Origin of the sequence: Bradyrhizobium pachyrhizi, assembly GCF_029714545.1 — a bacterium.
GTDB lineage: Bacteria > Pseudomonadota > Alphaproteobacteria > Rhizobiales > Xanthobacteraceae > Bradyrhizobium > Bradyrhizobium pachyrhizi.
In genome coordinates, this window is sequence record NZ_CP121667.1 from 5,110,700 (window position 1) to 5,223,174 (window position 112,475).

Annotated in this window: 111 protein-coding genes, 4 tRNA genes and 1 pseudogene (2 of these 116 running past the window's edge); 48 read left to right on the forward strand and 68 right to left on the reverse strand. The window is 64.8% G+C overall.

The window, feature by feature from the left end:
- The 19 genes from QA639_RS23990 to QA639_RS24080 all read right to left on the reverse strand — a co-directional run.
- Positions 1–268: the beginning of a ribonuclease J gene (locus tag QA639_RS23990; protein ID WP_157341121.1), read on the reverse strand. It extends 1,403 nt beyond the left edge of the window; 268 of the gene's 1,671 nt are visible here — the first part of the coding sequence; it begins with the start codon at positions 266–268; its stop codon lies beyond the left edge, outside the window.
- Entirely contained in the window at positions 268–1,074 is an 807-nt protein-coding gene (locus QA639_RS23995) for a biotin--[acetyl-CoA-carboxylase] ligase (protein WP_157341332.1), read from the reverse strand. The genes QA639_RS23990 and QA639_RS23995 overlap by 1 nt, the downstream gene beginning before the upstream one ends.
- A 61-nt stretch (positions 1,075–1,135) precedes the next feature.
- Entirely contained in the window at positions 1,136–2,572 is a 1,437-nt protein-coding gene (nuoN, locus tag QA639_RS24000; RefSeq protein ID WP_026192819.1) for an NADH-quinone oxidoreductase subunit NuoN, read from the reverse strand.
- A gap of 10 nt (positions 2,573–2,582) precedes the next feature.
- The gene (locus QA639_RS24005) at positions 2,583–4,097 is read right to left on the reverse strand and encodes an NADH-quinone oxidoreductase subunit M (protein WP_028333977.1); all 1,515 of its coding nucleotides are present in this window, start codon (positions 4,095–4,097) and stop codon (positions 2,583–2,585) included.
- Positions 4,098–6,170 (reverse strand): NADH-quinone oxidoreductase subunit L, encoded by a 2,073-nt coding sequence (nuoL, locus tag QA639_RS24010; protein WP_157341118.1) that lies wholly within the window; start codon positions 6,168–6,170, stop codon positions 4,098–4,100.
- Between the two features lie 8 nt (positions 6,171–6,178).
- Positions 6,179–6,487 (reverse strand): NADH-quinone oxidoreductase subunit NuoK, encoded by a 309-nt coding sequence (gene nuoK / locus QA639_RS24015; RefSeq protein WP_016841823.1) that lies wholly within the window; start codon positions 6,485–6,487, stop codon positions 6,179–6,181.
- The gene (locus tag QA639_RS24020) at positions 6,484–7,122 is read right to left on the reverse strand and encodes an NADH-quinone oxidoreductase subunit J (protein ID WP_028333975.1); all 639 of its coding nucleotides are present in this window, start codon (positions 7,120–7,122) and stop codon (positions 6,484–6,486) included. Before QA639_RS24020 ends, nuoK begins: the two co-directional genes overlap by 4 nt.
- A 9-nt stretch (positions 7,123–7,131) precedes the next feature.
- Positions 7,132–7,626, reverse strand: a complete 495-nt coding sequence (gene nuoI, locus QA639_RS24025) for an NADH-quinone oxidoreductase subunit NuoI (protein ID WP_018271854.1) — start codon at positions 7,624–7,626, stop codon at positions 7,132–7,134.
- 7 nt (positions 7,627–7,633) lie between these two features.
- Positions 7,634–8,704, reverse strand: coding sequence for an NADH-quinone oxidoreductase subunit NuoH (gene nuoH, locus QA639_RS24030; RefSeq protein ID WP_018271855.1), 1,071 nt, complete (start codon positions 8,702–8,704; stop codon positions 7,634–7,636).
- Between the two features lie 10 nt (positions 8,705–8,714).
- A complete protein-coding gene (nuoG, locus tag QA639_RS24035; protein WP_283087528.1) occupies positions 8,715–10,790 on the reverse strand; it encodes an NADH-quinone oxidoreductase subunit NuoG in 2,076 nt (691 codons plus the stop codon).
- 7 nt (positions 10,791–10,797) lie between these two features.
- A complete protein-coding gene (locus tag QA639_RS24040) occupies positions 10,798–11,286 on the reverse strand; it encodes a hypothetical protein (protein ID WP_137477838.1) in 489 nt (162 codons plus the stop codon).
- 8 nt (positions 11,287–11,294) lie between these two features.
- A complete protein-coding gene (gene nuoF / locus QA639_RS24045) occupies positions 11,295–12,620 on the reverse strand; it encodes an NADH-quinone oxidoreductase subunit NuoF (RefSeq protein WP_157341115.1) in 1,326 nt (441 codons plus the stop codon).
- Positions 12,621–12,639: 19 nt separating this feature from the next.
- The gene (locus QA639_RS24050; protein WP_050384881.1) at positions 12,640–12,864 is read right to left on the reverse strand and encodes a hypothetical protein; all 225 of its coding nucleotides are present in this window, start codon (positions 12,862–12,864) and stop codon (positions 12,640–12,642) included.
- Complete coding sequence (gene nuoE, locus QA639_RS24055; protein WP_029080758.1) at positions 12,864–13,475, reverse strand: NADH-quinone oxidoreductase subunit NuoE; 612 nt, start codon at positions 13,473–13,475, stop codon at positions 12,864–12,866. Before nuoE ends, QA639_RS24050 begins: the two co-directional genes overlap by 1 nt.
- 41 nt (positions 13,476–13,516) lie before the next feature.
- The gene (locus QA639_RS24060) at positions 13,517–14,713 is read right to left on the reverse strand and encodes an NADH-quinone oxidoreductase subunit D (protein ID WP_016847751.1); all 1,197 of its coding nucleotides are present in this window, start codon (positions 14,711–14,713) and stop codon (positions 13,517–13,519) included.
- The gene (locus QA639_RS24065) at positions 14,710–15,327 is read right to left on the reverse strand and encodes an NADH-quinone oxidoreductase subunit C (protein WP_050384882.1); all 618 of its coding nucleotides are present in this window, start codon (positions 15,325–15,327) and stop codon (positions 14,710–14,712) included. The genes QA639_RS24060 and QA639_RS24065 overlap by 4 nt, the downstream gene beginning before the upstream one ends.
- Positions 15,328–15,337: 10 nt before the next feature.
- The gene (locus QA639_RS24070) at positions 15,338–15,883 is read right to left on the reverse strand and encodes a NuoB/complex I 20 kDa subunit family protein (protein WP_018271859.1); all 546 of its coding nucleotides are present in this window, start codon (positions 15,881–15,883) and stop codon (positions 15,338–15,340) included.
- Positions 15,884–15,933: 50 nt separating this feature from the next.
- Positions 15,934–16,299 carry an NADH-quinone oxidoreductase subunit A gene (locus QA639_RS24075; protein WP_018271860.1) on the reverse strand — a complete coding sequence of 122 codons (366 nt, stop codon included), beginning with the start codon at positions 16,297–16,299 and terminating at the stop codon, positions 15,934–15,936.
- Between the two features lie 214 nt (positions 16,300–16,513).
- Complete coding sequence (locus QA639_RS24080) at positions 16,514–17,029, reverse strand: MarR family winged helix-turn-helix transcriptional regulator (RefSeq protein ID WP_157341113.1); 516 nt, start codon at positions 17,027–17,029, stop codon at positions 16,514–16,516.
- A gap of 130 nt (positions 17,030–17,159) precedes the next feature.
- On the opposite strand from QA639_RS24080, the gene QA639_RS24085 reads away from it, so the two are divergent.
- Positions 17,160–18,350 carry an aromatic ring-hydroxylating dioxygenase subunit alpha gene (locus QA639_RS24085; RefSeq protein WP_283087529.1) on the forward strand — a complete coding sequence of 397 codons (1,191 nt, stop codon included), beginning with the start codon at positions 17,160–17,162 and terminating at the stop codon, positions 18,348–18,350.
- 34 nt (positions 18,351–18,384) lie between these two features.
- Positions 18,385–19,145: pseudogene (locus QA639_RS24095) on the forward strand (MFS transporter).
- On the opposite strand, the gene QA639_RS24100 reads toward QA639_RS24095, so the two are convergent.
- Entirely contained in the window at positions 19,142–19,960 is an 819-nt protein-coding gene (locus QA639_RS24100; RefSeq protein WP_283087532.1) for an alpha/beta fold hydrolase, read from the reverse strand. The pseudogene QA639_RS24095 and the gene QA639_RS24100 sit on opposite strands and share 4 nt — an antisense overlap.
- A 120-nt stretch (positions 19,961–20,080) precedes the next feature.
- Positions 20,081–21,094, reverse strand: a complete 1,014-nt coding sequence (locus QA639_RS24105) for a TRAP transporter substrate-binding protein (RefSeq protein ID WP_283090616.1) — start codon at positions 21,092–21,094, stop codon at positions 20,081–20,083.
- A gap of 199 nt (positions 21,095–21,293) precedes the next feature.
- On the opposite strand from QA639_RS24105, the gene QA639_RS24110 reads away from it, so the two are divergent.
- The 5 genes from QA639_RS24110 (at position 21,294) to QA639_RS24130 (ending at position 24,302) form a co-directional block, all read left to right on the forward strand.
- Positions 21,294–21,497: a hypothetical protein gene (locus QA639_RS24110; protein WP_050384886.1), complete on the forward strand. Its 204-nt coding sequence runs from the start codon at positions 21,294–21,296 to the stop codon at positions 21,495–21,497.
- A 193-nt stretch (positions 21,498–21,690) separates the two neighbouring features.
- A complete protein-coding gene (locus QA639_RS24115) occupies positions 21,691–22,335 on the forward strand; it encodes a haloacid dehalogenase-like hydrolase (protein WP_283087533.1) in 645 nt (214 codons plus the stop codon).
- Between the two features lie 98 nt (positions 22,336–22,433).
- Positions 22,434–22,634 carry a hypothetical protein gene (locus tag QA639_RS24120; RefSeq protein WP_283087534.1) on the forward strand — a complete coding sequence of 67 codons (201 nt, stop codon included), beginning with the start codon at positions 22,434–22,436 and terminating at the stop codon, positions 22,632–22,634.
- Between the two features lie 14 nt (positions 22,635–22,648).
- The gene (locus QA639_RS24125; RefSeq protein ID WP_028333961.1) at positions 22,649–22,840 is read left to right on the forward strand and encodes a hypothetical protein; all 192 of its coding nucleotides are present in this window, start codon (positions 22,649–22,651) and stop codon (positions 22,838–22,840) included.
- A gap of 157 nt (positions 22,841–22,997) precedes the next feature.
- Positions 22,998–24,302 carry a hypothetical protein gene (locus QA639_RS24130; protein ID WP_283087535.1) on the forward strand — a complete coding sequence of 435 codons (1,305 nt, stop codon included), beginning with the start codon at positions 22,998–23,000 and terminating at the stop codon, positions 24,300–24,302.
- A gap of 97 nt (positions 24,303–24,399) precedes the next feature.
- On the opposite strand, the gene QA639_RS24135 is transcribed toward QA639_RS24130, so the two are convergent.
- A tRNA-Asp gene (locus QA639_RS24135) sits at positions 24,400–24,476 on the reverse strand.
- 332 nt (positions 24,477–24,808) lie between these two features.
- Between QA639_RS24135 and QA639_RS24140 the strand changes: the two genes are divergently transcribed.
- Positions 24,809–25,108 (forward strand): HU family DNA-binding protein, encoded by a 300-nt coding sequence (locus QA639_RS24140; RefSeq protein ID WP_016847738.1) that lies wholly within the window; start codon positions 24,809–24,811, stop codon positions 25,106–25,108.
- Between the two features lie 172 nt (positions 25,109–25,280).
- Positions 25,281–26,537 (forward strand): peptidase T, encoded by a 1,257-nt coding sequence (pepT, locus tag QA639_RS24145; RefSeq protein ID WP_028333959.1) that lies wholly within the window; start codon positions 25,281–25,283, stop codon positions 26,535–26,537.
- Here pepT and QA639_RS24150 read toward each other — a convergent pair whose 3' ends face one another.
- From QA639_RS24150 to QA639_RS24160, 3 genes are all read right to left on the reverse strand, one after another.
- Entirely contained in the window at positions 26,538–27,389 is an 852-nt protein-coding gene (locus QA639_RS24150; protein WP_050384891.1) for a class I SAM-dependent methyltransferase, read from the reverse strand.
- 92 nt (positions 27,390–27,481) lie between these two features.
- A complete protein-coding gene (locus tag QA639_RS24155) occupies positions 27,482–27,787 on the reverse strand; it encodes a YciI family protein (RefSeq protein WP_050384892.1) in 306 nt (101 codons plus the stop codon).
- Between the two features lie 23 nt (positions 27,788–27,810).
- The gene (locus QA639_RS24160) at positions 27,811–28,092 is read right to left on the reverse strand and encodes a hypothetical protein (protein WP_283087536.1); all 282 of its coding nucleotides are present in this window, start codon (positions 28,090–28,092) and stop codon (positions 27,811–27,813) included.
- 248 nt (positions 28,093–28,340) lie between these two features.
- Here QA639_RS24160 and QA639_RS24165 point away from each other — a divergent pair, with 248 nt between their 5' ends.
- A complete protein-coding gene (locus QA639_RS24165; RefSeq protein WP_016847733.1) occupies positions 28,341–28,550 on the forward strand; it encodes a hypothetical protein in 210 nt (69 codons plus the stop codon).
- 163 nt (positions 28,551–28,713) lie between these two features.
- On the opposite strand, the gene QA639_RS24170 is transcribed toward QA639_RS24165, so the two are convergent.
- A tRNA-Val gene (locus tag QA639_RS24170) sits at positions 28,714–28,790 on the reverse strand.
- 63 nt (positions 28,791–28,853) lie between these two features.
- Complete coding sequence (locus QA639_RS24175; RefSeq protein ID WP_283087537.1) at positions 28,854–29,264, reverse strand: GFA family protein; 411 nt, start codon at positions 29,262–29,264, stop codon at positions 28,854–28,856.
- Between the two features lie 199 nt (positions 29,265–29,463).
- Here QA639_RS24175 and QA639_RS24180 point away from each other — a divergent pair, with 199 nt between their 5' ends.
- The 3 genes from QA639_RS24180 (at position 29,464) to QA639_RS24190 (ending at position 32,136) form a co-directional block, all read left to right on the forward strand.
- Positions 29,464–30,132, forward strand: coding sequence for a GntR family transcriptional regulator (locus tag QA639_RS24180; RefSeq protein WP_028333954.1), 669 nt, complete (start codon positions 29,464–29,466; stop codon positions 30,130–30,132).
- A gap of 1 nt (position 30,133) precedes the next feature.
- Positions 30,134–31,345 (forward strand): MFS transporter, encoded by a 1,212-nt coding sequence (locus tag QA639_RS24185; RefSeq protein ID WP_050384894.1) that lies wholly within the window; start codon positions 30,134–30,136, stop codon positions 31,343–31,345.
- A 131-nt stretch (positions 31,346–31,476) separates the two neighbouring features.
- Complete coding sequence (locus QA639_RS24190) at positions 31,477–32,136, forward strand: glutathione S-transferase family protein (RefSeq protein WP_283087538.1); 660 nt, start codon at positions 31,477–31,479, stop codon at positions 32,134–32,136.
- A 66-nt stretch (positions 32,137–32,202) separates the two neighbouring features.
- Here QA639_RS24190 and lon read toward each other — a convergent pair whose 3' ends face one another.
- The 5 genes from lon to QA639_RS24215 all read right to left on the reverse strand — a co-directional run bounded on the left by lon (position 32,203) and on the right by QA639_RS24215 (position 39,154).
- Positions 32,203–34,632, reverse strand: a complete 2,430-nt coding sequence (gene lon / locus QA639_RS24195; RefSeq protein WP_283087539.1) for an endopeptidase La — start codon at positions 34,630–34,632, stop codon at positions 32,203–32,205.
- Between the two features lie 322 nt (positions 34,633–34,954).
- Positions 34,955–36,229 (reverse strand): ATP-dependent Clp protease ATP-binding subunit ClpX, encoded by a 1,275-nt coding sequence (clpX, locus tag QA639_RS24200; protein WP_018271869.1) that lies wholly within the window; start codon positions 36,227–36,229, stop codon positions 34,955–34,957.
- Between the two features lie 441 nt (positions 36,230–36,670).
- A complete protein-coding gene (locus tag QA639_RS24205) occupies positions 36,671–37,306 on the reverse strand; it encodes an ATP-dependent Clp protease proteolytic subunit (RefSeq protein WP_016847729.1) in 636 nt (211 codons plus the stop codon).
- 240 nt (positions 37,307–37,546) lie between these two features.
- Entirely contained in the window at positions 37,547–38,905 is a 1,359-nt protein-coding gene (gene tig, locus QA639_RS24210; protein ID WP_028333950.1) for a trigger factor, read from the reverse strand.
- 164 nt (positions 38,906–39,069) lie between these two features.
- Positions 39,070–39,154, reverse strand: a tRNA-Leu gene (locus tag QA639_RS24215).
- Positions 39,155–39,308: 154 nt separating this feature from the next.
- On the opposite strand from QA639_RS24215, the gene QA639_RS24220 reads away from it, so the two are divergent.
- The 3 genes from QA639_RS24220 to QA639_RS24230 all read left to right on the forward strand — a co-directional run bounded on the left by QA639_RS24220 (position 39,309) and on the right by QA639_RS24230 (position 42,623).
- On the forward strand, positions 39,309–40,643 hold the full coding sequence (locus tag QA639_RS24220) for a multicopper oxidase family protein (protein ID WP_028333949.1): 1,335 nt from the start codon (positions 39,309–39,311) through the stop codon (positions 40,641–40,643).
- A gap of 18 nt (positions 40,644–40,661) precedes the next feature.
- Positions 40,662–41,747: an enolase C-terminal domain-like protein gene (locus QA639_RS24225; protein ID WP_028333948.1), complete on the forward strand. Its 1,086-nt coding sequence runs from the start codon at positions 40,662–40,664 to the stop codon at positions 41,745–41,747.
- Between the two features lie 165 nt (positions 41,748–41,912).
- Complete coding sequence (locus QA639_RS24230; protein WP_050384899.1) at positions 41,913–42,623, forward strand: hypothetical protein; 711 nt, start codon at positions 41,913–41,915, stop codon at positions 42,621–42,623.
- Between the two features lie 33 nt (positions 42,624–42,656).
- On the opposite strand, the gene QA639_RS24235 is transcribed toward QA639_RS24230, so the two are convergent.
- Positions 42,657–43,433 carry a tetratricopeptide repeat protein gene (locus QA639_RS24235; protein ID WP_283090617.1) on the reverse strand — a complete coding sequence of 259 codons (777 nt, stop codon included), beginning with the start codon at positions 43,431–43,433 and terminating at the stop codon, positions 42,657–42,659.
- Between the two features lie 289 nt (positions 43,434–43,722).
- On the opposite strand from QA639_RS24235, the gene QA639_RS24240 reads away from it, so the two are divergent.
- Positions 43,723–44,064 carry a monooxygenase gene (locus tag QA639_RS24240; protein WP_283087540.1) on the forward strand — a complete coding sequence of 114 codons (342 nt, stop codon included), beginning with the start codon at positions 43,723–43,725 and terminating at the stop codon, positions 44,062–44,064.
- Positions 44,065–44,154: 90 nt separating this feature from the next.
- Here QA639_RS24240 and QA639_RS24245 read toward each other — a convergent pair whose 3' ends face one another.
- The 4 genes from QA639_RS24245 to QA639_RS24260 all read right to left on the reverse strand — a co-directional run bounded on the left by QA639_RS24245 (position 44,155) and on the right by QA639_RS24260 (position 49,239).
- Positions 44,155–45,573 carry an MFS transporter gene (locus QA639_RS24245; RefSeq protein ID WP_038377428.1) on the reverse strand — a complete coding sequence of 473 codons (1,419 nt, stop codon included), beginning with the start codon at positions 45,571–45,573 and terminating at the stop codon, positions 44,155–44,157.
- A 62-nt stretch (positions 45,574–45,635) separates the two neighbouring features.
- Complete coding sequence (locus QA639_RS24250; protein WP_283087541.1) at positions 45,636–47,009, reverse strand: LLM class flavin-dependent oxidoreductase; 1,374 nt, start codon at positions 47,007–47,009, stop codon at positions 45,636–45,638.
- A 39-nt stretch (positions 47,010–47,048) separates the two neighbouring features.
- Positions 47,049–48,248 carry a CaiB/BaiF CoA transferase family protein gene (locus QA639_RS24255; RefSeq protein ID WP_283087542.1) on the reverse strand — a complete coding sequence of 400 codons (1,200 nt, stop codon included), beginning with the start codon at positions 48,246–48,248 and terminating at the stop codon, positions 47,049–47,051.
- Complete coding sequence (locus QA639_RS24260) at positions 48,238–49,239, reverse strand: HpcH/HpaI aldolase/citrate lyase family protein (protein WP_283087543.1); 1,002 nt, start codon at positions 49,237–49,239, stop codon at positions 48,238–48,240. The genes QA639_RS24255 and QA639_RS24260 overlap by 11 nt, the downstream gene beginning before the upstream one ends.
- A 143-nt stretch (positions 49,240–49,382) precedes the next feature.
- On the opposite strand from QA639_RS24260, the gene QA639_RS24265 reads away from it, so the two are divergent.
- Positions 49,383–50,282: a LysR family transcriptional regulator gene (locus QA639_RS24265; RefSeq protein ID WP_283087544.1), complete on the forward strand. Its 900-nt coding sequence runs from the start codon at positions 49,383–49,385 to the stop codon at positions 50,280–50,282.
- Here QA639_RS24265 and QA639_RS24270 read toward each other — a convergent pair.
- Both QA639_RS24270 and QA639_RS24275 read right to left on the reverse strand, forming a co-directional pair.
- Positions 50,279–50,833, reverse strand: coding sequence for a flavin reductase family protein (locus QA639_RS24270; protein WP_283087545.1), 555 nt, complete (start codon positions 50,831–50,833; stop codon positions 50,279–50,281). The genes QA639_RS24265 and QA639_RS24270 overlap by 4 nt on opposite strands.
- Positions 50,834–51,037: 204 nt before the next feature.
- Entirely contained in the window at positions 51,038–52,537 is a 1,500-nt protein-coding gene (locus QA639_RS24275; protein WP_028333941.1) for a bifunctional ADP-dependent NAD(P)H-hydrate dehydratase/NAD(P)H-hydrate epimerase, read from the reverse strand.
- A 354-nt stretch (positions 52,538–52,891) separates the two neighbouring features.
- On the opposite strand from QA639_RS24275, the gene QA639_RS24280 reads away from it, so the two are divergent.
- Positions 52,892–53,230, forward strand: coding sequence for a P-II family nitrogen regulator (locus QA639_RS24280; RefSeq protein WP_011441447.1), 339 nt, complete (start codon positions 52,892–52,894; stop codon positions 53,228–53,230).
- A 151-nt stretch (positions 53,231–53,381) separates the two neighbouring features.
- Entirely contained in the window at positions 53,382–54,791 is a 1,410-nt protein-coding gene (gene glnA, locus QA639_RS24285) for a type I glutamate--ammonia ligase (RefSeq protein WP_028333940.1), read from the forward strand.
- 165 nt (positions 54,792–54,956) lie between these two features.
- On the opposite strand, the gene QA639_RS24290 is transcribed toward glnA, so the two are convergent.
- The gene (locus tag QA639_RS24290) at positions 54,957–55,220 is read right to left on the reverse strand and encodes a tautomerase family protein (RefSeq protein ID WP_283087546.1); all 264 of its coding nucleotides are present in this window, start codon (positions 55,218–55,220) and stop codon (positions 54,957–54,959) included.
- Between the two features lie 152 nt (positions 55,221–55,372).
- Between QA639_RS24290 and QA639_RS24295 the strand changes: the two genes are divergently transcribed.
- Together QA639_RS24295 and QA639_RS24300 are read left to right on the forward strand one after the other, a co-directional pair.
- Positions 55,373–56,350, forward strand: coding sequence for a GlxA family transcriptional regulator (locus tag QA639_RS24295; protein ID WP_283087548.1), 978 nt, complete (start codon positions 55,373–55,375; stop codon positions 56,348–56,350).
- Between the two features lie 185 nt (positions 56,351–56,535).
- Positions 56,536–57,765: an ABC transporter substrate-binding protein gene (locus QA639_RS24300; RefSeq protein WP_157341085.1), complete on the forward strand. Its 1,230-nt coding sequence runs from the start codon at positions 56,536–56,538 to the stop codon at positions 57,763–57,765.
- 190 nt (positions 57,766–57,955) lie between these two features.
- On the opposite strand, the gene QA639_RS24305 is transcribed toward QA639_RS24300, so the two are convergent.
- Positions 57,956–59,023: an ABC transporter substrate-binding protein gene (locus tag QA639_RS24305; protein ID WP_157341083.1), complete on the reverse strand. Its 1,068-nt coding sequence runs from the start codon at positions 59,021–59,023 to the stop codon at positions 57,956–57,958.
- A gap of 172 nt (positions 59,024–59,195) precedes the next feature.
- A complete protein-coding gene (locus tag QA639_RS24310) occupies positions 59,196–61,469 on the reverse strand; it encodes a hybrid sensor histidine kinase/response regulator (protein WP_283087549.1) in 2,274 nt (757 codons plus the stop codon).
- A gap of 774 nt (positions 61,470–62,243) precedes the next feature.
- Here QA639_RS24310 and QA639_RS24315 point away from each other — a divergent pair.
- Positions 62,244–63,032, forward strand: coding sequence for a hypothetical protein (locus QA639_RS24315; RefSeq protein ID WP_283087550.1), 789 nt, complete (start codon positions 62,244–62,246; stop codon positions 63,030–63,032).
- A 586-nt stretch (positions 63,033–63,618) separates the two neighbouring features.
- Here QA639_RS24315 and QA639_RS24320 read toward each other — a convergent pair.
- Positions 63,619–64,389, reverse strand: coding sequence for a gamma-glutamyl-gamma-aminobutyrate hydrolase family protein (locus tag QA639_RS24320; RefSeq protein ID WP_283087551.1), 771 nt, complete (start codon positions 64,387–64,389; stop codon positions 63,619–63,621).
- A 279-nt stretch (positions 64,390–64,668) separates the two neighbouring features.
- Between QA639_RS24320 and QA639_RS24325 the strand changes: the two genes are divergently transcribed.
- Positions 64,669–65,805: an AI-2E family transporter gene (locus QA639_RS24325; RefSeq protein ID WP_283087552.1), complete on the forward strand. Its 1,137-nt coding sequence runs from the start codon at positions 64,669–64,671 to the stop codon at positions 65,803–65,805.
- A 67-nt stretch (positions 65,806–65,872) separates the two neighbouring features.
- Here QA639_RS24325 and QA639_RS24330 read toward each other — a convergent pair whose 3' ends face one another.
- The 5 genes from QA639_RS24330 to QA639_RS24350 all read right to left on the reverse strand — a co-directional run bounded on the left by QA639_RS24330 (position 65,873) and on the right by QA639_RS24350 (position 69,141).
- On the reverse strand, positions 65,873–66,109 hold the full coding sequence (locus tag QA639_RS24330; protein WP_028333932.1) for a hypothetical protein: 237 nt from the start codon (positions 66,107–66,109) through the stop codon (positions 65,873–65,875).
- Positions 66,110–66,153: 44 nt separating this feature from the next.
- Positions 66,154–67,371 carry a GGDEF domain-containing protein gene (locus QA639_RS24335; RefSeq protein WP_028333931.1) on the reverse strand — a complete coding sequence of 406 codons (1,218 nt, stop codon included), beginning with the start codon at positions 67,369–67,371 and terminating at the stop codon, positions 66,154–66,156.
- Between the two features lie 247 nt (positions 67,372–67,618).
- Entirely contained in the window at positions 67,619–68,095 is a 477-nt protein-coding gene (gene rpsI, locus QA639_RS24340; RefSeq protein WP_028333930.1) for a 30S ribosomal protein S9, read from the reverse strand.
- A complete protein-coding gene (gene rplM, locus QA639_RS24345) occupies positions 68,095–68,559 on the reverse strand; it encodes a 50S ribosomal protein L13 (RefSeq protein WP_016840522.1) in 465 nt (154 codons plus the stop codon). The genes rpsI and rplM overlap by 1 nt, the downstream gene beginning before the upstream one ends.
- Before the next feature lie 153 nt (positions 68,560–68,712).
- Entirely contained in the window at positions 68,713–69,141 is a 429-nt protein-coding gene (locus tag QA639_RS24350; protein WP_028340177.1) for a PaaI family thioesterase, read from the reverse strand.
- A gap of 70 nt (positions 69,142–69,211) precedes the next feature.
- Between QA639_RS24350 and QA639_RS24355 the strand changes: the two genes are divergently transcribed.
- From QA639_RS24355 to nadC, 8 genes are all read left to right on the forward strand, one after another.
- Positions 69,212–70,039 (forward strand): enoyl-CoA hydratase, encoded by an 828-nt coding sequence (locus tag QA639_RS24355; RefSeq protein WP_198400078.1) that lies wholly within the window; start codon positions 69,212–69,214, stop codon positions 70,037–70,039.
- Between the two features lie 106 nt (positions 70,040–70,145).
- Complete coding sequence (locus tag QA639_RS24360; RefSeq protein WP_283087553.1) at positions 70,146–70,730, forward strand: CoA-binding protein; 585 nt, start codon at positions 70,146–70,148, stop codon at positions 70,728–70,730.
- A gap of 148 nt (positions 70,731–70,878) precedes the next feature.
- Complete coding sequence (locus QA639_RS24365; RefSeq protein WP_050384908.1) at positions 70,879–72,159, forward strand: O-acetylhomoserine aminocarboxypropyltransferase; 1,281 nt, start codon at positions 70,879–70,881, stop codon at positions 72,157–72,159.
- Between the two features lie 158 nt (positions 72,160–72,317).
- The gene (locus QA639_RS24370; RefSeq protein WP_028333925.1) at positions 72,318–72,725 is read left to right on the forward strand and encodes a hypothetical protein; all 408 of its coding nucleotides are present in this window, start codon (positions 72,318–72,320) and stop codon (positions 72,723–72,725) included.
- Positions 72,726–72,739: 14 nt separating this feature from the next.
- Complete coding sequence (locus tag QA639_RS24375) at positions 72,740–73,696, forward strand: NUDIX hydrolase (RefSeq protein WP_028333924.1); 957 nt, start codon at positions 72,740–72,742, stop codon at positions 73,694–73,696.
- A gap of 54 nt (positions 73,697–73,750) precedes the next feature.
- Positions 73,751–74,737 carry a quinolinate synthase NadA gene (gene nadA / locus QA639_RS24380; protein ID WP_028333923.1) on the forward strand — a complete coding sequence of 329 codons (987 nt, stop codon included), beginning with the start codon at positions 73,751–73,753 and terminating at the stop codon, positions 74,735–74,737.
- A complete protein-coding gene (locus tag QA639_RS24385) occupies positions 74,734–76,284 on the forward strand; it encodes an L-aspartate oxidase (protein WP_028333922.1) in 1,551 nt (516 codons plus the stop codon). The genes nadA and QA639_RS24385 overlap by 4 nt, the downstream gene beginning before the upstream one ends.
- On the forward strand, positions 76,281–77,132 hold the full coding sequence (gene nadC / locus QA639_RS24390) for a carboxylating nicotinate-nucleotide diphosphorylase (RefSeq protein ID WP_283087554.1): 852 nt from the start codon (positions 76,281–76,283) through the stop codon (positions 77,130–77,132). Before QA639_RS24385 ends, nadC begins: the two co-directional genes overlap by 4 nt.
- A 4-nt stretch (positions 77,133–77,136) precedes the next feature.
- Here nadC and QA639_RS24395 read toward each other — a convergent pair whose 3' ends face one another.
- Complete coding sequence (locus QA639_RS24395) at positions 77,137–78,222, reverse strand: COX15/CtaA family protein (RefSeq protein ID WP_283087555.1); 1,086 nt, start codon at positions 78,220–78,222, stop codon at positions 77,137–77,139.
- Between the two features lie 190 nt (positions 78,223–78,412).
- Between QA639_RS24395 and QA639_RS24400 the strand changes: the two genes are divergently transcribed.
- Complete coding sequence (locus tag QA639_RS24400; protein ID WP_016844954.1) at positions 78,413–78,622, forward strand: DUF2842 domain-containing protein; 210 nt, start codon at positions 78,413–78,415, stop codon at positions 78,620–78,622.
- 97 nt (positions 78,623–78,719) lie between these two features.
- Here the strand turns inward: QA639_RS24400 and QA639_RS24405 are convergent, their stop codons facing one another.
- Complete coding sequence (locus QA639_RS24405; protein WP_157341067.1) at positions 78,720–79,748, reverse strand: polysaccharide deacetylase family protein; 1,029 nt, start codon at positions 79,746–79,748, stop codon at positions 78,720–78,722.
- 168 nt (positions 79,749–79,916) lie between these two features.
- On the opposite strand from QA639_RS24405, the gene QA639_RS24410 reads away from it, so the two are divergent.
- Positions 79,917–81,110 carry a GNAT family N-acetyltransferase gene (locus QA639_RS24410; protein ID WP_283087556.1) on the forward strand — a complete coding sequence of 398 codons (1,194 nt, stop codon included), beginning with the start codon at positions 79,917–79,919 and terminating at the stop codon, positions 81,108–81,110.
- 4 nt (positions 81,111–81,114) lie between these two features.
- On the opposite strand, the gene QA639_RS24415 is transcribed toward QA639_RS24410, so the two are convergent.
- Positions 81,115–82,053, reverse strand: coding sequence for a LysR family transcriptional regulator (locus QA639_RS24415; RefSeq protein ID WP_283087557.1), 939 nt, complete (start codon positions 82,051–82,053; stop codon positions 81,115–81,117).
- A 324-nt stretch (positions 82,054–82,377) separates the two neighbouring features.
- On the opposite strand from QA639_RS24415, the gene QA639_RS24420 reads away from it, so the two are divergent.
- On the forward strand, positions 82,378–83,715 hold the full coding sequence (locus QA639_RS24420; protein ID WP_016844958.1) for an MFS transporter: 1,338 nt from the start codon (positions 82,378–82,380) through the stop codon (positions 83,713–83,715).
- Between the two features lie 45 nt (positions 83,716–83,760).
- Here the strand turns inward: QA639_RS24420 and QA639_RS24425 are convergent, their stop codons facing one another.
- Entirely contained in the window at positions 83,761–84,003 is a 243-nt protein-coding gene (locus QA639_RS24425) for a type 2 periplasmic-binding domain-containing protein (RefSeq protein WP_050384915.1), read from the reverse strand.
- A gap of 65 nt (positions 84,004–84,068) precedes the next feature.
- Between QA639_RS24425 and QA639_RS24430 the strand changes: the two genes are divergently transcribed.
- Positions 84,069–84,434: a Bug family tripartite tricarboxylate transporter substrate binding protein gene (locus QA639_RS24430; RefSeq protein WP_283087558.1), complete on the forward strand. Its 366-nt coding sequence runs from the start codon at positions 84,069–84,071 to the stop codon at positions 84,432–84,434.
- Positions 84,435–84,443: 9 nt separating this feature from the next.
- On the opposite strand, the gene QA639_RS24435 is transcribed toward QA639_RS24430, so the two are convergent.
- Complete coding sequence (locus QA639_RS24435) at positions 84,444–86,786, reverse strand: GumC family protein (protein ID WP_283087559.1); 2,343 nt, start codon at positions 86,784–86,786, stop codon at positions 84,444–84,446.
- A gap of 175 nt (positions 86,787–86,961) precedes the next feature.
- On the opposite strand from QA639_RS24435, the gene QA639_RS24440 reads away from it, so the two are divergent.
- The 4 genes from QA639_RS24440 (at position 86,962) to QA639_RS24455 (ending at position 91,717) form a co-directional block, all read left to right on the forward strand.
- The gene (locus tag QA639_RS24440; protein ID WP_428841061.1) at positions 86,962–87,573 is read left to right on the forward strand and encodes a polysaccharide biosynthesis/export family protein; all 612 of its coding nucleotides are present in this window, start codon (positions 86,962–86,964) and stop codon (positions 87,571–87,573) included.
- Between the two features lie 3 nt (positions 87,574–87,576).
- Complete coding sequence (locus QA639_RS24445) at positions 87,577–88,716, forward strand: glycosyltransferase family 4 protein (protein WP_283087560.1); 1,140 nt, start codon at positions 87,577–87,579, stop codon at positions 88,714–88,716.
- A gap of 115 nt (positions 88,717–88,831) precedes the next feature.
- The gene (locus tag QA639_RS24450; protein WP_283087561.1) at positions 88,832–90,376 is read left to right on the forward strand and encodes an undecaprenyl-phosphate glucose phosphotransferase; all 1,545 of its coding nucleotides are present in this window, start codon (positions 88,832–88,834) and stop codon (positions 90,374–90,376) included.
- 72 nt (positions 90,377–90,448) lie between these two features.
- Entirely contained in the window at positions 90,449–91,717 is a 1,269-nt protein-coding gene (locus QA639_RS24455) for an O-antigen ligase family protein (RefSeq protein WP_028333910.1), read from the forward strand.
- Here QA639_RS24455 and QA639_RS24460 read toward each other — a convergent pair.
- Positions 91,689–92,183, reverse strand: coding sequence for a MarR family transcriptional regulator (locus QA639_RS24460; RefSeq protein WP_193395223.1), 495 nt, complete (start codon positions 92,181–92,183; stop codon positions 91,689–91,691). The genes QA639_RS24455 and QA639_RS24460 overlap by 29 nt on opposite strands.
- A 123-nt stretch (positions 92,184–92,306) precedes the next feature.
- Between QA639_RS24460 and QA639_RS24465 the strand changes: the two genes are divergently transcribed.
- The gene (locus QA639_RS24465; RefSeq protein WP_283087562.1) at positions 92,307–93,506 is read left to right on the forward strand and encodes an FAD-dependent oxidoreductase; all 1,200 of its coding nucleotides are present in this window, start codon (positions 92,307–92,309) and stop codon (positions 93,504–93,506) included.
- A gap of 220 nt (positions 93,507–93,726) precedes the next feature.
- On the opposite strand, the gene QA639_RS24470 is transcribed toward QA639_RS24465, so the two are convergent.
- From QA639_RS24470 to QA639_RS24480, 3 genes are all read right to left on the reverse strand, one after another.
- Entirely contained in the window at positions 93,727–94,902 is a 1,176-nt protein-coding gene (locus QA639_RS24470) for a saccharopine dehydrogenase family protein (RefSeq protein WP_157341054.1), read from the reverse strand.
- Between the two features lie 66 nt (positions 94,903–94,968).
- Complete coding sequence (locus tag QA639_RS24475; protein WP_283087563.1) at positions 94,969–95,751, reverse strand: DUF169 domain-containing protein; 783 nt, start codon at positions 95,749–95,751, stop codon at positions 94,969–94,971.
- Between the two features lie 81 nt (positions 95,752–95,832).
- On the reverse strand, positions 95,833–96,627 hold the full coding sequence (locus QA639_RS24480; protein ID WP_283087564.1) for a YdcF family protein: 795 nt from the start codon (positions 96,625–96,627) through the stop codon (positions 95,833–95,835).
- Positions 96,628–96,693: 66 nt separating this feature from the next.
- Here QA639_RS24480 and QA639_RS24485 point away from each other — a divergent pair, with 66 nt between their 5' ends.
- The 4 genes from QA639_RS24485 to QA639_RS24500 all read left to right on the forward strand — a co-directional run bounded on the left by QA639_RS24485 (position 96,694) and on the right by QA639_RS24500 (position 100,645).
- Positions 96,694–97,635 carry an acetamidase/formamidase family protein gene (locus QA639_RS24485; protein WP_283087565.1) on the forward strand — a complete coding sequence of 314 codons (942 nt, stop codon included), beginning with the start codon at positions 96,694–96,696 and terminating at the stop codon, positions 97,633–97,635.
- A gap of 197 nt (positions 97,636–97,832) precedes the next feature.
- Positions 97,833–99,659, forward strand: a complete 1,827-nt coding sequence (locus QA639_RS24490; RefSeq protein WP_283087566.1) for an AMP-binding protein — start codon at positions 97,833–97,835, stop codon at positions 99,657–99,659.
- Between the two features lie 174 nt (positions 99,660–99,833).
- On the forward strand, positions 99,834–100,034 hold the full coding sequence (locus QA639_RS24495; protein ID WP_016844973.1) for a hypothetical protein: 201 nt from the start codon (positions 99,834–99,836) through the stop codon (positions 100,032–100,034).
- Between the two features lie 143 nt (positions 100,035–100,177).
- Positions 100,178–100,645: a GcrA family cell cycle regulator gene (locus QA639_RS24500; protein WP_283087567.1), complete on the forward strand. Its 468-nt coding sequence runs from the start codon at positions 100,178–100,180 to the stop codon at positions 100,643–100,645.
- 60 nt (positions 100,646–100,705) lie between these two features.
- Here QA639_RS24500 and QA639_RS24505 read toward each other — a convergent pair whose 3' ends face one another.
- From QA639_RS24505 to QA639_RS24520, 4 genes are all read right to left on the reverse strand, one after another.
- Positions 100,706–101,668, reverse strand: coding sequence for an SDR family oxidoreductase (locus QA639_RS24505; RefSeq protein ID WP_283087568.1), 963 nt, complete (start codon positions 101,666–101,668; stop codon positions 100,706–100,708).
- Between the two features lie 185 nt (positions 101,669–101,853).
- Positions 101,854–102,087, reverse strand: a complete 234-nt coding sequence (locus tag QA639_RS24510) for a hypothetical protein (RefSeq protein WP_157341043.1) — start codon at positions 102,085–102,087, stop codon at positions 101,854–101,856.
- A gap of 131 nt (positions 102,088–102,218) precedes the next feature.
- Entirely contained in the window at positions 102,219–102,398 is a 180-nt protein-coding gene (locus QA639_RS24515) for a hypothetical protein (RefSeq protein WP_050999539.1), read from the reverse strand.
- 438 nt (positions 102,399–102,836) lie between these two features.
- Entirely contained in the window at positions 102,837–104,369 is a 1,533-nt protein-coding gene (locus QA639_RS24520; RefSeq protein ID WP_283087569.1) for a porin, read from the reverse strand.
- Between the two features lie 454 nt (positions 104,370–104,823).
- On the opposite strand from QA639_RS24520, the gene QA639_RS24525 reads away from it, so the two are divergent.
- Positions 104,824–105,336 carry a MarR family winged helix-turn-helix transcriptional regulator gene (locus QA639_RS24525; RefSeq protein WP_283087570.1) on the forward strand — a complete coding sequence of 171 codons (513 nt, stop codon included), beginning with the start codon at positions 104,824–104,826 and terminating at the stop codon, positions 105,334–105,336.
- A gap of 843 nt (positions 105,337–106,179) precedes the next feature.
- Here QA639_RS24525 and QA639_RS24530 read toward each other — a convergent pair.
- From QA639_RS24530 to QA639_RS24560, 7 genes are all read right to left on the reverse strand, one after another.
- Positions 106,180–106,257: transfer RNA gene (locus QA639_RS24530), tRNA-Pro, on the reverse strand.
- 100 nt (positions 106,258–106,357) lie between these two features.
- A complete protein-coding gene (locus QA639_RS24535) occupies positions 106,358–106,951 on the reverse strand; it encodes a MerR family transcriptional regulator (protein WP_016844981.1) in 594 nt (197 codons plus the stop codon).
- A gap of 128 nt (positions 106,952–107,079) precedes the next feature.
- Positions 107,080–107,415, reverse strand: a complete 336-nt coding sequence (locus tag QA639_RS24540) for an integration host factor subunit alpha (protein WP_035631661.1) — start codon at positions 107,413–107,415, stop codon at positions 107,080–107,082.
- A 129-nt stretch (positions 107,416–107,544) separates the two neighbouring features.
- The gene (locus QA639_RS24545) at positions 107,545–108,522 is read right to left on the reverse strand and encodes a beta-ketoacyl-ACP synthase III (RefSeq protein WP_028333877.1); all 978 of its coding nucleotides are present in this window, start codon (positions 108,520–108,522) and stop codon (positions 107,545–107,547) included.
- Complete coding sequence (plsX, locus tag QA639_RS24550) at positions 108,519–109,580, reverse strand: phosphate acyltransferase PlsX (protein ID WP_028333876.1); 1,062 nt, start codon at positions 109,578–109,580, stop codon at positions 108,519–108,521. The genes QA639_RS24545 and plsX overlap by 4 nt, the downstream gene beginning before the upstream one ends.
- Before the next feature lie 310 nt (positions 109,581–109,890).
- Positions 109,891–110,484 (reverse strand): YceD family protein, encoded by a 594-nt coding sequence (locus QA639_RS24555; RefSeq protein WP_157341039.1) that lies wholly within the window; start codon positions 110,482–110,484, stop codon positions 109,891–109,893.
- Positions 110,481–111,032, reverse strand: coding sequence for a ubiquinol-cytochrome C chaperone family protein (locus QA639_RS24560; protein WP_157341037.1), 552 nt, complete (start codon positions 111,030–111,032; stop codon positions 110,481–110,483). The genes QA639_RS24555 and QA639_RS24560 overlap by 4 nt, the downstream gene beginning before the upstream one ends.
- A 137-nt stretch (positions 111,033–111,169) precedes the next feature.
- On the opposite strand from QA639_RS24560, the gene QA639_RS24565 reads away from it, so the two are divergent.
- On the forward strand, positions 111,170–111,646 hold the full coding sequence (locus QA639_RS24565) for an outer membrane protein assembly factor BamE (protein ID WP_157341035.1): 477 nt from the start codon (positions 111,170–111,172) through the stop codon (positions 111,644–111,646).
- A gap of 155 nt (positions 111,647–111,801) precedes the next feature.
- Positions 111,802–112,475 carry the 5' portion of a Bug family tripartite tricarboxylate transporter substrate binding protein gene (locus QA639_RS24570; protein WP_092077993.1) on the forward strand. Its footprint extends 334 nt past the window's final position, so only the first 674 of its 1,008 coding nucleotides appear in the window; the start codon lies at positions 111,802–111,804; its stop codon lies off the right edge, out of view.

The following is a 112,475-nucleotide window of genomic DNA, read 5'->3' on the forward strand; positions in this document are numbered from 1 at the left end:
AGAGATCGATGATCGCGCCGAAATGATCCTCATGGGCGTGCGTCAGCACGAGGCCCATCAGATTGTTGCGCTCCTTCTCGAGGAAGCGGACGTCGGGCATGATCAGGTCGATGCCCGGCAGATGCTCCTCGTCGCCGAAGGAGACGCCGAGATCGACCGCGAGGAAAGACCGCTGGTGACGGTTGCCGAAGCCGTAGATCGACAGGTTCATGCCGATCTCGCCGACGCCGCCGAGCGGCGCAAAGGTGAGCTCGTCCGGACGCGCCATCAGTTCGACCTCACCGAGGCTGCGGTGCCGAAATAGACCTCGCCCGCGGTCACGGGCAGGCGCTCGCCATCAGCGGTGCGGACGATCAGGCAGCCGGTATCATCGATGGTGTCGAACGTGCCCTCAAGGGTCGCCGAGCCGGTCTGGACCGCGACCTTCTCGCCGAGCCCGGCCGAGCGCTCCAGCCACAGCCGGCGGATCTCGGGGAAGCCGCGGCCGTCGTCCCAGATGCCGCGAAACTCGACCCAGGCGTCCGACAGCGCGGCAAACAGCTCCTCGGCCCCGATCTGGATGCCGAGCGCCGCGAGCGATACGGCCGGCGTCGGCGTCCCCTCGGGTGCTGCGACGACATTGGTGCCAATGCCGACGACGACCGCCAGTCGGCTCCCGATGGCCTCGGCCTCCAGCAGGATGCCCGAGAGCTTCCTGCCGTTGGCCAGCACGTCGTTCGGCCATTTCAGGGTGAACTTCGGGCTGTCCGGTCCGAGCCGCAGCGCCGCCTCGACGCTGACCTTCCGCAGCGCGGCTTCGAGCGACAGCCCGGCGGCAAAGCCGAGCGTGGCGGCGACTGCCGGCTGGACGTCCGTCACCTCGAGGATCGTGCTGGCGAGATTGCCGCGCGGCGCGACCCAGACCCGCTGCCGCCGCCCGCGGCCCGCGGTCTGTTCCGGCGTCACGAACCACATCGGCCCCTGCTCGCCGTCGCGGGCGCGCAGCAACGCCTCGGCATTGGTCGAGCCGATCTGATCGAAGGCGGCGAGCCGGTGGCCCGCCGCTATGGCCCGCGGCCCGAGCGTGAAGGTCATGTCAGAGTTATGCGCATGATTGGTTCCGAAAGCCAGCATCCCGATTTCGGAACCGCACGCGTCAAAATAGCGACTTCGCCGCCGCCGTGGCCACGCTTACCAGCGGGCCCGGATAGGCGAAGTAGAAGATGTTGAAGATGCCGGCGACCGCCAGCACGGTGCGCAGCTCGACGCGGACCGGGTCGAGCTTGCCGAGCGGCTGGTCGAAATACATCACCTTGACGATCGACAGATAGTAGAACGCGCCCACCACGCTGGTCAGCACGCCGATCACGGCGAGCGTGAACAGATTGGCCTTGATCGCGGCGACGAACACGTACCATTTTCCGAAGAACCCGGCGAGCGGCGGCACGCCGGCCAGCGAGAACAGCAGCATCGCGAAGATGAAGGCGAGCAGCGGGTTGGTGCGGGACAGGCCGGCGAAATCGCTGATCTGTTCCAGCGCCTGGCCGTTCCGCTTCATCGCCAGGATGATGCTGAAGGAGCCGAGCGTCATCGCGACGTAGATCGCGATGTAGATCAGGACGCCCTGGGCGCCCTCGACCGTGCCGGAGGCGAGGCCGACCAGCGCAAAGCCCATATGGCCGATCGAGGAATAGGCCATCAGCCGCTTGATGTTGGTCTGGCCGATCGCCGCGAACGAGCCCAGCGCCATCGAGGCGATCGCCACGAATACCAGGATCTGTTGCCACTGGGTGACGATGCCCGGGAACGCGGTCAGCGTCGCGCGGGTGAACACCGCGAGCGCCGCGACCTTCGGGGCGGAGGCGAAGAACGCCGTCACCGGCGTCGGCGCGCCCTCATAGACGTCCGGCGTCCACATGTGGAACGGCACGGCCGACACCTTGAAGCAGAGACCGGCGAGCAGGAACACTAGGCCGAACACGATGCCGATGCTGCCGGTCGTGGCGGCGGCCGCGATGCCGGCGAAGCTGACGGTGCCGGTGAAGCCGTAGATCAGCGAGGCGCCGTAGAGCAGCATGCCCGACGACAGCGCGCCCAGCACGAAATACTTCAGACCCGCCTCGCTCGACTTGGCATTGTCGCGCTGGCTGGCGGCGACGACGTAGAGCGCAAGGCTCATCAGCTCGAGGCCGAGATAGAGCGAGATCAAGTCGCCGGCCGAGATCAGCACCATCATGCCGAGCGTCGACAGCAGCACCAGGATCGAGAACTCGAAGTTGCGGCTCGACGGCTGAGACAGATATTCGGTCGACAGGATGAGGGTTGCCGCCGAGGCGATCAGTGCGAGGACCTTCAGGAAGCGGGCGAAATCATCGACGATGAAGCTGCCGCCGAAGGTCACCAGCTTGCCGGCCGGCAGCCAGAGCTCCAGCACGCCGGTCAGCACCAGGAGACAGATCGCGAGCGCCGTGACGAGCCGCGTCGTCCCCTGCCCGCGATAGGCTCCGATCATCAACAGCACCATCGCGCCGACCGCGAGCACCAGCTCCGGCAGCACCGGCTGCAACTGATAACCTGCACTGGAAAAGCTCATGACGAGGGCCTTACTGGACGGTCAGCGCGGCTGCCTTCACGGCAGTCACGGCGGTTTGGTAATTGTTGACGAGCTGCTGGACCGAGGCGGCCGACATGTCGAGCACCGGCTTCGGATAGACGCCGAACAGGATGGTCAGCGCGATCAGCGGGAACAGCGTCACGCATTCACGGAAGGTGAGATCCTTGATCGACATCAGGGACGGCTTGACCAGCGCGCCGAACACCACCTTGCGGTAGAGCCAAAGCGCGTAACAGGCCGACAGGATCACGCCGGTGGTGGCGAAGAACGCGGTCGGCAGCGAGATCTTGAAGGTTCCGAGCAGCGTCATGAACTCGCCGACGAATCCGCTCGTGCCCGGCAGACCGACATTGGCCATGGTGAAGACCATGAAGGTCAGCGCGTAGAGCGGCATCCGGTTGACGAGACCGCCATAGGCCGCGATCTCGCGGGTGTGCATGCGGTCGTAGACGACGCCGACGCAGAGGAACAGCGCGCCGGAGACGATGCCGTGCGAGACCATCTGGAACATGCCGCCGGCGACGCCCTGCGTGGTCACCGCGAAGATGCCCATGGTGACGAAGCCCATATGCGCCACGGACGAATATGCGATCAGCTTCTTCATGTCCTCCTGCATCATCGCCACCAGCGAGGTGTAGATGATGGCGATGACGGACAGCGTGAACACGAACGGCGCGAAGTCGTGCGAGGCCAGCGGGAACATCGGCAGCGAGAAACGCAGGAAGCCGTAGCCGCCCATCTTCAGCAGGATCGCGGCCAGGATCACCGAGCCCGCCGTCGGCGCCTCGACGTGCGCGTCGGGCAGCCAGGTGTGCACCGGCCACATCGGCATCTTCACCGCGAACGAGGCGAAGAAGGCCAGCCACGCCCAGGTCTGCATCGACCGCGGCACCGCGGTATGCATCAGGGTCGGGATGTCGGTCGTGCCGGCGTTCCAGTACAGCGCCATGATGGCGAGCAGCATCAGAACCGAGCCGAGGAAGGTGTAGAGGAAGAACTTGAACGACGCGTAGACCCGGCGCGGGCCGCCCCAGACGCCGATGATCAGGAACATCGGGATCAGGCCGCCTTCGAAGAACAAATAGAACAGCACGAGATCGAGCGCCGAGAAGGTGCCGACCATCAGCGTTTCCAGGATCAGGAACGCCATCATGTATTCGCCGACGCGCTGCGTCACCGACTTCCAGCTCGCGATGATGCAGAGCGGCATGATCGCGGTGGTCAGGATGATCAGCGGCAGCGAGATGCCGTCGACGCCCATGTGATAGCTGATGCCGGTGGCGAGCCAGGACGCCTTCTCGACGAACTGGAAGTCGGTCGAGGCCGGATCGAAGCGCGCCACCAGGATCAGCGAGATCGCGAAGGTGATCAGCGTGGTCCACAGCGCGATCCAGCGCGCCGTGCGGCTCGCGGTCTCGTCACCGCCCCGCGCCAGCAGATAGACCAGGATCGCGCCGACCGCCGGTAGGAAGGTCGTGACCGAAAGGATGGGCCAGGTTGTCATTTACTGGCCTCCCAAGCCGAACATGAACCAGGTGATCAATCCGGCGGCCCCGATCAGCATCGCGAATGCGTAGTGATAGAGGTAGCCGGTCTGCAATTTCACGACGTTGCGGGTGACGTCGAGCACGCGGGCGGAGACGCCATCGGGACCAAAGCCGTCGATGATGAAGCCGTCGCCCTTCTTCCACAACGTGTAGCCGAGCCACTTCGCCGGGCGCACGAAGATCCAGTCGTACAGCTCGTCGAAGTACCATTTGTTGAGCAGGAACTGGTACAGCATCGGCTGCTGCTGCGCGAGCTCGACCGGCAGATACGGCCTGCGGATGTAGAACAGATACGAGATGAACAGGCCGAGCGCCATCATCACGGTGGGCAGCGGCGCAAGCCAGCCCGGCATGTGCTCCATGTCCTCGAGGATGTGCGGGTTCATCTTCACGGATTCGCGGAAGAACTCTTCCACGCCGTGCGGGTTGACGAACAGCTCCTTGAACGGCAGGCCGGCGAGGATCGAGCCCGCGGCGAGGACGCCGATCGGCACCAGCATCCAGACCGGGCTCTCATGCGCCGCCTCGTAGTGCTTCTGGTCGTGCGGCTCGCCGAAGAACGTCTTGAAGATCAGACGCCAGGAGTAGAACGAGGTCAGGCCGGCGGCCGCGATGGTCAAGAGATAGGCGTAGGTCGCGAACGGATTATGCGCCGCATAGGCCGCCTCGATGATCGCATCCTTGGAGAAGTAGCCGGCGAACAGCGGGAAGCCGGTCAGCGCCAGGGTGCCGATGCACATCACCGCGAAGGTGTACGGGATCTTGCGCCACAGGCCGCCCATGTTGCGGATGTCCTGCTCGTGATGCATCGCGTAGATCACCGAGCCGGAGCCCAGGAATAGCAGCGCCTTGAAGAAGGCGTGCGTGAACAGGTGAAACATGCCGACCGAATAGGCCCCCGCTCCCATCGCCACAAACATGTAGCCGAGCTGCGAACAGGTCGAATACGCGACGATGCGCTTGATGTCGTTCTGCACGAGGCCGATCGTGGCGGCGAAGAACGCCGTGGTCGCGCCGAAGAACATCACCACCGCCTGCGCGGTCGGTGACAACTCGAACAGCGGCGATAGCCGCGCCACCATGAACACGCCGGCGGTGACCATGGTCGCGGCATGGATCAGCGCCGACACCGGGGTCGGACCTTCCATCGCGTCCGGCAACCAGGTGTGCAGCAGGAACTGGGCCGACTTGCCCATCGCGCCCATGAACAGCAACAGGCAGGTCAAAGTCAGCGCGTCGGCCTGCCAGCCGAAGAAGTTCATGGTCTTGCCGGTCAGCCCCGGCGCGGCGTGGAAGATGGTCTCGAAATCGGTCGAGCCGACCAGCGCGTAGATCGCGAAGATGCCGAGCGCGAAGCCGAAGTCGCCGACGCGGTTGACCACGAAGGCCTTGATCGCCGCGGCATTGGCCGACGGCTTCTGGTACCAGAAGCCGATCAGCAAGTAGCTCGCGAGGCCGACGCCCTCCCAGCCGAAGAACAGCTGCACCAGGTTGTCGGACGTCACCAGCATCAGCATCGCGAAGGTGAACAGGCTGAGATAGCCGAAGAAGCGCGGCCGGTTCGGGTCCTCGTCCATGTAGCCGATGGAGTAGAGGTGGACGAGCGCGGACACCGTGTTGACCACGACCAGCATAACCGCGGTCAGGGTGTCGACGCGGAGCGTCCAGGCCACCTGCAGGTCGCCCGAGGTGATCCAGGGCAGCAGCACGACGCGCGCGTCGTGGTGCATGAAGCCGACATCGACCAGCGTGAACCAGGACAGCGCGGCCGAGACGAACAAGAGGCCCGTGGTGATCAGCTCGGCAAGGCGGGAGCCCGCCGCCGGCGGCTCGGAGACGTGGTGGTCGTCATGGCCATGGTCATCATGGCCGTGATCGTCATGGGCCGCGGAGGCATGGGCATCCCCATGCGCATCGTCGTGATGGCCGACGGTATCGCCGCTCGGGCAGCGCGCATGGGCACCGACCAGCGAGATAATGCCTGCGAGGATGGCGCCCAGCAGAGGCAGGAATACGATTGCCTGAACCATAACTGCGCCTAGCCCTTCATCAGATTGACGTCTTCAACCGCGATCGAACCGCGGTTGCGGAAATACACCACCAGCACGGCGAGACCGATCGCAGCCTCGGCGGCGGCCACCGTCAGCACCAAGAGCGCGAACACCTGGCCGACGATGTCGCCGAGGAAGGTCGAGAACGCCACCAGGTTGATGTTGACCGACAGCAGGATCAGCTCGATCGACATCAGGATGACGATGATGTTCTTGCGGTTGAGGAAGATGCCGAGGATCCCGAGCGTGAACAGGATCGCGGCGACCGCGAGATAGTGTCCGAGCCCGATCGTCATTTCACCCACTCCGCCGCGTCGGCATCCTGCAGGCCCTGCCCTGACGCCACCTTGCGCATCGCCATCGCCATCTCGGGCGTGCGCGCGTTCTGCACGTTGATGTTCTGCCGCTTGACCTTGGCCTTGTGGCGCAGCGTCAGCACGATGGCGCCGATCATCGCGACCAGCAGCACCATGCCGGCGAGCTGGAAGTAATGGATGTACTTCGTATAGAGCACGAGGCCGAGCGCCTCGGTGTTGCTGACATTGGTCGGGATCGCCGCGGTGATCGTCTTGGTCACGGCCGGGTTGATCACCCAGGCGCCGACGACGAGCAGCAACTCGAACATGAAGATGCCGCCGATCACGATGCCGATCGGCAGATACTGGATGAAGCCCTCGCGCAGCTCGACGAAGTCGACGTCGAGCATCATGATCACGAATAGGAACAGCACCGCGACGGCGCCGACATAGACCACGATCAGCATCATCCCGAGGAACTCGGCGCCCATCAGGATGAACAGCCCGGCCGCGTTGACGAAGGCCAGGATCAGGAACAGCACGGAGTGCACAGGATTGCGCGAGACAATCACCATCACCGCCGAGGCCACGCAGGCCGCAGCAAACAGGTAGAAGAACAGCGCCGGAAGGATCATGCCCTCACCTCACCGGTACGGCGCGTCGAGCGCGATCGACTTCGCGATCTCGCGCTCCCAGCGGTCGCCATTGGCGAGCAGCTTGGCCTTGTCATAGTACAGTTCCTCGCGGGTCTCGGTCGCGAATTCGAAATTCGGGCCCTCGACGATGGCGTCGACCGGGCATGCCTCCTGGCACAGGCCGCAATAGATGCACTTCACCATGTCGATGTCGTAACGCACCGTGCGGCGGGTGCCGTCGTTGCGGCGCGGGCCGGCCTCGATCGTGATCGCCTGCGCCGGGCAGATCGCCTCGCACAGCTTGCAGGCGATGCAGCGTTCCTCGCCGTTCGGATAGCGGCGCAGCGCGTGCTCGCCGCGGAAGCGCGGCGAGATCGGGCCCTTCTCGAAGGGATAGTTCAGTGTCGGCTTCGGCTGGAAGAAATAGCGCATCGCGAGGAAGAACGCCGAGACGAATTCCGACAGCAGAAGCGAGCGGGCTGTTGCGTTGACATTGACACTCATGACGGCCTCACTTCGGCGCGATGCCGGCGAACTGCAGCACGCCGGCCACGATCACCACCATCGCCAGCGACAGCGGCAGGAACACCTTCCAGCCGAGCCGCATCAGTTGATCGTAGCGGTAGCGCGGCACGATCGCCTTCGCCATCGCGAACATGAAGAACATGAAGAACACCTTCAGGGCGAACCAGACGATGCCCGGAATCCAGGTGAACGGCGGCAGGTTGACCGGCGGCAGCCAGCCGCCCAGGAACAGGATCGACGCCAGCGCGCACATCGTGGTGATCGCGACATACTCGCCGAGCATGAACAGGAGGTACGGGGTCGAGCCGTATTCGGTCATGAAGCCGGCGACCAGTTCGGATTCGGCTTCGACCAGGTCGAATGGCGGACGGTTGGTTTCCGCCAGCGCCGAGACGTAGAATACGACGAACATCGGGAACAGCGGCCACACATACCAGTTCAGGATGGTGAGCTGCGGCAATCCGATCAGGTGCGCAAGCCCGCGGGTGTTCTGCGCCTCAACCACCGCCGACAGGTTCAGCGAGCCGACGCAGAGCAGCACGGTGATGATGACGAAGCCGATCGAGACCTCGTAAGACACCATCTGCGCCGCCGAGCGCAGTGCGGCCAGGAACGGATACTTCGAGTTCGACGACCAGCCGGCCATGATGATGCCGTAGATCGACAGCGACGAGATCGCGAAGATGTAGAGAACGCCGACATTGATGTCGGAGATCACCCAGCCGAGATCGAACGGGATCACGGCCCAGGCGGCCAGCGCCAGGATGCACGACACCAGCGGCGCCAGCAGGAACACGCCCTTGTTGGAGCCGGACGGAATCACCGGCTCCTTCAGCACGAATTTCAGGAGGTCGGCGAAGGATTGCAGCAATCCGAATGGGCCGACCACGTTGGGGCCCCGGCGGATCTGCACCGCCGCCCAGATCTTGCGGTCGGCGAGCAGGATGTAGGCGATCGCGATCAGGAGCACGACCAGCAGCAACAAGCTCTCCGCGACCATGATGATCAGCGGCCAGAGGAAGCCGGTCCAGAACGAGCTTGCGAAGAATTCAGCCATCAGGTCACGCTCACTCCGCTGCCGTCAGCATTCGGCCCGACGCCAGCCGCGAGCATTCCGCCATCACGGCAGAGGCCCGCGCGATCGGGTTGGTCAGATAGAAGTCCTCGATGGTCGGCTTGAATGCCGCCTTGTCGACGCTGCCGCCCTTGCCTGCCAGCGCCTTGACGTCGTCAGCCTTGCCGGCCTTGATCTGGTCGAGCCGCATCAGATGCGGATAGGCCTTGAACATCGCCTGCCGCAGCGCCTGCAGCGAGTCGAACGGCAGCTTCTTGCCGAGCACGTCGGACAGCGCGCGGATGATCGCCCAGTCCTCGCGGGCCTCGCCCGGCGGGAACGCGGCGCGGTTGGCGATCTGCGCCCGGCCTTCGGTGTTGACGTAGATGCCGGACTTCTCGGTATAGGCCGCGCCCGGCAGGATGACGTCGGCGCGATGCGCGCCCTGGTCGCCATGGGTGCCGATATAGACCACGAAGGTACCGTCCGGCGCCTTGATCTCGTCGGCGCCGAGCAGGAACAGCACGTCGAGCGTGCCGAAGGTCGTCATCTGCGCCGAGGTCAGGCCACCGGCCGCCGGCGAGAAGCCGATATCGAGCGCGCCGGCGCGCGAGGCGGTATCCTGCAACACGGCAAAGCCGTTCCAGCCGTCCTTCAGCGCGCCGACGTCGACCGCGAGCTTGGCGGCCTGCGCCAGCACGGCCGCCCCGTCATGCCTGGCGTAGGCGCCGGCGCCGACCAGGATGATCGGGTGCTGCGCCTTCTTCAAGACGTCGGCAAAGGAGTGCTTGCCCGCCAGGAGATCGGCCAGCGTGTCGGTGCCCGCGCCGAGATAGTCGTGGTCATAGGTGAAATCGGCCTTGGCGCCGATCATGCCGACCTTGAGCCCGCCGGTACGCCAGCGCTTGCGGATCCGCGCGTTCAGCACGGCGGCTTCCTTGCGCGGATGCGAGCCGATGATCAGGATCGCGTCGGCCTGGTCGATACCGGCGATGGTCGGATTGAAGATGTAGGAGCCGCGGCCGGCCTTGGCGTCGAACGCATCGCCGCCCTGCACGGCGAGATTGACCGAGCCGAACTTCGCGAGCAGCTCCTTCAGCGCATACATTTCGTCGATCGCGGCGAGATCGCCGGCGATCGCGCCGATCCGCTTGCCGTCGCTGCGGCCCGCCTTGGCGGCGATGGCGGCGAAGGCTTCCTGCCAGGTCGCCGGCCGGAGCTGGCCGTTCTCGCGCACATAGGGCCGGTCGAGGCGCTGAGTGCGCAGGCCGTCGACGATGTGGCGGGTCTTGTCGGAGATCCACTCCTCGTTCACCGCCTCGTTGATGCGCGGCAGGATGCGCATCACCTCGCGGCCGCGGGTGTCGACGCGGATCGCCGAGCCGACGCCGTCCATGACGTCGACCGACTGCGTCTTGCCAAGCTCCCAGGGCCGCGCCGCGAACGCGTAAGGCTTCGAGGTCAGCGCGCCGACCGGGCAGATGTCGACGAGGTTGCCCTGCAACTCCGAGCTCAGCGCCTGCTCGAGATAGGTGGTGATCTCCATGTCCTCGCCGCGGCCTGTCGCGCCCATTTCCGGCGCGCCGCAGACTTCGGCGGAGAAGCGGACGCAGCGCGTGCACTGGATGCAGCGGTTCATCGAGGTCTTGACCAGCGCGCCGAGATACTTGTCCTCGACCGCGCGCTTGTTCTCGGCGAAACGGCTGGTGTCGACGCCATAGCCCATCGCCTGGTCCTGCAGGTCGCACTCGCCGCCCTGGTCGCAGATCGGGCAGTCCAGCGGATGGTTGATCAGAAGGAACTCCATCACGCCTTCGCGCGCCTTCTTCACCATCGGCGAACGGGTCGAGATCTCCGGCGGCTCGCCCTTCGGTCCCGGACGGCAATCGCGTACGGCCCAGGCGCAGCTGGCGACCGGCTTCGGGCCGCCCTTCACCTCGACCAGGCACATCCGGCAATTGCCGGCGATCGACAGCCGCTCGTGATAGCAGAAGCGCGGAATCTCCGCGCCGGCCGCCTCGCATGCCTGCAGCAGCGTGTACTCGGGCGGCACATCGATCTCTTTGCCATCGACGATGATCTTGCTCATGTCTGTCTCAAGTCTTTCCGAGCTTGCAGTCGGGCGGTGCGACGCTCGCGGTTTTCAATGAGGTCTTCACCCATTGCTGGGTGTCGGCGCCGTAGGTCGCGAGATAGGCAGGCTGCGCCTGGTTCTTCTCGCAGAGGAACGGCAGATGCGGTTTCAGGTCGTAGTCACACGATGCCTGCCATTCGCGCTTGTCCGCGAATGCGGCAAAGGTCTCCTCGCAGGCATAGAGGAAGTACGAGACAAAACTCTCATATTGGGACCGCTCTTCGCGGCCGGCGGCCTTGATGGCCTCGTAATCGGGCTGAGCGAATTTCGGATTCTGGAATGCGAGATCGGTGTAGCCGAGAAACGCCGAACGCGCGCTGGAGGCGCGGTTCGAGGTGCGGATTTCGTTGATCTGCAGCAGGATTGCAACAAAGCCGAGCAGCGCCACGGTCGCCTGCGCCATCTGCGCAAGCGTCCCGTACTTCTGCCACCATGCGGCCTGTTGCGTCATCGCCAACATTACTCCGCGGCTATCATGTGCATGGGATCGCGAACGCCCTGATCGTCGAGATCGGCCTTGTGCGAATACTGGTCGATGCGCTCTTCGATCTCGTGACGGAAATGCGCGATCAGGCCCTGGATCGGCCAGGCGGCGGCGTCGCCGAGCGCGCAGATGGTGTGACCCTCGACCTGCTTGGTGACCTCGAGCAGCATGTCGATCTCGCGCTTGTGGGCGCGGCCGTCGGCCATGCGGGTCAAGACGCGCCACATCCACCCCGTGCCCTCGCGGCACGGCGTGCACTGGCCGCAGCTCTCATGCTTGTAGAAATAGGAGATGCGCGCGATCGCCCGGATCAGGTCGGTCGACTTGTCCATCACGATCACCGCCGCGGTGCCGAGACCCGAGCGCAGCTTGCTCAACGAGTCGAAATCCATCGGCGTATCGATGATCTGCTCGGCCGGCACCATGCGCACCGACGAGCCGCCGGGGATCACGGCCTTCAGATTGCCCCAGCCGCCGCGGATGCCGCCGCAATGCTTCTCGATCAGATCGCGGAACGGAATCCCCATCGCCTCTTCGACATTGCAGGGGCGCTCGACATGGCCGGAGATGCAGAACAGCTTGGTGCCGACATTGTTCGGCCGGCCGATGCCGGCGAACCAGGCGGCGCCGCGGCGCAGGATGTCCGGTGCGACCGCGATCGACTCGACGTTGTTGACGGTGGTCGGGCAGCCATAGAGGCCGACATTGGCCGGGAACGGCGGCTTCAGCCGCGGCTGGCCCTTCTTGCCCTCGAGGCTCTCGAGCAGTGCGGTCTCCTCGCCGCAGATATAGGCGCCGGCGCCGTGCGCGACATAGATGTCGAACGGCCAGCCGTTGATATTGTCCTTGCCGACCAGCTTGGCCTCATAGGCCTGGTCGATCGCCGCCTGCAGCCGCTCGCGCTCGCGGATGAACTCGCCGCGGATATAGACGTAGCAGGCATGCGCGCCCATCGCGAAGCTCGCGAGCAGGCAGCCTTCGACCAAAAGATGCGGATCGTGCCGCATGATCTCGCGGTCCTTGCAGGTGCCGGGCTCCGACTCGTCGGCGTTGACGACGAGGTAGCTCGGACGGCCGTCCTTGGATTCCTTCGGCATGAAGGACCACTTCATGCCGGTCGGGAAACCGGCGCCGCCGCGGCCGCGCAGCCCCGACGCCTTCATCTCGTTGATGATCCAGTCGCGACCCTTGTCGATGATCCCCTTGGTGCCATCCCAGGCGCCTCTGCGGCGCGCGCCCTCGAGGCCCCAATCATGCAGGCCGTAGAGGTTCTTGAAGATGCGGTCCTTGTCGTCGAGCATGCTCAAAACTTTCCGAACATCACCGATTGGCTTGCGAATAAGCGAGCCCGGCAGCGCAGCCGCCGAACACGATGGCCCACAACAGGCTGGATTCCAGCGTGGCGCTCAGGCCGTAGCGCTGCAGCAGGAACATGAAGCCGGCCGCGACAGCGGTGTGCAGCGCGATCGTGCGCCAGGCCTTCATCGCAGCGCCCCTTCCTGCCTTGTTTTCCTGCCCGTTTGCCAGCACCTGAAAGCTTCGCATCAGGTGGTTTCCTTCAGCGTCGTCGGCCCGCCCGCGGGCGCCGAGAACTGACGGTCGACCTGCGGGCCCGGCTTCGGCGGATTGCCGGCGGCAAAGCCGTCGAGCACCTTGCCGAAGCTTTCCTTGGTCAGGTCCTCATAGGTGTCCTTCCAGATCAGTACCATCGGTGCGTTCACGCACGCGCCGAGGCACTCGACTTCTTCCCAGGAGAAGTTGCCGTCCTTCGACAGCTGGAAGGGATCGTGATGGATGCGATGTTGGCAGACTTCGATCAGGTCGGCGGCGCCGCGCAGCCGGCACGGCGTGGTGCCGCACACCTGCACATGCGCCTTCTTGCCGACCGGCGAGAGCTGGAACATGGTGTAGAAGGTCGCGATCTCCAACATGCGGATATGCGGCATCTCGAGCAGGTCGGCGACGGCGCGGATCGCGGCTTCCGAGACCCAGCCGTCGTGCTGCTCCTGCACGCGCCACAGGATCGCGATCGCGGCCGAGGCCTGCCGTCCCGGCGGATACTTCTCGATCTGCTTCTTGGCCCAGGCGAGATTCTCGTCCGTGAACGTGAAGCTCGCGGGCTGCAATTCCTTCGGGGCAAGGCGGCGGACGGACATCGATCAAACTTTCATTGCGCGCGGTTCGGATGCGGTCATCGTCACCGGTCGACTTCGCCGAACACGATGTCCAGCGAGCCCAGGATGGCGGAAACGTCGGCCAGCAAATGGCCCCTGCAGATGTGATCCATCGCCTGCAGATGGGCGAAGCCCGGCGCGCGGATCTTGCACTTGTAAGGCTTGTTGGTGCCGTCGGCGACGAGGTAGACGCCGAACTCGCCCTTCGGCGCCTCGACCGCGGCATAGACTTCGCCGGCCGGCACGTGCACGCCTTCGGTGTAGAGCTTGAAGTGATGGATCAGCGCTTCCATCGAGCGCTTCATCTCACCTCGGCGCGGCGGCGCGATCTTGTTGTCCTCGACCACGACCGGGCCCTGCCCGTCGGGTGCTTTGAGCTTCTGGATGCACTGCTTCATGATGCGCACCGACTGGCGCATCTCTTCCATGCGGATCAGGTAGCGGTCGTAGCAGTCGCCGTTCTTGCCGATCGGAATGTCGAAATCCATCTCGGCGTAGCACTCGTAGGGCTGCGACTTGCGCAGGTCCCAGGCCGCACCGGAGCCGCGCACCATCACGCCGGAGAAGCCCCATTCCCAGGCTTCCTTCAGCGGCACCACGCCGATGTCGACGTTGCGCTGCTTGAAGATGCGGTTGCCGGTAAGCAGCCGATCGAGGTCGTCGACGACCTTGAGGAATGGATCGCACCACGCCTCGATGTCGTCGATCAGCTTCGGCGGCAAGTCCTGGTGCACGCCGCCGACGCGGAAGAACGCCGCGTGCATGCGCGAGCCCGAGGCGCGCTCGTAGAACACCATCAGCTTCTCGCGCTCTTCAAAGCCCCACAGCGGCGGGGTCAGCGCGCCGACGTCCATCGCCTGGGTGGTGACGTTGAGCAGATGCGACAGGATGCGGCCGATCTCGCAGTACAGCACGCGGATCAACTGGCCGCGCCGCGGCACCGTGATGCCGAGCAGCTTTTCCGCCGCGAGGCAGAACGCATGCTCCTGGTTCATCGGCGCGACATAGTCGAGCCGGTCGAAATAGGGAATCGCCTGCAGATAGGTCTTGTGCTCGATCAGCTTCTCGGTGCCGCGGTGAAGCAGGCCGATATGCGGATCGACGCGTTCGACGACTTCGCCGTCGAGCTCCAGCACAAGACGAAGCACGCCGTGCGCCGCCGGATGCTGCGGCCCGAAGTTGATCGTAAAGTTACGAAGGTTTTGCGGCTGTTCATTCATGGCTTCGGCTCCGCCTTGGCCTTCTCATCGCCGGGCAGCGGATAGTCCGCGCCTTCCCAGGGCGAAAGGAAATCGAACTTGCGGAATTCCTGGTTGAGCCGGACCGGCTCGTACAGCACCCGCTTCTCCTGGTCGTCGTAGCGGACCTCGACGAAGCCGGTGAGCGGGAAATCCTTGCGCAGCGGATGGCCGTCGAAGCCGTAGTCCGTCAGCAGGCGGCGCATGTCGGGATGGCCGGTGAAGATCACGCCATAGAGGTCGTAGGTCTCGCGCTCGAACCAGTCGGCGCCCGGGAAGACGCCGATGATCGACGGCACCTGCGTGGTCTCGTCGGCCTGCCCGCGCAAACGGATGCGCGCGTTCAGCGTCGGCGACAGCAGATGGTAGACGACATCGAAACGCTTCTCGCGGCTCGGATAGTCGACCGCGGTCACGTCGGTGACGTTGACGAAGCGGCAGCCGGGATCGTCACGCAGAAACCTGGCGACCTCCACGATTCTGCCAATCTCGACGTCGATAGTGAGCTGATTGAACGCGACCGAGTGCGCCGTGGCCGCGCCCGGAAGCGCGCTCACGATCGTCTGCCCAAGGGCGTCGAGCTTGCCGTCGTCCATACCTGAACCCTTAGCGTTCGATAGTGCCGATACGGCGGATCTTCTTCTGCAGCAGCAACACGCCGTAGAGCAGCGCTTCCGCCGTGGGCGGGCAGCCCGGCACGTAGATGTCGATCGGCACGATGCGATCGCAGCCACGCACCACCGAATAGGAGTAGTGGTAGTAGCCGCCGCCATTGGCGCAGGAGCCCATCGAGATGACGTAGCGCGGCTCCGGCATCTGGTCGTAGACCTTGCGCAGCGCGGGCGCCATCTTGTTGGTCAGGGTGCCCGCGACAATCATCACGTCGGACTGCCGCGGCGAGGCGCGCGGTGCGAAGCCGAAGCGTTCGACGTCATAGCGCGGCATCGAGACCTGCATCATCTCGACCGCACAGCAGGCGAGACCGAAGGTCATCCACATCAGGGAGCCGGTGCGCGCCCAGGTGATGAGGTCATCGGCCGCGGCGACGAAGAAGCCCTTGTCGGACAGCTCGTGATTGACCTCGAGGAAAAACGGATCGTTGGCGCCGACCGGCTTGCCGGTCGACGGATCAAGAATACCCTTCGGAGCCATAGCGATCTCAGATTTGGCGATCGCCGGCTGCGAGGATGCGGCGGTGGGGCTCAATCCCATTCGAGCGCGCCTTTCTTCCATTCATACGCAAAGCCGACCGTCAGCACGGCCAGGAACACCATCATCGACCAGAACCCGGTGGCGCCGAGCTTTCCGAACGCCACGGCCCATGGGAACAGGAACGCCACTTCGAGGTCGAAGATGATGAAGAGGATCGCCACCAGATAGAACCGGACGTCGAACTTCATGCGGGCGTCGTCAAAAGCGTTGAATCCGCATTCATAGGCGGACAGCTTTTCCGGGTCCGGCGATTGGAACGCGACCAGGAACGGCGCAATCAGGAGCGCCAGACCGATCAGGCTCGCAACTCCGATAAAGACCACAAGTGGGAGATAATTCTGCAGGATGCCGGTCATCGGCGAGGCCTTCTTGCTGCGGTTTCGGACGTGCCGCAGATTCGTTGATTGGAATTGTTCTTGAGGCTTTAGCGCAGCGCAACAGAGGGCGCAAGACAAGCTATTTTGACGCTTTTACCGTCCTTCCCGTGGGCTCTTGGCCTCATCAGGCGGATGCGCTTGCCTCCATTGGTAACGCCGCGGCGGCCATCCTGTGCCCTGCGCTCTCCCCATATCAGCCCAGCCCCCGTTCGGCAGCGAGCATCTCGGCGGCCGTCAGGGTGAGCCGATCGATGTGTCCGAGCAGCAGCTCGAGATCCCCTGGCGCAAGCTGTTCCAGCAGGCGCCGGTTTCGCTCCTGGGCGCCGGCCACGATGGCGTCATGGGCAGCCAGGCCGGCCTTGGTGAGAGAGACCAGGGTCTCCCGGTTGTCGCGCGGATTGGCCGCCTTCGCCGCCAGCTTGCGCGCCACGAGCTCGGCGAGCGCCCGGCTGATCTGCCCCTTGTCCATGCCGACGGCCTCGGCGAGCCGCACCACGCTCATCGGCGGCCGCCGGCCGAGCGAGGCGACCAGACCGAACTCGACCGAGGACAGGCCGGTCAGGCGCTTGTAGCGCAGCATCGCGCCGCGCCTGAGCAGGTTCGCCAGCACCATCAGCCGCGACGACATCATCGCGGTGATCGGTGCCAGTTCGGAATCGACAACGGCCTCCGGCGGCAAGGCCCTCTCAGTTCTGAGCTTCTCGGTCATCACCAACCTCTGCCAACAAAGCCGCGCGCTGCCAAGCTCAACGATATCGTTGATATTGTCATCCATATATCGTTGACTTGGTCAACGATAGATCAGCCGCCGGCGCCCGACCAGCGGCGGGGAGGACAACATGACGATCACCCAGCGGGACCGCGATCTCGGCACGGCCTATGCGATGAAGCCGTCCAGCACCCGGACCGAGCTCACCTCGGTCGGCCGCGGCACACCGATGGGCGAGCTGTTGCGCCGGTATTGGCACCCGGTCGGCCTCGCCGGTGACGCCACCGATATCCCCAGAAAAGTCCGCGCACTTGGCGAAGACCTGATCCTGTTCCGCGACCGGCATGGCCGGTCCGGCCTGCTGCATGCGCGCTGCTGCCACCGCGGCACCACGCTCTATTACGGCAAGGTCGAGGAAGACGGCATCCGCTGCTGCTATCACGGCTGGAAGTTCGACACCGAGGGCCGCTGCCTCGAACAACCCTGCGAGCCCGACGGCGGCCTGTTCAAGGACAAGGTACGCCAGCCCTGGTATCCAGTGCAGGAACGCTACGGCCTGATCTTCGCCTATATGGGGCCGGCCGAGAAAAGGCCGGTGCTGCCGCGCTACGAGTGCCTGGAGAACATGGACGAAGGCGAGTTCGTCGAGGCCGACGATTCCCCGATCGGCGGCGGCGGCCCCGCCGTGATCCCTTGCAACTGGCTGCAGCATTTCGAGAACGTTGCCGACCCCTACCATGTGCCGGTGCTGCACGGCTCGTTCTCAGGCGCGCAGTTCACCAACATGATGGCCTCGATGCCCGAAGTGACGTTCGAGATGTCGCCGCGCGGCGTCGCGGTGCGTTCGATCCGCAGGCAGGACGACGGCAAGGTGTTCTATCGCGTCACCGAGGCCGCCCTCCCCACATTGCGCGTCGTGCCCAATCCGCGCGTCGCGCAGTTCGCACGCGTCGAATCGATCGGCTGGACCTTGCCGATCGACGACACCTCGTTTCGCATCTACGTCGCCGGCCGGGTCAAGAACGCGGGCGATATTGGGCGGATGCGCTCGAAGTTCAACGGCAAGTTCTGGTGGGACATGACCGAGGCCGAGCACCAGCAATTCCCCGGCGACTACGAGGCCCAGGTCGGCCAGGGCGCGGTGACGATCCATTCCGAAGAGCATTTTGGCCAGAGCGACCGCGGCATCCTGATGATCCGCCGGATGTTCGCTGACCAGCTCGAGGCCATGGCCACCGGCCGCGACCCGATCGGGGTGTCGTTCGACGCCGACACGAGGCCGGTCGAATTCGAGGCAGGGAATTACATCCGCGAGGCGTAAGGCCCGCGCAGAAAGAAGATCAGGGGAGGAAGTCATGGTCGATGTCGCACCGCAGGCAACCGCGCCAACTCAGGCTGCGGCCGCGCCCTCGGCGCGCCGCTACTACGTCCTCGCATTGCTCACGATCATCTACGCCCTCAACTTCCTCGACCGCACCATCTTCAACGTGCTGATCGAACCGATCAAGAAGGCGTTCGCGCTCAGCGACACGACGATGGGCCTGCTCGCACCAACTACGCTACCGCGGTGTGGATCCCGCCGCTCCTGGCGCGCATCCATCACCTCACCAGCGCCGAGATCGGCACCTATGCCGGCACCTTCAAGGGTCTCGCCGGCATGGCGGGCACGTTGATCGGCGGCCTCTTGGTGGCGCAGATCGGCGGCCGCGACGACCGCTGGAACCTGTGGGCGCCCGCGATCATGTCCGGCCTCGTCGGCCCGGTGTTCGCGCTGTGCATGCTGACGCAAAGCTTCACGCTGATGGTCGCGACCCTGGCGCTCACCTCGTTCATGGTCGGCTTCCATCTCGGCCCGATCTTCGCGATCACGCAGACGGTGGCAAAGCCCAGCATGCGCGCGCTGGCCTCGGCGATCGTGCTGCTGACCGCGACCTGCTTCGGCCAGGGCGTCGGCCCCCTCGCCGTCGGCATGATCAACGACGCACTGAAGGGCACCTACGGCGTCGATGCGGTTCGCTACTCGCTGCTGTCGGCCGCGCTCACGACGACGCTCGGTGCCCTGCTGTTCGTCTGGGCGGCGCGCGCGATCCGCGCTGACATCGCGCGCGCGAGCTAAGCGTCGATGAAGGCCAACAGGTCGGCCATCAGGCGCGCGCTGTGCGTCAGCGGCAACGCGTGCGGGGCGCCTTCATAGACGGCGAGCCTGCTTCCTCTGATCAGTTTTGCGGTCTTCGCGCCGGTCAGCTCGAGGGGCGCGCTGGCATCCTTGTCGCCATGCACGATCAGCGTCGGGCGATCGATCGCGCTCGCGGCGGCGCGCAGATCGGCAAAGGAAATTGTCTTGCGGCAAGCCAGCGCCACCGGCAGCGACACGCTCAGCATCATCTCCCTGATCCAGGCCCGCGTCACCTCGGCCGTGTCGGGCATGAAGAACGGCGCTTCGTTCTCGCTCATCCATTTCGAAAAGTCCTGCGCGATCGCCACATTTTGCGCGTCGACCATCGCTCTCGGCACGGCGTCCGGATTGTCCTCGGTCTGCACGATGAACGGCGTGGTCGGCGCCACCAGCACCAGCCGCGCGATGCGCTTTGCGCCGTGACGCGCCAGATAGTTCACTGCCTCGATCGATCCCATCGAATGCGCGACGATCGTGACGTCGTGGAGATCATGCTGCTCGATCACGGCGGCGACGTCATCGGTCAGCGTGTCGAGATCGTATCCCGCCATCGGCATGTCGGAGCGGCCATGTCCGCGCCGGTCAGGTGCGACGCAGCGATAGCCCTTGGCGTTCAGCGCCACGATCTGGCTGCCCCAGATGCTGGAATTGAACGTCCAGGCAGCGAGCAGCAGCACCGGCCGGCCCGAGCCCCAATCCTGCACGAACAGCTTTGTGCCGTCCCTGGCGGTTGCATAAAGCGGTTGGCTGGCCATCGTGTATCTCCGTTTGCGGATCGATCGGCACCCATCGCCGCCGATGCACCGACCATCGCAAAGGGAGATCGCACGCGCGATTACGCGTCAGGTAATCGCGCGCGTGATGTCAGGCGGCGCTCACGTCAGCTTGCCGGTGTATTTCTCCAGCGCTGCCCAGGCGTCCGCGCCATAGGTCTTCTGCCACTGCGTGTAGAAGCCGGCCTTCACCAACGCGGCCCTGAACTGCACGGGATCGGGCTTGTTGAAGGTCATGCCCTTCTCGGTCAGCTCGGCCTGCAGCGAGCGATCCATCTCGACCAGATCGGTGCGCTCCTTCACCGCCGCGGCGTCGAACGCGGCATTGATGAGCTCGAGCAGATCGGGCGGCAGGCCGGCCATCGCGCGGCGGTTCCCGAGGATCCAGTAACCGCTCCAGCAATGGTTCGAGAGCGCGCAGAATTTCTGCACTTCGTAGAGCTTGCCGGTCGAAACCTGCGCCAGCGGGTTCTCCTGCCCTTCGACGATGTGGGTCTGCAGCGCCGAATAGAGCTCGCTGTAGGAGATGCTCGACGGCAGCGCGCCGAGCCCTGAGAACAGCGACGTCAGCAATGCCGTCACCGGCACGCGAATTTTAAAGCCCTTGAGATCGTCGACGCTGTTGAGCCGCCGGCTCGACGACGAGGTGATCTGACGAAAGCCGTTGTCCCAGACCTTCTTCAGCGGCACGACGCCGGTCTTCGTGATCGCCTCGCGCACGAGGTCGCCGACGCCGCCGTCCATCGCCGCCCAGACCTGGTCGTAGGACTGGAAGGCAAAGCCGATGCTGGGTAGCCCCGACAGCGGCACCAGCGTCGACAGTGTCATGCTGGGCGCCGCCAGCAGCTCGATCCCGCCGGCCCGGACCTGCGACAGCATCTCCGGATCGCCGCCGAGCTGGCTGTTGGCGAACACCGTGATGTTGACCCGGCCGGACGACTGGGCGCCGACCGCCTTGGCGGCCTCAGTCAGGCGGATTGTTAGCGGATGGGTTTCCGGAGTGTTGACGCCGAGCTTGAAGTCGAACTCGGCCGCCGCAACGGCGCGCTTACCAAACATCGTGGCGGCGAGTGCCGCGGAGCCGGTTCCAAGCACCCGGCGTCGGGTTAGTCTCATTGTTTTCATTATTGTTTTTCTCCCAAGGGCGTTTCCGCGCCTGGGGCAGTTTTAGCCGGCCGCCAGTGTGACGCAAGGCACGGTGAAACCAATCCGCCCGTGGCACGAAACCATTTCCCGGAACTCACGAAACGATCCGGAAACAGATGGGGCTTACCAGTACCTGCCATAGACGGCGCACAGACGCCCGGAGGCGACCATGAACCACTCGATCCATTCAGCTGACCGCGCGACCCATCTCAAGATTGTGGTGGTTGCCCTTGTTGCGGGGATCGGGATCGCGGCGCTCGGCATTTCGGCCCGGAACAACGCGGATTTCACCCAGACTGCTCAGACCAACCAGGTCATCAAGGCCGGCAAACCGGTGGCGATCACCTCGTCAGGCACCTCCACGGTCCGCTGAAGATTTCTGCAGGCTTCCGCAGGCAACACGGCCGCCCTCGGGCGGCCTTTTTCGTTGGTCCTGATCGTCTCGAGCTCGGACGAGCATGGTGTGGCCTTTGCGAGCAAGTTCGGCTACGGCGATTGCCGGACCACCGAGACCGGAGTGCGCGCCATCGACGTATGCACGGTCGCAACCCGGCTGAGTGCCGCGAATGACTGAGCCTCGCCTCGCCGGCGACAACATTGCGAAGCCGCAGCATGCTTCCCGCACCGACGGAGCGCCCCCTTTGCTGGGCCTGCCGGCATCGTTGCCGCTGGTGCTCGACCTCGACGGCACGCTGATCACGGGCGACCTGCTCCATCTCAGCTTCTTCTCGATCCTGCGCCGCAATCCGCTGATCGTCGTGTCATGCGCCGCCTGGCTGACGCGCGGCCGCGCGGCGCTGAAGCGCCGGCTCGCACAACGCCAGCACATCGACTGGAGCCGGATCGAACTGCACCGGGACGTCGTCGCATTGGCCGAGCGCGAGAACGCGGCCGGCCGCCGCATCGTGCTGGCAACCGCGGCCGACGCGCTGCTCGCACAGAAGCTGGCGTCGCGTCTGCCTTGGATCGACCAGGTGCTTGCCTCCGACGGCGAACATAATCTCAAGGGCGCCAACAAGGCCGACCTGTTGCAAAGGACATTTCCCCGGGGCTTCATCTACGCCGGCGACAGCGCCTCCGACCTCGCGGTCTGGGCCCACGCCGCCGGCATCATCACCGTCAATGCCCGCAATGCCGTGCGCGCCGCCGCGGCCGGGCTCGGCAAGCCGACGCTGCATCTGCAGGGCCGCGCGGCCGCAGCGAAATCTTAATCGCACCCTAACGCGGTCGTTCGATTGCAATCCGCTCCGCGACCCCAGTCTTAAAAGTTGCCCGGCTAAGGTCGACGTCAACAAAGGCGCAGGCCACAATGAATTTGCAGCAGCAAGTAATTTCAACCGGCTTCAAGATCATCTGCACGGATTGCGGTAGCCTGGCGATCAAGGTCGCCGATCCGGCGCATGCATCCGGCGACACGATCATCGAATGCCGCCACTGCAACGCGGTGCGCGGCACTGTGGCGGACCTGCACAATTTGGCGCGGCGCGGCCGCGACCTGTTCGAATTCTAACCGCGACCCCGCCAATGCTGTCAGACCCGAAGGCGACCACGCAGAGCGACGTTCCCTTGGACACGGTCTGGTCGATCCTCGAGGCCGCCAACGAATTGGGCGACACCCACACGGTTGACGCCTGCCGCCGCATCATCGACGCCAATTTGCGCGGCGAGGCGCCGGGACAATCCGACCTCAACGCGGTCGCCGCATTCTTTGCCTGATCAAGGCAAGGTATTGCCGTTCTGTGAATTCAATAGGGCATCGCGGTGACGAATGGCCCGGCAGAAACATAACAACACAGACCGAGATATTGCTTAACTTGCGTCGTCCAGGGCCGACCGGCTAGCTGCCTGGCAGCTTTCGGATTCGGACGGACCGATGACATTGACGCGCGGTGACCTGGTTGTCGGGGTCACGATCCCCGGGTTCTTCGTCCTCAGCGTCGCCTCGATGATCGCCTGTGGGCACGCATTCCCGGCGATGCATGTCTGGCGATCCGGCATCACCGCGCAAGCCGTCCTCGGCACCGCCATCATGGTCGCATTCGTCCCGGCGTTCGTCGCGGCACGATTCAGCTTCGGTTATCTGGTCGGCTTCTCGCTGCTGTCAGCCGTGTTCGGCTTCGTCTGGCTCAGTTTCTTCAGCGCGTTCGACTATCCGCACGCCATCGCCCGCTGGGCCATGATCGCCGCGCTGGCCGCCGTGATGATCCCTCTGATGCTGCAGAATATCTCGGCTTGGCGGCCCGATCTGTCCGAAGCGGCCGTCAAGCGCATCGCGGTTCTGCTGCTGGTGTCGTGCCTCGCCGTGCTGGTGGCCGATGTCTCCTACGGGGCCAATCTTGGCAATCCCTATGGCGCAGCCCGCACCGCCGTCGTGCGGCCGGCGCTAATGAACTATCTCACCGGGGTCATGATCGGCGCGGTCCTGCCCTACCTGTTCGCGCATTTCGCATCGCGCAGCCGATGGATGCCGGCGGCCGGGGTGCTGCTGCTTGCGCTTTGCTTCTATCCCGTCGTCAACAACAAGACCGTCCTGCTGCTGCCGATCTGGCTACCGTTTCTGTTCTGGCTGTACGGCCGGTTCGACCCGCGGCTGGCCACGGTGCTCGCATTTCTGATCCCGATGATCGTCGGCCTTTTGGCTTTCGCCATTCTCGTCGCCGACAAGACCTACATCGTGTTCAGCACCGTCAATCTGCGCTTCGTCGCGATCCCGTCGCTCGCGCTCGATCAATACGCCGACTTCTTTGCGCACCGCGAACTCACCCGGTTCTGCCAGATCACCGTCCTGCGATACATGGCCGCCTGCCCGTACGGCGAGCTCGGCCCGACCCTCGGAGCGATTTATCAGGACGGCAATTTCAACGCGTCCTTCCTCGCCACCGAGGGCATTGCGTCGGTCGGTCTTGCGCTCGCCCCGGTGTCGGCTTTCGTCTGCGGCCTGATCCTGTCAGTGGGATCGATGGTCTCAAAGCACCTGTCGCCGCGCTTCATCGCGGTTTCGTCCGGCATCGCAGTCCAGGCGATCATGAACGTGCCGCTCACGACAGGCCTGCTGTCGAACGGGATAGCGCTGCTGTTCCTGCTGTGGTGGCTGACGCCCGAACAGCGCGTGGCATTATCGGTCAGGCCCGAGCAGGCCGCTCAACCCGTCAGCGTTGCCGGCCTCGCGGCGTCCTGATCTGTCGCGGCAGTCTGAGGAAGGCAACTCGTTACGGCACCGGTCCAGAGGGACCAATGGTTTCGGGCCAAACACGCTGCTAAGTCATTGAAATGAATGGCGCGAGAGACGGGACTCGAACCCGCGGCCTCCGCCGTGACAGGGCGGCGCTCTAACCAACTGAGCTACTCCCGCGGATGCCGATCATCGGATTGATCCGCGCAGGACCGAGGGCATAAAGGCCCGCATCCGGTTAGTCAAGGACGTTGCGGATCCCTGCACAGCGTCGGCATTTTCGCGGCACGTACGCGGGTTGTCGCCTGTTTTCAGGGGAAACGGCGTAGTCAGCGAAGCCCCGAATCAAATAAGGCCTGATACGTCTGGGTTTCCTGTGGCCAGCCCGGCGCTGCCCGTTCCTGGAACCGGCGGTTTTCAGGACTTGTCCGGACGCATTTTCCCGACGCGAACGGCGCGCCATTCGCGTGAAAAGCAGCAATCCAGCCATTCAGCAACGAGGAGGGCCAGACATGGCGAAGAAAGCAGCGACACCGGCGACGATCACGCTGAAGCATTTGGCGGCGGCCATCGCCGAGGAGCAGGAGCTGTCGAAGAAGCAGGCCGAGGCGATCCTGACCGACATGGTCACAAGGATCACCAAGCACCTCAAGAAGGGCGAGCGCATCAGGATCGTCGGCCTCGGCATCCTGCAGGTCCGCAAGCGCGCCGCCCGCATGGGCCGCAACCCGGCGACCGGCGAACAGATCCACATCAAGGCCAGCAAGAAGGTCGCCTTCCGCGCCGCCAAGGAGCTGAAAGAAGCCGTCTAGCGCCTACTCTCTCCGTTAAGGCAAAGCGCCATTCCGGCTCGTGACGCGGCCCCGGAGTGGCGCTTTTCTGTTATAGGATTGTCCTACGAAGCTCGCCTTGACGCGGTTTGCTCGCGCGAACCAACTTCGCCAAAGCGCATTGTTCCTATCTCCTGTTTTTTGCGCGGTTTTCATGCTGGCACCGGCTCTCGACTTCAAGCACACCGTCACCGAGCGCTTCCTGCGCTATGTCGTGATCGATACCCAGTCAGACCCGGATTCACCCACCACGCCTTCCACCGAGAAGCAGAAGAATCTCGGGCGCCTGCTGGTCGCCGAGCTGCAGGCCATGGGGATATCCGACGCGCATCTTGATCCGCACGGTTACGTCTACGCGACGATCCCGGCCAATACCGACAAGACGGTGCCGGTGATCTGCTTCTGCTCGCACATGGACACCTCTCCCGACTGCACCGGCAAGAACGTCAGGCCGCAGGTCGTGAAGAACTACCGCGGCGGCGACATCGTGCTGCCCGCCGATGCCTCGCAGGTGATCCGCGCCGCCGAGCACGAAGCACTGGCCGACCAGATCGGCAACGACATCATCACCACCGACGGCACCACCCTGCTCGGCGCCGACAACAAGGCGGGCCTTGCCGAGATCATGGACGCCGCGCATTTCCTGATCACCAATCCGCAGGTGAAGCACGGCACCATCAAGATCCTGTTCACGCCGGACGAGGAGATCGGCCGCGGCGTCGACAAGGTCGACATCAAGAAGCTCGGGGCCGATTTCGGCTACACCATGGACGGCGAGACAGCCGGCCATATCGAGGACGAGACCTTCTCGGCCGACGGCGCCAGCATCATCATCGAAGGCGTCGCGACCCATCCGGGCTTCGCCAAGGGCAAGATGGAGCACGCGATCAAGATCGCCGCCGCGATCGTCGATCGCCTGCCCAAGGACACCTGCTCGCCCGAGACCACCGAGGGCAAGGAAGGCTTCCTGCATCCGGTCGCGATCTCGGGCGCGCTGGAGAACGCGCGGATCGACTTCATCGTGCGCGATTTCACCGAGGCCGGCCTGAAGCAGAAGGAAGCGCTGCTGGAAGACATCGTGAACGATGTCATGAAGGGCTATCCGCGCTCGACCTACCGCATGGAGGTCAAGCAGCAGTACCGTAACATGAAGGATGTGATCGATCGCCACCCGCAGATCGTGGCCTATGCGATCGAGGCGATCGAGCGCGCCGGCCTCACGCCGGTGAAGACCTCGATCCGCGGCGGCACGGACGGCTCGCGGCTGTCCTTCATGGGACTGCCCTGCCCGAACATCTTCGCCGGCGAGCACGCGTTCCATTCGCGGCTCGAATGGGTCAGCCGGCAGGACATGGAGAAGGCCGTGCAGACCATCGTGCACCTGGCGATGATCTGGGAAGAGAAGACCTGATCAGGCCCGCGCGGTCACGATCCAGATCGCGCCGGGCAGCAGCACGGCATCGCCCTTCACAAAAGGCGCCAGCGCCTCGCGCATCGAGGCGATCGCGGCATCGCGCACCTCATCCGGGTGCCCTTCCAGCGCGCGGCTGGCCGGCCCGATCTCGAGCGCGCCCTGGATCGCGGCATCGATGCCGCGCCCGGTCGCGACATCGAGCTCAACCCGGCACGGCTCCATGGCAATGCCGGAGAAGCCGGCTTCGCCCAGGATCCGCTTCACGCGGGCCTCGGAGGCGAACGCGAACGGGCCGGGATCCTCGGGCCCTAGCGGCGGCAGTTTCGGCACGTGCTTGTAGACGGCAGCAAGCGGCGTCATGAAGAACGGATTTTCGCGCGGCTCCTGCCAGCAGGCGAAGGCGAGACGGCCGGTCGGCTTCATCGCCTTGCGCAGATTGGCGAACGACGTCACGGGATCGGCAAAGAACATCACGCCAAAGCGCGAGGCCAACAGATCGAAGCTCTCGCTGACAAACGGATAGATGGTGGCGTCGGCCAGCGCGAACTCGACCGGCAAACCCTGCGGCGCGCTCTGCCGCGCCCGCGTCAGCATCGGCTCCGAGACATCGACGCCGAGCACGTGGCCAGCGGGCGCGACCTTGGCCGCCAGCGCGAAGCTCGAGGCGCCGCTGCCACAGCCGACATCGACGACGCGTTGGCCGGCTTTCGGCGCGGCGCGATCGATCAGGAGGTCGAGCACCGGCTGCAGCACGATATCCTGCGCGGCCTGCCGTGTGGCCCAGCGCTGACCGCCCGGCCCGTTCCAATAAGCAATCTGGTCGGCGTTCTGCGGATGGCCAGCGTTCATGCGATCGAAACCTTGTGAGGAACCTTCTGTTGTCTCATGTTTGGGCATGATCTCTTTCGGAAAACAGCTTCGCACTTTTTCCGGATCATGCCCTAGCAGCTCTCACGCGTCGCGGCGCGCAGCATCGGCATCAGCTGATAGGTGAATCCGGCATCCGCCTTGGTGACGGGATCGTTGGCGACGATCTCCTGCGGATCGGCATCGTCAGGCAGTTGCAGCACGCCGAGGCCCCAGACGCCGGAGGGATCGGCGACCGGTCCGAACACCAGCGCCTTGCCGGCCTGCAGCAGTTCGCCGCAATAGGCGACGTGCGCCTGCATGATGGCGGCTTCCTGCGGCGTCATATCCTGAGGAAAGGTCGGGCGCGGTCCGGTCAATTTGCAGACGTAGTATTTCATCGACCTGATCCGCGCTCGGAGCTTTATTTGGTGGCTGCGCTCGTGGGCTTGGCCGGTTTCGGCTTCGCGGCATTCGCCTTGGGCGTGCCCTGCCCGTCGCTGCGCGCGATGCCCCAGGGATCGGTCGGTTTCTGATCCGGCACACCGCTGAGCGCACGCTGATAGGCGCGCTGTTGCCGCGCCTCGTTGGCCGCATCGGCCGGCGACTTCTCGACCTCTTCGCGATAGCGCTGAACGTGATCCGACTGTGCGAATGCGGGTCCGGCAATCATGGTGAGAAGAAAAATCGCGGCGAGTTTGCGCATGCATCAAGTTCCCGGTTAGGCGTACAGAATAGCATCGCTGCAGCGTCGGCATCAAATCTGGGCGCGTGACTTTCGGCACCTTTCGCACCATCGGGTATCGAATGACATTCGGCACGCCAGCGCGGAGCAAGCGCGGTCCCGGCCATCCCCATGAGACTACCCCACGGCCGGGATCGCGCCCTCTCCGCGCGTTCACCGAGAGGCATGCAATGGCCTTACTCCGTAGGGCTCATCAACCAGAGGCGGCTTTGCAGCTCGTGAAACACCGCGCCACCGTCATCCTGCGCGAGCATGTGCAAGCGGAGGCCGAGCTGGTCGGACGAGCCGCGGTTCTCACCGATGGAACCGCAGGGACCGTCGAGGGCGTGTTTCTGGACGAATCTCACGGGTTGCGCATCTCGATCAAGGGCCACATCGGGAAGTGGCCGATCGCGACCATCAGGATGCTGCAACCGTAGGACTGGATCCGAAGGGGGAAGCACGTCCGCACGCGTTTAGGCAGCCAGTCCGCCTGCGCATTTCGAGCCTTGGCGTGACAGCCTTCGCCCTGCGAACCGAACAAGCGGATGAATTCGTGCTCAAAGGCTGGCTTGCCCAGCCGTAGCCCGCAGGGTGAAGGGCTGGTAGGCGGCGAGAGATTCGAACTCCCGACCCTCTCGGTGTAAACGAGATGCTCTAACCAGCTGAGCTAGCCGCCCTTACCTGCGCGCCTCTTTAGCCTCGCCTGCCCCCGAGGCGCAAGGCCGCAACGCCTCAATCCGTCAGCACCAGTCCGTCGGGCGCGCTGGCAATTCCTTGAGATCATTGATCCATGGCGCGGCGGAGCGGCACCAGACCTGGCGTCGCGGGGTCAATTGGCCGCGCTGGCGAATGCTGCCCCAGCGGATGCCCCAGTCGTCGGGCCCGCCGTCCTCGCCGCTCGTGAACAGCGGCGAACCGCAGTCGCCGCAAAAGTGCTGGAAGCGGATTCCGCCGTTATCGCCCCGCTTGCCGTAGACCTTCGGCGCACCTCCGGTCAGCCGCACCTGTTCGGCGTCGCAGATCACCGTGACGCGGTAGGGCGAGCCGGTCAGCGCCTGACAGTCCGTGCAATGGCAGATCGACACCCGTTCGGGATCGATCTCGGCCTGATAAGTGATAGCCCCGCAATGGCATTGCCCGTCGATGTGCATCTGGCGCTCTCCAATTCCGTCAAACAAAGCAGCCGCCGTGAGCGCGGTTCCATTGTCCAGGGCCCTGGCTCTCGGCCCACCTCCTTTAACGGAGCAACGCCGGTATCCCGTACCCGCATTGTTTGGGATACCAAATCGGGATACGAAAGCCGTCTGATCGAGATTCCACGCCCGCCAAGGAGCGGCCAAGGACGGCGCCATGTCGCAGATGCTTCAGATCCATGACCAGCTCCGGGAGATGATCCTGTCGCTCGACCTGGGCCCCGGCGAGCGGCTGACCGAGCGCTGGCTGGAGAGCCGGTTCGAGGGATCGCGCACGCCGATCCGTGCCGCGCTGGTCCGGCTCGAAGGCGAAGAGCTGGTGCGCCGCGACGGCCGCAACTGGATCGTCGCACCGATCGACCTCGGTGAGCTGGAGGCGCTTGCCGAGTTCCGGATTCCGCTGGAGACGACGGCGGTGCGCCTCGCCTGCGCGCGGGCGAGCGCAGCCGATATCGCCGGCGTCGAGGAGATGCTGGATGCCTGCCAGTCCGGCGCGCCGCGCGAGGAATGGCATCGGGTCGGCACCGATTTCCATGTCGAGATCGCGCGGCTCTCCGGCAATCCCTTCATCGTCAAGGCGATCGCCGGCGCCATGACGAGGCTGTCGCGGGCGCGCTGGCTGGAAGTGTGGACCGAGCCGTCGCGCGAGCAGGCCTGGCGCGAGCACCGGCGCATCCTCGGCTTCATCAAGGCCGACGATCCGGAGGCCGCCGCGCGCGAGGCCGCCGACCACATCACCGATACCCGCGATCGCCTGCTGCGTTCGCTGAACGAGGATCGCCGCGGCCTGCGGGCGCGCGGCTTCGCCGTGATCGGGCTGCGCTGACATGAACATCGAAGTCGATCGCGAAGCCCTGCTCGACGCGGGCCCCTGGAAACGCAATTTGATCGTCTGCGTGTTCGGCTCCTTCACGACAATCGTGGGGATGACGCTGCTGCTGCCGTTCCTGCCGCTCTATGTCGAGCAGCTCGGCGTGACCGATCATGCCGCGATCGTGCAATGGTCGGGCGTCGCCTATGGCGCAGCCTTCTTCAGCGCGGCGCTGACGGCGCCGCTGTGGGGACGGCTCGCCGATCGCTACGGCCGCAAGCTGATGCTGATCCGCGCCAGCCTCGGCATGGCCGTCGCGATGTCCCTGATCGGCATGGCGCACAATGTCTATGAGCTGGTTGGCTTGCGGCTGCTGACCGGCCTGCTCGGCGGCTACGCCTCGGGCTCGACCGTGCTGGTCGCGGCGCAGACGCCCAAGGCGCGCTCCGGCTGGGCGATCGGCGTGCTGTCGGCCGGCATCATGGCCGGAAGCCTCGTCGGTCCGTTGATCGGCGGCGTGCTGCCGGGGCTGATCGGCATCCGTGCGACCTTCTTCCTGATCGGCGGCGTCATCTTCTTCACCTTCCTCGGCACGACGTTCCTGATCCGCGAGGACGCGCGCCCGAAGACCGCGAAAGGCGGCAAGGCGCGTGGCGGCTGGTCGCTGGTCCCGGACAAGCGCCCTGTCGTCGCGATGTGGGGAACCGGCCTGCTGCTGATGGTCGCCAACATGTCGATCGAGCCGATCATCACGGTCTATGTCGCGCAACTGGTCGAGGCGCCGCAGGTGACATTCGTCGCCGGCCTCGTGATGTCGGCGGCGGCCTTCGGCAGCCTGCTGTCGTCCTCGCATCTCGGCAAGCTGGCCGATCGGGTCGGCCACTGGCGGATCATCACCATCTGCTTGGCGGTGTCGGCGCTGCTGTTGATCCCGCAGGCCTTCGTGGTCAGCGGCTGGCAGTTGATCCTGCTGCGCTTCCTGATGGGGCTCGCGCTCGGCGGCCTCCTGCCCTGCATCGCGAGCGTGATCCGGCACAACGTGCCTGATGCGGTCACCGGCAGCATGCTCGGCTACTCGATCTCGGCGCAATATGCCGGCCAGGTGATCGGCCCGCTCGCCGGCGGCTTCATCGGCGGCCATATCGGCATGCCCGCGGTGTTCCTCGGCACCAGCGTGCTGATGGCACTCGGCGCGATCGGCAATTTCGTCGTCGAAAGGAAAGAGTAGTTCCGGCGCCGGCGTACCCACGTCGGCAGCTCGATCATTCCGTACCGCAACGACGAAAAAGCCAGTCGGGGTGTCGGAACACGCGCCATTGGTTCGTTCTTTGCTGTGAAGCCAGCAAATGGAGATACCCAATGGCCGACCTGACGCTTACCACCTTCGATTGGGTTCCGGAGATGCCGCGGGGATTTGTGCGCGACCTCCGCGTGCGCTGGGCATTGGAAGAGGCGCGCTTGCCGTATCGCGTTGCAAGCGTGCCGTTTCGCGATCGGAGCCCCGAGCACTTCGCGCACCAGCCGTTCGGTCAGGTGCCGTGGCTGACCGACGGCGACGTCTCGATCTTCGAGAGCGGCGCGATCCTGCTGCATCTCGGCGAGCGCAGCGACGCGCTGCTGCCGACCGATCCGCGCCAGCGCAGCGAGGCTTTGAAATGGCTGTTCGCAGCGCTCAACTCGGTCGAGATGGCGAGCCTGCCCTGGTCGCTCCTGGTGTTCTCGGGCGAGAGCGGCGGCACGTCGGCATGGACACGCTTCGACGGCTTCCTGCAATCCCGGCTTAGGCACATAGAGCCGGTGCTGACGGGTCGCAAATGGCTGGCCGGGCCGTTCTCCGTCGCCGACATTCTCATGGCGGATGTGCTGCGCCTGGTCGACCGCTTCGACGGACTGGCGGAATATCCCGCGTGTCGCGACTACGTCGCGCGTGCCACGGCGCGGCCGGCTTTCGCAAAGGCGCATGCCGATCAGATGGCGCACTTTGCCGCCGCGGACAGAGCCGCAGCCCTACCGACCTGATCGCGAACAGCGAAAACAAAAACGGCGCCCGAAGGCGCCGTTTTCTTATGTCGATCGGAGCTTGCTTCAGTGCGCCGTCAGGCCACCGGACGCCTCATCCGAAGCATCGGGCTTGACGTCGACCTTGCTGGTCTCCTCTTCCCAGACGATCGGTGCGGGCACGCGGACCAGCGCCTTAGCGACAACCTCATCCAGCCGCGAGACCGGAATGATGTCCATGCCGCCCTTGATCGCATCGGAGATCTCCGTGAGATCCTTGGCGTTGTCCTCCGGGATCAGCACCATCTTGATGCCACCGCGGGCGGCAGCCAGGAGCTTCTCCTTCAGACCGCCAATCGGCAGCACGCGACCACGCAGCGTGATCTCGCCGGTCATCGCGACATCGTGGCGGACCGGGATGCCGGTCATGACCGAGATGATCGCGGTGGCCATCGCCACACCGGCGGACGGACCGTCCTTCGGCGTCGCGCCCTCCGGCACGTGAACGTGGATGTCGCGGCGGTCAAACATCGGCGGTTCGATGCCGTAGACGATCGCACGCGAGCGGACGTAGGACGCCGCCGCCGAGATCGACTCCTTCATCACGTCGCGCAGATTGCCCGTGACGGTCATCTTGCCCTTGCCGGGCATCATGACGCCTTCGATGGTGAGCAACTCGCCGCCGACATCGGTCCAGGCCAGACCGGTGACGATACCGACCTGATCCTCGTCGTCGATCTCGCCGAAGCGATACTTCGGAACGCCGAGGAACTCTTCGATGTTCGCCTCGGTGACCTTCACCGACTTCTTCTTGGAGATCATCAGCTCCTTCACCGCCTTGCGGGCGAGTGTGGAGAGCTCACGCTCCAGGTTACGCACGCCCGCTTCGCGGGTGTAGCGCCGGATCATCAGGAGCAAGGCCGCGTCGTCGATCGACCATTCCTTGGAGTCCAGACCGTGCTTGGAGAGCGCGCTCGGGATCAGATGCTTGCGCGCGATCTCGACCTTCTCGTTCTCCGTGTAGCCGGCGATCCGGATGATCTCCATGCGGTCCATCAGCGGGCCGGGAATATTCAGCGTATTCGCGGTCGTGATGAACATCACGTTGGACAGGTCGTAGTCGACCTCCAGGTAGTGGTCGTTGAAGGTCGAGTTCTGCTCGGGGTCCAAGACCTCAAGCAGCGCCGACGACGGATCGCCGCGGAAATCGGCGCCCATCTTGTCGATCTCGTCCAGCAGGAACAGCGGGTTCGACGTTTTCGCCTTGCGCATCGACTGGATGATCTTGCCGGGCATCGAGCCGATATAGGTGCGGCGGTGACCGCGGATCTCGGCCTCGTCACGCACGCCGCCGAGCGATACGCGCACGAATTCGCGCCCCGTGGCCTTCGCGATCGACTTGCCGAGCGAGGTCTTGCCGACGCCGGGAGGCCCGACCAGGCACAGGATCGGTCCGGTCAGCTTGTTGGCGCGCGACTGCACCGCGAGATACTCGACGATGCGGTCCTTGACCTTCTCGAGCCCGTAGTGATCGGAGTCCAGCACCGCCTGCGCGGCCTCGAGGTCCTTCTTGACCTTGGACTTCTTGCCCCACGGGATCGACAGCAGCCAATCCAGATAGTTGCGCACGACGGTCGCTTCCGCGGACATCGGCGACATCTGGCGCAGCTTCTTCAGCTCGTGCTGGGCCTTCTCGCGCGCTTCCTTGGACAGCTTGGTCTTGGAGATCTTCTCCTCCAGATCGGCCAGCTCGTCGCGACCTTCGTCGTCGCCGAGCTCCTTCTGGATCGCCTTCATCTGCTCGTTCAGGTAATACTCGCGCTGGGTCTTCTCCATCTGGCGCTTGACGCGCGAGCGGATGCGCTTCTCGACCTGCAACACCGAGATCTCGCTCTCCATCAGGCCCAGCACCTTCTCCAGGCGCTGCGTGACGGACAACGTCTCCAGGATCGCTTGCCGATCGGCGATCTTGACCGCGAGATGCGAGGCAACGGTATCGCCGAGCTTGGCGAAATCGGTGATCGCCTGAACCACGCCGACGACTTCGGCGGAGATCTTCTTGTTCAGCTTCACATAGCTTTCGAAGTCGGACACGACCGAACGCGCCAGCGCCTCGGCTTCGACCGAGTTGGCGTCCGTGTCGGCGAGCGCGACCGCGGTCGCCTCGTAATATTCGCTGCGGTCGGAATACTTCTCGACGCGCGCGCGCTCGAGACCCTCGACCAGCACCTTCACGGTGCCGTCGGGCAGTTTCAGGAGCTGCAGGACGCTGGCGAGCGTACCAGTCTCGTAAATTGAATCGGGTGCCGGATCGTCATCGGACGCGTTCTTCTGCGTCGCGAGCATGATCAGCGCGTCGTTCTTCATCACCTCTTCGAGCGCGCGGATCGATTTCTCGCGGCCGACGAACAGCGGCACGATCATATGCGGGAAGACGACGATGTCGCGGAGCGGCAGCACCGGATAGGAGTGGCTTTCGCCGTGGACGATCGTTGGCCGGGGTTTTGAGGTCGTCATGGCCTAATCCTTTTGTTGTGCCCCCTTGCACGCAGTCCGCCTGCTTGCGCAACCGCCACAAGGTGCCTTGGTGATGCGGAATGCGAATGCTGTCGGCAGCCGCTTATTCCGCATCGTGAAGCGACGAATCTCAACGGATGAGATCCCTCACCGATAGCATTAGGTGGCTATCAGGCGGGGGGGTGTCAAGTCTCAGAAGTGTCGGGAAATATAGGCTAAACAAGCATTTGCTGCTACGCCGCAGGGGCGCCGCTGCTGCGCCATGGCGGCCGCCGGAGCGTCCGGCAGCCGCGCATTTTTGACGGGTCGAGATGAGCGCCGTTTAGGCGCTCGCGCTGCTCTCGACAGCGCGGTCGGAACGATCCGCGTAGATGTAGAGCGGACGCGCCGTTCCCTCGACGACCTCGCGCGAGATCACGACTTCCTCGACGCCTTCCAGGCCCGGGAGGTCGAACATGGTTTCGAGCAGGATGCTCTCCAGGATCGACCGCAGGCCGCGCGCGCCGGTCTTGCGCTCGATCGCCTTGCGGGCGACCGCGCCAAGCGCCTCGTCGGCGAAGGTCAGCTCGATGTTCTCCATCTCGAACAGCCGCTGGTACTGCTTCACCAGCGCGTTCTTCGGATCCGTCAGGATCTTCTTCAGCGAGGTCTCGTCGAGGTCCTCCAGCGTGGCAACGACGGGCAGACGGCCGACGAATTCCGGGATCAGGCCGTACTTCAGCAGGTCTTCCGGCTCGACGTGACGGAATATCTCGCCGGTGCGGCGATCCTCCGGCGCGAGCACCTGCGCCGCGAAGCCGATCGAGGTCGAACGGCCGCGCGCGGAGATGATCTTCTCGAGGCCCGAGAACGCACCGCCGCAGATGAACAGGATGTTGGTGGTATCCACCTGCAGGAACTCCTGCTGCGGATGCTTGCGGCCGCCCTGCGGCGGGACCGAGGCCACCGTGCCTTCCATGATCTTCAGGAGCGCCTGCTGGACGCCCTCGCCCGACACATCGCGGGTGATCGAGGGATTGTCCGACTTGCGGCTGATCTTGTCGATTTCGTCGATATAGACGATGCCGCGCTGCGCGCGCTCGACATTGTAGTCGGCGGCCTGCAGCAGCTTCAGGATGATGTTCTCGACGTCCTCGCCGACATAGCCGGCTTCGGTCAGCGTCGTCGCATCCGCCATCGTGAAGGGCACGTCGAGGATGCGGGCCAGCGTCTGCGCGAGCAGCGTCTTGCCCGAACCGGTCGGACCGATCAGCAGGATGTTCGACTTCGCCAGTTCGACGTCGTTGTGCTTGGTCTGATGGTTAAGCCGCTTGTAGTGGTTGTGGACGGCGACCGACAGCACCTTCTTGGCATGGCTCTGGCCGATCACGTAGTCGTCCAGGACCTTGCAGATTTCCTTCGGCGTCGGGATGCCGTCGCGCGACTTCACCAGCGAGGACTTGTTCTCCTCGCGAATGATGTCCATGCACAGTTCGACACACTCGTCGCAAATGAAGACAGTCGGTCCGGCAATCAGCTTGCGAACTTCATGCTGGCTCTTGCCGCAGAACGAGCAATATAGCGTGTTCTTGGCGTCGCTCGTGCCGACCTTACTCATTCATTATCTCCGTCCGCCGTTCGATCTCGTTTGCCAGATCGACCCAATCCGGCACACAACCGGGCTGTTGGGTAGATAGAGCAAATTCCGTACCAAAAAAGACCCTACGCAATACTGACCGTGTGGATCACGGTTTATTCGAATCTCCGCGATCATAGCCGATGCATCACAGCCAACCATGCTGGCACCCGACTATCAAGAATTCGCTAATCGGATGGCCGGCTCAACACCGTGACAATACCGTGATTTTCAACGATCGCACGTGGAATACGCGTCGAAATCCACGGAACGTTGCGGGATTACCACGTCAGTATATGAGCACGAAACCGGAACTTTCCGCCCGCGCGCATGCACCCGCGGGCCGGTCACCACCCTGCTTTTGCCGGTTATGTGAGGCGTCAATGTGGAGATCACACCGACGCCTCGAGATACCTGCCCAGATCAGGCGGCCTTCGCGGCGGCCGGATCGTCCGGACGCTTGTCGATGACCTTGTCGACGAGGCCGAACGCCTTGGCGTCCTCGGCGGTAAGGAACTTGTCGCGCTCCAGCGCGTCCTCGATCGCCTTGTAGGTCTGGCCGGTATGCTTCACGTAGATTTCGTTGAGGCGCTTCTTGAGATTCAGTATCTCCTGCGCGTGCAGCATGATGTCGGTGGCCTGGCCCTGGAAGCCGCCGGAGGGCTGGTGCACCATGATGCGGGAATTCGGCAGCGTAAAGCGCATGTCCTTCTCGCCGGCAGCCAGCAGCAGCGAGCCCATCGAGGCCGCCTGCCCCGTGCACAGCGTCGATACCGGCGGACGGATGAACTGCATCGTGTCGTAGATCGCGAGGCCCGACGTCACCACGCCACCCGGCGAGTTGATGTACATCGAGATTTCCTTCTTCGGATTCTCGGCCTCGAGGAACAGCAGCTGCGCGACGATCAGCGTCGACATGCCGTCTTCCACCGGACCTGTGACGAAGATGATGCGCTCTTTCAAAAGGCGCGAGAAAATGTCGTAGGCGCGTTCGCCGCGATTGGTCTGCTCGACGACCATCGGCACGAGGTTCATGTAGGTTTCAACGGGATCGCGCATGAAAGAACCCAAGGGTTAGGGGTGATGCAGAACTTTGCTCAAGACTACTTGGCTCAAGACTACTGCCTCAAGGCTTAACCCAGATATGGGCCAATTTCCGGCCGACAAGGCCGTCAACTCGCCGCACTAGCCACCTGGGCAGGTCGCAGAAGTTCAAGCTGATTCGCGTCTTCGCGCCTAGCGAAGGGGACCCTCGCCAGGCGCGCTTTCGCGGTTCATCATTAACGCGAGGTGCCGAAATTAAGCGGCAGTTTTCTCGGCGTCTTCATCCTTGAACAGCTCCTCCTTGGTGACCTTCTTCTCGGTCACGCTGGCGAGCTCCAGGACGAAGTCGACGACCTTGTCCTCGTAGATCGGGGCGCGGAGCTGGGCCAGCGCCTGGGCGTTGCTGCGGTAGTAGTCCCAGACTTCCTTTTCGCGGCCGGGCATCTGGCGTGCACGCTCGATCACGGCGCGCGACACCTCGTCGTCGGTCACGGTGATCTTGTTCTTCTCGCCGATCTCCGACAGCACGAGGCCGAGGCGGACGCGGCGGTCGGCGATCTTGTGGTACTCCTCCTTTGCCGCTTCCTCGGTGGTGTTCTCGTCGGCGAAGGTCTTGCCGGACGAGTCCATCTCGGCCTTGATCGAGTTCCACATCAGGTTGAACTCTTCGGCGACAAGCGACGGCGGCGCCTCGAATTTGTGGCTCTCGTCGAGCCGGTCGAGCAGCGCGCGCTTGACCTTCTGACGGGTGGCGCCGGCGAACTCGGCCGTCAGGCGCTCGCGGGCGGCTTCCTTCAGCTTGTCGAGCGACTCCAGGCCAAGCGTCTTGGCGAACTCGTCGTCGATCGTGGTCTCACCGGGCGCCTCGATCAGCGTCGCGGTGGTCTCGAACTCGGCCGGCTGGCCGGCGAGCTTCTCGTTCAGATAGTTCTTCGGGAACGAGACCTTCAGCGTGCGGGTCTCATTGGTGCCGATGCCGATCAGCTGCTCCTCGAAGCCCGGGATGAACTGGCCGGCGCCGATCACGACCTGGATGCCCTCGCCGGTGCCGCCCTCGAACGCTTCACCGTTGATGGTGCCCTTGAAGCTGATGGTGACGCGGTCGCCCTTCTCCGCCGCACCTTCGGCCTTGGCATTGTACGGGCGGCTGCCTTCGGCGATCCGCTTGATGGCATCGTCGACATCGGCGTCGGAGACTTCGACCACCGGCTTCTCGACCGAGAACGACTTGAAATCGGCGAGCTGGATCGGCGGCACGACCTCGATCGCGACGGTGTAGGTCAGGTCGGTCTTGCCCGACAGCAATTCCTCGACCTGGTCCTTCTCGGTCGGCATCGTGATCTTCGGCTCGCCGGCGAGGCGGAAGCCGCGATCCTCGAAGATCTGCCGGTTGGTATCGCTGATGGTCTGGTCGATGGTCTCGGCCATCACCGACCGGCCGTAGATCTTCTTCAGATGCGCCACCGGCACCTTGCCGGGACGGAAGCCGTTGAGACGGACCTTGTCCTTGAGGTCGACCAGCTTGGCGTCGGCCTTGGCATCGAGATCGGATGCCGGGACGCTGATCTTGAATTCGTGCTTCAATCCCTCGTTGAGGGTCTCGGTGACCTGCATGGTATCAATCTTCTTCCGCTTTTGCCGCGGCCCGAGCGGCCGTGGCAGTGTTCAATCTGTTCGACGATGGACCTTGCGGCCTAACGTCTGTGGGTTCGGCGAACCCTCACCCCGTCGGGGCCAAAGGTTCTCCAAGAATTCGTCATGCAAACGCTGTAAGCGCTTGGTGCGGGCGGAGGGACTCGAACCCCCACAACTTTCGTCACTGGAACCTAAATCCAGCGCGTCTACCAGTTCCGCCACGCCCGCGCGAAAAGCATCCCAGTCCGGCCGCGATGCCGCGGGCGGCCGGGCTTATAACATGCGCCCACCGGTTCGCAGCAAAAAAATGGCCGCTGTTGAGCCCGCCCTGCGACCGATCGCGACTGGACAGGTACACTTGAAAATGGTCCGCATCGGCCGGATGACAAGTCCTCCCGCAAGTCCCGAATTTTCACTCACCCGGCGCAGCCTGATCGCCGCCCTTGGGGCCGCGGCGCTTTGCCCCGCTCTGCCGGCCACCGGCGCGGCACAGGGCCGGATCGCGGTCGCGCTCCAGGCCAAACCCGACCGGATCTCGCTTCGTCCGGGCAACGGACCGGGTCGTGGCGGACCGGAGATACCGGTCTGGTCACTCGGCAGCGGCGACCTCCGCTTCAAGCGCGGCGAGATCCTTGACGTCACCTTTGGCAATGACCTGCCGGTCGCGGCCGCGCTGGATTGCCGCGGGCTCGACGGCGTCGCGGCGGCGGAGCCGCTGGCCTCCCGGGCGCTGCTTGCCGCCGGGGGAAAGGATAGCTTCCAGCTGCCGCTTCGGCATGCCGGCACCTTCCTGTGCGAGCCGCTGATCGGCGATGGCGGCACCGCACCGGCACGGCCGCGACCGCTGATCGTGACCGGCACCTCGCCGGTCGCGATCGATCGCGACGAGGTCTTGCTGATCGAGGAGTGGCGCCTGCGGCCGGACGGAAGCGCAATCCCGGCCGGCAATGATCCAAAAGATTCGACGCGAATTCATACGATTAACGGCAAAACCTCATACGATATCTCGGCACCGGCCAATGCCCGGCTCAGACTCCGCTTTATCAACGGCAGCCAACGCAGCGTGCTGGCGGTCAAGCTGGAGAACCTTGACGTCCGAGTGATGGCCATCGACGGCCAGCCGGCCGAACCGTTTCCGGCCCGCAACGGTGCGCTGGTACTGGCTCCCGGCGGCCGCACCGATGTGTTCGTCGACGCGGCCGGACCGGCCGGAACCAGCTTCGCGATCCTGCTGCACGACGGCACGCTGGCCCGCCCGGTCGGCAAGCTGGCCGTCTCGAACGACCCGCCGGTCCGCCCGGCGCCGTTCCCGCCGGCTCCACCGCTGCCCGGCAACGACATGCCAGCCCAGCTCGATCTCAAGAGCGCCGCAAGGTTCGAGCTAACCCTCGGCACGCCGACCGAATGGTTCCGCCCGGCGGACTTCAAGCCATCGGCCGCGCCGGCCTTTCAGGCCAAAGCCGGCCGGCCGGCCGTGCTGGCGCTGACCAATCGCGGCCCGGTCGCCAGCGTCTTTCATCTGCACGGCCATCATTTTCGTCTGCTCGATCGGCTCGACGACGGCTGGAAGCCGTTCTGGCTCGACACGCTTGCGGTCGAACCGGGCCAGACCCAGCGCATCGCCTTCCTCGCCGAATATCCGGGCCGCTATCTGATCGAGCAGGTCGCGACCGACTGGGCCGCGCCGCGGCTCGTCCGATGGTACAGTGTCCAATAACAAAAAGAGGAAACGTCCATGAGCCAGACAGTTGCAGCGATCCGCGGAGTTCGTGCGCGAAGCGTCGTGGTGCCGCTCAAGCGCCCTGTGAAGAACGCCTTCGGCGTGATCGATTCCGGCCCGCTGGTTCTGATCGATGTCGAGACCGACCAAGGCGTTACCGGCCGCACCTACATCTTCGCCTACAGCAAGCTCACGCTTAAACCTCTTGCCTATCTGATCGAGGAGATCGGCCGCGAACTCATCGGCAAGCCGGTCGCGCCGTTCGACCTGATGAAGGCAATGGACGCCAAGTTTCGGCTGCTCGGCTGGCAGGGCCTGGTCGGCATGGCGGTATCCGGTCTCGACATGGCGTATTGGGATGTAGTCGGCCAGCTCGCCGGCCGGCCGCTGGTCGAACTGCTCGGTGGCTCGGCGAAGCCGATCAAGGCCTATGACAGCTATGGCGTGGTCGATCCCGTCGCCGACGAGCGCGCGCTGCGGCGCTCGCTCGACCAGGGCTTTCGCGGCATCAAGATCAAGGGCGGCGACGGAGATGCCGCCAATGACGAGCGCGTCGTGAAGGGCGTGCGCACCCTGCTCGGTCCCGACATCGCGTTGATGATCGACTTCAACCAGTCGCTCGATCCGGCGGAGGCGACCCGCCGCATCGCCCGCCTTGCGCCCTACGATCTGCACTGGATCGAGGAGCCGGTGCCGCAGGAGAGCCTGTCCGGCCACGCAAAAGTCCGCGAGACCTCACCGACGCCGATCCAGGCCGGCGAGAACTGGTGGTTTCCGCGCGGCTTCGCCGAAGCGATCGCCGCCGGCGCATCGGACTTCATCATGCCCGACGTCATGAAGGTCGGCGGCGTCACCGGCTGGATGCAGGTCGCAGGACAAGCCGACGCCGCATCGATTCCGATGTCGAGCCATTTGTTCGCGGAGGTCAGCGCGCATCTGCTCGCGGTGACGCCGACCGCGCACTGGCTCGAATTCCTCGACTTCGCCGGCTCCATCCTCACAAGGCCCGCCGAGATCGTCGACGGCGCGGTGACCGCCAAGGGTCCCGGGCTCGGCATCGAGTGGAACGAGCCGGCGGTGGCGAAGTATCTCATGAGCTAGCCGCGGACAGTAGGATGGGTGGAGCGCAGCGATACCCATCATCTGGCCGCGCGGAGATGATTGATGGGCTTCGCTCCACCCATCCTACATGGCCGTTGTTGCGATCGATCGCAGCTTCACCTTTGCCGTGCGTTCATGTAGGTCAACCGGATATCGGAGCGCCCAATGTCGACCAACAACAAGCTGACGCTCAAATTCCGTTGTCCGACGGAGCTTGACGGACTGATACCGGCCCCCATACCGGCGGCGCAGGGCGTTCCCGACTGGCTCAAGTCCATGCCGGCGACGGCCTTCTCTTCGATCAACCTGCACGACGAGGACACCATCAAGCGCTGCCCGCCGTTCGTGGATGCGATGACCTGCGGGTTCTTGCTGCCGCTGGTTTGCGATCTCAAGGTCGAGGCCGGCGAAATCACCTGGGACCAGGACCTGCCGCCGGGAGGCACGCCGGAATTTCCACGCTCACCGATCGGCTTCCACGACCCGGGTCAGGTCACCGGCACTCCGCTGTTTGAAGAGGGCCGCTTCTTTCTCAAATTCCACAATTTGTGGACCGTCGAAGCCCCGGAAGGCTACGCGATCTACTTCACCCATCCCGTCAACCGCTTCGACCTGCCATTCACCACACTCAGCGGCCTGGTCAATTCCGACCTCTATGCCGACAATTGGGTGCACTTTCCGGCGTACTGGCACGACAGGAACTTCCGAGGCGTGCTCCCCAAGGGGACTCCGATCGCGCAATGTATTCCCGTCAAGCGAGACGACTGGACCGCGCAGGCATCGCCGTTTACCGCCGAAGACGCCAAGCGGGTCGGCGAACTCCGCACCGAGCTCAGACGGCAGCCGAACCTCTACCGGAGAAACTTCAGGGCGTAAGGCGAGGCGGAATGCCGTCTGCCGCGCTCAATCTCACTCCCCGCCGAGGAACTTCGCAGCGGTGCTCTGGGAGAAGAAGAAGCGGCCATGAGATCCCGAGGCCATGACGAATGCCGCGCGTCCAAACAGCTGGGGCTGACCGCGTATCACCGAGCGCAGCGCCGCCTCGGCAGCATCGCGCTCACCCTGCTCGAAAAGGCAGGTGGCGAGGTGGGCGCGAGTCGAGCGATCATCCGGGTATTGCGCGAGCACGCGGCGGAACGCATCCGCGGCTGCGGCGTAGTCGCCAACGAGGATCAGGACCCGCCCGAGCTGGTTGAGAACGTCGGGGCGTCCCGGCGCAGCATCACGTGCCGCCGTCAGGACGCTTGCAGCCCGCGCGATGTCATTGGTCTCCTGCAACAAGCGCCCGAGATCGAGCTTCAGGTCGACGCTCTCAGGGGCGAGCGCGAGACCGGCCTCGATCGTGCTGATCGCCTCGTCGTGTTGACCGGCCTTGGCAAGCTGCCCGGCGAGTTCCTGAAAGGACGGAAAATATGGCGGGCGGCGTGCCGCCGTGCGCCGAAGCTGTGCGATGCCGTCGGTGACGCGGCCGGCGCCGCACAGCAACGCGCCAAGCAAGGTCTCGACCTCGCTATCCTCGCCGCGGCGCGCGACCCGCTCCAGCGGTGCGATCGCCTCGCCGCCCCGCTTCTGCCCCATCAGCGCATGCGCCAGCAGAAGCGCGGCATGCCTGTCGGTACGGTTCGATTTCAGGATGTTGGTGGCGATCTGCTCCGCCTGCGCAAACTGCTGCGCCCGCAACGCCATCGCGCCTTGTTGCAGCGCCTGAGCGAGGAAATTGTTCTGCGTGGCACTCACGAGCGGGATTCACGGGATGCAAGGGAACCTCATGGGGCTTTAGCCCGCCTCCTTCCACGCGTCCACCAAAAGTCTCGTGCAAGCGGAACTTCAGCACCGACGAGCCGTCCCGCCCGCTCAGCCGGCAGCGGAAGGATCGGATCTAGGCGGGACAAGGGTAATGCCGACCTTGTATGATGCAGTGATCGGCGTGCCGCCGAACGAACCTGACTCATCTGACTCAGATCGGAGAACCGGAATGGCACAGTGCATCGTTATCGTTCAATTCGACCTTCCGAAGCGAACCGAAGAACAGGCCATCAGGGGTGGCATGGGCAGCGCTCCCACCTATCGAAAGCTCGCGACAAAGGGGCTGATCCGTAAAGACTACCTCAACGGCGAGGCCGGCACGGGCGGCGTTTACCTGTGGGAGAGCCGGGAAGCCGCCGAGGCATGGTTTACCGAGGCCAAGATCGCCGAGCTGACTGAGCGGTTCGGAGCCCGGCCGCGGCTGACCTGGTACGACACGCATGTCACTGTCGACAATCTCACGGGCGAGACGCGAGTGAATCAAACCGCGCTGATTTCCGCCGCGGAATGAAATCGACCTGAGTGATTGTTGAACGCCCGCATCTGGGTGCACTGCGGGCGTCAACGCGGCTATTTTCCGACCGGGGCCTCTGCCCGACGCCTAATCCCCGCCGCCGGCGATCCTGCCAGTGCTCGGTTGCAGCGTGCTGTGCGCCTGCGCAGGCGAAGCTTCGCCGTCCATCGCCTCCGGCCGCAACGCCTCCAGCGGACGCTTGCGGGTCTCGATGCCGAGCACCGCAACCGCGATCGCCTGCACCACCAGGAGCCCGGCCACCACAGAGACGACGCCGGTGACGCCGAACCTTGTGAACAGCTCGACCACGATGAACGGCGTCACGATCGACATCAGGCGACCGGCCGTGTTGCAGATGCCGGATCCGCGCATCCTGAGCTCGGTCGGGAACAGTTCGGGGATGTAGAGTCCCCAGGCCAGCGCCAGCATCACCGCCACCGTGAACACGAGCAGGAAGCCGATCAGGACGAAGGCGACCGGGTTGATGAACATCGGATAGATCAGCCCGAGCCCGGCCGCGGCGAGCGACAGCACGATCAGCGACGGCTTGCGGTCGATCTTCTCACCGATCCACATGCCCGACAGCGTGCCGAGCGGGCTGCCGAGCGTCATCAGCATGGTGTAGCCGAGCGATGACGACAGGTTGATGCCCTGCTTGACGAAGAAGGTCGGGATCCAGGCGATGAAGCCGTAGACTGCGGTGTTGAGCCCGATCAGGATCAGGCAGCCGACGATGGTCCGCGCGATCAACGCGCGCGAGAACAGGCGCGTGAAGCGAACGTCCGGCTGCACCGGGGCCGGCTGATAGGCCGGGGTCGGCAGGGTCCTGCCCTTGCCGACCTCCTGCTCGATCGCCGCCAGCACCGCCTCCGCCTCGGCGCTCTTGCCCTGCGTCTCGAGCCAGCGTGGCGATTCCGGCAGCGAGCGCCGCAGGAACCAGACGATCATCGCGCCGATGCCGCACAGCGCGAACATCCAGCGCCAGCCGAGATGCGGAATGACGACCCAGCCGACCAGCGTCGCGACGAACAGCGCACCATTGGTGCAGGTCGCGAGCGCCGCGCCCCAGCGGCCGCGCTGCTGCGGCGGGATGAATTCGCTGAGCACGACATAGCCGACGACGATCTCGGCGCCGAGCCCGAGGCCCATCACGAAGCGGGCCCCGATCAGCCAGTTCATCGACGGCGCGAGCGTTGCCGCCAGCGCGCTGAGGCCGAAGATCAGGAGGTTGGCCTGGTAGGCGAACTTGCGGCCGAAGCGGTCGCCGGCGATGCCCGCCAGCCAGGCACCGATCAGCATCCCGACAAAGGTCGCCGAGATGAAGCGTGCATTCTGGGCGAGGTCCGAATAGCCGGACTGAACCAGCGCGCCGAGAATGCTGCCGGCGAGGAAGATCTCGAAGCCGTCGACGAACAGTCCGGCTCCGATCAGCGCGAATATCCGGTAGTGAAATCCGGCGATCGGCAATCTGTCGAGCCGGCCCCCCGCGTTAACGCCCTTGGTCACTTCAGCCTCCCTGATTTTGATTTTGTTTTGATCGTTGTCTGCGCCGGCGTTCTGGTCCGGCATCATCCGGTCGAGACGCGCGCTTCCTCGTCGGCCACGCCGGCATGCGCGGCCAGCGGCCGCGGCAGGCCGAGATTCTCGCGCAACGTGCCGCCCTTATAGTCGCGCTGGAACAGGCCGCGGCGTTGCAGCTCGGGCACCACGAGGCGCACGAAGTCCTGGTAGGTGCCGGGCACATGGGTGGCCGCCACGACAAAGCCGTCGCAGCCGCCTTCGCAGAACCAGCGCTCCATCTGATCGGCGACCGCCTTGGGCGAGCCGACGAAGGTTGGTAGTTCAGCGAGCGTCCCGCGCCCGCTGAACTGCACGAAGTCCCGCGGCGTCGGATTGGGCTTGCCGCTGAGATTCATCACGCGGTCGCGGATCGCCTGCAATCCGCTGATCGAAGCCAGCTCGTCCGACGTGAACGGCTCGTCCATCGGCTTGGCCGCGAAATCGTAGTTCAGCACCTCCGACAACAGCGTCAGCGCATCGATCGGCTTGGCGAGCCGGTTGATCGCGGCGAACTTGTCCTCGGCCTCGGCCTGGGTCTCGGCGACGATCGGATAGACCGCCGGCGCGATGCTGATGTCCCTGCCCGTCTTGGCCAGCGTTCCCTTGAGGTCGGCATACTGCTTCTTCGCGATGTCGAGATTGGGATAGATCACGAAGATCAATTCGCCCCAACGCGCCGCAAAGGTCTTGCCGCGGCCGCTCTGGCCAGCCTGAATGATCACCGGATGGCCCTGCGGCGAGCGCGGCACCGTAAACGGGCCGCGCGAGCGGAAGAACTGGCCGTGATGGTCGAGCCGGTGCACCTTGGCCGGGTCGGCGAACAGCCCGCTCTCGCGATCGAAGCTGACCGCGCCGTCCTCCCAGCTGTTCCAGTGGCCGAGCACGACCTCCATGAACTCGTCGGCGCGGTCATAGCGCAGATCGTGGCTGAGATGCTGCGAGGCACCGAAATTCGCAGCCTCGGAGTCGTTCAGCGAGGTCACCACGTTCCAGGCGGCGCGGCCGTTCAGCAGCAGATCCATCGTCGCGAACACGCGCGCGACGTGGAACGGCTCGTAATAGGTGGTCGAATAGGTCACGCCGATGCCGAGCCGCTCGGTCGCCAATCCCATCGTGAGCGCGACCGAGACCGGATCGAGCTTCGCCGCGCGCACGCCGTGGCGGATGGTCTCGCGAAAATCGTCACCGAAGCGATCGGGGATCGCGAGCCGGTCGTCGAAGAAGGCGAGATGGAACTTGCCGTGCTCCAGCGTGCGCCCGATTTCCTGATAGTAGTCGCGCGAGAACCAGTTTGGCTTCGAGTCCGGATGACGCCAGGAGGCGGGATAGTTCGAGCAATTCTGGGCCTGCAGGAAGCCGATCAATTTCATCTGCCTGGTCATGGCGTGGTTCCTTCGTGGCCGCCGGAGAATTGGTTCATGTCAGATCACCCCGTCGTTGCGCAGCGCGGCGAGCGCCGCCGCGGTTGCGCCGGCAAGCGAGGTCAGGACCTCGTCGGTGTGCGCGCCGAGCGCGACGCCGGCATGCCTGAACCGCGGCGGCGTGCGCGACATTTTTGGGATCGCACTCGGCACCGCGATCAGGCCGGCGCGCGACGGCACCTCGGCGATGTTGCCGCGCGCGCGGTACTGCGGGTCGGCGAAGATGTCACTGATGCTGTAGATCGGCCCGCAGGGCACGTCGTAGCGCTCGCACTCGGCAAGCGCCGTCTCCAGCGGCATGGAGCCGATCCAGTCGGCGACCATCCCGTTGACCTCCTCGCGCCGCGCCAGGCGGCCGGCCATGGCCGCATAGCGCGGGTCGGTCGCGAGTTCAGGGCGCTGCATCGCCTGCGCCAGGCGCTCGAACATCTTGTCGCTCGAACAGGCCAGCGCCACCCATTTGCCGTCGGCGGTCTGGTAATGGCTGTGCGGCACGACATTGACGGTGTCGGCGCCGAGGCGTTCGCGGACGAAGCCGGTCTTGGCGAACACGGTCGCCATTTCGTCAAGCAGCCGAAACACCGATTCATAGAGACCGATATCGACCACCTGCCCGTGTCCGGTGGCTTCGGCATGGCGCAGCGCCAGCAGCACGCCGAGCGCGCCCCATAGCCCCGAAATGTAATCGGCGAGCGAGGTCGATCCCGGCATCACCGGTTGGCGCCCCGCCTCGCCGGCAAGATAAGCGAGCCCGCTGAAGCCGTGCGCGATCCGGGCAAAGCCGGGCTTGTCGCGCAACGGGCCGTCCTGCCCATAGGCGCTGATGCGCAGCATCACGAGTTTTGGGTTGATCTCGCGCAGCGCCTCGAAGCCGAGCCCCCATTTCTCCAGCGTGCCCGGCCGGAAGTTCTCCAGCACCACGTCGGATTGGCGGACCAGCTCGCGAAACAGCGCAGCGCCACGCTCGCTGCGCAGATCGAGCGTCACCGACTTCTTGTTGCGGGCTTCGCTGAGCCAGACATAGGTGTCGCCGCAGTCGCTCGGGGTGCCGAACCGGCGCAAGGGATCGCCCGTGCCCGGCTGCTCGATCTTGATCACCTCGGCGCCGAAATCCGACAGCACCGTGCCGCAGAACGGCGCCGCCACGAAGGTCGCGATGTCGAGCACGCGAATTCCGGCCAGCGGTGGCTCATGCGACATCGCGCGCTCCTGCCCTGCCCGCCGACAGAATTGCGTCATGGCGGTCGATGATCGCCTGCGCGCGCTTGAGCACCGCAAGATCGATCAGCACGCCGTCCTGTCCGAAGGCGCCGTCGCCGCCAGCGCTGGCGGACTGAATTTTCGCCGTGATCTCGCGCGCCCAGCCGATCTCGCGTGCGGTCGGCGAGAACACCTCGTTGGCGCTCTCGAGTTGCGACGGATGGATCGCCCATTTGCCCTCGAAGCCGAGCACGGCCGCCCGCGCCGCACTGGCGCGAAAACCTGCGGCATCGCCGAAATTGGCATAGGGGCCGTCGATGGCACGCAGGCCGTGGGCGCGGCAGGCATTGGCGATCCGGGCGAGAGCGAAGTGCCACTGGTCGTTCCAGTGCATGCGGCGCGCGCCGTCCTCGCCGGCATCGGTGAGCACGGCATAGCGCGGATCGGAGGCGCCGATGATCTCGCCGCAGGTGCGCAGATCGATCGAGTAATCGCCGATGCCGAAGATGACCGCTTCCAGCCGCTCCGACGCCTGCACGATGTCCTCGACATTGGCGAGCCCAAGCGTGGTCTCGATCAGGATCTCGATGCCCAGCGGCCTTGTGCGCGGGAACTCGCGCTCGAGCCCCGTCAGCAGCGCATCGACGAACTGGACGTCGAACGCGGTGCCGACCTTCGGCACCATGACGAGGTCGAGGCGCGGCGCGCGGCTGACGATCTCGATGATGTCGCGATGCGCCCATTCGGTGTCGAGCCCGTTGATCCGCACCGCCAGCGTCTTGTTGCCCCAGTCGATCCGGTTCAGCGCCTCGATTGCGATCTCGCGCGCCTCGGGTTTTCGCGGCGGCGCAACCGCGTCCTCCAGATCGAGGAAGATGAAATCGGCGGCGCTACTTGCTGCGCGTTCGAAGAAATGGGTCGAGGTCGCGGGAACCGCGAGTTCGGAACGCTGGACGCGGCGCGTGCGCGGCTTGGTGACGGTGAAGGACATCGGAGCATCTTTTCTGCATCGCGCCGCAGGATCGTCTCCCACGGCCAACACAGTCATGCTAGATGTCCGACACTGATCTTTCTAACGAGATTATCTTAAGAACTGTTCGGTTCTTCGGGACAATCCCCCTGCAGGGCAAAACGATGTCGCAGATCAATTTCAAGCTGCTGCACATGTTCATCGCGGTCGCCGAGAACAAGAGCTTTCGCCAGGCCTCCGAGCAGCTCAACCGCTCGCAATCCGCGGTCAGCATGCAGATCAAGCTGCTGGAGGACCAGGTCGGCGCCGCCCTGTTTCATCGCACCACGCGGCGCGTCGAGCTGACCGCTGAGGGCCTGCAATTGCTGACGCATGCGCGGCGCGCGCTCGGCGAATGGGAGAACGGCCTGCGCGAGATCCGCGAGGTCATCGACATCCAGCGCGGCACGCTGTCGCTGGCCTGCGTCCCGACCATCGCCGCGACCATCCTGCCGCAGGCGCTGCATGCCTTCCAGGCGAGCTATCCCGGCATCAACATCAATCTGCGCGAGCTTGCCGCCGAGGACATGCTGGACTGCCTGCGCCGCCGCGAGGCCGATTTCGGCATCGGGCCGGAGATGGACGGCTCGACCGAGTTTCAGTTTGCGCCGCTATTCAACGACCCTATCTATGCGCTGGCGACGAGAGCGTTTCCGTTTCGCAAGCGCAGCGCGGTCGACCTTACCGAACTGTCCGGCTATCCGATCCTGCTCAACTCAAAATCGGCGGCGCTGCGCTCGATGCTGGAGCGCGCGCTCGCCACACGCAATCTGCAGATGAAGATCAAGTTCGAGGTCGAGCACAGCTACACGCTGGCCGCGCTGGCCGGCGCAGGCCTCGGCGTCGGCATCCTGCCCAAGGTCGCGTTGCCGCGGCCGATCAGGAAGACGATGCAGGCGCTGCCGATCGTCAATCCTGTGCTGGAGCGCACGGTCTGCATCGTCTCGCTGCGCGGACAATCGTTCTCGCCGGCCGCCGGCGCGCTGACATCAGTGATTCACAAATTCCTCAAGCCGCGCCCTTAGGTCCGCCGGGCCAGCCCGCAGAACGCGCCACCAAAATAGATCAGCGGGGTCTCCCCCTCACGCAGATGCATCGCGCGGACCGCGCCGACGAAGATCGAATGCGTGTCGTGCGCATGCTCGTCGATCAGCTCGCAGTCGAGGCCGATCAGCGCATCCCGCAGGATCGGCGCGCCCGTGGCAAGCGACAGCCAGCCGTCGGCGTCGGAAAAGCGATCGTCCCGCTCGATGCCGCGGCGGCCGGCGAACACATTGGCGAGCTCCACCTGGTCGGCGTGCAGCATGTTGACGCCAAAGGCTGCAGTGCGCCGGATCAGGCCATGCGCGCTCGCCGAGCGGTTGACGCAGGCGATCAGCCGCGGCGGCGTGTCCGACAGCGAACAGACCGACGTCGCCGTCATCCCCGTCTTGTCGCCCGGCCCGCCCGCCGACAGGATCGTCACCGCGCCGGCGTGGTGGCGCATCGCTGCGCGATAGGACGCGGGGTCGACGCTCCTGTGAGCCGGAGCGGCGGTCCGTGCGGCGGTCGAAAGCAGGCTGGTCGGTGCGTTCATCTGACTGTTCCGGGCGAGAGACGACGGTTTTGAATCGTATAGGCCAGCCCGACCGATCGCAGAAACGCAAATATCTAACCAGTTGTTCAGATCATCCGATCAATGCCGTCGGGCGTGTGCAGGCCGGCGGGCCACGGCAGTGCCTGATCGAATGCCGCGCGATGCGCGCGCGCGGCGGCATTCATGTCGGCCAGCACGAGCCGCCTAATACTCGATCCCGAACTCGTCATAGAGACGGCGGAACACGGCGGGCAGCACTTCGGTGAGATCTTCCGCGATCAGGCCCGGGCCCGCCTCGCTCGCGCTCTCGCCGTGCATCCAGACGCCGATGCTGGCCGCCTCGAAGGCCGCGACGCCCTGCGCCAGGAAACCGGCGATGATGCCCGACAGCACGTCGCCGGCACCGGCGGTGGCGAGCCACGGCGGCGCGTTGGCGGCGACGGTGGCGCGGCCGTCGGGAGACGCGATCACCGTGTCGGCGCCTTTCAGCAGCACCACCGCGCCGGAGCGCTCGGCCGCCGCGCGCACGCGCTCGAGCTTGGAACGGCCGGGATGCTTGTTGGAAATATCGCTGAACAGCCGCGGAAACTCGCCCTCATGCGGCGTCAGCACCACCTGCTGACCGTCGCTTGCCTTGATCGCCTCAAACAGCCGGTCCGGCGCGCCGGCAAAGCTGGTCAGCGCGTCGGCGTCAAGCACCAGATGCCGCTGCGCCGACAGCGCGGTGTGGACGAAGTCGCGGGTGCGCGCGCTGACCCCGGCGCCCGGACCGATCACGCAGGCATTGAGGCGCTTGTCGCCAAGCAGCTCGGCGAACTGGATCGGGTTGTCGACCGCGCGAACCATCACCGCGGTCAGCGCCGCGGCATTGACGGCAAGCGCATCACGCGGCGAGGCCAGCGTCACGAGGCCGGCGCCGGCGCGCAGTGCCGCGCGCGCGGCAAGCCGCGCCGCTCCGGTCGAGGCGAGATCGCCCGACACCACGACGGCATGCCCCCGCGCGTATTTGTGGCCGTCGATCCGCGGCACCGGGAACGACCAGCGCCAGGCCTCGGGCGCATTCTCCGCGGTCAGCGGCTTGATCTCGTCGAGCACCTGCGCGGCGATGCCGATGTCGGCGACGCGCACCCGGCCGCAATGCATCCGGCCCGGCAGCAACAGATGCGCGGGCTTCTTGCGGAAGAAGGTGACGGTCTCGGTCGCCTGCACGGCCGCGCCCATCACGGCGCCCGACGTGCCGTTGATGCCGCTCGGCAGGTCGACCGCCAGCACCGGCGTACCGTTGGCGTTGACGGCCGCGATCATCTCCAGGGGATCGCCCTTCACCGGCCGGTTGAGGCCGGCGCCGAACAGCGCGTCGATGATCAGCGCCGGCTTGCCGAGCGCCTGCGGATTGAACGGCAGCACCGGATATTTCCAGCCCTTCGCCGCCAGCGCCGCGTCGCCCTGCAGGCTGTCGCGCTCGCAGAGCAGGATCACCGAGACCTCGCGGCCGCGCGCGGCGAGCTCGGCGGCGGCGACAAAGCCGTCGCCGCCATTGTTGCCGCGGCCCGCGACCACCACGATCGGCCCCTCCTCGACGAGGTCCATCGCGGCTTCCGCGACGGCCTGGCCGGCGCTCATCATCAGCGCGAAGCCCGGCGTTCCGGCTGCGATGGTCAGCCGGTCGGCGCGTTCCATCTCGGTCGTCGTCAGAACGTCCATGCCGAATCCTCAATCGCTTCGCCTTTTCGAGAGGCAATTTCTGTGACGTTCGCGGGGTTTCTACTGGCCGACTGCATACGGATTGATCTATTTGCCTATTTGTTAGGCTTGGATATCATAGCCCATGTGGTTCGATATCAGCCGATTGCCTGTTAAAAGGCTGATAACATTCCGAAATCGGGGACCTTAACAACTTGGCATAGACCCTGCTTTTGAGGAAGCCGCGCGCGAGGCCGCTTCATGCGACCATTGCGCGTGTTTCCGGCCACCGGCCGGAAGGCTTAAGACCAACCAGACTGCGCCCCACGCGCATCGAACTCGACCCTGCAATCTGCAATGCCCGGGAGGCGCTCAGTGAAGAAGATTGAAGCCATCATCAAGCCCTTCAAGCTCGACGAGGTGAAAGAAGCGCTCCAGGAAGTTGGACTGCAAGGCATCACCGTCACCGAGGCCAAGGGGTTTGGCCGCCAGAAGGGCCATGCCGAACTCTATCGCGGTGCGGAATACATCGTCGACTTCCTGCCCAAGGTGAAGATCGAGATCGTGATCGGCGACGACCTGGTCGAGAAGGCGATCGACGCGATCCGCCGCGCGGCGCAGACCGGCCGGATCGGCGACGGCAAGATCTTCGTCTCCAACATCGAGGAAGCCATCCGCATCCGGACCGGCGAATCCGGGCTGGACGCTATTTAAGGGCGGTGCTATCCGGATTTTCTGACGGCAAAAGAGAAAAAAGGCTGCTTCGGCAGCCTGATTTCGTTTGTGTAGTCACACGAACTCGCCAAAAGCGGGAATAACGTCGCTCTCCGCTGGAAACCGACCCGCACATCCATAAGGGGTATTCATGAAGACCGCCAAAGACGTCCTGAAATCGATCAAGGACAACGACGTCAAATACGTCGACCTGCGCTTCACCGATCCGCGCGGCAAGTGGCAGCACGTCACCTTCGACGTCAGCATGATCGACGATGACATCTTCGCTGAGGGAACGATGTTCGACGGCTCGTCGATCGCCGGCTGGAAGGCGATCAATGAATCCGACATGTGCCTGATGCCCGACCCGGTCACCGCGACGATCGACCCGTTCTTCGCCGAGACCACGATGGTTATCACCTGCGACGTGCTCGAGCCGACCACCGGCGAGCCCTACAACCGCGACCCCCGCGGCATCGCCAAGAAGGCCGAGGCGATGGTGAAGTCGATGGGCGTGGGCGACACCGTGTTCGTCGGCCCCGAGGCCGAGTTCTTCGTGTTCGACGACGTGCGCTATTCGGCCGAGCCCTACAACACCGGCTTCCGCCTCGACTCCTCCGAGCTGCCGATCAACTCGGCGACCGAATATGAGGGCGGCAATCTCGGCCACCGCATCCGCACCAAGGCCGGCTACTTCCCGGTGCCGCCGCAGGACTCGGTGCAGGACATGCGCTCGGAGATGCTCGGCGCGATGGCCAAGATGGGCGTCAAGGTCGAGAAGCATCACCACGAGGTGGCGTCGGCCCAGCACGAGCTCGGCATGAAGTTCGACACCCTGACGCTGATGGCCGACCATATGCAGATCTACAAGTACTGCATCCACCAGGTCGCCCACATCTACGGCAAAACCGCCACCTTCATGCCGAAGCCGGTCTATGGCGACAACGGCTCGGGCATGCACGTCCACCAGTCGATCTGGAAGGACGGCAAGCCGACCTTCGCCGGCAACAAATATGCCGACCTGTCGGAAACCTGCCTGCACTACATCGGCGGTGTCATCAAGCACGCCAAGGCAATCAACGCCTTCACCAACCCGTCGACCAACTCCTACAAGCGTCTGGTCCCGGGCTATGAGGCTCCGGTGCTGCTCGCCTACTCCGCCCGCAACCGTTCGGCGGCCTGCCGCATCCCCTACACGGCGAACCCGAAGGCCAAGCGCGTCGAGGTGCGTTTCCCCGACCCGATGGCCAATCCCTATCTCGGCTTCGCCGCGATGCTGATGGCCGGCCTCGACGGCATCAAGAACAAGATCGATCCGGGTCCGGCGATGGACAAGGATCTCTACGATCTGCCGAAGGAAGAGCTGAAGCAGATCCCGACCGTGTGCGGCTCGCTGCGCGAGGCGCTCGAGAGCCTCGACAAGGACCGCGCGTTCCTCAAGAACGGCGGCGTGTTCGACGACGACTTCATCGACGCCTATATCGAGCTGAAGATGACCGAGGTCGCGCGCTTCGAGATGACCCCACACCCGGTCGAGTTCGAGATGTACTATTCGCTGTAAGCTTTACGGCACCGACGAAATGCGAAAGGCGCTTCCACTGGAAGCGCCTTTTGTTTTTGGGTGAGAACGGTGCGTAGGAAGGGTAGAGCGAGCGAAACCCATCATCTCGAGGCTTGCACCGGTGCGATGGGTTTCGCTGCGCTCTGCCCATCCTACGAGGGGCGGTTACACCTTCGCCTTGGCGAGCCGACGTCCGCCGGCGTCGAGCGCGCCGAAGGTGCCCGCGATCATGTCGGGCGTCGGGATCATGCCACCGAGCGACCAGCTCGCCGGCTCGCCCTCCTCGATCTTGACCCAGACGTTGCGGCGGAAGTCCGGGTTACCCTGCCCCTCGATCTCGACCATGAGGTCGGTGACGCGCGCCAGCAGCGCCTGCTTCTGCGCGACATCGAAGATGCCGCGGACGGTGGAAATGGTGACGTAAGGCATGGTCTCTCTCCATTGCTGAGGGTGTGACAACGCAGCGAAGATGGACCGGCACGGGACAATCAGGCAGTGGCCGATCGGACAGAGATCGGGCAATATCTGCCACCGCCCGATCGCGCTGATCGGCTGGCATGACGGCGAAATCCGGAGGTCCCATGAAGCTTGCGATCCTCGCGCTGGAAGGCTGCATGCAATCGGCGGTCGCCGGCATCGCCGACATCCTCACCCTCGCCAACCACGTGATGCAGCTGCGCGGCGGCAAGGCGCGCTTCAGCTGGCAAACGCTCTCGCTCGACGGCAAGGCGGTGCGCGCCGGCGGCGGCAAGTTGCTCGCCGTCGATGGCGCGGTGGGCAGGCGGACGGCGTGCGACGCGATCATCGTACCGGGCAGCCTGGTCGATCATCTCACCGCCGAGCGCCTGCAACCGCAATATGACCGTGCCGGCGCCTGGCTGCGCCAGCAGCATGCCAGCGGCCGGTTGATCGGCGCGTTCTGCAGCGGCGTGCTGCTGCTCGCCAATGCCGGCCTCCTCGACGGCCGCCGCGCCACCATCACCTGGTGGCTGCAGAGCGAGCTCCGCCGCCGCCATCCCAAGGTCGATCTCGCCGGCGATGCCGTGATCACGCAGTCCGATCGCCTGGTCTGCGCCGCCGGCCCGATGTCGTGGGTCGATCTGTTGCTGCGGCTGATCGAGCTCGTCGAAGGCGCGGAGGTCGCAAAAGTCTGCGCCGACTATGCGGTGATCGACACCGCACAGCGCACCCAGGCGATCTTCATGCCGCTCGGCTACATGCTCGGCCAGGATCCGCTGCTGATGAAAGCGGACATGCTGGTGCGCCGCACCGGCAAGACCCCGATCACGGTGCGCGGCCTCGCACACGCGCTCGGCCTCAGCGAACGCACGCTGAACCGCCGCTTCCGCGAACTGACCCACGAGCCGCCGCAGGCCTTCATCATGCGCCGCCGCGTCGAGCACGCCCGCACGCTGCTGGAGACCACGGCGCAGCCGATCAAGGCGATCGCCCGCGCCACCGGCTATGAGGACGAAAGCAGCTTTCGAAAAGCCTTCCGCAAGCTCACGCTGACATCGCCGCAGGCCTATCGCGCGCAGCGGTCGATGCGCGCGGCCTGATCGCAGGAAGCCCGGAGGACTACGGTCAGCAACGCTGACGAACCTGATGACGTGCTGCGAACAGCATACAAGGTTGTGTTTTCCGGGATCGACAACGCCTGGGCCCGGGTGTTCACTGCCGGCAAGGACCCGAAAGCGGCTTCCGATAAAACACACATTCATTTTTCTGCATGGGGAGAAACGAGATGTCTTTCGTCGCTCGACGAATGGCGGCGCTTTCGACCGCCATCACCATTCTCGCCGTCTGTGCTGGCAGCGCATTCGCCCAGAAGAAATACGACACCGGCGCAACCGATACTGAAATCAAGATCGGCAACATCATGCCCTACAGCGGGCCGGCATCCGCCTACGGCACCAGCGGCCGGGCCCAGGCGGCCTATTTCCGCAAGGTCAACGCCGAGGGCGGCATCAATGGCCGCAAGATCAACTTCATCTCCTACGACGACAGCTACAGTCCGCCGAAGACGGTCGAGCAGGCGCGCAAGCTGGTCGAAGGCGACGAGGTCTTGCTGATCTTCGCCTCTCTCGGCACGGCATCCAACGGCGCGATTCAGAAATACATGAACGTGAAAAAGGTGCCGCAGCTGTTCATTCAGACCGGTGCCACCAAGTGGAACGATCCGCAGAACTTCCCGTGGACCATCGGCTGGCAGCCCAGCTATCAGAGCGAGGGACGGATCTACGCCAAGCACATCCTGAAGGAAAAGCCGGGCGGCAGGATCGCGGTCCTCTACCAGAACGACGATTATGGAAAGGACTATCTCAAGGGCCTGAAGGACGGCCTCGGCGACAAGGCGGCGTCGATGATCGTCATCGAGGATGCCTATGAGGTGGCCGAGCCGACCATCGACACGCACATCGTCAAGATGAAATCGATGAATGCCGACGTATTCGTCGACATCGCCACACCGAAATTCGCGGCGCAGGCCATCAAGAAGGCGGCCGAGATCGGTTGGAAACCGCTGCACATCCTCAACTCGGTCGGTTCCTCGCTCGGTGCCGTGATCCAGCCTGCCGGCTTCGAGAACGCGCAAGGCATCATCTCGGTGGCCTACCTGATGGATCCGCTCGATCCGCAATGGAAGGACGACCCTGGCATGAAGGCGTTCGATGAGTATCTCTCCAAATATTTCCCCGAGGGCAATCGGGCCGACAGCCTGATCGTGACAGGGTACAATGCCGCTCAGACACTGGTTCAGGTGCTGAAGCAGTGCGGCGACGATCTCACGCGCGCCAACGTCATGAAGCAGGCCGCGAACCTGAAGGCCTTCCGGACCACCAACTTGCTTCCCGGCATCACGATGAACACCAGCCCGATCGATTTCGCGCCGATCAAGCAGATGCAGCTCAGGCGACTCAAGGGCGAGCGATGGGAGCTGTTCGGGCCCATGCTCAGCGCGGAAGTGGGCGGCTAGCCGACCGCGGCCCCTCACTGCGCCGCCCGGACGGTCCGAGCGCTATCCGCGTCATTGCGGGGAGCGCAGCGACGAAGCAATGACGCCAGTTAGATCTGCAGGATGGGTAGAGCGCAGGGAAACCCATCCTCTCGCCCTCGCACAGGCGATGGGTTTCGCTTCGCTCTACCCCCATCCTACGGGGCTTGAACTATACCCGGAACAGCTTCGCGTACTTCGCCTTGATCTCCTCGGACTGCACCTGCACCTGGGCCGGATCGGCCTTGAGCATCTTCAGTTTGTCGAGCGGCACGTGGCCGGCCTTCTCCTTCACCTTGGCGTGGAAGGAGCGGTGCGCGAATTCGTCGGCCAGCATCTGCTGGGTCTCGGCGCTGAAGAAATAGCTCTGGAACAGCCGCGCGGCATTCGGGTTCGGCGCGTTCTTGAAGATGCCGCTGGGGACGATGATCAGCGGCGCGCCCTCGGCCGGATAGACCACCTCGACCGGCTTGCCCTGATCCTTGGCCAGCACGAGGTTGTAGTCGTTGCCGTCGGCCATCACGGCGCGCTCGCCGAGCAGGATCTTCTTCGGCGGATCGGCCGCCGACTGCACCTGCATCACCCGCTGCTGCGACAGCTTCTCCAGATACGGCCAGCCGAGGTCGCGTGCCAGCACGAAGGTCGCGGTCATGATCGCGCCGGAGTAGCTCGGGTGGCCCTTGACGATCTTGCCGCGCCACTTGGGATCGAGCAGGTCGGCGTAGCTCTTCGGCGCCTCCTCGCGCTTCACCTGCTCGGTGTTGTAGCCGATCACCTCGAACCAGGCGCAGGACGTCGCCGAGGTGCCGTCGGGATCGATCTGGTCGGCCGGAAAATGCCTGGCGACGTCCTCCGGCAGATAGGCCGCGAGCCAGTCGTTCTTCTTCCAGTCGAGGTAATGCGCCGGATCGGTGGAATTGGCGACGTCGACGGCGTTGATGCCGCTGCCCTGCTCTTGGGCGATCCGCTGGAAGATGCGTTCCGCGCCGGAGCGCTCGACGCGGACGCTGATCCCGGGATATTTATGCTCGAAGTCACGCGCGAGACGCTCGGCCGTGTTCAGTTCCAGCGCGCTGTAGAACGAGATCTTGCCTTCCTTCTTGGCGGCTGCGATCAGCTCCGGCGTCACGGCTTCCGCCGGCGGCGCCGCCGCGCGCAGCGGCTCCGCGAACACCATGCCGGCGGCGGTGGCCGCCGTCACCTTGAGCCAGTCGCGCCTCGACCATTTGCGGTCCTGCATTCCATACTCCCTGAGATCGGGCCGTTGACCGGCCGCGCCTTTGTCGCGGGAGCTTAGCGCGTAGGATGGGTAGAGCGAAGCGAAACCCGTCAAATAGCGGGTGATGGGTCTCGCGCAGTTCATCATCGGGCCGCGCGTTGCGGACCCGCTGGCATCCAGGTCACGCCACGGTCTACGTCTTCGCGGGCGGATTCTCGCGCAGGAAGCGTTCGAGATCGGGCTGCACGGAATAAGGCTGCGGAACCGGATCGCCCTGAAAGTCGACCTGAAGATCAAGGCAGCGCCGCAGCATCCGCGCCAACTCGCCGCGCCGATAGGGCTTGGTCAGCAGCGGAATGCCGTGGCCGCCACGCCCCTGCTGTGCGGGCAGCACGCCGTCGCTGTAGCCCGAGGTAAACAGCACCCGCAGTGCCGGGCGCCCCGCCATCAGTGTCTCCGCCAATTGCCGACCGTTCATGCTGCCGGGCATCACGATATCGGTGAACAGCAGGTCGAACGCGGTGCCGCGTTTGACGATTTCGAGCGCGGCGTCCGCGTTCGCCGCGACCAGCACGTTGTAGCCGAGGCTTTCGAGCTGGCCCGTGACATAGTCTCGGATCGTAGGGTCGTCCTCCACGCACAAGATCGTCTCGTCGCCGCCCCTGACGGGCAGATCGTCCTCCTCCGCCGCGCGCTGTGCGGTGCCGTCGGCCTTCGGCAGATAGATCCTGAAGATGGTGCCGCGCCCCTGCTCGCTCTTGACCTCGATCCCGCCGCCGCTTTGCTTGACGAAGCCGAACACCATGCTGAGCCCGAGCCCGGCGCCCTGTCCGACCTCCTTGGTGGAAAAGAACGGATCGAAGATCTTCTCCAGATGCGTCGGCGAAATACCGGTGCCGGTATCGGTCACCTCGATCACGAGATGATCGCCGGCGCGCTCGACGCCGCACGCCACGGCGTCGGGAATCCCGAGCTGGATGTTGCGGGTCGCAAAGGTCAGCGTGCCGCCGTCAGGCATGGCATCGCGCGCATTGATGGCGAGGTTGACCAGCGCGGCACCAAGCTGGCTGCGGTCGACGAAGGCGAGCCAGGCATTGCGGCCGAGCTCCGTCCTGATCTCGGTCTGCGAGCCGAGCGTCTGCGACAGCAGCCGGACCACCTCGCCGACCAGGTCGTTGACGTCGGTCTCGCCGGGCTGCAGCGGTTGCTTGCGCGCGAATGCCAGGAGGCTCGAGGTGAGTTGCGCGCCGCGATCGGCGGCATCGCTGATCAGCTTGGCGATCGCGGCAAGTTGCGGGTTGTCCTTGACGCCGTCGGCGAGGATCTCGATCGTGCCGGTGATCACGGTCAGCATGTTGTTGAAGTCGTGCGCGATGCCGCCGGTCAGCCGCCCCAGCGATTCCGACTTCTGCGCCTGGATCAACTGCTCCTCGGCGATCCGGCGCTGGCTGACGTCCCTGACAAAGGAATTGATGATCCAGCCATCGCCGCGGCGCAGCGCGTTGAGGGACACCTCGACATAGAACCGGTGACCGTCGCGGTGCAGGCACGCCGTTTCATAGCGCATGCCCATGCCGCCGGTCGCGGTCTCCTGCAGGAAGCGGGTGATCCGCTGCCGGTGCGCAACGCGCAGCTCCTCCGGAAACACCAGTTCGACCACCCGATAACCGACCGCCTCGGAGCGCGTCCAGCCGGTCAGCGCCTCGGCCTGCGGGCTCCAGTCGAGAATGAAGCCGTCCTGGTCGGTCTGGACGAAGGCGTCGAGCGCGGTCCTGACGATGGCCTGCGCCATCTGCTCGCTCTCGACCAGCGCCTGGTGTGCCCGCCGCTGCGCGGTGACGTCGTGCAGCACGGCGACCGCGCCCCGCAGATTGCCGGTATCGTCGCGCAGCGGCCGCGCGTTGACGACAAGGAAGACGGCCGGTTGCGGCGGTTGCGGTTTGACGATCAACTCGAAATCGTCGACGTCATTGCCGCGCAGCGCACGCGCCATCGGCGTGTCCGGGATCGGCATCACGGTGGTACCGTCGGAATAATAGTTCTGGAAGGTGCGAACGCCGGTCAGGGTATCAAAACCGGGTTCGACACTGTACAGCCGTCGCGCCGCGGCGTTGACGATCACGATCATCCCGTGCTCGTCGGCGACCACGACCGGATCGCGGATGCTCTCGACGGTCTTCTCCAGCAGGTGCTGCCTGCTGCCCAGCTGCGCCGACAATTCGGCAAGCGTCACCGCGAGCTGAGCGGTCTCGCCGTCATCGCCTGAGCCGAGCGCGACCTGCTGGCCGCGCGACAGCGCCTCCGCCGCCCGCACCAGCTGGGCGGGCGTCCTGGACAGCGATCTCGCAATCATCTCAGCCGTCATCAATACCACCGCAACCGCGCCACCGGCGAGCAGAACGCCCGGCCAGGTCACGCCATGGATGAAGCCCAGCGCGAGCAGGAGCGCGGCGACGGGAAACATCATCCCCATCGCCAGACGGCCCGACAAATTCATCCCGACCAACCCCTCGTGTCGGCTGCGCCCGAAAATGGAAAAGGAAAAGCAGTATTCGGAAAGGGTCGTCGGCGCCGGAGCAAATATCCCTGTTGCTTAGCCGAGTCCGGCGCAGCAATCCGCCACTTTCGTATCCGTATTAGTACGGAGAAGAACCAATTCCGGCGCGCGCTCGATACCGGAGGAAGACTAGCCGCGACCTGTCGACGGGCGGTCTCGCCAACAGCGCAACGCAACCTGCTAGAATTTGCGGGAGGAGCCCGGGGTACATGTTTGGCACTACTGTCGGCCGGGCGCCCCAGCAGGATGCCGGCATGATCGCGTGCCAAACATGGAACGCTCCGCATCCGGCGTTTCAGGGTCCAGCCAGGCCCTCGCCGGCGCTTAGCGACGCTCCCAACGCCGACTACGCACCTCGAAGCAACGTGCCTCGGCTGCGAGATGCATCAGATGGTCGCGTTCGCTGTCATGAGGCGGCCGAACAGGACCCCGATCCACGACCTCGAGCGCCCCACGGCAAGCGGTGTTCCCGATTGCGGACGAACCATATCTCGGCCAAAATCGTCGGGACAGTTCAGGAAGGATGAGCTTACAAAAAGAGAGACGATGTGACGTGCAGGCCGCATCCTCATCCCTCGTAAGCTTAAGCTGCAAATACCCATCTGGGTCCCGTTGAATGTTAGCGCGCCGAAGAGCGGATCTGCTCCCAAGGCGGGTGACCTTACATTTGATACGGAGCACAAAATGGATTCCATGCTGAATGACAGGGTCGCGGAAGGGCGGCTCGTGAGCTTGGAAGAGCAGCTTTCGAACCTCGCGCGCGAAGCAGGAGTCAGCCCTTCCGGCCCGCCGACCAGCAAGAAAGCGTTTCACGCGCCGCTAGAAGCGGTTCATCGATTGGCGGATTGGCGCCACCTGGCCATTGTCGGTTCTGTGCTGGCAGCATGCATTGGTGGCGCTGCTTGGTGGTGGTCGTCACCCAGCGACACGGCGATGGTGGCCTCCTCTGGCCACTCCTCACCTCCTGCGCAAACCCCGCCGAAAGACGCCACACCGAAAGACGTTGCGCCGACTGCCGCCGCACTTTCTTCCGACTTGGCGCAGCAGCTTCAACCGATGGCGCGCGATCTCGCTGCCTTGAGGCAGGCGGTCGAACAGCTTGAGGCGAGGCAAGAACAATTGGTCCGCGACCAAAAGAATGTCGCAAGCCAACTCGAAGCGAGCCAAGCAGAAATGGCACGCAGCAGAGATATCATCGACCAGATCAAGGCGACCCAGAATCAGATCGCGCGCGAAAGCGAGACGGTCACCGAACGGCTCAACGCAAGCCAGGAACAGCTGGCCGGTGTCATCGCCAACGCCGCAGAGCCAAAGGTGAGCCCCGAACAGCCAACGGTAACCCCGGAAATACCACTGCCGCGCCCGCGGCCGTCGGGCAATGTTGCCCAGACGCGCAAACCGGCGCCAGCCCCGCCGCGGCCGCACGCCACCAGCAAACCGCAACCGCCGGCATGGCCATGGTCAGTGCGCTAATGCCGCGACGTGCTGCTTCCTGCGCGCCATCGACGCAGCAACGGCCGATGCCTGCACTTAGCGATCAATGAAGCAACACGAAGAGGCCGCTGGCGCTGGTCAGCGGCCTCTTGAACCTGATCTCAAATGAACGTCTTGGTGGTAAAATCTTTGCCTCAGGTCCGCCATTATTAAACGGGGAATTCGCCACACAGTGAAGTCCCAACAGGTGCGATGCTCAACGGAACTCTTGTGACGTTGCGGGGACAACACACTTTGCGTTCGTGACGCCCTGAGTGGACGATCTACTCGCCTGCCGCTCGGCTCCCATGGATTGGCCAAGGAAAGCCCTGCGTCCTTCATGGCTTCCCGAACCGAGGTGCGACAAACCGACCCGACGGACAGACGACGCCACACATTCGGTGCCGTCCCTGCGAAAGCAGGGACTCATAACCACCGATGGTCATTGTTGAGCAGTGCTGCAACGACGAGCTCCCTCCACAACACCCGCTGCGACGTATGGGTCCCTGCTGTCGCAGGGACGACAGCGCGTTTTTCGGAGACGACGTCGCGATTAACGCGCAGGGACGGTGGCGGTGAAACCGTCCTACGCAGCCCGCCGCCGCTCGCGCAGCGCGTCGCCGAAGGCTTCGAACAGGGCGCGGTTGATCGGATTGCGCTGCGGATCGTATTCGGCATGCCATTGCACACCCAGCGCAAAACCCGACGCATCGGCGATGCGGATCGCCTCGATGGTGCCGTCCTCGGCGATGCCCTCGATCACGACGCGCTTGCCGGGCTCGAGGATGCCCTGGCCGTGCAGCGAATTGACCCGAATGGTCTCACGACCAAGTATCTTCGCGAACGCGCCACCCGGCGTCAGCGCGACGTCATGACGGTCGGCGAACACAACGGTCGGGTCAGGATGGATCTCGCCGTTCTCCAGCCGCGGCATCCGGTGGTTCATGCGGCCGGGAATCTCGCGGATCTCCGGATGCAGCGAGCCGCCGAAGGCAACGTTCATCTCCTGCAGGCCGCGGCAGATGCCGAAGATCGGCACGCCGCGCGCGACGCAGGCTTCCGACAACGCCAGCGCAACGTCGTCGCGATGGATGTCGTACGGCTCGTGGGCGGCGCACGGTTCGGTGTTGAAGCGGGTCGGATGAACATTGGCGCGGGCCCCGGTCAGCACGACGCCGTCGACCACGTCGAGCAAGGCGCCGACCTCGGTGATTTCGGGGCTGCCCGCGAACATCAGCGGCACCGCGCCCGACACCTCGGCAACCGCGCGAAGGTTGCGCTCTCCGACCATCTGGACTGTGAAACGATTTTCGATGCGATGGGCGTTTCCGATCACGCCGACCACGGGCCGTCTCATTATTGAAGTCTCGCGCAATGATTCTTCTAAGTTTGCGACGTTGCGGAGACGATCATGCCTTCGAGTTCCCGCCGGATCAACTGTCTATATCTGCACAGGGGGGCTTGCAGTCCTGCACAGATTCGCGCCCCTCGGGACCCAAAGCCGGCCGGATGGCCACCAACCGCGCGGGGCGCCGCGGCGCGTCAGCGGCAAACCGGCACGGCCCCCGCCAGCTTGATCCCGGCGGGGTTTTCGCCAAAGACTGCTCGAAACACCGTCGCGAAGGGGGAATCACCCGTGACAGACTCGGCTGACCATCGCCTGCAGGCCCGTAACGACTTGGCATGGGCGATCGCCGTCGGCGGCATCGGCGTGGTGCTGTTCGCTGCCCTGCTGACCTTCGCCTGGCATTTCGCCGCGACCCTGTTCCTGCTGTTCGCAGGCATGCTGCTCGGGGTCGCCCTCAATGCCATGATCACCCTGCTCGGCCGGCTGACCAAGCTGCCCCACGCGTTGCGGCTAGCGATCGTCTGCCTGGCGATGGCCGGGCTGCTGTCCGGCATCGTGTTCCTCGGCGGCACCACGATCGCGCAGCAGGCCACGGTGCTGAGCAACACGATCAAATCGCAGCTCGGCAGCGTCAAGGACTTCCTCGAACAGCACGGGGTCGATACCAGCTATCTCGATTTCACCAATGCCGCGGGCGAGGCGAAGGGCGAAGGCACCGCCGTGACGACAACGACGACGACACCCGCGCCGTCCCAGTCCCATGGCATCCCCGGCGCCGGTGCGCTGGCCTCAAGCGGCGGCGCCATCATCAGCCAGACGCTGAAGGTGCTGCTCGGCACCGTCAGCGTCGTCGGCAACTTCTTCATCGTGCTGTTTCTCGGGCTCGCCTTCGCGGCCCAGCCCAGCATCTACCGCGCCGGGCTGCTGTTCATCGCGCCGGCGAAGTACCGCGCGCAGGCGACCGTCATCGTCGACCGCATCGGCGAGACGCTGGAGCGCTGGCTGATCGCGCAGATCATCACGATGATGGCGGTGTTCCTCGTCACCTGGATCGGGCTTGCCATCATCGGCATTCCGAGCTCGTTCATCCTCGGCATCCAGGCCGGCCTGCTCGCCTTCATTCCGACCGTCGGCGCGATCCTCGGCGGGCTGATCGTGGTGCTGGCGAGCCTTGCGACCGGATGGATCGCGGCGCTGTCGGCCTTCATCCTGTTCCTCGGCGTCCACGCGCTGGAAAGCTACGTGCTGACACCGATCATCCAGCGCCAGGCGCTCGACATCCCGCCGGCCACGCTGTTCGCGTTCCAGATCCTGCTCGGCGTCGTGTTCGGCATCTGGGGGCTGGCGCTGGCGCTGCCGCTGATGGCTATCGCCAAGGTGATGATCGACCACTTCAAGACGGAGGATCCGGCCCGGGCCGCTTAGAGCGTTTTCAAGCGAAGTGGGCACCGGTTCGCGTGAAGAAAACGCGTCAAAACAAAAATCAAGCACGTCAGGAGAGCAGCAGCACCGTTCCCGCGACCATCAGCATCACGCCGGCCAGCATCACCATCGGCCAGCGACTCTTCGGCGGCTGGTATCGCCCCTGCGCGCGCCGTTCGGCAATCAGCGCGGTCTCGTATTCGTGGGAGTCCGAGAACAGGCAGGCGAAACCGCTGCGCGCCGAAACCGCGTCGGCTTCGAGCGACATCAGGGCTGACTGCGGATTGCGGGTGCGGATCGACTCCATGCCCGAAAGCATGGGATCGAATGGTTAACCACTCGTTACCGCATTCATGCCCGGACGCTCGCCGGCCTTTGCCGCGCCGAAGCCGGCAGGCCCGCGGTCTTGCGCCGCCAGTTCTCCAGCGAGAGCGGCAATTCTTCCGCCGCCTCGACGCGGTTGCGGCCGCCGCGCTTGGCCTGGTAGAGCGCGGTGTCTGCCGAGGCCAACAGCACCTCGAGCTCGGTGCCGGCGGGGCCGCCGGCGACGCCGATGCTGACCGTGGTGTCGACCGCGCCTTCCTCGCAGTTGATGTTGCTGTTCTCGAAGGCTTCGCGCACGCGCTCGGCGACCAGCACCCCCTCCTCCAGCGAGCACGGCAGCAGCGCCGCAAATTCCTCGCCGCCGATCCGCCCCGACAGATCGCTGATCCTGAGACTGTTGACCACGACGGCGGAGAACAGCTTCAGGATCTCGTCACCCGCGGGATGGCCGAAGCGGTCGTTGATCGACTTGAAGTGATCGATGTCGAAGATCATCACGGTGACCGGCCGGCCAGCAACGGACTCGCGCTCGATCACCCGGGCGCAGGCCTCGGTGAAGCCGCGGCGGTTGAGCATGCCGCTCAAGGGATCGATCGACGCAGCCGTCTTGTGCACGGCTACCGCGCGGTCCGACACCATCATGAAGATCACGAACACCGTACCGATCGCGTACAGCACGAGTTCGATCGAAAACAGCGTGACCCAAAAGCTGGAGACGAAATTCTGGCCGTTCAATCGCAGCAGGTCGCCGACCAGGATCGGCAGCATCAGGACGCAACCGTGCGCGACCGGGATGACGATCGCAAGCCAGCGCCGCTGCATCGCGCGGCGGCGCTCGCTCCACAGTTCGGAGGCGGTCAGCGCGGCGTAGATCGCGACGATCCCGGCGCCGATCGTCAGGCGCATCGCAGGATCCTCAACCGTCGTCACCGCCCCGATCCATGCGATCGGGCCGAGCACGAGGCCCAGCAGATTGGCCTTGCGGCCGTGGAAAATGCGCGCGGCATTCCAGACTAGGCCGCAGGCGGCGAAACCGATCGCATTGAGGCCCAGCAGAACCATCGGATCGAGGGTCGAACTGCCGACCGTCCAGACCGCGACCGAGGCCGCGCCGAGCAGATAGGCGGTGCCCCACCATTTCAGCGCGGAAATGTTCTCCTGCCTGCCGAACAACCACAGCATGGCGCCGAGCATGCCCGCGACCATGGTGGCGAACAAATAAAGTGTCGATGGATCGAACGACATGAACTCACCCCAGCCCGGTGTGATGCAACGTTCGCAGGCGCAAATAAATACGGTGATGCAGCGCCACTGCGAGCCCGCAAGCTAGAAGGTGCGAGTTCCAATTTCGTTTGCACGCACACGCAAGTTTTCATGAAAAACTGCGCTAATTCGCGGAAGCACGGCCGGTTGGACGCAGCAAAAAGGGCGCCTCGCGGCGCCCTTTGCAACTCGATGCCCGCGGCAATTGCCGCGAATTTTAGAACTCGAATTAGCGCTTCGAGAACTGGAAGGACTTGCGGGCCTTCGCCTTGCCGTACTTCTTGCGCTCGACCGAGCGGCTGTCGCGGGTCAGGAAGCCGCCCTTCTTGAGGACGCCGCGCAACTCGGGCTCGAAGTTGGTCAGCGCCTTTGAGATGCCGTGTCGGACAGCACCGGCCTGGCCGGAGAGACCGCCGCCGGCGACGGTGCAGATCACGTCGTACTGGCCGTTGCGGGCGGCAGCGACCAGCGGCTGCTGGATCATCATGCGCAGCACCGGGCGGGCAAAGTAGACTTCGAACTCGCGGGTGTTGACCGAGATCTTGCCGGAGCCCGGCTTGACCCAGACGCGGGCGACCGCGTCCTTGCGCTTGCCGGTGGCGTAGGCGCGGTTGTACTTGTCGACCTTCTTGACGTATTTCGGCGCGTCGGGCGCGGCCGGCTTGACCTGCGAGAGCTGGTCGAGGGACTGCAACGTATCGGACATTATGCGGCCCTCGTGTTCTTGCGATTCAGGGAAGCGATATCGACCTTCTCGGGGCTCTGCGCTTCATGCGGATGATCGGCACCCGGATAGACGCGCAGATTGCCCATCTGCATGCGGCCGAGCGGACCGCGCGGGATCATGCGCTCGATCGCCTTCTCGACGACGCGCTCGGGAAAGCGACCCTCGAGGATCTGCTTTGCGGTGCGCTCCTTGATGCCACCGATGAAGCCGGTGTGCTTGTAGTAGGTCTTCTGGTCGCGCTTGCGACCGGTCAGCACCACATGCGCGGCGTTGACGATGATGACGTTGTCGCCGCAATCGACATGCGGGGTGTAGGTGGGCAGGTGTTTGCCGCGCAGGCGCATCGCGACGAGCGTGGCGAGACGACCGACGACCAGACCCTTGGCGTCGATCACGACCCACTTCTTCGTCACTTCGGCGGGCTTGGCCGAGAACGTGCTCATGTGTGAAATCCGTGAAAAAGAAATCGGCGCCGTATGCGCCGAACTGGGCAGCCTTCTAGAGAAGCCGCGATCGCGCGTCAACGCCCACGCGCTCAAATTACATCAGAAAAAACAACGGCTTGCAAATATGGTACAATAATACCGTAGAAAAGCCTATTGATTTGGAATGGAATAGGTCGCCGTGACATGGGCTATCGGATCGGGAGACGAGCCGGACAGCAGGTTGACCTCGCCGACCGCGAGCCGCTTGCCGAGCTTGAGCAGCCTTGCCACCGCGAGCACGTCCTGCCCCGGCTGGCCCTTGCGCAGGAAGTTGATGTTGAGGTTGGTGGTCACGGCAAGGCCGACCGGTCCGATCGCCGACAGCAGCACCACGTACATCGCGAAATCTGCCAGGCCCATCAGGGTCGGCCCGGACACCGTACCGCCCGGCCGCAGCATGCGCTCGCTAAAGCGCTGGCGCAGCAGGGCGGTCTCGCCGTCGGCGCTTTCGATCCGGACATCGTCGTGGACGAACGCCTGCGGAAATTCCCTCCGCAGGAACTCTTCCACGTCAGCCACGCTCATTTTCGCAGTCGCCATGCCGTCCCTACCCTCGCTTCAGCCTGCCTGTTACATTAAGTTGTCACAGAGACCAAAGTGGAATTTCAGCATGTCCGCCCAAGCCGCCCGCGCCGAAGCGCCGCAACACCAGCCGATCCTGCTGCGTGAGACCATCGGCAGTATTGCGCTACTGACGCTCAATCGGCCCGGAGCGCGCAACAGCCTCTCCGAGGGCCTGATCGGCGAGCTGCACGCCGCACTGAACGAGATCAGTGACGACAAGCGCATCCGTGCCGTCGTGCTCGCCGCCAACGGCCCGGCGTTCTGCGCCGGCCACGACCTCAAGGAGCTTACCGGGCGCCGTAGCGATGCCGACCGCGGCCGCGCCTATTTCGCGCAAATCATGAACGCCTGCAGCGCGATGATGCAGACCATCGTGCGCCTGCCGAAGCCGGTGGTGGCATCCGTCCAGGGCATCGCCACCGCGGCCGGCTGCCAGCTCGTCGCAAGCTGCGACCTCGCGGTCGCCTCCGAAGCGGCGGCGTTCGCGACGCCGGGCGTCGACATCGGGCTGTTCTGCTCGACGCCGATGGTGGCGCTGTCGCGCAACGTGCCGCGCAAGCAGGCGATGGAGATGCTGCTGACCGGAGAGCCGGTCTCGGCGGCAACGGCGCAGGGCATCGGCCTCGTCAACCGCGTGGTATCCGCGGGCACCGAACGCGACGCCGCGATCGCGCTGGCCGAGAAGGTCGCGCTGAAATCGGCCTACACCGTCAAGCTCGGCAAGGAAGCGTTCTATCGCCAGGCCGAGATGAACCTCGCCGACGCCTATCGCTTCGCCGCCGAGGTGATGACCGAGAACATGATGGCGCGCGACGCCGAGGAAGGCATCGGTGCCTTCATCGAGAAGCGCGATCCGAACTGGCAGGACAAGTGACGACCTGAGGTCGTCATTCCGGGATGGTGCGTTAGCACCAGACCCGGAATCTCGAGATTCCGGGTTCTCGCTGCGCGAGCCCCGGAATGACAAACCCGGAAGAAAAATGAATCACGACGCCTACGACGACAATTACATCCGCAGCATCCTGAACAACGTCAAGACGATCGCGATGGTCGGCGCCTCGCCGGTCAATGTGCGGCCGAGCTATTTCGCATTCAAATATCTGGCGCAGCGCGGCTACGACATGATCCCGGTCAACCCCGGCCATGTCGGCAAGACGCTGATGGGCAAGGCATTCGTCGCCTCGCTTGCGGACATCGATCGCCCGATCGACATGATCGACATATTCCGCAATTCAAGCCACATCATGCCCGTCGTCGAGGAGGCGCTGAAATTGTCACCGCCGCCGAAGGTGATCTGGATGCAGCTTGGCGCGCGCGACGATGCCGCTGCCGAGAAGGCGGAAGCCGCGGGGCTCAAGGTGGTGATGAACCGCTGCCCGAAGATCGAGTATGGCCGGCTGTCGTCGGAGATCTCGTGGATGGGCGTCAACTCGCGCACGCTGAGTTCCAAGCGCGCGCCGATCCCGACGCAGGGCATGCGGCTGTCGCTCAATCGCACGAGCTTCGGCGGCGGACAGACCGCGGCATCCGACCGCGCGGCAAAGAACAAGACCGAGACGACCTGACACCGCGGCGGAATAATCGCTGCGATCATCCGGTATAGCGCGGGATGCCCCTCCAAAAACTGGCGATGTGCCCAACTCGCTTGACGGCGGGCGCCGCCGCCATCAGCATGCCGCGCGTTTCGACCAGGCCACAACAGGATACTAAAGAATGACCGATCGCCTTCCGGGATTTTCCACCCTCGCCGTGCACGCCGGCGCGCAGCCTGATCCCACCACCGGCGCGCGGGCGACGCCGATCTACCAGACCACGTCATTCGTCTTCAACGACGCCGACCATGCGGCCTCGCTGTTCGGCCTGCAGGCATTCGGCAACATCTATACCCGCATCGGCAACCCGACCAATGCCGTGCTCGAGGAACGTGTCGCAGCCCTCGAAGGCGGCACCGCGGCGCTCGCCGTCGCTTCCGGTCACGCGGCGCAGGTCGTCGTGCTGCAGCAGCTGTTGAAGCCCGGCGATGAGATCATCGCGGCACGCAAGCTCTATGGCGGCTCGATCAACCAGTTCACGCATGCGTTCAAGGCGTTTGGCTGGAATGTGGCCTGGGCCGATCCCGATGAGATCGAAAGCTTCGAGCGCGCGGTTACGCCGCACACCAAGGCGATCTTCATCGAGTCGATCGCCAACCCGGCCGGCAGCATCACTGATATCGAGGCGATCGCGGCCGTTGCGCGCAAGGCCGGCGTGCCGCTGATCGTCGACAACACGCTAGCCTCGCCCTATCTGATCAAGCCGATCGATCACGGCGCCGACATCGTCGTGCACTCGCTGACCAAGTTTCTCGGCGGTCACGGCAACTCGCTCGGTGGCATCATCGTCGATGCCGGCACCTTCGACTGGTCGAAGGACAACAAATATCCGATGCTGAGCGAGCCGCGGCCGGAATATCACGGCATCCGGATCCAGGAGACCTTCGGCAACTTCGCTTTCGCGATCGCCTGCCGCGTACTCGGCTTGCGCGACCTCGGCCCCGCGCTGTCGCCGTTCAACGCCTTCATGATCCTGACCGGCATCGAGACGCTGCCGCTGCGCATGCAGAAGCACTGCGACAACGCCAAGGCGGTGGCGGAATTCCTCTCCACCCACCCCGCCGTGTCGGCGGTGAACTATGCCGGCCTGCCCGGCGACAGGTACAACGCCTTGCAGCGCAAATACGCGCCGAAAGGCGCCGGCGCGGTGTTCACCTTCAGCCTGAAGGGCGGCTATGACGCGGGCGTCAATCTGGTGTCGAACCTGCAGCTGTTCTCGCATCTCGCCAATGTCGGCGACACCCGCTCGCTGGTGATCCATCCGGCCTCCACCACCCACAGCCAGCTCGACGACGCCGCCAAGGTGAAGTCGGGCGCGGCGCCCGAGGTGGTACGGCTTTCGATCGGCATCGAGGACAAGGAAGACCTGATCGCCGACCTCGACCAGGCCCTGCGCGCCTGATCCCGCAAATTGTTCCGGAACGGTGCGCCGCATCGCTCCGGAAGCTTGCCCAAAGCGACGGACCTCCCGTTAACGCTTAATACCGACGGGCCTCTCGTTAACGTTCAATCCGGCTTAAAGTGTCAGTGATAGGCTCCGGTTGATTCGGGAGACCATTGATGCTGCGCTGGACATTGCCGCTCGCGATCGCATTATTTGCGATCCCGCCTGCTGACGCCGCCGACGGCCCGGCCGTCGCCAAGAGCGCGACCGTCAAGGCCGCGCGCCAGCTGCCGGCGGGCCTGCCGCGCCGGCATTACGCCTACCGCACCACCATCACATCGCCGACCTATGTGCGGCGCGGACGCCAGCTCGTGGTCGTCGAGCAGCCCGTGGTGATCCCGCTCAATTCCGAGCCGTACATCCCGTTCGTGCCCGGCGAACCGCTGCTGCCGGGGTCGTCGTCGCTGCCCGGCTACTACGGCAACTGGCACTCGTACAACTATTTCGGCCCGTACTACGGCGGTGCCTATGTGACCTATTGGGACCGCCTGCCCTACGCCTGCGGCGTCTACGGCTACTGCTAGCGCGGAACGATCGCGTGGCCAGATCGCCGCAGAAATCCAGCGCACCGGCTTCGGGGAACGCGGTGACCGCCGATCTCGTCGCGGTGCTGGTCGCCGTCACCGAGGGCACGCCGAAGATCATGACCATCGCCGGCGGCTCCGCGCTGCCGAGCGGCCCGTTCGAGTTCACCCATCGCTCGCTGCAGACCGCGCTGCGGGCCTGGGTCGAAGCGCAGACCGGCCACCCGCTCGGCTATGTCGAGCAGCTCTACACCTTTGCCGACCGCGGCCGCTCCGGCGATGCCAAGGGGCCGCACAGCGTCTCGATCAGCTATCTCGGCCTGACCCGCGAGGATCGTGTCGGCGAGGGCTTTGAGGCGCACTGGTCCGGCTGGTACGACTACTTCCCCTGGGAGGATCATCGCGCCGGCGCGCCGGCCTTCCTGGCCAAGACGATCGCGCCGAAGCTGAAAACGTGGGCGAAGGCCGCGCCGTCACCGACGCTGCAGCGCGAGCGCTGGCAGCGCTGCGCCATCACCTTTGGCCTCGACGATCGCGACTGGAACGAGGAGCTGGTACTGCAGCGCTATGAGCTGCTCTACGAGGCCGCGCTGATCCCGGAAGCCGGACGCGGGCATGGCCACGAGGCGCCGGTCGTGCCGGGCAAGCCGATGACGGCGGATCATCGCCGCATTCTCGCGACCGGGATCGCGCGGCTGCGCGCCAAGATCAAATACCGTCCGGTGGTATTCGAGCTGATGCCGGCCGAGTTCACCCTGCTGCAACTGCAACGCAGTGTTGAGGCGCTCGCAGGCCGGCTGGTCCACAAACAGAACTTCCGCCGGCTGATCGAGCAGCAGGAACTCGTTGAAGAGACTGGCGCAATGGCCGCCGATACCGTCGGCCGGCCGGCCAAGCTATTCCGCTTCCGCCATGCCGTGCTGGCCGAGCGGGCTGTCGCCGGCACCAAGCTCCCGCTTTCGCGCACTTGACACGCCTTATGCTCAGGATAAGTATAAACCATCTTATGCTCACGGAGAGTATAAATGGTTGCACTCGATACCGATCTGCTCACCCGCACCGCGCCGCTCTATGAGCGCGTCAAACGCGTCATCCCGCCATTCGAATGGGCCACGTTCGCCGAGGACGTCGATGCGATCCTTGCGCTGAAACGCCGCCGCAATGCGGTGGTGCTGGCGCACAACTATCAGACGCCGGAGATCTTCCATGGCGTCGCCGATATCGTCGGCGACAGCCTGTTGCTCGCGCGTGAGGCGACCAAGGTCGATGCCGATGTCATCGTGCTCGCCGGCGTGCATTTCATGGCCGAAACGGCAAAGCTGCTTAATCCGGCCAAGACCGTGCTGATCCCCGACCTCAAAGCCGGCTGCTCGCTGGCGGATTCCATCACGGCGCAGGACGTGCGGCTGATGCGCGCGCGCTATTCGGATGCGCCCGTGGTCGCCTACGTCAACACCTCGACCGCGGTGAAGGCGGAGTCCGACATCTGCTGCACGTCGGGCAATGCGCTAAGGGTCGTTGAATCGCTCGGCGCCGAGCGCGTCATCATGCTCCCTGATGAATATCTGGCGCAGAACATCGCCAGGCAAACCAGCAAGAAGATCATCGCCTGGAAGGGCCACTGCGAGGTGCACGAGCTGTTCACCGCCGATGACGTGCGGCAGCTGCGCGAGAATTACCCCGATGTCACCGTCCTGGCGCATCCGGAATGCCCGCCCGAGGTGGTCGCCGAGGCGGACTTTGCGGGGTCGACGGCGGCGATGCAGTCGTTCGTCGAGACCAAGCGTCCGCCGCGCGTCGTGCTGCTGACGGAATGCTCGATGAGCGACAACATCGCGGCCAGAAATCCCGATGTCGACTTCGTCCGCCCCTGCAATCTCTGTCCGCACATGAAGCGGATCACGCTGAAGAACATCCGTCACGCGCTGGAGACCAACCAGCACGAGGTCACCATCGACCCCGCGATCGCCGATCGCGCGCGCAAGAGTGTCGAAAGGATGCTGGCGATATGAGCATTGATATCTCCGATCTCAACGGCCGCCCGGTGATCATTGGCGGCGGTGCCGCCGGGCTGATGACCGCGCTTCAGCTAGCCCCCGAGCCGGTCGTGCTGCTGTCGAAATCGCCGCTCGGCGCGGAAGCTTCCAGCATGTGGGCTCAGGGCGGCCTTGCCGCACCGGTCGGCGCCGATGACAGCCCTGCCCTGCATCTCGCCGATACGCTCGCGGCCGGCGCCGGCCTTTGCGACGCGGCCGCCGCGAGCCGGATCGTCCACGCCGCGCCCGCAGCCGTCGAGCAACTGGCGAGGCTCGGCGTCGCCTTCGACCGGCACGCCGACGGCAGCTGGCGCCTCGGGCTCGAGGCCGCACACCGCCGCAACCGCATCGTCCACGCCACTGGCGACGGCACCGGCCGGGAGATCATGCGCGCGCTGATCGCGGCGGTCCGCCAGACGCCGTCGATCACACTGCTGGAAGGCGTCGAGGCGCGCCGGCTGATCATCGAGGACAATGCGGTCAGGGGTGTGCTTGCAGCGAGCGACCGTGGCGCGCTGACGATCGCAACCAACCGCGTGGTGATCGCAACCGGCGGCATCGGCGGGTTGTTCGCCGACAGCACCAATCCCGGCGGATGTTTCGGCCAGGGGCTCGCGCTTGCCGCACATGCCGGCGCAAAACTGTCGGACATCGAGTTCGTCCAGTTTCATCCGACTGCGTTCGACGGGCCGTCGCGCCCGATGCCGCTGCTGACCGAGGCGATCCGCGGCGATGGCGCGGTCTTGATCGACGAGACCGGCCGGCGTTTTATGGCCAATCAGCCCGGCGCCGAGCTTGCGCCACGCGATATCGTCGCGCGCGCCGTGTGGCGCCACCGCGCCGCGGGACATCGCACCTTCCTCGACGCGCGCGAACATCCGGGCGCGGAGTTTACCCAGCGCTATCCCGTGATCAGCGCGTTCTGCAAGATGGCCGGCATCGATCCCGCGCATGATCCGATCCCGATCCGGCCGGCGGTTCACTACCACATGGGCGGCATCACGGTTGACGGTTTTGGCCGCAGCACGGTGCAGGGCCTGTGGGCCTGCGGCGAGGCCGCGCGCACCGGGTTGCACGGCGCCAACCGGCTCGCCAGCAACTCGCTGATGGAAGCGATCGTCTGCGCGCGCTGGGTCGCCGAGAGTATCGAAAGCGTGAGTGCGGGCCCGCGCGCCATGCTGCGCGACGATGCGATGCCACAGGCTTCCGATCCTTCTGCCGTGCGACCGATCCTCACCCAAGGCCTCGGTGTGCTGCGCGACCGCGACGGGATCGCCCGCGCGATCCGCAGCCTCTATCCACTCGCATGCGGTCACAGTGCGGCGTCCGATGCAGCATTGGTCGGATTGATGGTCGCGGTTGCCGCCATCCGGCGTGAGGAAAGCCGCGGCGGCCATTTCCGCAGCGATTTCCCGCACACTGCTGCGTCGGCCGTTCCGTCGTCCCTTACCCGCGCCGATGCACTCGCCGCCGCGCGCGACATCGTCGAATCCACGCCATTTGCCAGGAGTGCCCTGTCATGACCCTCAATCCCCTGTTGCCGCTGATCTATGAGCCGATCGTGCAGACTGCGCTGCGCGAGGATCTCGGCCGCGCCGGCGATATCACCGCGGACGCGATCGTGCCGGCCGGCCAGCAGGCGCGGCTGGTGATGCGTGCGCGGCAGCCCGGCGTGATCGCCGGGCTCGACGTCGCGCGGTCAGCCTTCCAGACGGTATCGCCGGCCATCACGCTGCGCGCCGAACGGCCCGATGGCAGCGCGGTCGAACCCGACCAGGTCATCGCGATCATCGACGGCCCGGCCCGCAGCCTGCTCACCGCCGAGCGGACCGCGCTCAACTTCCTCTGCCATCTGAGCGGTGTCGCCACTGCAACCGCCACGCTGGTCAAGGCCGTGGCGGGCACCCGCGCGCGGATCGTCTGCACCCGCAAGACCACGCCGGGACTGCGGGCGCTGGAGAAATATGCGGTGCGCGCCGGCGGCGGCGGCAATCACCGCTTCGGCCTCGACGATGCCGTGCTGATCAAGGACAACCACATCGCGCTCGCCGGCGGCATCCGCACCGCGATCGAGCGCGCCAAGGCCAATGCCGGCCATCTCGTCAAGATCGAGGTCGAGGTCGACACGCTGCCGCAGCTCGAGAAGGCGCTGACGCTCGGCGTCGACGCGGTGCTGCTCGACAACATGACGACCGAGCAGCTCAGCCAGGCGGTGGACATGGCGCGCGGCAAGGCGATCACCGAAGCCTCCGGCCGCATCACGGCGGCGACGGCCGCGGCGATTGCCGCCACCGGCGTCGATCTGATCTCGGTCGGCTGGGTGACCCACAGCTCGGCCGCGCTCGATATCGGGCTCGACTATCTGTCCTGATCGATCAACCGGGCTGGCCGACCGCAACGAGGGTCGGCTGGTCCCGCTCGGTCCGGCGCGCGGCGAAGCGCTCGGCCTGCAGCACCGCGAGCGTCAGCACGACGATGGCGACGGCCTGGTGCGTCAGCGCCAGATCGATCGGCACCTGATGCAGCAACGTCAGGATGCCGAGCGTCGCCTGCAGCGTGATCGCCGCCACCAGCCACCAGGCCCCTGCGATGACAGCGCCGCCGGCGCGCACGCGCATGGCATCGATCGCATGTGCGATCGCCAGCGCGAACAGCAGATAGGCGGTCATGCGATGTTCGAACTGCACCGTCAGCGTGTTGTCGAACAGATTGCGCCACCACGGTGTCTCGAACCAAAGCCGGTCAGCCGACGGAATGAAGCCGCCGTCGATGTCGGGCCAGGTATTATAAACCCTGCCCGCGCGCAGCCCCGCGACCAGCGCGCCGAAATAGAGCTGCACGAAGGTCAGCACGAGCAGCACCGCGCTCGTGAGCTTCAGCCTGAGCGGCGCGATCACGCTTGGGCGGTCGGTCAGGCGCCGCAGCGTCCAGACGATCGCCGCGAAGATCAGCAGCGCCAGCACCAGATGCGTCGCCAGCCGATACTGCGATACTTCGATGCGTTCCGAGAGGCCGGACGCGACCATCCACCAGCCGACGCCGCCCTGCAGCGCGCCGAGGCCGAAAATTACCCACAGCCGCCTGCCGAGCTCGCCGCTCACCGCGCCGCGCCACAGGAAATACAGGAACGGCAGCAGATAGGCCGCGCCGATCACGCGGCCAAGCAGCCGGTGACTCCACTCCCACCAGAAGATCGTCTTGAATTGCTCGAGCGTCATCCCGGCGTTGAGTTCGCGATATTGCGGGATCCTCTTGTAGCCCTCGAAAGCCTGGGTCCACTGCGCCTCGGTCAGCGGCGGCAGCGTGCCGGTCACCGGCTTCCATTCGACGATCGACAGGCCGGATTCCGTGAGCCGGGTGGCGCCGCCGACCAAGACCATCAGGGCGATCAGGGCGGCGACCGCGACCAGCCAGACCCTGACGGCGCGGAGCTGCGATGTCTTTGCGGAAATACCGGCCATTTCGCCCTGACTTGATTGGATTTTCGGGCCCCTTATAGTCCGCCGCGCCCGCGGCGCAAGCGCCGCCCGGAGCCTCGTTCCGATCAAGCCGGAAGGAAGCTCCAGAATGTTGTTTTGACGCGTTTTCTTTGCGCAGCCGGTGCCCGCTTCGCGCGAAAACGCCCTGGATCACGAGTTGCAAATATCCGCCATGGCCATACGCACCCGCAAACTGCTCGGAACCATCTTCCTGCTGATCCTGGTGGTGGTGTGGTCGCTGCTGGGCATGACGGTCGCCCAGACGCCGTGGCTTGCCAATTCGGGGCTGCTGCAGGCGATCTTCTACGTCGTCGCCGGCCTCGGCTGGGTGCTGCCGGCGATGCCGATCGTCGCCTGGATGTCGCGGCCCGATCGCGCCTAAAGCATGATCCGGAAAAGTGCGAAGCGGTTTTCCGAAAAGATCATGCTCAAACAAGGAGCTAAAGCGCGATGGGGATTCAACCTAATCTCATCGCGCTTTAGGTAGCGTTCTGGTCGCGCGCACTGCGCGTCGGCCGTACCGGCGCGAACATCACACCCGACAGCAACACCCGCATCATCCGCAATGAGCGCACGCGGCCGTCCCATGCGATGCGCGGCAGCGCGTGGAGGTTGGTGCGCCGCTGCGCCTCGACGACCCCTGGTATGGTCGACACCGCGCTGGCAAAGCCGGCCTCCTCGGCCATCACGACATGCGGACGGCCGAATGCATCGCGGTCCCCGAACGGGAATGCGAAATGCCTGACCTGCCGCCCAAGCGCGCTCTCGGCCACCGCGTTGCCCATCGCCATCTCGCGCTGCGCGTCGGCATCCCTGAGGCTTGACAGTGCCGGATAGTTCACGGTGGCGCTGCCGAACGTCACATTCGGATCGGCGGCAAGCTTCGCCAGATCCTGCCAGTCGAGTGACGCATTGCGTGACAATTGGGCCGCGTCGGCCGAATAGCGCCTGGCGAGATCGTTCAGCGCGTAGGACAGGTCCGACGGCGGCAGCTTGCGCAGCCAGCCGGACAGGAAATCGAACAGCTCGTATTTGTCCGACAGCGTCGAGACGGCGAAGTGCCGTTCCCTGCCGTCGACCATGAGGCCGATGCGGCTCTCGCGGGCGATGATGTCCTCGAGCGCCAGCCACCACGCCGCGCCCACACCATCCGGGAAAGCCGTCGGCAGATACAGGGTGAAGGGGACGCGGTGCCTCATGAGCACCGGCCAGGCATGGGTGACGATGTCCTTGCTGGCGCCGTCAAAGGTCAGGCAGGCAAAGCGCCGGCGCTCCGGCAAGGTCACCGCGCGGCGGCAAGCCTCGTCGATTCCGACGATGTCATACTGCCAGCGTTTCAGCGCGCGGATCGTGCGATCGAGGAAAGCCGGCGTGATCTCCTGGGACTTCAGCGGCTGAAACCGGCCGCGTCGCGCGGGACGAACGCGGGCGAAGCGCAGGATCACCCCGGCGCCGCCGCTCTCGCGTTCCCGCAGCTTGAAGGCGCCACTGAAATACGCGAGCTCCATTCGGGCCCGTCGTAAAATCCCGCTGTCCGGCGCCAAGATCCCCGTCCTTGTCAGGCGGTTCCCGCACACCGCCACGGCATTGTTATTACTCTTTGTTGACATTTCCCTGCGAAGGTCGGCCCAGCCGAGAACTGTAAATTAATACCTAAAAAAAATTTGGGTTCCGAGATGACCATGGCGGCGGCAATCGAAGGCCAGACGGCTGAGACGCGGGCGTGGCCTAACGCAATCCGCGTTGCCGGCGTCGACATCTTTCATGATCTCACCGCGGCCGAGGCCACCTGGCGCAGCTTCGAGACATCGCAGCACAGCTACACGCCCTATCAGCGGTTCGATTTCCTCGCCAGTTGGCAGCGCCAGGTCGGCGAGCGCGAGGGCCTGCGGCCCTTCATCGTCGTCGCCCATGACAGCGAACGCCGGCCGCTGCTGCTGTTGCCGCTCGCAATCGAGTCCCGCCTCGGCGCGAACTGCGCGAGCTTCATGGGCGGCAAGCATGCAACCTTCAACATGGCGCTGTGCGAGAGGGATTTCGCCGCTAACGCGACGGAAGCCGATATCGCGGCTCTGATCGGATCGATCACCGAACGCTCCCGCGCCGACGCGCTCGTGCTCTGCCAGCAGCCGCTGCGCTGGCAGGACCTGCCGAATCCGCTGGCGATGCTGCCGCACCAGCCTTCGGTCAACGACTGCCCGGTGCTGGCGATCGAGCCCGGCGCGGCCCCCGCGGCGCTGATCAGCAACTCGTTCCGCCGCCGCCTCAAGGGCAAGGAGCGCAAGCTGCAGGCGCTGCCCGGCTACCGCTATTACGTCGCGAGCGAGAGCGCCGATGTCTGCCGCCTGCTCGACTGGTTCTTCCGCGTCAAGCCGCAGCGCATGGCGGAGCAGAAGCTGCCGAACGTGTTCGCCGAGCCGGGCATCGAGCCGTTCATTCGTGCCGCCTGCCTCGCTCCGCGCGCCGACGGCAACGGCTATGCGATCGACATCCACGCGCTGGAGTGCGACGAGGAAGTGATCGCGATCTTCGCCGGCGTGTCCGACGGTCATCGCTTCTCGATGATGTTCAACACCTACACGATGTCGGCCAATTCCAAGTTCAGCCCCGGCCTGATCCTGATGCGCGATATCACCGATCGCCATGCCGGCCTGAACTACCGCGCTCTGGATCTCGGCATCGGCTCGGACGAGTACAAGCGGCTGTTCTGCAAGGACGATGAAGCCGTCGTCGACAGCTTCATTCCGCTCAGCCTGCGCGGCAAGCCGGCGGCCAGTGCGCTGTCGGCCATCAATCGCGCCAAGCGCGCTGTGAAGCAAAATCCGGCGCTGTTCGAGATTGCCCAGAACCTGCGCAGCATGTTCCGCTGAGCACTCAGCTCGCCGCGTCGCCCTGCTCTGCGCCGCCACTCGGTACGCCGAGCCGCTTCATCGCGTCGAACAACAATGCCGCGGCGGGTGACAGCGCACGCTTGCGCAACTTGATCAGGCCGTAATTCTCCAACAACAGCCTGTCGCGCAGGCGCAGCACCTTGAACCGCTGCGGATCGACCAGATCGAACACCAGCATGGGGACCGGCACGATCGCGTCGATGCCCGCGGCAATTCCGACCGAGGCGAAAAACGACTCGGTGTTGATGACCCGGCGCGGCGGCGTCACGCCGCGGCTCATGAACAGCCTCTCGAGCGCCTGGCGCATGAAGGATTCGCGCGGCTGGCAGATCCATTGCTGGTCGGCCATGTCCTCCAGCTCGACCGTCTCGCGGCCGGCCAACGGATGCTCCGCACGAACGAGCAGCACCGCCTCCTCCGCGCCGATCTCGTAATAGTCGAATTGCCGGGGGTCGATGCCGGCGGGAATCCTGGCGACGACGAAATCGAACTCGAGCGCCAGCAGTCGCGTGATCAAAGGCGGGCTGGTGCTGACATCGAGCGAGATGTTCACCCGATGCAGCTTCTCGCCAAGATACTGGATCACGTCGACGACGAGATCGATGCTCGGCTTGGCGACTGTTCCAACGGAGACGGTGCCGAGCTCACCGGACTTATAGCCCGCGAACTCGTCGGTGACCTGGTCGAGATCGGCCAGCACGCTTTTGCCGCCACGGATCAGGATCGACCCATAGGCCGTCGGTTCGACGCCGCGCGCGGTGCGTTCAAACAAGGGAACCCGCGCCAGCGCCTCGATTTCGGCGAGCATCTTCGATGCCGCCGACTGGGTGATGTTCAACCGCTCGGCGGCGAGCTGCAACTTGCGCTCGTTGTCGAGAGCGACCAGCAGGCGCAGCTGGCGCAGTTTCAGATTATTGATCACGGCCCGCCACCATCCTGCCCGGCAAGAGCCTTATCCGTTCCGTTTCAGCCGGAACGGGGCTCCAAATTCTGCTTTGACGCGTTTTCTTTGCGCGAACCGGCAGCCACTTCGCTGGAAAACGCTCCAGGGTTCCCGCGTTTATACCGCGGTGCATCATGACAGTTTCGCCGTGGCTCCATTCCCAAATGCCATTAGTCACGCGGCCGTCGATTACACAACAATGAATGGGACTTGCAAGGGCAACGCGACGAACCGCTGCGGGTGCACCAGGTGCCGCCCCGAACAGCGCAGTGATCGTCTGCCGAATCCGAAAAACAGGAAGGGATGGGAACGATGAGCGACGATGTCGAGAAGCGCGCGATCGGGAAGATGATGCGGCGGCTGATTCCGTTCCTCATCCTGTGTTACTTCGTGGCCTATCTCGATCGCGTCAATGTCGGCTTCGCCAAGCTGCACATGAACGCGGCGCTCGGCCTCAGCGAGGCCGCCTACGGGCTCGGCGCCGGCCTGTTCTTCATCGGCTACTTCTTCTTCGAGGTGCCCTCCAACATCCTTCTGGAGCGGTTCGGTGCACGGCGCTGGATTGCCCGCATCATGATCAGCTGGGGCATCGTCTCGGCCGCATTTGCCTTCATCCCGCAGATGTCAGCGGCGAGCGGCCTGTCGAGCGAATGGATCTTCTACTTCCTGCGCCTCCTGCTCGGCGCCTGCGAAGCCGGCTTCTTCCCCGGCATCATCTTCTATCTGACGCTCTGGTTCCCGTCGGTGTACCGCGCGCGCGTCATCAGCCTGTTCATGCTGGCGATCCCGATCTCGAGCATCATCGGGGCGCCGATCTCGGGATTGCTGCTCAACCTGTCGGGCGCCGGCCTGACCGGATGGCAGTGGCTGTTCGTTTGCGAGGCATTGCCGTCGGTCCTGGTCGGCTTCGCTGTCCTGACCTTCCTGCCGGACTTTCCGCGCCAGGCAAGCTGGCTGCAGCCCGACGAGGTCAAGTGGATCCAGACCACGCTTGAGCGCGAGCGGCAGCAAACCGAGGCCGTGGAGCACATTTCCGTTCTGCAGTCGCTCACCGACTCGCGGGTCCTTGCCTGCGCCTTCGTGTATTTCTGCCTCAACGCGGCAAGCTACGGCGTCGCATTCTTCCTGCCCACCATCATCAAGGCGTTTGGCGTCACCGACACCCAGACCGGCTTGATCGCGGCCCTGCCCTTCGTGTTCGGCGCGGTCGGCATGGTGCTGCTCGGCCGCCATTCCGACAAGACCGGCGAGCGGCGATACCATGTCGCCGGCGCACTGACGCTCGCCGCCGTCGGCATCGGCCTTGCCGGGCTGGTGTCGAATCCGGTGCTGATCGTCGCCCTGCTCTGCCTTGCGCAGATCGGCGTGTCAGCCGTGCCGCCGATGTTCTGGCCGATGCCGGCCGGCATCCTGACCGGCGCCTCGGCGGCGGCAGGCATTGCCGCGATCAACTCGCTCGGCAACCTGTCAGGCTTCGCCGGCCCGTTCGCCGTCGGCTATCTGAAGGACCTGACCGGCAGCTTCACGGCGGGCCTGCTGCTGCTCGCCGTGATGGGACTGATCGGCGCGCTGGTCACGATCAGGCTGCGGATCGATCCGGTGCTCGAGCGAACCGCGCGCGAACCGATGATGGCGCACTAGGCATCGGGCGCCTGCACCGGAAGGGAACGGCGCCTGTAATGCCCGTCACCTGCCGGCGGCCGCCTTGCTCGCGGCCGCCTTCGCGATCTCACGGATGCAGGCGATGAATATCTCGGCGGTCGGGCCCAGGGTGCGGCCCTTCAGCGTGACGATCGCCGCCGAGACGGCGGCCGCCCGCGGAAGCTGAACCGGAAGCACCTTCAGCCCGAGATCGCCGCCGGCAAACTGCGCGACCGAGCCCGGCAGCATGGTGATGAAGCGGCCGGTTGCGGCGAGCCGGCAGCACAAATGAAGCGACAGCGGGCAGAGGGGCGGTGCAGGATCTCCTGAAGGGCGAGATCGCGTCGGCGGTGATGCCGATCGACAGCCTGCTGGGCCAGGTCCAATCCGGACAGCTTCGCGCTCTGGCGACGACCGGTCCCGGCCGTCTCAAATCTCTCCCCGATGTGCCGACGGTGGCGGAAGCCGGTTACCCCGCACTTCAGGACGTGACCTGGTTCGGCATCTTCCTGCCGGCAAAGACGCCCGCGGCAATCGTCGCGCAACTCAACAGCGCGATCCAGGCGTCATTGCGCACCGACGAGGTCAAATCCGGCATGGCCAAACTGTCGGTCGACGTCGACGCGGTCGCGATGAATGACTTTGCGCAACTGCTCGCCACCGAATCCGATCGCTGGAAAGGGATCGTGCGGGCGACCGGATTTACCCCGACGGGCTGACGGTGGCGCTCAGGCGGCGACCACCCGCGGGCCCCTCGCGACCGCTTCCGACGCCGCGCAGGGCTTGCTCAGCATCGTCACTTCGGCGAAGCCGACCGCCCTGAGTTGCTCGACCATCGAGTGGCGGGCATCCTGCGCCATGGCGGCGTCGGGCACGACGACCGCCTGCGCCTTCGCGGTCAGCAGTTCGGCCGGCAGGTCGACGGCCGAACCGGCGTCGAGCAGCACGTGGTCGTAGACCCTGAGCAGCGCATCGATCGCAAGGGCGAGCCGCGGCGATTGCAGATGCGAGCGATCGAAGCCCGGACGCCCGGCGCTGACAATCTGAACACGCGACTGCCGATCCTTGGTGATGATCTGCGCGAAGGTCGCCTCGCCCTGCATCAGCTCGGCAAGGCCCGGCGCCCCGGGATCGACGGTCGCCGACGTCAACACCGGCGAGGACGCGACGAGATCGACGACGACGACCTTGACCTGGCGCGCCATCAGACGCGCCAGCGTCAGGGCGGTCAGCGTAACGCTATCAGCCGCAGCCGGGCCGAGCACGGTGACCTTGTGGGCGGCGGGACCGGCGGCGACGAGGCGCTCGGCGAGCTCATCGATCTCGTCGGCGGTCTGGGCTGACTCAGGCGGCGCCGGAGGTTCATAGGCAGCCGCAGGCTCCAGCGGCAGTTCGGGCTCCACCGCCGGCCTCGGCGCGACCGGCGATGCGAGCGCGGGTTCAGGCGGCAGCGCCGGCGCGGGCTGGTCCACGGTTGCGGCATCCATGACCGGCTCGCGGCGCCTGATCACGGCGGCCGCCGGCGCGAAGGCGCGGCCAACCGCACCGGGCGCGGAGATGCGCAGCAGCTCGCCGGTGATGATGATGCCGGACGACAGCAGCAGCGTCGCCAGCGTCGCGATCAGCACGATCGGCAGCTTCTTCGGATAGGCCGGCGTATTCGAAACCGAGGCGCGCGAGATGATGCGACCGTCGGTCGGCGCGGCCTCGATGTTCTCGCGCGCCGTCGCCTCGCGATACTTGGCGAGATAGGCCTCCAGCAGGTCGCGCTGCGCCTTGGCTTCGCGCTCCAGCCCGCGCAGTTGCACGTCCTGGCTATTGCTAGACGATGCCTGCCTCTTCGACTGGTCCAGGCTCGCCTGCAACGCCATGACACGGCCATCGGCGACGCGGGCGTCATTGTCCAGCGAGCGCGAAACCTTGCCGGCTTCCTCGCGCAATTGCCGGTCGAGATCGGCGATCTGCGCCTTCAATTCCTTGATGCGCGGATGGTTGTCGAGCAGCGTCGACGACTGCTCGGCAAGCTGCGCGCGCAGCGTGCCGCGCTGTTCGGCCAGCCGGCGGATCAGCTCGGAATTGAGGACCTCGGAAGCCTCGATCGGCTTGCCGCCCTGAAGCATCTCCCGGATCAGCCGCGCCTTGGTCTCGGCATCCGCCTTCAGCGCGCGGGCATTGTTGAGCTGCGTGTTCAGCTCACCCATCTGCTGGTTCGACAGCGGGATGTTGTTGGTGCCGACGAACAGGCTCGACTTCGAGCGGAATTCCTCGACGCGCGAATCCGCGTCCGCGACCTTGGTGCGCAGCTTGTCGATCTCGCCGAGCAGCCATGTGCTGGCGGATTTGGCCTGGTCCTGTCGCGCGGCCTGCTGCAGCACGAGATAACCGTCTGCAATCGAGTTGGCGACGCGCGCCGCAAGCTCGGAATCTTCCGACTGGAACTCGATCACCATGACGCGCGACTTGTCGACCGCAAAAGCCTGGAAGCGCTCGTAATATGAATCAAGCACCCGCTCTTCCGGCGTCAGGCTGAACGGGTCACGGCCGATGCCGAACAGCGCCAGCAGCGACTTCAGCGGCGAAAAGCCCCGCAGCACCGGATCGAACTCCGGACGCTCGGCCAGCTTGTTCTTCTTGATGATGTCGCGCGCGAGATCGCGCGACAGCAGCAGCTGCACCTGACTCGTCACCGCCTCGGCGTCGAGCGAGGTGCGCTCCAGGTCGCGCTCGCCGTTCGGACGCAGGAAGGCGTTCTCGCGATTGTCGATCAGGATTCGCGCTTCCGACTTGTAGCGCGGCGTCACGACGTTGACCGCGGCAAGCGACAACGCGAACGCCAGCACCGTCGGCACAATGATCCAGCCGCGCTTGCGCGCCAGCGCGCGGCCGAGCACGTGCAGGTCGAGATCGGCCGTCTCCGCCGGACGGGCCGGCTTGTCAGGAGCAGGCTTGTCAGGAGCAGGCTTGGGCGCAGCCGGCTTCACGACAGCTTCGTCGGCGACGGGCGCAGACTTCGGCAACGCCCGTTGCACGACGGCCTTATCCTTGCCTCTACGCCAGAATGCAAAACGCATAACGAACCCCCGCGGACACCGCGACTCCATCTCAATGGGGCGATTACAGTCCATTAAGGTTGCCGCTGGGTTAATCGGTGGGGTTGACGGGCATGGCCGCCACCACCCGCCCCGTCATTCTTTGTTAACCATGAGTGCCGTTAATCGGGGCCGATCTTGTCGCGGGATTCCTCACATGCGCGATCTGCGCGCTCCCCTTATTTGCCTGGTCACTGCGCTCGCGCTGTCGGGCTGCATGGGCCGAACGTCGCCGGTCGCCGGCGACCCCGGCCTCGATTCGATGGCGTATGCTGCGCCCGCGGCCTATGCCGATCCCGCACCGACGCGCGAGGGCTATAATCTCGGCCCCGGCGACAAGCTCCGCGTTGTGGTCTATGGCCAGGAAGGGCTGACCAACGCCTATGCGATCGACGCCGCCGGCGCGATCACCATGCCGCTGATCGGCTCGGTGCCGGCGCGCGGCCGCACCCCTGCCCGGCTTGCCGCCGAGATCACTGCTCGGCTGCGCAACGGCTACATCCGCGAGCCGTCGGTCTCGGTCGAGATCGAGGCCTACCGGCCGTTCTTCATCCTCGGCGAAGTCCAGGCCCCCGGCCAATATCCCTATGTGCCCAACATGACGGTCGAAAGCGCGGTCGCGATCGCCGGCGGCTTCTCGCCGCGCGCCAGGCGCGACGAGGTCACCCTCACCCACACCGATGCATCCGGCGCAGGCCGCTTCGTCGCTCCGCTGGGCACGCCGATCGGCCCGGGCGACACCGTGTTCGTCGGCGAGCGCTGGTTCTGATCGATGGCGCAGGATCAAACCCAGCAACCGCCGCTCCGCATCCTGCACGTGGTGCGCGCCCCGGTCGGCGGCATCATTCGTCACATCCTCGACGTCGCCAACGGCCAGATCGAACGCGGCCACCATGTCGGTATCGTCGCCGACAGCCTGACCGGCGGCGTGCGGGCCGACGCGGCGCTTGCCGAGATCGAGCCGCGGCTCAAGCTCGGCGTCCACCGCGTGGCGATACGCCGCGAGCCGCGCTTCGCCGACTTCATGGTCTGGGCCCACATCGCCGGCCTGATCCGCAAGCTGAAACCCGATGTCGTCCACGGCCATGGCGCCAAGGCCGGCGCCTATGTCCGGCTGCGGCGGCGCTCGAGCAAGGTGATCCGGGTCTACACGCCGCACGGCGGCTCGCTGCACTACCCGCTCGACACCTGGAAGGGCCGCTTCTACAGCCAGCTCGAGCGCACCCTGATGAACAGCACCGACCTGTTCCTGTTCGAGAGCGCGTTTGCCCGCGACACCTATCAGCGCACCGTCGGCAAGCCGGCAGGCCTCGTGCGCTGCGTGTTCAACGGCGTCACCGCGGAGGAATTCGAACCGGTCCCCCGCGCCGACGATGCCGCCGATGTGGCCTATGTCGGCGAGTTCCGGCGCATCAAGGGCGCCGATCTCCTGATCGACGCGGTGGCGAAGCTGCGCGCCGAGGGCAAGCCGGTGACGTTGACGCTCGGCGGCGACGGCGAGGAATTCGAGCGCCTCAAGGAGCAGGTGAAGCGGCTGTCGCTCGGTGAGGCCGTCCGTTTCATCGGTCACGTCAAGGCGCGCTTTGGCTTCTCGAAGGGTAGCCTGCTCGTGGTGCCCTCGCGCGGCGATTCGATGCCCTATGTGGTGATCGAGGCGGGCGCGGCCGGCGTTCCGATGATCGCGGCCGATGTCGGCGGCATCCCCGAGATCTTCGATACCCACACCGACGCCCTGTTCGCGCCGAGCAATGCCGGAGCGATGGCCGACGCGATCAAGGCCGCGCTCGACGATCCCGCCGCGACCGCGGCGCGCGCCGAGCGACTGCGCGAACGGATTTCGGAACATTTCTCGCAAAGCGCGATGGTCGATGGTGTACTGGCCGGCTATCGCGACGCATTTGCCAAACGTTAACCACTTCTTGCACACGTAACCGTTTCTTCCGATTTGTTCCCTTAAGTCACGTCCGGGGGAATTTTCGTGCTGCGCGCGGATGCCCATCTGCATGCGCAGGAATGGACGTGGACTCGTGGAACCGTTTAACGCACGCTCGATGCTGGATGCCGCTGCGTCTGCGACGGCCGCTCAGCCGCAGATCGAACGGCGCCGGCGCCTCTCGCCGGCCGCGCTCGCCGTTACCAACCAGAAGGTTCGCGGCGCCTACTCGCCGGTCGTGATCGCCGGCGTAGTTCGCCTCGCCGACTTCGTGCTGCTCAGCCTGGTCGGCGTTGGGCTCTATCTCGCCTATGTCAGGCCGCTCGCCGGCGGCGGCATTCACTGGGGATATATCGCATCGATCCTCGGCATGTCGGCTGCCGCCGTGGTCTGCTTCCAGGCCGCCGATATCTACCAGGTGCAGATCTTCCGCGGCCAGCTTCGCCAGATGACGCGCATGATCTCGTCATGGGCCGTCGTGTTCCTGCTGTTCATCGGCATCTCCTTCCTGGTCAAGCTCGGTGGCGAGGTCTCGCGGGTCTGGCTGTCGTCGTTCTTCTGCGTCGGCCTTGCGGTGCTGATCGCCGAACGGCTGCTGCTGCGATCGATGGTGCGCGCCTGGGCGCATGACGGCCGGCTCGACCGCCGCACCATCATCGTCGGAGCCGACCACAACGGCGAGCAGCTGATCGAGGCGCTGAACGCCGAGGATGATTCCGACATCCATGTGCTCGGCGTGTTCGACGACCGCAATGACGATCGCGCCACTAATACCTGCGCCGGCTCACCGAAACTCGGCAAGATCGATGACATCGTCGAATTCGCCCGCCGCACCCGCGTCGACCTCGTGCTGTTCGCGTTGCCGATCTCGGCGGAGACCCGCATCCTGGAAATGCTGAAGAAGCTGTGGGTGCTGCCGGTCGACATCCGCCTGTCGGCCCATACCAACAAGCTGCGCTTCCACCCCCGTTCCTATTCCTATATCGGCAAGGTGCCGACGCTCGATATGTTCGAGGCGCCGATCACCGACTGGGATCTGGTGCTGAAATGGCTGTTCGACCGCGTGGTCGGCGGTCTGGCCCTGCTTGCGGCGCTGCCGGTGTTGGGACTGGTGGCGCTCGCGGTGAAACTCGACAGCCCCGGCCCGGTGCTGTTCCGCCAGAAGCGCTTCGGCTTCAACAACGAGCGGATCGACGTTTACAAATTCCGCTCGCTCTACCACCACCAGGCCGACCCCACCGCCTCCAAGGTCGTGACCAAGAACGATCCGCGCGTGACCCGCGTCGGCCGCTTCATCCGCAAGACCTCGCTCGACGAATTGCCGCAACTGTTCAACGTGGTGCTGAAGGGCAATCTGTCGCTGGTCGGCCCGCGCCCGCACGCCGTGCAGAGCAAGCTGGAGAACCGCCTGTTCGACGAGGCGGTCGACGGCTACTTCGCTCGCCACCGCGTCAAGCCCGGCATCACCGGCTGGGCGCAGATCAACGGCTGGCGCGGCGAGGTCGACACCGACGAGAAGATCCAGAAGCGCGTCGAATATGACCTCTATTACATCGAGAACTGGTCGGTGCTGTTCGACCTCTACATCCTGCTCAAGACCCCGTTCTCGCTGCTGACCAAGAGCGAGAACGCGTACTGAGAATTCAGCCGATTGCTGTCGTTGCGCGCGCAATGACAAACGTATGTATCTGTTGCGTTGCGTGAGTATCCGATGGCCTATGCGGCGACAGCCGGGACGTCCCATTCGCTGACATCAGCACCAACGGGCGTGCTGGCGCTACAGCGGGCACTGGTGTGGCTGGCCGGCGCGTCCGGCGCCATCGTGTTCATCGAGCCGAGCCCGTATGAGCTCGTCACGCTGACCGCCTGCGTGCTGTTCTTCGCCACGGGCTTGCGCATGCGGCTGGTGTTCATGCCGCTGCTGTTCACATTGATCGTGCTCAATGTCGGCTACAGCATCGGTGCGGTGCCGTTCCTCGACAAGCCGGAGGTGGTGAACTGGATCCTGACCTCCTGGTACATGGCCATCACCGTCATCTTCTTCGCGATGGTGATGTCGGAGGATACCGAAGCCCGCCTCGACATGCTGCGCCGCGGCCTGATCGTCGGCGCGATGATCGCTTCGCTCGCGGGCATCGCCGGCTACTTCCGTCTGGTGCCCGGCGGCTACGACCTGCTGACGCTGTATGACCGCGCCCGCGGCACCTTCAAGGACCCGAACGTGCTCGGCGCCTTCCTGATCCTGCCGGCGCTGTTCACGCTGCAGAGCGTCGTCTCCGACCGCTTCGGCAAGGCGTTCCGCAACGCCATCGCCTTCGGCATCATCTCGCTCGCGATCCTGCTGTCGTTCTCGCGCGCCGCCTGGGGCGGCCTCGTGATCACCGCGGCCTTCATGCTGGCGCTGATGGTGTTCACCAGCCGCTCGCAGGCGCAGCGCTCGCGCATCATCGTGATGACCCTGATCGCCGCGATCCTGGCCGTGGCGCTGATCGCGGTGCTGCTCTCGGTCGGCTCGGTCGCCGACATGTTCAAGCAGCGCGCGAGCTTCGACCAGAGCTATGACGAAGGCCGCTTCGGCCGGTTCGGCCGCCACATCCTCGGCGCCCAGATGGCGCTGGAGCTGCCGTTCGGCATCGGGCCACTGCAATTCCACACTTACTTCCCCGAGGACACCCACAATTCCTATCTCAACGCCTTCATGTCGGGCGGCTGGATCTCCGGCATCTGCTATCCGGCGCTGGTGTTCGTCACCGCGGTCATCGGCTTCCGCTACATCTACATGCGGGTGCCGTGGCAGCGCGGCTATCTCGCGGTCTTCTCGGCGTTCCTCGGCTTCGTCGGCGAGAGCTTCATCATCGATACCGACCACTGGCGGCACTTCTGGATGATGCTGGGCACGATGTGGGGTATGTATGCGGCGGCCGAGCGCTACCGCGCGATGTCGGCACGGATTATCGACGAGTCTTCGGCGGCATCCTGAGACTGGCGCGCTGCTCCGGCGGCATGTCGATCACCGCCTTCAATGCTCCGGTCGCTTCCAGCACGCCCTTGTAGCCGTCATTGGCGAAGCGCAGCAGCAAGTGCAGCTCGTCGTCGGTGTAGCTGCTCCACAGCTTGAGCATCGCCTCCTGCATCGGCACGTAGAACTTGCCGATCTCCGCCGCTTTTTCCTCCACCACCGAGATGAAGACCTTGCGGCGGTCGCTCTCGTCCCGCTCGCGGCGCACGTAACCCGCCTTCTCCAGACGATCGACCACGCCGGTGATCGCGCCGGTGGTCAGCCCGGTGACCTCGGCTAGGCGCCCCGCGGTCACCCGCCCCTCAAGGTGCAGGATGTCCATGCATTCCATGTCGGAATTGGAAATTCCGGCCATGTTCGCAACGGCTTGGCCGTACATCACGCCCTGCGCGGATGACCGGCGCATCGCCTCCTCGAGTTCCTGCATCAGCGCTTGGCGCGAGGTCGTGCTTGACAAATCGGCTCCCATCTCTTACTCGTCTAATATCTTAGGTACTAAGATAATTAGCAACTGACCTTTCCTATCCCACACGGATGCATGGAGCAAGGCATGACCTCACGTCCCCGTAAAGCTCTGATCATCGGCGCCGGCATCGCAGGTCCTGTCACCGCGATGTTCCTGACCCGCGCCGGAATCGAGACCGAGCTCTATGAAGCCTGGCCCTATTCCACCGGGATCGGCGGCGGGCTGCAGATCGCGCCGAACGGCATGCATGTGCTGGCGGAGCTCGGCCTCGCCGACGAGTTGATCCGCAACGGCTCGATCGCGGAGTCCTTCGACTTCTATTCGCAGGGTGGCAAGAAGCTCGGCTCGCTCAACCAGAACATGCAGCAGCGCTTCGGCCAGCCCGCGGTGAACATGTGCCGCGCGACGTTGAACGAGACGCTGATCGACAAGGCCTGGGCCTCGAACGTCTCGGTGTTCTTCGAGAAGAAACTGGTGAAGATCGAAGACCGCGGCGACCAGCCCGTGATCGCCTATTTCAACGACGGAACTACCGCCGAGGGTGATTTCGTGATCGGCGCCGACGGCGTGCACTCTGCGGTGCGGCGCCACGTGATCCCTGACGGCCCGACGCCGTTCGACACCGGGCTGATCGGCTTCGGCGGATTCGTGCCCCGCGCGGTGATCGAGAAGCTGCCGATCGGCCAACGGGTGGCGACCACGTTCGGGCAGAGCGGCTTCTTCGGCTATGGGATGTGCAGCCCCGATCCGGACACGGGCGGGATGTGGTGGAGCACGCAGCCGTCGCACGGCATGACCGCGGCGGCCTACCGGCTGCAGAGCCAGGACGCGATCAGGCAGCATCTGCGCGATTTCCACGCCGGCTGGCACGCGCCGATCCCCGAGATCATCGAAGCTGCGGAGAAGATCGTGGTCACCGACACGCTCGACGTCGCGACGCTGCCGACCTGGTCGCGCAAGCGCACGCTGTTGATCGGCGACGCCGCGCACGCTACCAGCCCGCATGCCGGCCAGGGCGCATCGCTCGCACTGGAGGACGCGCTGCGGCTCGGCATCCTGATGCGCGAGGGCCAGGAGCTCGGCATGACGTTCCAGGCTTTCGAGCACGAGCGGCGCCCGCGCGCCGAGAAGATCGTGGCGATCGCCCGCCGCAACGGCAACAGCAAGCGCGAGTTCAGCCCGACCGGTGCCTGGCTGCGCGATCACATGCTGAAGTTGCTGCTGCCGGTGTCGTCCAAAGGTATGGACTTCATGTACGCCTATAATCCGCGCGCGGCGGCGTAGCGCTCTATCTTCTCCCTCTCCCCGCTCTCTTGTCCGCCGAAGCCCGCCTTCGGGCGAAGGCGGATGCGGGGTCGAGACGAGCGAAGCTCGCTCTTAGAGAGTTAGGGTGCGGGGCTCTCTCCACGCACAATGCGATTGGACTGACCTGTTCCCCCTCACCCGGATCGCATCTCACGATGCGATCCGACCTCTCCCCGCAAGCGGGGCGAGGTAAGAAGCACTACTTCTCGACCTCAAATGTCAGCCCGGCGTGATCAACCAGGCGCTTGATCAGCTTGTGCTGCATCGCGGCTCCCGGCGTCCAGAAGCCGGCGGCGACGTCGGGCGTGTCGCGCAGCAGGCAGATCGCGCATTCCGAGATCATCTTCGAGGTCGAGCCGTAGCCGGGATCGCGATCGCCCTTGATGCCGGCGCGGACCATGCGGCCGTCGGGCGCGACCGCGAGATAGAGCAGATCGTAGCGGCCGTTCTCGCGCTCTTCCTTTGACGGCCCCTCGCCCGGCTTCGGCGCGCTTGGGCCGGTCTTCTCGGCATTCAGCGCCATCACACGCTTGGCGTTGGCCTCACCCTTCTCGCCCGAACCGGTCAGGACCATCTCGTCGTAGACGAAGTCCCGTCCGTAGGGAAAGCCCATCAGCATGTTGGAGCGGTGGACGTTGCGCGTGTTGATCAGCGCCATCATGAACGGCGCGGTCCAGGAGTGCAGATCCTCCTCGTAGGCCGGCTTGCTGCCGCGCGGCTGCTTCGGACCCTCGAAGCCCGGCGTCAGCGCGAACGGATTGTTGAGGATCGCAACCAGGCTGAGGTCCTTGGCGACCGCATCGAAGGTGGCCTTGGCGCTCGCCGCGGTGCCGCCGGACAGCGTGCCGCGCATGTCGCGCACGCGGCCCTTGACGCGCGGCGCCGGCGCGCCGAACACCCGCTTGGCCTCCTCCTGGACAAAGAACGCGCCGAGTTCGAACGGCACCGAGTCGAAACCGCAGGAGAACACGATGCGCGCGCCGCTGGCCTTCGCGGCGGCTTCGTATTTGTCGATCATCTGTCGCATCCAGACCGGCTCGCCGCAGAGATCGAAATAGTCGGTGCCGCTTTCCACACAGGCCGCGATCAGCTCGTTGCCATAGAGCTGATACGGTCCGACCGTCGAGACGACAGACTTGGTTTGCGCCAGCATCGCCTTCAGCGGGCCGGCATCGCCGGCATCGGCGACGATCAGCGGCGTGTCGGCGGGCGCGCCGATCGCGTCGCGTACCGAGGCGAGCTTGTCCTTGCTGCGCCCGGCCATCGCCCATTTCAGGCTACTGTTGCGATAATGTGCCGCGAGATATTCGGCGACGAGCTGGCCGGTGAAGCCGGTCGCACCATAGACGACGATGTCGAGTTTCGACGAGGACATGGCTCAGGCTCCCTGCGCGGCGAATTGGGCGCCCTTTTGTCATCGCGGGCGCGGCAACGCAATGCGCTATTTCTTGTACGAGACGCCCATGCCGGCGCGCACGTCGGCCTGGATGCCGTAGGGCGCGATCGGGTAGCGCAAACCGTTCCTGGCGAGCTGCTTCATGCCGGCGATCGCCTTCACCAGATAGGCCGGCGGCAGCGCCATCAGCATCTCCTCGTCGGGCACGCCGCCATAGCGGCGCTCGGCGAAGCATGGCAGCGACAGGCTCGGCTCGCCGGTCTTCAGCGCCCGCCCCCACGAATCCGCGCAGGCGGTTTCGCCGACCACGCCCCATTCGAACTTCTTGTAGCCGGTGTATTGCAGCCCGTTGATCAGGATGATCATCTGTCCCGGCGTCGCATAGACGAGGCAGATGTCGGGCGGATTGAGCCGTCCGCTGGTCAGTGGGCTCACCGCCATCGCCTGATACTGACCGTACGGCACCACGTCGAGCGCCTCCTGGCGCTTGCGCGCGTCTTCGGCGGTGCCGTGCCAGACGCCGACATAATTCTCGCCGGCAAGCCATTTCTCATCCTGCGGCGCGAGCCCGATCACGGCGCGGCATTGCGCGCCGACCAGATCGTCGCCGGTGATGCCGACGGTCCAGCCGAGCCGCGAGGCCATGCTGACGATCTGGTCCGTGGTGTGGACCGCCGACGGACGGCGGATCTTCGGGATCGCCTCCATCTCCTCGACGCGCGCGAACATCTTGATGCCGATCACCGTGGTCTTCAGCCGCAGCAGATTGTTCAGATCGGTGACGATTGCGCCGAGGTCGAACTGTTCCGGCGGTGTCTGCTGTTGCATGGCGAAAACTCCCGTGGGCGGCGGCTTGGCGCCGCCTGTTGATTTGATGTTAGCCGGATTGGCCGGTGAAGGCGACAAGCCTCAACGTGCAGCCGGTCCCGGCAACAAATCGTCGGTTTTGCCGGCCAGATGGTAGGCCAGAAGCCCGATCCACTCCCGCGTGCCGAGATCGGCGCGCGACAGGCCGTCGATCGCAAGCGTCGCGAAGCTGAAGACATCGCCGACGCGCCAATCGACCGGATAGGCCTCGACATTGAATCCCGCCTTGCGGAACAGCCCGACCGAGCGCGGCATATGGTAGGCCGAGGTGACGAGCAGCCAGCGCTCGCCCGGCTTGGGATCGACCAGTGCCCTGGAGAACTCGGCGTTCTCCACCGTGTTGCGGGAGCGGCGCTCGATGATCAATCGCGGCCTGGCGATGCCGAGCCCCTCGAACATCTCGGCGGCATAATCGGCTTCGCGCGCATCGTTCGAGATCAGGTTCGCGCTGCCGCCAGTGAACACGAGGCGCGCATTCGGATATCTGCGCGCGAGCGTCGCCGCCGCGATGACGCGATCGGCCGCGCTGCGCACCACCGGTGTGCCATGCGCAACCGACAGATCGGCATCGATCGAGCCGCCGAGCACGATGATGCCGTCCGGCGCGCCGCGCGAAGCGTCCCATGGCGGGAAGCGCTGCTCCAGTGTAGAGATCAGGACATTGCCGAGCGGCGAGAAGCCGCAGATCGCGAGCAGCAGCAGCGCGGCCACCATCAACCTGCGGCCGAGGCGCGCAAACCGCGTCAACAGCAGCACGGTGCCGATCACGCCGATACCGATCAGGAAGTTGATCGGCAGCAGCATGATGCCGAGCGTCTTGGAGAGCACAAAAAACAAGAGAAGCCCCTGCGAAGTTCTGCTACAGCGTCATACGCTGCTGGGAAACTAATCAAAAGCCGTCACATGACCCATCATCATCTGAAGTCGAGCCCTGAAACCTGCCATTGGGGCTTCTTTGAAGCCAAGCTGAAACCGGTTCTGACCGTTGCGAGCGGCGACGAGATCACGATCGAGACCGTCAGCGGCGGCCCGGACGTGGTGCCCGACCGCGGCAAATTCTACGTTCCGCCCGAGCTCGACGAGATCCATGCGAAGTGCGAGCGGATGGTACCCGGACACATTCTGACCGGCCCGATCGCGGTTGCCGGCGCCGAACCCGGCGACGTGCTCGAGGTCGATATTCTCGACGTTCAGCTGCGACAGGACTGGGGTTACAATCTGATCAAGCCATTGTCCGGCACCCTGCCCGACGATTTCCACGAGACACGCGTCCTCAACATCCCGCTCGATCGCGGGCGCATGGTCGGCCGCATGCCGTGGGGGCTCGATCTGCCGCTCAAGCCGTTCTTCGGCGTGATGGGCGTATCGCCGCCGCCGGCCTGGGGCCGGATCTCCTCGCTGATCCCGCGCGCGATGGGCGGCAATCTCGACAATAAGGAGCTCGGCGCCGGCGCCAAGCTCTATCTGCCGGTGTTCGTTCCGGGTGTGCTGTTCTCCTGCGGCGACGGCCATGGCGTGCAGGGCGACGGCGAGGTCTGCGTCACCGCGATCGAGACCGCGCTGACCGGCCGCTTCCGCCTCACACTGCGCAAGGATATCAAGCTCGCCTATCCGCGCGCAGAGACCGCGGATCATTACATGACCATGGCGATGGATCCCGATCTCGACCAGTGCGTGGTGCGGGCGCTGCGCGACATGATCGTGCTGCTCGGTGAGAAGCGCAACCTGTCGCGTGAGGACGCCTACACTCTGTGCAGCCTGGCCGCCGACCTGCGCGTGACGCAGACGGTCAACGGCTCCAAGGGCATCCACTGCATGATCGCCAAATCGGTGGTCCACGGGTAACCACGCACGTCATTCCGGAACGATGCGCAGCATCGAATCCGGAATCTCGAGATTCTCCGGTGCGTAATTCGCGCACCTGAGGATCGGCTCTGCGAGCCGCCTGGAATGACCAAGTGGATAAATAGCCGCACTTGTGTTCCGCGAGCCCGGCTCGATACAATCCCCGTCCCAACGAACAAGAATGGACGGGGACGGATATGCTGAAGGACAGGCTTTCGCCGGCCGACGAGGCTGCGCGCGACAGGGAGATGCAGGAGACGCTCGCCGCCTGCCCGCGCATCCTCGACCTCATTGCCCGCGGTCCGCAGGGCGCGCCGGACGCTGAAGCCGCGATCTATCTGCGCTCGCCGCTCGATCCCAACCCGGTCGTGATCTCGAACGATCACTTGATGGGCTGCATCAAGGCCGCTGAAACCTATTTCCGTAAGCACGGCATCGGCAAGGACGACGCGGTGGCTGTCCTGCTCCCGGCGTGCCCTGCGACCGTCGTCGCGATCTTCGGCGCAGCCGCCTGCGGCGTCGCCGAGCCGCTCAATCTGCTGTTCACGCGCGAAGCGATCGTCGCCCAGCTCAACGCGATCAACGCAAAGCTGTTACTGGCGCCGCCGCCGGGCATGCCGGGCGGGCTCTATGAGAGGGTCGAGGGCCTGCAGCGCGAGGTGCCGTCCCTCAAGCGCATCGTGATCGTGCCGCTCGACGGCAGCATCGCCTTCGACGGCGAGGTGCTGCGGCCCGATCCCGCCTGGCGCGACGACTACGGCAAGTCCAAGGACATGAGCGAGGCCGACCGCGTCGCCGTGATGCTGCCGACCGGCGGCACCACCGGCCATCCGAAGGTGGCGCGGCTCACCAATCGCGCCATGGTCGCCTCCACCGTATCCTCGCGGATGGCGCTCGATTTCCATCGCGGCGAGCGCGCGATGATCACGATGCCGCTGTTCCATGTCGGCGGCCTGTTCTGCACCACGGCCAATTCCCTGGCGGCCGGCACGACGATGGTCATCCCCGGCCCCGCCGGCGCGCGCGATCCGGCGCTGGTCCGGCACTTCTGGCAGATCATCGAGAAGTACGGCATCAACATCGCCGGCAACGTGCCGACGATACTCGGCGCCCTCGCCGATATCCCCGTCGCTGACAGCGACATCTCGACCCTGCGCGTCACCGCCACCGGCGCCTCGATCTGCCCGCCGGAGATCGAGCGGCGTTATCTTGCGACCTGGGGCGGCCCCTGCATCCAGCAGCTCTACGGCATGACCGAGCTCGCCGGTGCCATCACTCACGATGTGCACGGCGTGAAGCCGCGCGCCGAGAGCGTCGGCACCCGCAATCCGCTGGTCGAGCTTGCGATCCTCGACGGCGGCAAGCTCCACACCGGACCGTGGCCTTCGCCGGTCGGCGAACTGCTGACCAGGGGCCCGCAGGTGTTCGCCGGCTATGTCGACAAGAAGCAGACCGAGGAGGCGTTCCGCGACGGCTGGCTGCGCACCGGCGACATCTGCCGGATCGATGCCGACGGCTTCGTCTACATCATGGGCCGCGCCAAGGACGTCATCATCCGCGGCGGCCACAACATCGATCCGCGCGCGATCGAGGACGCCGCGCTGGCGTTTCCGGGCGTGGCGCTTGCCGCGGCCGTCGGACGTCCCGACACCTACGCCGGCGAAGTGCCGATGCTGTTCGTCTCGGCGCAGCCCGGCGCCCATATCGATCCGAACGCGCTCGCAGCCTTCGTGCAGGACAACATCCTGGAGCCGCCGGCGCGCCCGCGCGTGGTGTCGGTGATTCCCGAGATGCCGGTGACTCCGGTCGGCAAGATCTTCAAGCCGAAGCTGCGCGAGATCGCCGCCGGCGAGGCCGCGCGCGAGCTGCTGGCGCTGGAAGGATTGTCCGGCGAGGTCAGTGTCGACGCGATCACCGATCCGTCCCGCGGGCTGTACCTGAGCGTGAGCGCGCCTCCGGACAAGGCCGAAAAGGCTGAGCGGCTTCTCAAGAAGTTCCCGGTCAAGGTCGAGTTACGGCCCTAACGCCTTCATCTATCTCAATAATTCGATGACGCCCTCGCGCTGGAACTTGCTTCCAGCGCGCTTGGGCGCGGCTGGCTGCTTCTTGCCGCCCACGGCTTGACGAACTGTCTCATTCCTAAATAGACTCTAAATAGATACTTTTCAGTACAGGCGTTCAGGGTTAAGCGTTTCACCATGGCTACGGAAAAGGCCGAAACCGACCGCGTCCCGGTCACGCTGGCGCTCTCGACGATCGGATACCTCGAGAAGCTGGTGAGACAGGGCACCCACGGCACGAGCGTCCCGGGCGTCGCACGGACATTGATCGAGGAAGGCATTCGGCTCGCCATCAAGGACGGGTTGCTTGCAATCCGCGACAACGGCCGCACGCCCTAGCATGATCCGGAAAAGTGGAGACCGATTTTCCGAAGAGATCATGCTCAAACGGGGATGAGATCACGGCGCGATTGCTTGTCATCGCGTGGTGAGCTCAGGCGTGTGCCGGCGCGGCGGTTCAACACAGAACGTGGAACCGTCAGATGATTGCCATCGAACCGACCTGGACGCCGGAGCGCGTCGACCAACTCAAAATCTACTTTGAAGCCGGCCTCTCCTGCCGCGACATCGCCGTCAATATCGGCGTCAGCCGCAATGCGGTGATCGGCAAGCTGTCGCGGCTGAACCTCACGCGCACGACGCCGGACGAACGCCGGGCGCGGCGCAAGAAATCGGCCGCCCACGCCGCGCAAAGGGCGACTGCCAAGCAGCAGCTCCGGTTGCTCCAGGCGGTCTACGAGCGGGAGCCCGACGATGCGCCGATCGTCAGCGCCAACAGCTGCTCGCTGTTCGAACTGAGCGAGCAGCGCTGCCGCTGGCCGATCAGCACCCCGGGCGCCGATGATTTCTGCTTTTGCGGCAACACACCGCTCGGCGGCATGCCCTATTGCTCAGGGCATTACCGCCTCGCCTATCAAGCGGGATCGCGCCAACGCGCGATGCGCGGATAGCGCTTGATGCGCGGGGAGCGCTTGGGTGAAGCCGTCCCGCACGCGATGCGGGACGGCCGTTCAGCCGACCTTCCAGCCGGTCGCCGCTACGATGCCTTGATAGAAGTCCGGCGTGTAGGCCTGTTCCGGCGTCTTGCGCACGCGCTCGTCGAGCAGATGCGCATCGTCACCGACCAGGATGCGCCAGCGCTCGGCCTTCACGCCGTCGAGGATGATCTTGGCGGCGGCCGCCGCCGAGGTCGGCGCCTCGTCATGGAAGATGCGGGCGCGATCGAGCGCGAGCTGCTGGATGTCGGCGTCCGACATCCTGGCGACGTCGATCCCCTGCCCCTGCAGACGCTGACGCGCCTGCTTGAGCTCGTCGGCATTGAGCTGGTCGGAGCCGTTCTGCACCTTGCGGGAGTTCGACACGATCGAGGTGCCGATATGGCCGGGCATCACGACCGAGCACTTCACATGCGGCGCATTGAGGCGGAGATCGTTGATCATCGCCTCGGTGAACCCCTTCACGGCGAACTTCGCCGCGCTGTAGGCGGTGTGCGATACACCCATGCCGACCGAGGCCCAGAAGCCGTTGACGCTCGAGGTGTTGACGATGTGCGCCTCGTCGGCCTTCACCAACAGCGGCAGGAAGGTGCGAACGCCGAGATAGACGCCGCCCCAACAGATGTTGAAGGTGCGCTCCCACTGCTCGCGCGTGTTGGAGAACAGGCTGCCGCCGCCACCGATGCCGGCGTTGTTGAACAGCAGGTGGATCTTGTCGGTCGCCTGCTGCTCGATCAGCTTATCGCGGAAGCGCTTGTAGTGATCCTCGATCGAGACGTCGGCAACGTGGGTCGTGATGCGCAGGCCCTGCGGCAGCTTCTCGACCTCGCAGAGCCGCTTGGTCTCGGCCATCGCCTCGGCCGAGACGTCGCACATCGCGACATTGCAGCCCTCGGCAACGAGCAGCCGTGCCAGCTCGCGCCCCATGCCCGTGCCGCCACCGGTGACGACGGCAATCTTTCCAGCAAAATCCTTCATGTGAGATCCGTTCCTTCCCTTATTTTTCTTGCCCTGTTCTTCTTTGTTTCGGCCGGAGCGCGGATCGCAGCTCCAACCGTTTGGCTGTGGCACCTTACATCACCGAATTGTCGCCCATCAACGGCGCCTTCTCACGCGCAAGTGAGCCGCTTGCAGCAGATTGAGACGGTGGCCGCGTAATGAAATCATTCCGCGTTGCGAACAATCCGACATCGGCAATCGGAGACGATGATCGTGCACATCCTGAACGGATTGGTCGCGACAACGCTGATGGCGATCGCGGCCGGAATTTCCACCGCGGCCGCTGCAGCCGAGGTAACACCAGCGAAGCAGCGCGACGGCACCTGCGCAGATGAACCACGTTGATCGCAATCCGCGCAGAGCACAGCGCGCGGCGTGGCACAGCGCGCGATCGTCATATGCGAAGCTCTGACAATGCTGCGATCACGTCGCCCGAATTCGAATGCTTGTTCGCGAAGCGCGTGAGACTCACGCGATGATCGCGCGCATCCTGGCCGCAGGCCAAGCCGCGTCATGACGCGGCCTCGCGCTATTCGGCTGTCTCGATGCGCACGGATGCGCGCCGCCGCAGGACGCCGGCACCCGCGCTCAGGGCCAGCTTGAGCAGGCCGCGCCACGAGAAATCGATGATAACCTCATGGTGCCGCAATCCCTTGCCGCCCTTCACCAGCCCGAGATCCCGGATCAGGCAATAGTGGCCGCTGCTCATGCGCGCCAGGCGGCTGTTCTTGAAGCGTCCCATGAATGGCGAGAATGCACTGCGGATCGATTCCGTCAAATCTTGACGGCGTCGAATCGGCAAGGCGACGGCAACCCGATCGCCGGCCGCAGCTTGCGCGGGCCGCGCGCCACCATCGTCGACGCCGGCTGGGCCCTTGAATCAAAAACCTCCGGCAGGGCATTGCCGGAGGTTTGGGAGGCTTAGCAGCCAGCTAAGAGCCATCATTCAATGTGTTGGCCATGGCGTATATAGTTTAGTAGATCAGGTAAGTAAATAAGTCTGCGGCTAATGAATCGCATGGCTCGTCTTCGTCGTTCGCGTGGACCGAAATGACGCAGCTCAGCTCTCCTTAGAATCTTTCGCAAAGAAAAAACCCCGGCAGTTGCCTGCCGGGGTTCTGTTGGATCGTGATCAGATCAACCGGTATTACCAGTTGCGCTGAGCGCGGAAGAGCATCTGGATAGTGTCCTGATCCTTCAGCTCGTAGGTCGCGGTCGGCTTGCCGATAGCAGTCGCCGACGTGGTGATGATGCCGGCATACTTCTGATCGAGGTGCGAGTAGGTCACGTCGGCCGAGAAGGTCAGGTTCTTGACCGGGGTCCAACGGGTGATCACGCCGATCTGCGCGATGTTGTAGTCGGGATTGCAGGCGGTCACGCCAGCGCCGCCAGCGAATGCGGCACGGAACGAACCACCGACGCCACCAACGCCGCAGATGAGCGACTTAGCCGCGTCGTTGAACGAGACAGCGGCGAACGCACCGTACAAGCTGGTGTTCCAGTAGGGATCCCAGTTGTGGGTGTACGCACCGCGCATACCCCAGGTCTTGATGGACTGCTGCTGACCGCCGGGGCCGAACACCGTGTCGGGTGCCGTACCGAAGCCAACGCTGCCATAGACGCCCGGCAGGCTCGAACCGCCGTAGATGGCGATCGAGCTGGCCTGGCTGGCCAGTTCCTGGATGTTGTAACGGGTCGCACCGTCCGTGTAGACGCCCTGGATGTTGATGGTGTCGCCGGGTCCGGTCGGGATGTTCTTGATCGACAGGGCCAGTGCACCAGCCCAACCCCACTTGTCGTCGGGATGACCGGTCAACTCGGTACCGCCGTAGTAGGCAGCGTGGTTGTCATGGGCGGCGACCGACGCCTGGAAGATACCCCAAGCCTGATCGACCTTGAGCGCGGCAACGAAGTCCGGAGCGATCGTGCCGGCGTAGTCGCTGGAGCCGTAAGCACCACCGACGCCGAGGTTGTTCACGCCAGCCTGCATGTAGGCAACCTGGTCCTGCGCCGACAGAGCGAGCGACACGCCGTTGCCGAACTGCGCGGTGTAGGTGAACTGGTTGATGCCGTTGGTGGTGTTCACGCCACCGACGAGCGCGTCGTAGTTGTTGCCCGGATAACCGTTCCAGGGGGCAGCGAACTGCGAAACCGCCTTACCCATCGTGAAGCCGGCGAACTGGATGAAGGCGTAGTAGACGCCGACCGAACCGGCAGCCACGTTGCCCGAACCAGCGTTGTTCGGCGCGGCCGTCGAGCCGATCGCCGAGTACACCGTCGAGCCGTTGCCCTGGCCGGCGTAGGTGTCGGAGGTCCAGGTGAACACCGCATCGAAATAGGTACGGACCACGCCGTATTCGGTCGCGGTGCGCGTATCGATGTTGAAGTCTTCACGCGAACGCCAAGTGTAGCCGTTCGTGAAACGGTTGTTGGCACCGCTGGCGCCGTTGTAGTTCGCGCCGTACACGCTGTTGCCGTTCACCACGACGTCAGCACGCACATAGCCGCCCAGCTTGATGCAGGTGTCGGTGCCGGGGATGTAGTAGAAGCCCGGACCGTAAAGCGAGCAAACCTTCACGTACTCGACCGCTTTGGCCTTGACGGGAAGATCGGCCGCCTGTGCCCCGCCGACCGCGACCAGCGCAGCCGTCGAGCCCAGGATAAGGCTCTTCAAATTCATATTAAACCTCCAAGTTGCTCATATGCGGAGAGTCCGAGGCCGCGAGCGCCCCGTGATCCTCCCGCATTGTCCAAGACCGTTTTCCCCAAACCCCGCACCCTCAGATCAATCTGTGGTGTGCGACGGACTTGAACGATCACCGCAACGGGACGATCGAGATTCCCCTACCGCCGGGTTCAATATGCATTGGCCAGTTCGCCAATCAAAATAGTTTATAAAGTCAGGAATGCGAATGCGGCCACACTGTGTCTCGCCGGCAACGCTGCCTGTAAGCCCTTTGCTTACCTGAGAAAACTTGTCACACCCCAAATAGTCCAACCGTCACACGACCATCATAATTACTTTACGTTCACTTGCGTTCGTTGGCGGCTTGCGGGAAAAAACCTACTGCAGCGCGGAAAACAAGAAATAAATCAGCACAAAGCTGAGTCGGCGCCCGAGGGAAGAGGAAGCTGTGTCAGTGACAAGGAAGGATTCGACGCGCCAGCGCGCCATCGAACATCTCGACATCATCAAGCGGTTCACGCTCGAGATTTCGGCCATCAACTCGCATCTGGAGCGCGTCCGTCAATTCTGGGGCAAGTCGCTTGGCGTCAGCGGTCCGCAATGGATGATTCTCATCGCGATCTCGGATCTCGACAAGGATGACGGCGTGCCGATCAACGTGGTGTCGAAGCTGCTGCACGTCGATCCGTCGTTCGTGACCACGCAGTCCAAGCTGCTCGAGCAGAAGGAGCTGCTGCGGCGCGCACCCTCCCCGGCCGATGCGCGCGTGGTCCGGCTGTCGCTGACCGACAAGACCAAAAAGCACCTCGCGGGCCTCGCCGAACAGCACAAGGCGTTCAAGAAAACCGTCTTCGAGGAGTTCAGCGAGCCTGAGCTGGCCGAGTTCACGGCCAAGCTTTCGATGCTCACCAGCCGCCTCGAAAAGGCCTGCCTGATTGTTGCGATGGAAGCCGAGGCCTGAAGCGACCGGCTCTGCAGCGGACGGGACGACTGGCAAACCGGAACGGTCGCGCGGTTCACCTTGCGAAGCGTACGATGCGGAGACTTATCGGTGTCCGCGCCCCGCCGACTGGAACGCCAGGAAGGCGAGGACGCTCAGCAGCGCAGCCCAGACCAGGAAGTGTTCAGCAATCACGTTGGCCCCCCATTTGCCCCTCAATGGAAAGCATGAAACGGGCCAAGCTGCGCGCGATCGGTGAACGGGCCATGAAAAAGGAGCCCCGGCGCTGACGGCCGGGGCCCCGGCAAAGCCAACCTCGCAGTGTAACTATCTGGACCTGGTCGAGGTGCCTCCGGTCATCCCGCTGCCCGAGCCCGTCGTCTGGCCAGGGGCGTAGCCAGAGGCCCCTGGGGCCCCGGCTTTCGATCCTCGTGCCTGCATCTCGTGCCCGGGTGCATAGCCCGACGCGCCGGGACTGCCCTTCTTGGAGCCCTTCTTTTGCATCTCGTGTCCAGGTGATTTGCTCGAAACACCCTGTGCAAAAGCAACCGGTGTGGAAGCCATCAGGCATGCCGCGGAAAGGACGATGATTGCGTGCTTCATTTTGTCCTCCAAAATGCGCCCCGCAACTAACCGCCTGAAATCAGTGACGTTCCATGAACGCTTGTTCATCGACACGACAGCCGCCGATGCGATCGGCTTGGTGCTGCCTCTTCAACGAGCGCTTGTTCGATATTGACGGCAGCGTGTTGGCTTCCGCGCACAGCTTTCCGCGACCGGCGAACAGCATCGGCAACCAATCGCAAGCCGGCGGCGCGCGATGCGCGTCCGCTTCAAACCATCACCGAACGAATTTTGAGAAAATGGTCGGAGCGAGAGGATTTGAACCTCCGACCCCTAGTCTCCCAGACTAGTGCGCTAACCGGGCTGCGCCACGCTCCGATGCCGTTCCATTAGCTGCGATCCTGCGTTCGCGCAAGGCAAAGCAGGCTCCTGAAGACTGCAATCCGGGCACCGGTTCCCCTTGGCGGGCTTCCTTGCCTCAGCCGTCCTTCATCGCTGCGTCGATCATCTGCCGGCAGGCGACCAGCTCCTGCAGCACGCGTTCGAGCCGCTCCCGATCGACTGACGGAACGGAGGGACGAACCGGCGGCGCGGCGGGCGCCTTACCCGGCTGGGCATGCGCCTTGTAGGTCGACAGGATCGGATCCTCGTCGGGATCGACGAATCGGTAGTCGATCCCCTTCTCGTCGCCGTCGCCCTCCTCGCCGTCGAAATCGAGGCCGTCGCTGTTCTCGAGGTCGTCGGGCTCGGCCATGCTGTTGCCGACGGCTTCCTCGACCGCGCCGAACGAGACCGCTGCGGTCTGGTCGGCGATGCCCTGCACCGATTTGATGCCGTGCTCCTTCAGGATCCGCTGCACGCCGCGGATGGTGTAGCCCTCGCCGTACAGCAACCGGCGGATACCCTTGAGCAGGTCGACGTCGTCGGGGCGATAATAGCGGCGTCCGCCGCTGCGCTTCATCGGCTTGATCTGCGCGAAGCGCGTTTCCCAGAATCTCAGCACATGCTGGGGAATATCGAGTTCATCAGCGACCTCGCTGATGGTACGGAACGCATCCGGCGCCTTGTCCAAATGCCCGCTCCTTTGAGCTCAATGCCTGGAGCCTTTTCCGTCCCGATTGAATCGGAACGGGGCTCCGGATTCTAGTTTTGCCGCGTTTTCTTCACGCGAACCGGGTATCCACTTCGCTTGAAAACGCTCTAGTCGGCCTTGCTGCCGTCGCCATTGGTGACGACATGGCCATTGATCCGCTGCTTCAGGATCGCCGACGGCTTGAACACCATTACCCGCCGCGGCGAAATCGGCACCTCGGTGCCGGTCTTCGGATTACGGCCGATACGCTGGCCCTTCTTGCGCACCATGAAGGAGCCGAATGAGGACAGCTTCACCGTCTCGCCCTTTTCCAGGCAATCGGTGATCTCCTTCAGCACCAACTCGACAAATGCCGACGATTCCGTGCGTGACAGACCCACCTTTTGGTAGACCGCCTCACACAAATCGACGCGCGTAACTGTTTTTCCGGTTCCCGTGGTCATCGCCTGCCCCGCACTCTCGGCGAACAATTTCTTGACTGAAATTAAAAGCTTAGCGCGCAATGGTCAACAGTGACCAGCGCCCAGGCGCAGAAAGATCCCGGCAACCTGTCGATACTGTTTGGCGATACGCTACCAGCGCACGAGCGCCGAGCCCCAGGTGAAGCCGCCGCCCATCGCCTCGAACAGCACCAGATCGCCCTTCTTGACGCGCCCGTCCTTCACGGCGACCGACAGCGCGAGCGGGATCGAGGCCGCCGAGGTGTTGCCGTGCTTGTCGACCGTCAGCACCACTTTCTGCGGCGCAATATGAAGCTTGTGCGCCGACGCATCGATGATTCGCTTGTTGGCCTGGTGCGGGATGAACCAGGTGATGTCCTCGGCGGTAAAGCCGGTGGCGTTGAAGGCGTCGACGATCACGTCGGTGATCATGCCGACGGCATGCTTGAACACCTCGCGGCCTTCCATCCGGAGATAACCGACCGTCCTGGTCGAGCCGGGCCCGCCATCGACGAACAGCTTCGCCTTGTGGCGGCCGTCAGAGCGCAGATGCGTCGTCAACACGCCACGGTCGCTGGTGGTGCCGGACTGCTGCTGCGCCTCCAGCACGACCGCGCCGGCGCCGTCGCCGAACAGCACGCAGGTGCCGCGGTCGTTCCAGTCGAGGATGCGCGAGAAGGTTTCGGCACCGATCACCAGCGCCCGCTTGTGGGTGCCGGCGCGCAGGAAATTATCGGCGGTGGCCAGCGCGAAGACGAAGCCGGAACAGACCGCCTGCAGGTCGAAGGCGACGCCGTGGTTGATGCCGAGCCCGTGCTGGACGGCGACCGCGGTGGCCGGAAAGGTGTTGTCGGGCGTCGAGGTCGCGACCACGATCAGGTCGATCGACTGCGCATCGACTTGCGCATGGGCGAGCGCGGCCTGCGCCGCCTTGATCGCCAGATGCGAGGTGAATTCATCGTCGGCAGCGATGTGGCGCTCGCTGATGCCGGTGCGCTGCACGATCCAGTCATCCGACGTGTCGATCCGGGTGGCCAGTTCGGCATTGGTCAAAACCCGCTCCGGCAAATATGAGCCGCAGCCGAGCACTACCGAACGTATAGCAGTCACGAGACAGCCTCCTGCGCGGTCTGCGCCTGCACCAGGGCGCTGCCGTCGCGGTTGAGCATCTGATTGATCTTGGTGAGGAGATCGAAGTGGGCCATCTCATAGCCAACATCCACCGCATAGGCAAAGCCTTCCGCGTTGGTGCCGCCATGACTCTTGACCACCACGCCCTTCAGGCCGAGCAGCAGGCCGCCATTCGACTTGTTGGGATCGAGCTTGTCGCGCAGCTTCTGGAACGCACCGCGGGCCAGCAAATAGCCGATCCGCGCCAGCCAGCTCGATGACATGGCCTCGCGCAGCAGCGTGAACATCTGGCGCGCGGTTCCCTCGGCGGCCTTGAGCGCAATGTTGCCGCTGAAACCTTCCGACACGATGACATCGGCGAGGCCCTTGCCGATCGCGTCGCCCTCGACGAAACCGATATAGTTGAACTGGGTCGAGTTCATCGCGCGCAGCATCTCCGCCGCCTCGCGGATTTCCCCGTGCCCCTTCATCTCCTCGGACCCGATATTGAGCAGGCCGACGGTCGGCCGTTCGAGGTTGAACAGCACGCTCGCCATGGCGCTGCCCATCACCGCCAGCGTCGCCAGATGGCGGGCGTCGCCGCCGATCGTGGCGCCGAGGTCGAGCACGACAGAGTCGCCGCGCAGCGTCGGCCACACCGCCGCAAGCGCCGGCCGGTCGACACCGGGCAGCGTCCGCAGATTGAGGCTGCCCATCGCCATCAGCGCGCCGCTGTTGCCGGCGGAGACCGCAACGTCGGCCTCGCCATGCTTCACGGCGTCGATCGCGAGCCACATCGAGGACGCCCTGCGGGTCCGCCGCAGCGCCTGGCTCGGCTTCTCATCGTTCTTCACGGCGACGTCGGTATGGATCACTTTCGATACCGCCTTCAGCGCCGGATGCTTGGCAAGCTCCGGCTCGATCTGGGCCCGGTCCCCGACCAGCAGGAACTCGCTGTCGGGATGACGGCTTAACGAGATCGCGGCGCCGGGAACGACGACGGAAGCGCCGACATCGCCCCCCATGGCGTCAAGCGCTATTCGAACCTTTTGAGGCATGAACGTCCCGGAAGCCTGCTTTCCCGCAGCCCTTCAGACGAGGACCGCGAGCTTGAAGTCACCGCCGTTAACGGCGCGCGGCGAAACACCAACTCGCGTCCCGGCCGGGCCGCGACAATAGCGTGTCCTCGATCCGACACAACCTCTTGACCGCAAATGAGGCAGCTGCCGAACCGTCACGCAACACATCAGAGCATACCAGAAATACATTGTATTTCAATGTATTGTGACACGTATTTGAAGTAACTGGGAACAGCGCTCGCGCAAGCTTGCAGGCAAGCCATCCCCGCAAATGTGACGCCGGGCGCCCTCAACTTCCCTTGGGCTTCTTGCCGTCCGGCTTTTTCTTCAGCGCCTTCAGCCCCGCGAAGGGATGATTTTCCGGGTCAGGCGCTTCAGCCTTCTGTTCAAAGACCGCATCCACCTTGCGCGGATACGGGTCTATGCCGAGAAACAGCGCATCGGTGGCAAGCCGGCCGATGTCGATGAAGCCGCCGACGATCGGCTCCGGCGGGTCCGGCGTTTCCTCATCGCTGTCGTCGGCGTCGTCGACCAGGTCGGCCATTTGCGGGATCTGCTCGGGCGGCGCGAACACCACATCGATCGGCTCATCGATCTCGTTCTCGATCGGATCGAGCGTCACCACGCAAGTCTGCCCGACCCTGGCCTGGACCCTGCCGGTGACGTGGTAGCTGCCGTCGCGCTTGGGCTGCAGGTCGAACTCTGCACGCGCGGAGACGACCTCCCTCAACTCGGCAACTTCGGCCATCGCCCTGCGCGCCGGCTCGTCGGCCGCGATCTCGCGATGCAGGCCGGTCTCCGGGATCTGCGCAACATTGACGAGAACCCGCCAGGGGTCGCGGTCGCGCCGTGCATCTGATTGCCCTGTGCCGCCGCCGCTCATGCCGCGGTCCCCGCAGCCTGTGGTACCGGAAAGCGCCAGGCGCCCTTGCCCAACGCCGCGAGGTCGGTGCGCGCCAGCTGTTCAATCGCCTCCCTGGCGTAGACGGCGAGCTCGCGGGCCTTGTCGATATTCTGACCGTTGAGGATGTTCTTGCAGAACGACTCGGCCAAGGCCGCCTCGCTGTCGGTCAGCGCCAGATCGTAGGCCGCGGTGCGGCCGTAGAAGGCTTCGCCGAACGCCTGCATGCGCTTCGGCACCGTGAGGTCGCCTACGCCCATTTCCCGCAGATTGTCGTCCATATCGATGCAGAAATGATCAAACAGGGCCTGGGACAGCGCGACGCCGCCCTCGACGGATTTCAGTCGCCGCAGCACCAGCCACAGATGCATCAGAAGGAGGTCAAAACGGCCGTTAACCGTGTCCGGAACGCCCAAGTCACGGTAAAACAACGGTTCTCGCGCCTGCGTCACGATCATGCCATAGATGGTCTCAATGGTGCTGCGCGCGGGCACCCGGGGTCTTCTGAAGTGATTGAACGGCCAAAGCATGACGGGTTCCGGCTGCCGGTCCCCAAAGGGTCGCCTGTTGAGAGGTCGCCCATTGGAGCTCGGCATGATTGCAATCCATTGAGCTGCCCGGTACGTCAATGCCTCGGCCGATGCAAGGGGACGGATCAGTTCCGCCGATGAACCACACGCTTTCACGACAGCCTCGCGCCGCTTCCGCGCGCGGGTTCTTTTCGCGTCTCCGCGCCGTCGCGGCGATTGGCCTCGTCTGCGCCGCACTCGGCGGCTGCGCCGGCGAACAATTCCAGAAGGGCTACATCCTGCCCGACGGGGCGCTCGAGCAGATCCCGATCGGCGCGAGCCAGGACCAGGTGCTGATCGTGCTCGGCACGCCCTCGACGGTCGCAACGCTGGACGGCGAGGTGTTTTATTACATCTCGCAACGGACCTCCCGCCCGGTCGCCTTCATGAATCAGCGGGTGATCGACCAGCGCGTCATCGCGGTCTATTTCGACAAGAATCGGCAGGTGCGCCGGCTCGCCAATTACGGCCTGAAGGACGGCAAGATTTTCGACTTCGTCAGCCGGACCACGCCGACGTCGGGCCAGGAAATGTCCTACCTGACACCGCTCTTCAAGCTGTTGAGCTTCAACTAGAGCGTTTTCGAACGAAGTGGACTCCGGTTCGCGTGAAGGAAGCGCGTCAAACCGGAGTCTGGAGCATAACCCGCTGCGCCAAGTTGTCGCTTGCCCGAAGGGCAAGCGGTCCCCTAGTTTGCTCGCAAGCAAGAGCCTGAGCAGGGGGTAAACGCATGAGAGCCAAGAGATTTTCCCGTCGTACGGTATTGTCGGGCACTGCCGCATTGACGGCTGCGGCGATCCTGCCGCGCGCGAGCCTCGGCGCCGGTGACTGGCGGCCGACCGAGACCGTCCGCATCATCGTGCCGGCGGCGGCCGGCGGCTCGACCGACGTGATGGGGCGGCTGCTCGCGGCGCATTTGCAGCCGCTCTGGGGCCAGTCGGTGGTGGTGGAGAATCGCTCCGGCGCCGGCGGCACCATCGGCACATCCGAGGTCACGCGCGCCAAGGGCGACGGCCACACCATCCTGATCGGCAATCCCGGCCCCAACGCGATCGCCTACAGCATCTTCCGGAATCTGACCTACAAGGCCGACCAGTTGCAGCCGGTCTCCAACATGATCCGGATTCCGAACATCGTGTCGGCGCATCCGTCGACCGGCCTCAAGTCGATCCCCGAATTGATCGCCTTCCTGAAGAAGAATCCGGACAAGCTCACCTACGGCTCGTCCGGCACCGGGCAGAGCCCTCACCTCACCGGCGCCTGGTTCCTGCAACTCACCGGGCTGAAGATGACGCACGTGCCGTTCCGCGGCGCTGGTCCCGCATTGCAGGCCGGGCTCGCCGGCGACATCCAGATCCTGTTCGACAATCTCTATCCGTCGCTGCCGCAGGTGCAGGACGGCAA

Coding starts and splice junctions, on each gene's coding strand:
- QA639_RS23995 (WP_157341332.1), bottom strand. CDS start 1,074: ATGACCTTCACGCTCGGGCCGCGGGCCATAGCGGCGGGCCACCGGCTC.
- nuoN (WP_026192819.1), bottom strand. CDS start 2,572: ATGAGCTTTTCCAGTGCAGGTTATCAGTTGCAGCCGGTGCTGCCGGAG.
- QA639_RS24005 (WP_028333977.1), bottom strand. CDS start 4,097: ATGACAACCTGGCCCATCCTTTCGGTCACGACCTTCCTACCGGCGGTC.
- nuoL (WP_157341118.1), bottom strand. CDS start 6,170: ATGGTTCAGGCAATCGTATTCCTGCCTCTGCTGGGCGCCATCCTCGCA.
- nuoK (WP_016841823.1), bottom strand. CDS start 6,487: ATGACGATCGGGCTCGGACACTATCTCGCGGTCGCCGCGATCCTGTTC.
- QA639_RS24020 (WP_028333975.1), bottom strand. CDS start 7,122: ATGATCCTTCCGGCGCTGTTCTTCTACCTGTTTGCTGCGGCCTGCGTG.
- nuoI (WP_018271854.1), bottom strand. CDS start 7,626: ATGAGTGTCAATGTCAACGCAACAGCCCGCTCGCTTCTGCTGTCGGAA.
- nuoH (WP_018271855.1), bottom strand. CDS start 8,704: ATGGCTGAATTCTTCGCAAGCTCGTTCTGGACCGGCTTCCTCTGGCCG.
- nuoG (WP_283087528.1), bottom strand. CDS start 10,790: ATGAGCAAGATCATCGTCGATGGCAAAGAGATCGATGTGCCGCCCGAG.
- QA639_RS24040 (WP_137477838.1), bottom strand. CDS start 11,286: ATGACGCAACAGGCCGCATGGTGGCAGAAGTACGGGACGCTTGCGCAG.
- nuoF (WP_157341115.1), bottom strand. CDS start 12,620: ATGCTCGACGACAAGGACCGCATCTTCAAGAACCTCTACGGCCTGCAT.
- QA639_RS24050 (WP_050384881.1), bottom strand. CDS start 12,864: ATGCGAAGCTTTCAGGTGCTGGCAAACGGGCAGGAAAACAAGGCAGGA.
- nuoE (WP_029080758.1), bottom strand. CDS start 13,475: ATGTCCGTCCGCCGCCTTGCCCCGAAGGAATTGCAGCCCGCGAGCTTC.
- QA639_RS24060 (WP_016847751.1), bottom strand. CDS start 14,713: ATGAATGAACAGCCGCAAAACCTTCGTAACTTTACGATCAACTTCGGG.
- QA639_RS24065 (WP_050384882.1), bottom strand. CDS start 15,327: ATGGACGACGGCAAGCTCGACGCCCTTGGGCAGACGATCGTGAGCGCG.
- QA639_RS24070 (WP_018271859.1), bottom strand. CDS start 15,883: ATGGCTCCGAAGGGTATTCTTGATCCGTCGACCGGCAAGCCGGTCGGC.
- QA639_RS24075 (WP_018271860.1), bottom strand. CDS start 16,299: ATGACCGGCATCCTGCAGAATTATCTCCCACTTGTGGTCTTTATCGGA.
- QA639_RS24080 (WP_157341113.1), bottom strand. CDS start 17,029: ATGACCGAGAAGCTCAGAACTGAGAGGGCCTTGCCGCCGGAGGCCGTT.
- QA639_RS24085 (WP_283087529.1), top strand. CDS start 17,160: ATGACGATCACCCAGCGGGACCGCGATCTCGGCACGGCCTATGCGATG.
- QA639_RS24100 (WP_283087532.1), bottom strand. CDS start 19,960: ATGGCCAGCCAACCGCTTTATGCAACCGCCAGGGACGGCACAAAGCTG.
- QA639_RS24105 (WP_283090616.1), bottom strand. CDS start 21,094: ATGAGACTAACCCGACGCCGGGTGCTTGGAACCGGCTCCGCGGCACTC.
- QA639_RS24110 (WP_050384886.1), top strand. CDS start 21,294: ATGAACCACTCGATCCATTCAGCTGACCGCGCGACCCATCTCAAGATT.
- QA639_RS24115 (WP_283087533.1), top strand. CDS start 21,691: ATGACTGAGCCTCGCCTCGCCGGCGACAACATTGCGAAGCCGCAGCAT.
- QA639_RS24120 (WP_283087534.1), top strand. CDS start 22,434: ATGAATTTGCAGCAGCAAGTAATTTCAACCGGCTTCAAGATCATCTGC.
- QA639_RS24125 (WP_028333961.1), top strand. CDS start 22,649: ATGCTGTCAGACCCGAAGGCGACCACGCAGAGCGACGTTCCCTTGGAC.
- QA639_RS24130 (WP_283087535.1), top strand. CDS start 22,998: ATGACATTGACGCGCGGTGACCTGGTTGTCGGGGTCACGATCCCCGGG.
- QA639_RS24140 (WP_016847738.1), top strand. CDS start 24,809: ATGGCGAAGAAAGCAGCGACACCGGCGACGATCACGCTGAAGCATTTG.
- pepT (WP_028333959.1), top strand. CDS start 25,281: ATGCTGGCACCGGCTCTCGACTTCAAGCACACCGTCACCGAGCGCTTC.
- QA639_RS24150 (WP_050384891.1), bottom strand. CDS start 27,389: ATGAACGCTGGCCATCCGCAGAACGCCGACCAGATTGCTTATTGGAAC.
- QA639_RS24155 (WP_050384892.1), bottom strand. CDS start 27,787: ATGAAATACTACGTCTGCAAATTGACCGGACCGCGCCCGACCTTTCCT.
- QA639_RS24160 (WP_283087536.1), bottom strand. CDS start 28,092: ATGCGCAAACTCGCCGCGATTTTTCTTCTCACCATGATTGCCGGACCC.
- QA639_RS24175 (WP_283087537.1), bottom strand. CDS start 29,264: ATGCACATCGACGGGCAATGCCATTGCGGGGCTATCACTTATCAGGCC.
- QA639_RS24180 (WP_028333954.1), top strand. CDS start 29,464: ATGTCGCAGATGCTTCAGATCCATGACCAGCTCCGGGAGATGATCCTG.
- QA639_RS24185 (WP_050384894.1), top strand. CDS start 30,134: ATGAACATCGAAGTCGATCGCGAAGCCCTGCTCGACGCGGGCCCCTGG.
- QA639_RS24190 (WP_283087538.1), top strand. CDS start 31,477: ATGGCCGACCTGACGCTTACCACCTTCGATTGGGTTCCGGAGATGCCG.
- lon (WP_283087539.1), bottom strand. CDS start 34,632: ATGACGACCTCAAAACCCCGGCCAACGATCGTCCACGGCGAAAGCCAC.
- clpX (WP_018271869.1), bottom strand. CDS start 36,229: ATGAGTAAGGTCGGCACGAGCGACGCCAAGAACACGCTATATTGCTCG.
- QA639_RS24205 (WP_016847729.1), bottom strand. CDS start 37,306: ATGCGCGATCCCGTTGAAACCTACATGAACCTCGTGCCGATGGTCGTC.
- tig (WP_028333950.1), bottom strand. CDS start 38,905: ATGCAGGTCACCGAGACCCTCAACGAGGGATTGAAGCACGAATTCAAG.
- QA639_RS24220 (WP_028333949.1), top strand. CDS start 39,309: ATGACAAGTCCTCCCGCAAGTCCCGAATTTTCACTCACCCGGCGCAGC.
- QA639_RS24225 (WP_028333948.1), top strand. CDS start 40,662: ATGAGCCAGACAGTTGCAGCGATCCGCGGAGTTCGTGCGCGAAGCGTC.
- QA639_RS24230 (WP_050384899.1), top strand. CDS start 41,913: ATGTCGACCAACAACAAGCTGACGCTCAAATTCCGTTGTCCGACGGAG.
- QA639_RS24235 (WP_283090617.1), bottom strand. CDS start 43,433: ATGGCGTTGCGGGCGCAGCAGTTTGCGCAGGCGGAGCAGATCGCCACC.
- QA639_RS24240 (WP_283087540.1), top strand. CDS start 43,723: ATGGCACAGTGCATCGTTATCGTTCAATTCGACCTTCCGAAGCGAACC.
- QA639_RS24250 (WP_283087541.1), bottom strand. CDS start 47,009: ATGACCAGGCAGATGAAATTGATCGGCTTCCTGCAGGCCCAGAATTGC.
- QA639_RS24255 (WP_283087542.1), bottom strand. CDS start 48,248: ATGTCGCATGAGCCACCGCTGGCCGGAATTCGCGTGCTCGACATCGCG.
- QA639_RS24260 (WP_283087543.1), bottom strand. CDS start 49,239: ATGTCCTTCACCGTCACCAAGCCGCGCACGCGCCGCGTCCAGCGTTCC.
- QA639_RS24265 (WP_283087544.1), top strand. CDS start 49,383: ATGTCGCAGATCAATTTCAAGCTGCTGCACATGTTCATCGCGGTCGCC.
- QA639_RS24270 (WP_283087545.1), bottom strand. CDS start 50,833: ATGAACGCACCGACCAGCCTGCTTTCGACCGCCGCACGGACCGCCGCT.
- QA639_RS24275 (WP_028333941.1), bottom strand. CDS start 52,537: ATGGACGTTCTGACGACGACCGAGATGGAACGCGCCGACCGGCTGACC.
- glnA (WP_028333940.1), top strand. CDS start 53,382: ATGAAGACCGCCAAAGACGTCCTGAAATCGATCAAGGACAACGACGTC.
- QA639_RS24290 (WP_283087546.1), bottom strand. CDS start 55,220: ATGCCTTACGTCACCATTTCCACCGTCCGCGGCATCTTCGATGTCGCG.
- QA639_RS24295 (WP_283087548.1), top strand. CDS start 55,373: ATGAAGCTTGCGATCCTCGCGCTGGAAGGCTGCATGCAATCGGCGGTC.
- QA639_RS24300 (WP_157341085.1), top strand. CDS start 56,536: ATGTCTTTCGTCGCTCGACGAATGGCGGCGCTTTCGACCGCCATCACC.
- QA639_RS24305 (WP_157341083.1), bottom strand. CDS start 59,023: ATGCAGGACCGCAAATGGTCGAGGCGCGACTGGCTCAAGGTGACGGCG.
- QA639_RS24310 (WP_283087549.1), bottom strand. CDS start 61,469: ATGATGTTTCCCGTCGCCGCGCTCCTGCTCGCGCTGGGCTTCATCCAT.
- QA639_RS24315 (WP_283087550.1), top strand. CDS start 62,244: ATGGATTCCATGCTGAATGACAGGGTCGCGGAAGGGCGGCTCGTGAGC.
- QA639_RS24320 (WP_283087551.1), bottom strand. CDS start 64,389: ATGAGACGGCCCGTGGTCGGCGTGATCGGAAACGCCCATCGCATCGAA.
- QA639_RS24330 (WP_028333932.1), bottom strand. CDS start 66,109: ATGGAGTCGATCCGCACCCGCAATCCGCAGTCAGCCCTGATGTCGCTC.
- QA639_RS24335 (WP_028333931.1), bottom strand. CDS start 67,371: ATGTCGTTCGATCCATCGACACTTTATTTGTTCGCCACCATGGTCGCG.
- rpsI (WP_028333930.1), bottom strand. CDS start 68,095: ATGTCCGATACGTTGCAGTCCCTCGACCAGCTCTCGCAGGTCAAGCCG.
- rplM (WP_016840522.1), bottom strand. CDS start 68,559: ATGAGCACGTTCTCGGCCAAGCCCGCCGAAGTGACGAAGAAGTGGGTC.
- QA639_RS24350 (WP_028340177.1), bottom strand. CDS start 69,141: ATGGCGACTGCGAAAATGAGCGTGGCTGACGTGGAAGAGTTCCTGCGG.
- QA639_RS24355 (WP_198400078.1), top strand. CDS start 69,212: ATGTCCGCCCAAGCCGCCCGCGCCGAAGCGCCGCAACACCAGCCGATC.
- QA639_RS24360 (WP_283087553.1), top strand. CDS start 70,146: ATGAATCACGACGCCTACGACGACAATTACATCCGCAGCATCCTGAAC.
- QA639_RS24365 (WP_050384908.1), top strand. CDS start 70,879: ATGACCGATCGCCTTCCGGGATTTTCCACCCTCGCCGTGCACGCCGGC.
- QA639_RS24370 (WP_028333925.1), top strand. CDS start 72,318: ATGCTGCGCTGGACATTGCCGCTCGCGATCGCATTATTTGCGATCCCG.
- nadA (WP_028333923.1), top strand. CDS start 73,751: ATGGTTGCACTCGATACCGATCTGCTCACCCGCACCGCGCCGCTCTAT.
- QA639_RS24385 (WP_028333922.1), top strand. CDS start 74,734: ATGAGCATTGATATCTCCGATCTCAACGGCCGCCCGGTGATCATTGGC.
- nadC (WP_283087554.1), top strand. CDS start 76,281: ATGACCCTCAATCCCCTGTTGCCGCTGATCTATGAGCCGATCGTGCAG.
- QA639_RS24395 (WP_283087555.1), bottom strand. CDS start 78,222: ATGGCCGGTATTTCCGCAAAGACATCGCAGCTCCGCGCCGTCAGGGTC.
- QA639_RS24400 (WP_016844954.1), top strand. CDS start 78,413: ATGGCCATACGCACCCGCAAACTGCTCGGAACCATCTTCCTGCTGATC.
- QA639_RS24405 (WP_157341067.1), bottom strand. CDS start 79,748: ATGGAGCTCGCGTATTTCAGTGGCGCCTTCAAGCTGCGGGAACGCGAG.
- QA639_RS24410 (WP_283087556.1), top strand. CDS start 79,917: ATGACCATGGCGGCGGCAATCGAAGGCCAGACGGCTGAGACGCGGGCG.
- QA639_RS24420 (WP_016844958.1), top strand. CDS start 82,378: ATGGGAACGATGAGCGACGATGTCGAGAAGCGCGCGATCGGGAAGATG.
- QA639_RS24430 (WP_283087558.1), top strand. CDS start 84,069: ATGCCGATCGACAGCCTGCTGGGCCAGGTCCAATCCGGACAGCTTCGC.
- QA639_RS24435 (WP_283087559.1), bottom strand. CDS start 86,786: ATGCGTTTTGCATTCTGGCGTAGAGGCAAGGATAAGGCCGTCGTGCAA.
- QA639_RS24440 (WP_428841061.1), top strand. CDS start 86,962: ATGCGCGATCTGCGCGCTCCCCTTATTTGCCTGGTCACTGCGCTCGCG.
- QA639_RS24445 (WP_283087560.1), top strand. CDS start 87,577: ATGGCGCAGGATCAAACCCAGCAACCGCCGCTCCGCATCCTGCACGTG.
- QA639_RS24455 (WP_028333910.1), top strand. CDS start 90,449: ATGGCCTATGCGGCGACAGCCGGGACGTCCCATTCGCTGACATCAGCA.
- QA639_RS24460 (WP_193395223.1), bottom strand. CDS start 92,183: ATGCAGGAACTCGAGGAGGCGATGCGCCGGTCATCCGCGCAGGGCGTG.
- QA639_RS24465 (WP_283087562.1), top strand. CDS start 92,307: ATGACCTCACGTCCCCGTAAAGCTCTGATCATCGGCGCCGGCATCGCA.
- QA639_RS24470 (WP_157341054.1), bottom strand. CDS start 94,902: ATGTCCTCGTCGAAACTCGACATCGTCGTCTATGGTGCGACCGGCTTC.
- QA639_RS24475 (WP_283087563.1), bottom strand. CDS start 95,751: ATGCAACAGCAGACACCGCCGGAACAGTTCGACCTCGGCGCAATCGTC.
- QA639_RS24485 (WP_283087565.1), top strand. CDS start 96,694: ATGACCCATCATCATCTGAAGTCGAGCCCTGAAACCTGCCATTGGGGC.
- QA639_RS24490 (WP_283087566.1), top strand. CDS start 97,833: ATGCTGAAGGACAGGCTTTCGCCGGCCGACGAGGCTGCGCGCGACAGG.
- QA639_RS24495 (WP_016844973.1), top strand. CDS start 99,834: ATGGCTACGGAAAAGGCCGAAACCGACCGCGTCCCGGTCACGCTGGCG.
- QA639_RS24500 (WP_283087567.1), top strand. CDS start 100,178: ATGATTGCCATCGAACCGACCTGGACGCCGGAGCGCGTCGACCAACTC.
- QA639_RS24505 (WP_283087568.1), bottom strand. CDS start 101,668: ATGAAGGATTTTGCTGGAAAGATTGCCGTCGTCACCGGTGGCGGCACG.
- QA639_RS24510 (WP_157341043.1), bottom strand. CDS start 102,087: ATGACGATCGCGCGCTGTGCCACGCCGCGCGCTGTGCTCTGCGCGGAT.
- QA639_RS24515 (WP_050999539.1), bottom strand. CDS start 102,398: ATGAGCAGCGGCCACTATTGCCTGATCCGGGATCTCGGGCTGGTGAAG.
- QA639_RS24520 (WP_283087569.1), bottom strand. CDS start 104,369: ATGAATTTGAAGAGCCTTATCCTGGGCTCGACGGCTGCGCTGGTCGCG.
- QA639_RS24540 (WP_035631661.1), bottom strand. CDS start 107,415: ATGACCACGGGAACCGGAAAAACAGTTACGCGCGTCGATTTGTGTGAG.
- plsX (WP_028333876.1), bottom strand. CDS start 109,580: ATGCCTCAAAAGGTTCGAATAGCGCTTGACGCCATGGGGGGCGATGTC.
- QA639_RS24555 (WP_157341039.1), bottom strand. CDS start 110,484: ATGAGCGGCGGCGGCACAGGGCAATCAGATGCACGGCGCGACCGCGAC.
- QA639_RS24560 (WP_157341037.1), bottom strand. CDS start 111,032: ATGCTTTGGCCGTTCAATCACTTCAGAAGACCCCGGGTGCCCGCGCGC.
- QA639_RS24565 (WP_157341035.1), top strand. CDS start 111,170: ATGAACCACACGCTTTCACGACAGCCTCGCGCCGCTTCCGCGCGCGGG.